The following is a 112,611-nucleotide window of genomic DNA, read 5'->3' on the forward strand; positions in this document are numbered from 1 at the left end:
GTAGGAGTTCCGGCGAAGGCAGCAACCCAGTCCGGTAACGGCTGAGTCGGCTCCGCGAGTCTCCGAAGGAGTTCCGGCGAAGGCCGGGCGGTGAATGTCCGCAACCAACGTCGCTGGCTCCGTCGGCGGCTCCCAGGGTGGCCACAAGCGCGCGGTTGGGCGAGTCCTCGAGCCTTTTTTTCTGGGAGTGCCCCAGCGAGCGCTCGCGCGAGCCGGGGCGGTCACAGAAAAATATCGCGCGGAACAGGCCGAAAAAGCCAGCACAGGCCAGACTAGGCCAGTGCGGGAAGATCGGCTGCGGGCCGCCATGGTGAGAGCGCTGCTGGCTGGGCAGCGGATTCGGACCAGCGAGGTCGAGCGAGCGTTCCGAACCGTCCCCAGGCACCTGTTCCTGCCCGACGAGCCCGTGGAGCGGGCGTATCAGGACGAAGCCGTACTGACCAAGTGGGTGGACGGCATCGCGGTCAGCTCGGCGTCGCAGCCGTCGATGATGGCGATCATGTTGGAGCAGCTCGCGCTGCGACCTGGCCACCGGGTTCTCGAGATCGGTGCCGGCACCGGGTACAACGCGGCGTTGATGGCCGAGATCGTCGGCCCGACCGGGAAGGTCGTGGCGGTCGACATCGACCGGGACCTGGTCGACGGCGCCGCCCGGCACCTCGCCGCCGCAGGTTCCCCCGACGTGGTGTTGGTGACCGGCGACGGCGCCGTCGGTGTCCCGGAGCTGGCGCCCTACGACCGGATCGTGCTGACCGTGGGCAGCTGGGACATCCAGGCTGCCTGGTGGGAGCAGCTGGCGCCCGGCGGGCGGCTCCTGCTGCCCCTGTCGATCCGCGGCAGCCAGCTGTCCGTTGCGCTCGACCTGATCGACGGCGATGTGCGGTGCCTCCTCAGCGACTCCATGCGCAGCTGCGCCTTCGTGCGGCTGCGCGGCCGGGGTGCCGACCCGGAAGGCAGCAGACCGCTCGCCGACGGACTGTCGGTGCACGCCGTCGACAGCCACGAGCTGGACCTCGAGCACCTGGCCGCGTTGCTGGCCGAGCCGGGTGCGGAGCGGATCAGTGCCGTCCGGCTGGCGGCGGTCGACCTGTGGGACGGGTTCGGGTTGTGGTTGTCGCTGCATGCGCCGGACATGTGCCGGCTGTTGGTGAGTCCCGATGCGTCCGGCTGGTGGCCGTCGCTGCTTCCGCCGGGGGCCGATGGCGGGACACTGCTGCTGTTCGGTGATCGAGGACTGGCCATGGTGGCGCCGACCAGGTCGCCCGAGGTGCCACTGGACACGGTGTTCCCGGTCGCGGTGCGCGCCTACGGTCCCGAGGGCCCGGAGGTGGCGCAACGTCTCGACCAGCTGCTCGACGCATGGGCCGGGGCCGGGCGCCCGACCGCGACCGGCCTGCGACTGCGGGCCTACCCCTCGGGTGTGACGGTGCCGAGCGGACCTGAAGCGGTACTGCGTAAGGCTCACAGCCAACTCGTGCTGGACTGGCCGGGTAATCCGGTACCGGACGGTCTTATCCTGGACGGGTGAGCACTCTCGCCGACGCGGCCACCCCCAGCACCGAGACCGACAGCGCACGCAAGGAATCGACGCCGGCGGGATCGAGCCCGGCAGGTGGCGACGATCTGCGCGAGCAGGTCCACGCCGCTGCCCGGCGGGCGCGCGTCGCGGCGGAGGCGTTGGTCGCCTTGCGCAGCGCGGACAAGGACAAGGTGCTGCTCGCCATGGCCGAGGCGCTGCGCGTCAACGCCGAACCCATCCTCGCGGCGAACGCGAAGGACGTCGCGGCCGGCCGCGAGTCGGGCATGGCCACCGGTCTGCTCGACCGGCTGACCCTCGACGAGTCCCGCATCGACGGCATCGCCGGTGGGCTCACCCAGGTGGCGAACCTGCCCGACCCCATCGGCGAGGTCGTGCGCGGCTCGACGTTGCCCAACGGGCTGCAGACCCGTCAGGTGCGGGTGCCGATGGGCGTCGTCGGCATGGTGTACGAGGCCCGGCCGAACGTCACGGTGGACGCCGCCGGGCTGGCGCTGAAATCCGGCAACGCCGCGCTTCTGCGTGGCTCGTCGTCCGCCGCGCACACGAACGCGGCGCTCGTGGAGGTCCTGCGGGGGGCGTTGACCGCCGCGAAGCTGCCCGCCGATGCCGTGCAGCTGCTGCCCTGCGAGGACCGCGCCAGCGTGCAGCACCTGATCACCGCGCGCGGCCTGGTCGACCTGGTCATCCCACGTGGTGGCGCCGGACTCATCCAGGCCGTCGTGTCCGAGGCGACCGTGCCGACCGTGGAGACCGGGATCGGCAACTGCCACGTCTACGTGGACGCCGCCGCCGACCTCGCGGTCGCCGAGCGGATCGTGCTGAACTCGAAGGTCCGCAGGCCTTCGGTGTGCAACGCGGCCGAGACGTTGCTCGTGCACTCCGACATCGCCGAGAAGTTCATCCCGTCGGTCGCCGCCGCGCTGCGCCTCGCCGGGGTCACGGTGCACGGCGACGAACGGTTCGTGTCGCTCGCTCCCGGCACGATCCCGGCCGATGACGAGGACTGGGACACCGAGTACCTGTCGCTGGACATCGCCGCGGCCGTGGTCGACTCGCTGGACGACGCGATCCGGCACATCTCCGAGCACGGTTCACAGCACACCGAGGCCATCGTCACGACCGACCTGGCCGCCGCGACCGCGTTCACCACCCGGATCGACGCGGCCGCGGTGATCGTCAACGCGTCCACCGGATTCACCGACGGCGAGCAGCTCGGCATGGGCGCCGAGATCGGCATCTCCACCCAGAAGCTGCACGCGAGGGGACCGATGGCGCTCACCGAGCTGACCACCACCAAGTGGATCATCTGGGGCGACGGTCAGGTCCGCCCGGGCTGAGCCCGCCCGAGCCCCGCCGCGTCGAGCGGCGGGGCTCAGCCGGTGACCGCCAGCGCGAACGGCAGCACCGACGGCGCGCCCGCCGCCCGCACCGCCCTGGCCGCGACGGTCATCGTCCATCCGCTGTCGACCAGGTCGTCGACCAGCAGCACGGGGCCGTCCAGCTCGGACAGGTCGGGCAGCTCCGCGCTGTCGAGACCGTGCCAGACGGCGGCGAGGCGCTGCGCGGAGTTCTCGTGCGCGGGCGGCCGTTCACCGACCGGTGTCAGCGAGCCGAGCAGCGGCAGCCTGCCGATCTCCGCGATCCGACGCGCCAGGTGGGCGAGCTGGTGCGGGCGGGTCCGGGAACCGATGCCGATCACCCCGACCGGGCGCTGTGCCCAGTCCCAGCCCTTGAGGACCCGCAGCACGGCGTCGAACAGCTCTTTCTGGACCGGCACGTCCTCACCGGCCAGCAGCTCCCGCAGCCGGGTGCCCCAGCCGAGGTCGGACAGCCTGCCGATCGCCCTGCCGGTATCCGCCAGCTCGCCTGCCGCGAGCCGCCCGGAGGCCGGCACGTCGAGCTGCTTCATGCCGCTCGGCCACATCTTGCGCGGTGCCAGCTCCACCCCGGGAGCCTGAATCCGGGTTTCCGCCGCGGTGGTGCTCGACCCGTCGACCTCGGCCGACCAGACCTGGCCGCTGCACACGTCGCACCGGCCGCACGGAGTCGCGTCCGCGTCGTCGAGCTGCTTGCGCAGGAAGACCAGCCGGCATTCCGTGGTGTCCAGATAGTCGAGCATCGCGCGCTGCTCCGCCTTGCGTGCCTCGGCGATCCGCTGGTGCCGCTCCCGGTCGTACACCCACGGCTCGCCGGTGCTGACCCAACCGCCCTTGACCCGCTTCGCGGCGCCGTCGCTGTCCAGGACCTTCAGCAGCATCTCCAGCCTCGTCCTGGACAGGTCGACGAGCGGCTCCAGGGCGGGAGTGGACTTCGGCGTCTCGGACAGGACATCGAGCGTCTGCAGCACCAGCGGCTCGGGAGGGAACGCGAGCGACGCGAAGTAGGCCCAGATGTCGCGGTCCTCCTGCCCGGGCAGCAACACCACCTCGGCCCGGTCCAGCGCACGACCGGCCCTACCGATCTGCTGGTAGTAGGAGACCGGCGAGGCCGGTGCGCCGAGGTGCACGACGAAGCCGAGGTCCGGCTTGTCGAAACCCATACCGAGCGCGCTCGTGGCGACGAGAGCCTTCACCCGGTTGGCCAGCAGGTCGCCTTCGGCGGCCAAGCGCGCCTCCGGGTCGGTCTTGCCGGTGTAGGACGCGACCGGGTAGCCGCGCTCGCGCAGGAACTCGGCGACGTCCTCCGCCGCCTGGATCGTGAGCGTGTAGATGATGCCGGCACCGGGCAGCTCGTCCAGCCGGGACGCCAGCCAGCCCAGCCGCTGCGCCGGTGTGGCCAACTTCACGACGGCCAATCGGAGGCTCGATCGGTCGAGCGTTCCGCGCAGTACGAGCGTCTCCGTGTTGATCCCCGGCCCGCCCGCGACGCCGAGCCCGAGCTGCTCGGTGACGTCGTGCACGACGCGGTCGTTCGCCGTCGCCGTCGTGGCGAGAACCGGGATCCCGGGGGGAAGATCACCGATCAGTGCGCGCAGCCGCCGGTAGTCGGGACGGAAGTCGTGGCCCCAGTCGGACACACAATGCGCCTCGTCGACCACCAGCATGCCGGCGCTGGCGGTCAGCCGGGGCAGCACCCGGTCCCGGAAGTCGGGGTTGTTCAAGCGCTCCGGGCTGACCAGCAACACGTCCACCTCACCGGCGTCCACCTCGGCGTAGGTGGCGTCCCAGTCCTCGACGTTTGCCGAGTTCACGGTGACCGCGCGGATGCCCGCCCTGGTCGCGGCGTCGATCTGGTTGCGCATCAGCGCCAGCAGCGGCGAGACGATGACCGTCGGCCCGGCGCCCGCCTCCCGCAGCAACGACGTGGCGACGAAGTAGACGGCCGACTTGCCCCAGCCGGTGCGCTGCACCACCAGCGCCCGTCTGCGTTCACCGACCAGTGCGTGGATCGCGGTCCACTGGTCCTCGCGCAGCCGCGCGTCCGGCCCGGCCAGTGCGCCGAGCAGCTCCTCGGCGCGCTCGCGCAGCTCGGCGCCGGATCGCGGTTCGGTACGCGAGGTCGGATGTGCCGCTGATGACATGTCCCCATGGTGGACGCAGGCACCGACAGTTCCGCGCGGGGGGCTCTGCCAGCGGGACTTCCGGTGCGTGGAAGCACCGATGGGGGTGCCGTCTCGGCTTGCCGAGTAGTCGATACGCCGCTCACAGTGCAGGATGGACCGGTGAGTGCAGACCAGTCAGCCAAGCGCCAGTCCCCGCTGTTCGGTTCCGTCGAGGACGTGACCGAGCGGTTGGCAGGCGTCGGCTACCTGGCCTCCACCGCGGCCGCGACCACGGTGTACCTGGCCGATCGGCTGGGCAAGCCGCTGCTCGTCGAGGGGCCGGCCGGTGTGGGCAAGACCGAGCTGGCCAAGGCGGTCGCGGCGTGTACCGAGTCCGGTCTGGTCCGGCTGCAGTGTTACGAGGGCATCGACGAGGCCCGCGCGCTGTACGAGTGGAACCACGCGAAGCAGCTGCTGCGCATCACGTCCGGGCAGGGCCGGGAGAGCTGGGACGAGACCCGCGATGACGTGTTCTCCGAGGAGTTCCTGCTGCCGAGACCGTTGCTCACCGCGATCCGGCGCGAGGAACCGACGGTGCTGCTCGTCGACGAGATGGACAAGGCGGACGTCGAGGTCGAGGGTCTGCTGCTGGAGGTCCTGTCCGACTTCCAGGTGACGGTCCCGGAGATGGGCACGATCGAGGCCAAGCGACGCCCGTTCGTGCTGCTGACCTCCAACTCCACCCGTGAGCTCTCCGAGGCGCTCAAGCGACGGTGCCTGTTCCTGCACCTCGACTTCCCCGATGCTGACCTGGAACGTCGCATCGTGCTCACCAGGGTCCCCGAGCTGCCCGAGGCGCTCGCCGACTCGCTGGTGCGCACCGTCCGCGTCCTGCGCGGCCTCGAGCTGCGCAAGGCCCCGTCGGTCGCGGAGACCATCGACTGGGCGCGCACGCTGCTCGCGCTGGGGCTGGACACGCTCGACGACGACGCGGCACGGGCCACCCTGGGCGTCGTGCTGAAGCACCACTCGGACGCACAGAAGGCCGCCGCCGAGCTCCGGTTGAACTAGTCGGTAGGGAGAAGCCCATGGATTCGCCACCGGTACACGGCCTGCCAGGGCATCTGGTCGACTTCGTCGGCGCGCTGCGCACACATCATGTGCCGGTGGGGCCGGGTGAGACCGTCGACGCCGCGGCCGTGCTGAGCACGCTCAACCTGCTCAACCGTGCTCAGCTGCGCGAAGGGCTCGCGGCGGCGGTGCTGCGCCGGTCCGGCCAGCGCGCGGTGTTCGACACCCTGTTCGACCTGTACTTCCCGATCGCGCTCGGTCGGGGGCAGGGCGAGGTCGAGGTGCCGTGGACCCCGGACGGTGACGTCGACATCGACGCACTGCGCGACATCCTGGCCGACCTGCTGCGCGACGGCGACGACGAGGCACTGCGTGAGCTGGCCAGGGCGGCCGTCGACGCGCTCGGTCAGGCGGGCGGCCCCGGTCAGGGCGGCTCGGGGCCGGGTCAGGGCGATCAGGGTCCGCGCAACTGGTCCGCCTACCAGGTGCTTCGTCAGCTGAGCCCCGAGACGCTGCTGGCCCGGATCCTGTCCGATCTGATGGCGGACAACTCGGCGGACGACGCATTCGCCGAGGAGGTCGCGCGGCGGGAGATCCGCCAGCGCATCGCGGAGTTCCGGCGCATGGTCACCGAGGAGGTCCGCAGGCGCACGGCCGAGACCAGGGGCCGCGAGCAGGTGGCGAAGACCGCCGTGCCCAAGCAGGCCGAGCAGGTCGAGTTCCTGTCCGCATACGCCGATCAGCTGGCCATGTTGCGCCGGACCGTGCATCCGCTGGCCAGGCGGCTGGCCAGCCGTCTCGCGGTGCGCCGCAAGCACGCGAAGCGCGGCCAGATGGACCTGCGCCGCACGTTGCGCCGCTCGATGTCCACCGGCGGTGTCCCGATGCGTCCGGCCTACCGCACGAGGCGGCCGGGACGTCCCGAGCTGGTCGTGCTGTGCGACGTGTCCGGCTCGGTCGCCGGGTTCAGCCACTTCACCCTGCTGCTGGTCCAGGCGTTGCGTGAGCAGTTCAGCAAGGTACGAGTGTTCGCCTTCGTGGAGCGCTCGGACGAGGTCACGCACCTGTTCGAGCCCGGGAGCGACCTGGCCGGCGTCATGACCAGGGTGCTGCGTGAAGCGGAGCTGGTCACGTTCGACGGGCACAGCGACTACGGCGGCGCGCTCGCCAGCCTGGTCGAGCACTGGCCCGACGCGGTCGGACCGCGCAGTTCGCTGCTCATCCTGGGCGACGCCAGGACCAACTACCGCGACCCGAACCTGGCGGTACTGCGCAGGCTGATCGGGCAGGCGCGGCACAGCCACTGGCTCAACCCGGAACCGCGCAACCAGTGGGGCAGCGGCGACTCGGCCGCCCTGCGGTACGCGGACCTGCTGCCCATGCACGAGTGCCGCACGGTCGCGCAGCTCGCCGACGTGGTGGAGTCACTCCTGCCGGTGTGACCTTGCGGGTATGGCCAGGCGGACCCCGCCCTACTGCGGATACGCTGCGTCGATGGCTGGGCCCTGCGAAGCGCCGCAACGTATCGGGGTGATGGGCGGTACCTTCGATCCGATCCATCACGGTCACCTCGTCGCCGCGAGCGAGGTGAGTTTTCGCTTCGGCCTGGACCAGGTGCTGTTCGTTCCGACCGGTGAACCCTGGCAGAAGGGCGGCCGTCAGGTCAGCCCCGCCGAGGACCGCTATCTCATGACGGTGGTCGCCACCGCGTCGAACCCGCAGTTCACGGTCGATCGGGTGGACATCGAACGGCCCGGTGCGACCTACACGGTCGACACGCTGCGCGAGTTACGCACCCGGCACCCCGGTGCCGAGCTGTTCTTCATCACCGGCGCCGACGCGCTGTCGCAGATCCTGTCCTGGCACCGGGTCGAGGAGCTCTTCGAGCTCGCGCACTTCGTGGGGGTCACGCGCCCGGGGTACGAGCTCGGCGACGACCATCTGCCGGAGGGCTCGGTGACCCTCGTGGAAGTGCCGGCGATGGCGATCTCGTCCACCGAATGCCGCCGCCGTGTCCGCGACGGCCGCCCGGTCTGGTACCTCGTGCCGGACGGCGTGGTCCAGTACATCTCGAAGCGCTGCCTCTACCAGAAACCCGAGGACTGACCGGACTCACGGGCAGGCCCGCCTCAGCCTCGCAGAGCTTCACGCTGCGTCGCAGACGCTGCAGCACCTGCGACGCGACATCACGGTCTGCGAGGTGGCCCGAGCACGACGTGTTCGGCGTCGTCGGCACAGGCCATCCCGGGGAACGGATCGGTGCCTACAGGTGGTGAGCCATGCCGAGTCTGGGGGTGAATCTGCGCGCGGCGCGCGAGAACGCTGGGGTCAGCTTGGCCGTGATGGCGGGCGATTCTCGATTACCAGGCGGAACATGTTCGGGAGATCGCTCTGTGTCGGACGTGGCTGGCGGACATGAATTCCCCTGGGTGATGCGCCTCTGCACGGCATATAACGCGATAGGCCAATTGGGTGGGTGTCACCCGGTCGAATTTCATTCCTGTACCGCTCGTCACGTCGTGATGACGTTCTGGCGCATGGGGTGCACGGGCTGGTTGGGTCACGGATCGAAACATCGGCGGTGAGCGGCTCGGCGAGTTGCGGAAACCCGGTCTGAGCTGCTGATCTCTGGTGTGAGCACCCCCACCTGAGAGCTTCCAGCAGGTATCAACTACGGTCCTCCGTGATCCACTCGTTATCGATCCGTGATCGACGAAAGGTGACCAATGAACAAGCGTCGCATGACTGCAGCCATCGCCGCCGGTGTTGCCGCGGTAACCCTGACCGTTGTCGGAGCGGGTACCGCATTCGCCGATAACTCCTCCGACAGCGGCTCCGGTTCGAGCAGCTCGGCCTCGGACGACTCGGGCTCGAGCTCGGCCGACTCCGACGACTCTGACTCCGAGGGCTCGGAAGACTCCGACTCCGACGACTCCGAGGGTTCCGAGGACTCCGCCAGTGAGTCCGTCCCCGAGGCTCCCGCCGACGCCGGCGGCCCGACCAGCATCGTGACCAGCCTCCTCGGCGGGCTCGGCTGACCTCCCCGACAGCGAGCTTTGTCGCTCCCCATCGGGGTCGATCGCTTCAGGTGGTCGGCCCCGGGGGCTGCGTCAGATAGTCCCGACAACTGATCCCCAGCTTCAAACCGCCCCTGCCGGCCGTCGGCAGATTGCCAGCGCCTCGTTTCCGGCGCCCATCTCGTGCGAAAGTCCGCTCTCGTCGCGGCACCATCACCGACCCTCGGGGTCTCCGATCGACACCACCATGCGTTACTCGATGTCGAGGAGCAGCGACTTCAGCCCCCTGTCGACATGGTGGCGATCCACCACCGTCGGAGTGTCGTCGGCCGAAACGGTAGCCACGGGAACACTGTGGGTCTCCCGAACCCCGAAGCCCGCGCCCGGCTCAGTAGGGTAATCGCTGATGACGTGGGTGGATTGGCTGCCCGGAGCGGAGGGAGTGCGGTGAGCGCATCCGAGCAGGCACTGGAGTTGGCGAGGGTCGCGGCGGGTGCCGCCGCCGAGAAGAAGGCCCGGGAGATCGTCGTGCTCGACGTGTCCGAGCAGTTGGTGATCACCGACTGCTTCGTGATCGCCTCGGCGCCGAACGAACGCCAGGTACAGGCCATCGTCGACGAGGTGGAGGAGCGCCTGCGGCTGGTCGGGCACAAGCCGATCCGTCGTGAGGGCGCCCGCGAAGGACGCTGGGTCCTGCTCGACTTCGTCGACATCGTGGTCCACATCCAGCACGCCGAGGAACGCGGGTTCTACGGTCTCGACCGCCTGTGGAAGGACTGCCCGAGCATCGACATCCCGGAGGCTCGGGTCGACCCGCTCGCCGACGAGGAGCGTGACGAGGGCTACGCCGGATGACGCTGCGCCGATTGGTGCTGGTCCGTCACGGGCAGACCGATTTCAACGCCGAAGGGCGCATGCAGGGGCACCGCGAGTCCGAGCTGACCGCACTCGGGCTGGCTCAAGCTCGGGCCGCGGCGCCGTTGCTCGTGCGTTACAAGGCCGTTCGGCTGCTCAGCTCCGACCTCAGCCGCGCGGCCCGCACGGCCGACGAGATCGCCTCGGCCGTCGATCTGCCGGTCCAGCTCGACCCCCGGCTGCGCGAGACCGACCTGGGTAAGTGGCAGGGGCTGACGGGCTCGGAGGTCGAAGCGGACTGGCCCGGGGCGCTGGAGCGCTGGCAGAGCGACGCGACCTGGGGACCGCCGGGCGGCGAGTCCAGGATCGAGGTCGCTACCAGGGCCGTTCCGGTGATCGACGAGCTCGATGCGGAGCTCGCGGGCGGCGAGCCGAGCACCGTGATCGCCTGCGCGCACGGTGGGGTGATCGCCGCGATGTGTTGCGCCCTGCTCGGCCTGGACACCGCGCACTGGATGACGCTCGGCGGGCTCGACAACGCACATTGGGCGATCCTGCGGCGCCGATCCCTGGCGGGCGGCAACTGGCGACTCACCGGTTTCAACGTCGGCCCACTGGATTAGGCGTGCCACAGAAACCCGGGCCGGTGGTCTTGGTACTGGCGGATTCGCTGGCCTTCCACGGGCCGACGCGCGCCGAGCCGGCCGACGAACCGAGGCTGTGGCACAACGTCGCGGCCTCCGCGCTGGGCGGGCATTCCGAGCTGCTCGCGGGCTACGGCTGGACCGCGCGGCACGCCTGGCACGCGCTGACCCATGACCCTCGGATCTGGCCGGTCATGCCGACCGTCGACGCGCTGGTCCTGGGCGTCGGAGGCATGGACACGCTGCCGTCGCCGCTGCCCACGGCGCTTCGTGAGCTGATCCCCGCGCTGCGTCCGGCTCGGCTGCGACGCATCGTCCGCCAGAGCTATCTGGCGGCGCAGCCCGGTCTGTCCAGGGCGTTCGCGCGGTTGCCCGGTGGCGGCCCGGTCGCATTGCCGCCCCACCTGACCGTGCACTACCTGGAGTCGTGCCGCCGAGCTGTGACCGCCATCCGGCCCGGGATCCCGGTGGTGGCGCTGCTGCCGAGCGTGCACCGGGCCCCGGCTTACGCCGGAGTGCACGCGGGCAGGCCGGCCGCTGAACGTGCCACCAGACAGTGGGCGACCGGAGCCGGAGTGACGATGCTGGACTTGCCCTCGGTCGTCGGCGACCATGTGCTGTCCGGACAGGGAAACCCTGATGGCATTCATTTCGGCTGGTCAGGGCATGAGCAGGTGGGAATGGCGCTCGCCAAACTCCTTGCGGGCAAGCTCTGATGACGATCGCCGTGGTGACCGACTCGACGTCCTACCTGCCCGGGGAACTCGCCGCCGAGCACCGCATCCGAGTGGTGCCGTTGCGGGTGCAGTGGGGTGGGCAGATCGGTCGGGATGTCCTGGACATCGGATCGTCCGAGGTCGCGCAAGTGCTCCGCGATCCGACAGCGAGGGTGACGACGTCCCGGCCGGCTCCCGCCGAGTTCGCCGCGCTGTACCGGGAGCTGTTGGACGACGGCGCACAGGGTGTGGTGTCCGTCCACCTGTCCCGGTTGCTCTCCGGGACCTGGGAGGCCGCGCGGATCGCCGCGGACGAGGTGGACCCCGGCCGGGTACGGGTCGTCGACTCGCGGTCGGCCGCGATGGGGCTCGGGTTCGCGGCGATGGCCGCCGCCCGCGCCGCCTCGGCGGGTCTGACCGGCGCGTTGGTCGAGGACGCGGCGGCCGACGTCGCCGCGCGGAGCCGGGTCTACTTCTGCGTGGACTCGCTGGAGCATCTGCGCAGGGGCGGGCGGATCGGCGCCGCCACGGCGTGGGTCGGTAGCGCACTCGCGGTCAAGCCGTTGTTGCACATGACCGACGGGATGATCAAACCGCTGGAGAAGGTCCGCACGACCGCTCGCGCGATGACCCGGCTGGTCGAGCTGGCGGTTCGGGCCGCCGGTGAGTCCGGAGACGGGGCGGAGCTCGCGGTCCACCATCTCGGTGCCGCCGCTCGCGCGGAAGAGCTGAGGCACCGGCTGGCCGAACGGCTGCCCGGGGCGTCCTCCTGTGTGCTGTCCGAGGTCGGGGCGGTGCTCGGCGCCCACGCCGGGCCAGGGCTGCTCGGCATCGTGGTGGTCCCGCCGGCGCGCTGAATCCTGGCGAGCGCGGCACCATAGACCATCGGTACGACAGTCGAAGCGTTGTCGATGTCGGCGGACACTAGTTGTCCACAGTGCTCCGACTTGTCCTCAGGCGAGCCCGTGACCTGCACAGACGGTGAAAAAATCGCATAACGTCGGCGGCATGGCACAAGCAGCGACAGACGAGGCGGCTACCGGCGGACGGTCGGCGAACGAACGGTTGACCGCCTTGCGGAGCCGAGGCTCCGATCGACAGCGGGCGGCGGGCCCTGATGACGAGCACCGGCCACGGGACGTTCCCGAACCGGTGTTCGGCGCCGAACCGAGCCGGGTACGACACACGTACCAGGTACCGTCGCCGCGCGCTCCGCTCTCGTCCTATGACGGGGTCCGGGTCCGGCCGCCGGAGCGAACGGTGCCTCCGGCCCGTGACCAGCCGCCCACCGAGGCACCCGTGGAGCGGACGTCACCGCTGCCGGTGGTGGCACTGGCGCGGAGTCGGCTCGAGCGTCTGAGGGACAGGTGGGTCCCCACGAGCTGGCATGGCTCCCGGATGGATCCTGGGCGGCCGGCCGCGAAGGCGTTGGTGCTGGTCGCCATTCTGGCGGCCGTGCTCGCCGCCGTCGGGGTCTGGCGGGATCGGCCCGTGCCGCAGACTCCGCCGGCACTCGCGGTGGTGGCGCCGGCACCCAGCGCCTCGCCGCCCGCGCCGTCTCCCGCTTCCACCGCGACGCCGAGCCAGGGGCCGGCGGTGGTGAGCGTGGTGGGCAGGGTGCGCAAACCAGGGCTCGTACGGCTGGTGGCAGGGTCGCGCGTGGCCGACGCGATCGGCAAAGCGGGAGGACCGCTCCCGAAGACCGACCTGACCACCGTGAACCTGGCGCGACGAGTGTCGGATGGCGAGCAGATCGTGGTCGGCCTGCCACAGCCCGCCGCACCCGACCTCCCCGCCGTGCCTGCCGAGGGCGCCGCGAGCGGGCCCACGGGATCGGGCAAGGTCGATCTGAACCGGGCGACCCCGGAGCAGTTCGACGTGTTGCCCGGTGTCGGCCCGGTCATGGCGCAACGGATCGTCGAGTGGCGCACCAAGCACGGTCGGTTCACAGCCGTGGAACAGCTGCGTGAGATCGAAGGTATCGGGGAGCGGCGATTCGGCCAGCTCAAGGATCAGGTGACGATATGACCGCATCCGCTCCGGGCCGGGCGAACGAACGCGCCGCCGGCCAGGATCAGCACGAGACGGAACCGATCGGTCCAGTAGACCTTCTCGATCTCAGGCTCGTCCCCGCGGCCGCGTTGAGCTGGCTGGTGGCGATCGTGGGTCTCACCATCGGGTGGGCCGGTAGCGCCGCGCTGGCGCTGGTCTCCGCGGTGGTGGCGTCGACCTCGATGACGAGGCGTGGCGCGGGAACCGTGTGGGCCTCCGGTCTCCTGGCGTGCACGGGTGCGGCCGCCGCCATCGGACTAGTGGTCACCAGCCAGGCCTACCAGCTTGCTGGGCATCCGCTCAGGGCCGCGGCCCAGCACGGTGCGGCGGCGACCGTCCGGGTGGTGTTGACCGGCGATCCCGCACCGATCCTGACGGCAGCGTCCGTCGGTTTCGGTGGCGCACCGGGTGGTGCGACCTCGGTCGCGGTGCCGGTCGATCTGATCAGCGCACAGGCCGAGGGCGCTCGCTGGGCGACCGGTGGGCGGATGGTGCTGCTCGCGCCGTCGGACACCTGGGCCCGGTTGTTGCCCGGCACCGAGCTGACCGCCTCGGGCTTGCTGGCGCCCGCCGACCGGCCGGATCTCACGGTCGCGGTGTTGCGAGTCCGAGGCCCGCCGACGGCCGTCGGAGAACCGCCATGGTGGCAGCGGGCCGCCGATGGCCTCCGGGACGGGCTGAGGGCGGCGACGAAGGACGTTCTTCCGCAACGCTCGGCGGAGCTGCTACCCGGGTTGGCGGTCGGCGACACCAGCACGATGTCCTGGACGTTGCGCGAAGAGTTCAAGACCACGGGACTCACCCATCTCGTGGCGGTGAGCGGCGCGAATCTGGTGATCGTGTGCGGCGCGGTGTTCGGTCTGCTGGCTTTGCTGCGGATCGGCGGCAGGTGGCGGGTCGCCGGTGTCCTGGTGGCACTGATCGGGTTCGTGATGCTGGTCAGGCCCTCGCCGAGTGTGTTGAGGGCAGCGGTCATGGGCGGGGTCGGGCTGCTGGCCGTGCTCGTCGGCCGCCAACGGCCGGTGATTCCCGCACTGGCGGCCTCGGTGATCGCCTTGTTGTTGCTCGACCCGGCATTGGCCATCGATCCGGGGTTCGCGCTCTCGGTGCTGGCCACGGCGGGGCTCGTGCTCCTGGCCCCGATCTGGGTGGCGAGGCTACGAGCCTTGGGGTGCCCGCCGGGGGTGGCCGAGGCGATCGCGGTACCGGCGGCGGCGCATCTGGTCACCGCACCGCTGATCGCGGGACTGTCCGGCCAGGTCAGCCTCGTGGCGGTGGTGGCGAACCTCGCGGTTGCCCCGGCGGTCGCGCCGGCCACCGTGCTCGGTGTGCTGGGGGCCATGGTGTCCCCGTTCAGCTCGGTCGCCGCGCAGTTCTGTGTCTGGCTGGCGGGGCCCGCGGCCGGGTGGCTGGTGATGGTCGCGCACTGGGGCGCCGGTGTCCCCAACGGTGCGCTGCCCTGGCCATCCGGGCTGCCAGGAGCAATCCTGCTGGTGGCGGTGATCGTCGGGGGGCTCGCGTTGGTGCGACGCCGACGGCTCCGGGCGCTGGTCGTGGCCGCGCTGCTCGGTGTCCTGCTGGTGTTGGTGCCGACCCGGTTCGTCACGCCCGGCTGGCCGGCCCGGGATTGGGTGATGGTGGCCTGCGATGTCGGCCAGGGAGACGCGTTGGTCCTGGCCACCGGGCATCCCGGTAGCGGTGTGCTGATCGACACCGGCACCGAGTCGGGCTCGGTGGACGGCTGCCTGACTCGCCTCGGTGTGGTCGCGCTGCCGCTGGTGGTGCTGACCCACATGCACGCCGACCACATCGGCGGTCTCACCTCGGCATTGGACGGCAGAGCGGTGGGCGCGGTCGTCGTCGGCCCGATACGGGAACCCAAGTGGGCGTTCAACCAGGTTCGTCAGTCGGCGAAGCGGCACAACGCCGCAGTGGTCGAACTACACGCCGGACAGCGGTTGAGCTGGCCGGTGCTCACCCTGGACGTGCTGGGCCCGGTACGTCCGACCCCTTACCTCGACCCGGAGGACGGCGCTGATGTGAACAACACGTCGCTGGTGATGAAGGCGACCACGTCGGCAGGCACCGTGTTGCTGACCGGAGACATCGAACTCGACTCCCAGTCAGCACTGCTCAGTGCCGGTAGCGACCTGCGGGCGGACGTGCTCAAGATCCCGCACCACGGGTCCAGGAACACCGACCCCCGGTTCCTCGCCGCCGTTCGACCACGCGTCGCACTGGTCAGCGTCGGGGCGGGGAACCGGTACGGCCACCCCAACCCGGGGCTGCTGAACTCGCTACGTGCCTCGGGTGCGGTCGTGATGCGCACCGACGAGTCCGGAGACCTCGCGCTGGTCGCGGCACGCGACGGACCGGGTGTCGTGGCTCGCGGCGACCCACAACCCGGGCCCCGGCGACGGTGAGCCATGTGCCGCCGGGCCCCGGGAAGGGGTTCAGCTCTGCTTCAGTGCCTCACGCACGGCGGCGGTGGAGATGTCGACCGTGGCTGTCGGACCGACGTGGTCGGCGACCGCGTCGAGAGTCTTGAGGCCGTCACCGGTGATCAGCAGGACGGTCTCGGCGTCGGGGTCGAGCTTGCCGGTCTCGACGAGCTTGCGGGCGGTCGCCACTGTGACCCCGCCCGCGGTCTCGGCGAAGATGCCCTCCGTCCTGGCGAGCAGGCGGATCGCGTCGACGACCTCGTCGTCGGACACATCGGCGACAGCGCCGCCGGTGCGGCGAACGCTGTCCAGCACGTACGGGCCGTCCGCCGGGTTTCCGATGGCCAGCGAGCGGGCGATCGTGTCGGGACGCACCGGGCGGACGACGTCGTGTCCCTCGGCGTAGGCGGTCGACACGGGCGAGCACCCGGTGGCCTGCGCGCCGAACATGCGGTAGGCGGTCGGCTCGACGAGACCGAGTTTGCCGAGCTCACCGAAGGCCTTGTCGACCTTGGTCAGCTGCGAACCGGACGCCACCGGCACCACGATCTGCTCGGGCAGCCGCCAGCCGAGCTGTTCGGCGACCTCGTAGCCCAGTGTCTTGGAGCCCTCGGCGTAGTAGGGGCGGACGTTCACGTTGACGAATGCCCAGTCCTCCTCCTCGGCCGCGAGTTCCGTGGCCAGCCGGTTCACGTCGTCGTAGGTGCCGTTCACCGCGATCAGGGTGCCGCCGTACACGGCGGTCATCTGGATCTTTGCCTTCTCCAGCGAGCTGGGAACCAGCACCACGGAGCGCCAGCCGGCACGCGCCGCCGCCGCCGCGACGGCGTTCGCCAGGTTCCCGGTAGAGGGGCAGGCGAGGACGGTGAAGCCCAACTCACGGGCGGCGGCCAGCGCCACCGCGACCACCCGGTCCTTGAACGAGTGCGTGGGGTTGCCGGTGTCGTCCTTCACCCAGAGCTTCTTGATGCCCAGCTCCTTGCCGAGACGCTCGGCACGGACCAGCCGGGTCAGGCCGGGCTCGGTGTTGGGGTGCTCGGTGACGTTGGTGGGTACCGGGAGCAGGGACGCGTAGCGCCAGATCGACTTGGGGCCCGCTTCGATGCGCTCGCGGGTCACACCGGCGAAGTCGTAGGCCACCTCGAGGGGGCCGAAACACTCCGGACAGGCGAACTCGGGCGCGAGCGGGATTTCGTGGCCACACTCCCGACAGGACAGGGCACGCGCGGGGCCCAGGTTGAGCGTGGTGGTCGTGCTCAGGGCATCAACAGTCATGGCGAGGTCTCCTCATCTGTCCCGCACCGTGCGGGTCGGAATTGGCACCGTGATCGTCGACGACCTCGCCCTCACGGACGTGCTGCGCGTCGGCTACGCGCAGATCGGTCGACGCCGGTTGCCGGGGCTTCGTAGGGCCGTTTCCCTCTACCCCTCTGGATGAGCCGTATTCGATTGTGGCCCGCGGGCGGACCGTCCGTCGTGACGACGGACTGCCCTCACGTTACGTCACCGTCACCTCGTGCGCCCAGCCCGTTCCGTGATCTGGGACCACGCTCACGCTTCCGTGTGTCCCCGAGTGCGACCTGGGGCGTCACCCGGAACGGCTCGCTGGGACGATGGAGCCATGAGTGCCGACGGGACGATCAGCGTGAAGTCCATCCCGCTGCGACTGATCGTCGGTGATGAGGAACTGCTGGTCGAGAGGGCGGTGTCCGCCGCGCTCGCCTCGGCGCGGGCGGCGGACCCCGATGCGGAGCTGCGGCGTGTCGTCGCCGCGACGCTGACGCGCGCGGAGCTGGCCGAGATGGTGAGCCCTTCACTGTTCGCCGAAGGTCGAGTCGTCGTGCTCGAATCCGCGCAGGATGCCGGAAAAGATGTCGCCGCCTCGATCGTCGACTACATCCGCAACCCGGTCGACGGAGTGAGCCTCGTGGTGCTGCACGCAGGCGGGGCGAAGGGCAAAGCCCTGGCCGAGGCGGTCCGTGGCGAGGGCGCGGAGATCACCACGTGCGCGCGGCTGACCAAGTACGACGAGCGTGTCGACTTCGTGAAAGGCGAGATCCGGCAGGCCGGCGGCAAGATCAGCCCGGACGGTGTGCGGGTGCTGATCGACGCGGTGGGCAACGATCTGCGTGAGCTGGCGGCGGCTGCCGCGCAGCTGGTCGCGGACACCGACGGTGCCGTCGACGAGAACGCGGTTCGCCGTTACCACCGGGGTCGAGCGGAGGTCACCGGGTTCGCCGTCGCGGAGAAGGCCATCACCGGAGACCGAGCAGGTGCGTTGGAAGCGTTGCGCTGGGCGACGGTGCTGGGCGTGCCCTCGGTGCTGGTCGCCGACGCGTTGGCCGACGCGGTGCGCACAGTGGCGAAGGTCGGCGCGGCCGGTCGGGGGGATCCCTTCAAGTTGGCCGGACCGCTGGGGATGCCGCCGTGGAAGGTCCGCAAAGCACAGGGACAGGCCAGGGGATGGGCGCCCGCCGGCATCGCGGCGGCGATGGCCGTGGCCGCCGACGTGAACGCCGACGTCAAGGGTGCCGCGGCGGACGCGAACTACGCGCTGGAGCACGCCGTTCTGAGGATCGTTGCCGCGCGAGGCATCAAATAAGCCTAGCCTTTGGGGCATGACCAGGGCATTGCTCGCGATAGATCTGCAGGAATCGTTCCGTCAGCGGGAGAGCTGGGCCGCGTTGTCCAACCCGGGCATCGTCGGACGGGTGAACGAGCTGGCGGCCTGGGCGCGCGCGGAGGGCGACCTCGTCATCTGGGTGTTGCACGCCGAGCCGGGTACGGGCACGGTGTTCGACCCGGACAGCGGGCATGTGCGGCTGCTCGACGGTCTGGAACCGGCCGAGGGCGAAGCGGTGCTGACCAAGACCGTGCACAACGCGTTCACCACGACGAACCTTCAGCATCTGCTGACCGTGCGCGGGGTGCGTGAGCTGGTGATCGCCGGCATCCGCACCGAGCAGTGCTGTGAGACGACCGCACGGATCGGTTCGGACCTCGGCTTCGACGTCACGTTCGTGACGGACGCGACGGCCACGACACCGCTCCCGCACTGGGAGGCCCCAGCGGATCAGAGTCTCGCCGAGCAGCTGGCCGATCCGAGGACGATGCAGGTACAGGACGTCACCGCGCGCACGGAGTACGCACTCGCCGGGCGGTTCGCGACCATCGCCAGCGTGGCGGAGCTGACCGGACTCCGCTAGTCAGGGTCCGGACATGACTTCGGCGGCGCTGCCCCACGGGAAAGGGCAGCGCCGCCGAAGTGTGCTACGGAAGTGCTATCTGATGCATCGCCACGGGATCATCCGGTGTTACACCCGCGCGAGATCAGGATGGATCAGACCGAGGCGGCCTTGCGGGCGATCTTGGCCTTCTTGTTGGATGCCTGGTTGGCGTGGATGACGCCCTTGCTCGCCGCCTTGTCCAGCGCACGGCTCGCGGCACGCTGCTGAACGGTGATCTGCTCGGTGTCGCCGGACTCGACGGCTTCACGGAACCGGCGGATCGCGGTCCGGACCGCGGACTTGACCGACTTGTTGCGCTGGCGGCGCTTCTCGTTGGTCTTGACCCGCTTGATCTGGGACTTGATGTTGGCCACGCGACTGCCTCTGGTCTTCCTGTTCGTCGTTGTGCGCCGCACACCGACGCAGGTTGCATTCAGTGGCGGAAGCATTGCCGCCCCGTGTCGCCGCGCAGCGTCAATCGCCGCGGGGATCACGCAGGGCTTTCCGACAACCAGGGTAACAGCGGGTGCTGACCTCAGGGTTCCCGGGGGCGATCTCGGTGCCTTCCCTGATGTTCGGGCGACGCGTGCGCAGCAGCATTGTGCTCATGAGGGGTAACCGAGACCTGAGCACCCGGACACCATGCAGCAAGTCCGACCCGGAACTGTGGTTCGCCGAGCGTCCGGCCGAGCTGAACCTGGCCAAGGCGCTGTGTGCCCAGTGCCCGATCAAGGCCGCGTGCCTTGCCGAGGCGCTGGAGCGGGCCGAGCCGTGGGGCGTCTGGGGCGGTGAGATCGTCCAGGAGGGCGTCGTGCTCGCCTACAAACGCGGCCGGGGTCGCCCCAGCAACTCCGATCGTCGTCTCGGACTGTTCACCCGGGTGGCGCCCGGCGCGGTGAGCTTGACCGACCGGGTGGTCCAGACGGTCGTTCAGCACGAGGAGATCGAGCCCCTGCGGTCGCGGTCGGCCTGACGTGACCTTGGTCAAACGACTCGGCTGACCGGCGGAGGTCCCGTTTAGGGTCGGCGACGGTGAACACTCCGCTCGACTGGGCCGGCTTCGGCGCGGTCACTCCGCTCGCGTTGGCCGTGCTGTGCGTTGCGGCTTTCGTCGCCGGCGCGGTGGATGCGATCGTCGGTGGCGGAGGCCTGGTCCAGCTGCCGGCCATGCTGCTGTTCTCCCCGGGCGGGGCGGCCGTGCATTCGCTGGCCACCAACAAGGTGGCCTCGGTGTTCGGCACCGCGTCGGCCGCGGTCGGTTACGCGCGTCGGGTGCGGATCGACTGGGCGCATGCACTGCCCATGGCCCTGATCGCGCTGTGCGGGGCTCTCGGCGGTGCTCGTCTCGCCGCCGCGCTGCCGTCCAAGATTCTGACGATCGTCGTGCTGGTCGCGTTGATCGCCGTGGGCCTCTACATCTGGCGCAGGCCCGAGCTCGGCGTCGTGCACGCGCCGAGGTTCGCTCGGCATCATCAGCTGCTGGCGATGTGTGCCGGCGGGTTGCTGATCGGTTTCTGGGACGGCCTTGCCGGTCCTGGCACAGGGTCGTTCCTGGTGTTCTGGCTGGTCGCGGTGGTCGGGTTCGGCTTCCTGGACGCCTCGGCGACCTCGAAGATCGTCAACACGGCGACGAACTTCGGCGCCCTGTTGTTCTTCGTGCCGGCCGGGGTGGTTCTGGTGGGCCTCGGTGTGGTCATGGCGTTGTGCAACGTGGCCGGGAGCCTGATCGGAGCGCGCCTGGCGATCCGTAAGGGGACCGGGTTCGTGCGCACGGTGTTTCTCGTGGTGGTCTGCGCGCTCATCCTGAGCCTGGTCTGGAAAATCGTCCGAGCCGGCTGAATCGGGTTGTGTGCTGTTCGTATCCTGGGAACGACAGCACAGCAATTCTTGTTCAGGGGGCCACGATGCGGCAGATCAATAAGAAGCTCCTGTCCTGGGCGTCGATTCTCGAGGAGAAGACACTCGAGCAGGCGGAGGCGACTTCACGGCTGCCGTTCATCGCGCCACACGTCGCGTTGATGCCCGACGCGCACTGGGGAATGGGCTCGACCGTCGGAAGCGTCATTCCGACGGACAACGTGGTGATGCCGGCCGCGGTCGGGGTGGACATCGGGTGCGGGATGGCCGCGGTCCGAACCCACCTGACCAAGGCCGACGTCGACCGGATCGGCTCGCTGTCCGTGCTCAGGAAGGCGATCGAGCGGGATATCCCGGTGTCCATGGGCCAGTACCGGTCGAACCTGACGGCGAGCGCCGAGGCCCGGGTCGCCGAGCTGGAGCGGCGGGCGACCAAGGACGACGTGCACCCGGACGGTTACGCCGGCAACTGGCGGTTGCAGCTGGGTACGCTCGGCTCGGGAAATCATTTCATCGAAATCTGTCTCGATGAGGCTGACCGGGTGTGGGTATTTCTGCATTCCGGTTCTCGCGGCGTCGGAAATCGGATCGCCAAGAAGCACGTGAAGATTGCGCAGGAGCTGTGCGAGCGGTGGTACGTCCCGCTGCCGCACAAGGATTTGGCGTACCTTCCGACGGTTGCCGACGAGTTCTGGCTCTATCTACGGGATTTGCGGTGGGCGCAGGCTTTCGCCGCGGCGAATCGTGCGGAGATGGTCGATCGGGTGGTGGACTGCCTTGCCGAGTGGTTCGGCGCCGAGATCGTCGCGGAGGAGACGATAAACTGCCATCACAATTACACGGAGAAGGAGAAGCACTTCGGCCGCGAGGTCTGGTTGACGCGGAAGGGCGCGATCAACGCGGCAGAGGGCGCGCGCGGCCTGATCCCGGGCTCGATGGGTACCAGGTCCTACGTGGTGACCGGCAAGGGCAACCGGCCGTCCTTCTGCTCGGCACCGCACGGCGCCGGGCGGAACTTCTCCAGGGCCGAGGCGCGGCGTCGGTTCACCGTGTCGGAGCTCGCGGACGCGATGAAGGGGATCGAGTGGCGGTCGGACAACGCCGACGCGTTCCTCGACGAGATCCCGGGCGCGTACAAGGACGTCGACGTGGTCATGGCGGATGCCGCCGACCTGGTGAGCATCGATCACACGTTGCGGCAGATCCTCAACGTGAAGGGCGACTGACCCGCTCGGACGGGGAGAACACGAGTTCGACGTGACACAGCAGGCCCTCGAGCAGGTCCTGCTGTGTCACCCCGGCGTTCAGCTGTGCGAGCAGGTGCTCGGCGGCGAGCGGCGCCAGGAGAGCGTGGCTCAGCACCACCGCCCGGTGGGCGGGGTGGCCGGCGTCCACGAGCAGGATCCGCAGGTGGGTGTGCCAGAAGGCGAACGCGCCGAGCCTGAATCGTGCGCCGACGCTCGCGGTCTCGGACATGCGGACCAGCTCGGCGTTGGACAGTACGTACTCCAGGTAGGCCCGGACGAAACCCTGCGCGCGCGAGGTGGGCGCCGCTCCGGGACCGAGGGGTGGCTCTCCTTCCAGTAGGGCCCGCTGCAATGCCTGTTCCCGGTCGTCGAGCAGCGCGGCGGCGAGTCCGGACTTGTCGCCGAACCGGCGGAACACGGTGCCCTTGCCGACCTGGGCCTCGGCCGCCACCGCGTCCAGGCTCACCGCGTCGACGCCGTGCTCGGTGAAGAGCCTGGCGGCGGCATCCAGGATGCGGCGCCGGTTGCGAGCCGCGTCCGCCCGTTCCTTGGGCGGTTCGGGCCGGCCGAGTCCGGGAGCCTCCAGCGAGCAGGAGCTTGTCAAAGCGGACTGCGGTCCGTTACGTTGATCGGGCACAACCGGACCGTAGTCCGAATCAGCGAGAGGATCCAGCCATGACCACACTGATCACCCGTGACGAGCTGCGTGCGGCACTGGACGAGGGCGAGGTGACCGTCGTCGACGCGCTACCGGAGAGCTACTACGCACAGGCTCATCTGCCCGGCGCGGTGAACCTTGTCTCCGACCACGTGGCGACCAGGGCGGCGGAGCTGCTGCCGGACCGTTCCGCGGCGATCGTCACCTACTGCTCGAACGCCTCGTGCGGCAACAGCCAGGCCGTGGCGAGCAAGCTCGAGCAGCTCGGCTACACCAACGTCCGCAAGTACCGGGACGGCATCCAGGACTGGAGCGAGGCCGGTCTGCCGGTCGAGTCCGGGCCCGGGGCCGGCGCGACGCACTGAGCCGGTGATCGTCGGGTCGCGGTGGAGAGTTCGCACACGTCGACAGGCATGCAGATCGGGTTCGGGCCGGGGACATGCGACCATAGGGGGAGTCCCTGCCATTGAAGGAACCGAGTGAGCACGTTCGCCGACCGAACTTTCACCGCGCCCGAGCGCATCCGCAACTTCTGCATCATCGCGCACATCGACCACGGCAAATCGACGCTGGCCGACCGCATGCTGCAGTACACCGGTGTGCTCGACGAGCGCAGCTACCGCGCCCAGTACCTGGACCGGATGGACATCGAGCGCGAACGCGGCATCACGATCAAGGCGCAGAACGTCCGGCTTCCCTGGAAGGTGGAGGACACCGAACACGTCCTGCACCTGATCGACACCCCGGGCCACGTCGACTTCACCTACGAGGTGAGTCGTGCGCTGGAGGCCTGTGAGGGCGCGATCCTGCTGGTCGACGCCGCGCAGGGCATCGAGGCGCAGACGCTGGCGAACCTGTACCTGGCGCTGGAGAAGGATCTCACGATCATCCCGGTGCTCAACAAGATCGACCTGCCGGCCGCCGACCCGGACCGCTACGCGGCGGAGCTCGCGCACATCGTCGGCTGCGAGCCGTCGGACGTGCTGCGGGTGAGCGCGAAGACCGGTATCGGTGTCCGTGAGCTGCTCAACGAGGTCGTCCGGCTGGTCCCGGCGCCGGTCGGTGACGCGGAGGCCCCGGCCCGCGCGATGATCTTCGACTCGGTCTACGACACCTACCGTGGCGTCATCACCTACATCAGGGTGGTGGACGGCAAGATCACCCCGCGCGAGCGGATCAAGATGATGTCCACCGGTGCCGTGCACGAGCTGCTCGAGGTCGGCATCGTCTCCCCGGACGCGAAGCCGTCCGACGGTCTCGGTGTCGGCGAGGTGGGTTACCTCATCACCGGCGTGAAGGACGTGCGCCAGTCGAAGGTCGGCGACACGGTGACGTCTCAGCGCCATGGTGCGACCGAGGCGCTGACCGGCTACCGCGAGCCCCGCCCGATGGTCTACTCGGGGCTCTACCCGGTGGACGGTTCGGACTACCCGGAGCTGCGTGAGGCACTCGACAAGCTGCAGCTCAACGACGCGGCACTGACCTACGAGCCGGAGACCTCCACGGCGCTGGGCTTCGGCTTCCGCTGCGGGTTCCTCGGTCTGCTGCACCTGGAGATCACCCGCGACCGGCTCGAACGCGAGGCAGGCCTGGACCTGATCGCGACCGCGCCGAACGTCGTGTACCGGGTGAGCCTCGACGACGGCACCGAGATGACCGTGACCAACCCGTCGGACTGGCCGAGCGGCAAGGTCGCCGAGGTCCACGAGCCGGTCGTCAAGGTGACGATCCTGGCACCGTCGGAGTTCATCGGCGCGATCATGGAGCTGTGCCAGACCCGGCGCGGCCAGCTGGGCGGTATGGACTACCTGTCGGAGAGCCGCGTCGAGCTGCGCTACACGATGCCGCTCGCCGAGATCATCTTCGACTTCTTCGACGCGCTGAAGTCACGCACCCGCGGCTACGCGAGCCTGGACTACGAGGAGGCCGGCGAGCAGGTCGCCGATCTGGTGAAGATCGACATTCTGCTGCAGGGCGAGCCGGTGGACGCGTTCTCCGCGATCCGGCACCGCGACTCGGCATACGCCTACGGCACCACGATGGCCACGAAGCTGCGCGAACTCATTCCCCGCCAGCAGTTCGAGGTGCCGATCCAGGCCGCGATCGGGTCGCGCATCATCGCGCGGGAGAACATCCGCGCGATCCGCAAGGACGTGCTCGCCAAGTGCTACGGCGGTGACATCACCCGGAAGCGCAAGCTGCTGGAGAAGCAGAAGGAGGGCAAGAAGCGGATGAAGACCATCGGTCGGGTCGAGGTCCCGCAGGAGGCCTTCGTCGCGGCGCTGTCCACCGACGAGTCCGGCGACAAGGCCAAGTCGAAGAAGTAAAGACTGTCGGTACCCCCTGCTCCACTCCTCACCATGGAACTGGCCACGACCCGGAAATGGGGGGACCATGACAGCCATGGCTACGTCCACCTCCAGCGACCGACCGTTCACGGTCGACGATCTGGTGACGATGCCCGAGGACGGGCGCCGCTACGAGCTGCTGGACGGGGTGCTCATCGTGAGCCCCGCGCCCGGTAGACGCCATCAGCGGGCTAGCTTCAAGCTCGCCATGGTGCTGGAGCAGTCTTGCCCGGACACCATGGAGGTGCTGATCGCGCCATTCGCGGTGCAGACATCTCGGACCACCGAGCTCCAGCCTGATGTGCTGGTGGCCAGGGAACGAGACCTCACCGAGCGCAACCTGCCCACAGCGCCGCTGCTCGCGGTCGAGGTGCTGTCACCGAGCACAGGGCTGCACGACGTCAACAGCAAGAAGGCAGCATACGAGCGGATGGGCGCACAGAGCTACTGGGTGCTGGAGCCACTGACCTCGTCGTTGACGGTGTTCGAGCTGGACGCGAGCGCCCGATACCAGCAGGTCGCGGTGGTGAAGGGGACGGAACAGTACGACGCGACCGCGCCGTTCCTCGTCCGGATCGTGCCCGACGAGTTGCTGAAGCGGTCGCGCCGTACCTCGTAGCTCTATTCGGGCGTCAGCGGCAGGTTGTTGACGAGCATGCTGAGCAGCGAGCGCAGGGTCGCGTCATTGCCGGACATCTGTTCGAGCAGGTCGCCGACCCGCAGTTCGAGCTGCTGGCTGACCCGCTCGACGACCTCACGACCCGCCGGTGCCAGGTGCACGAGCACCCGCCTGCGGTCGTTCGGGTCGTTGCGGCGGAAGGCGAACGACTGGGCGACCAGGCGGTCGACCATGCGGGTCGCGGTGGGGTTCGGGATGGCGGCGTGCTCGGCGATCTCGCCCATGCTGCGGCCGCCGCCCCGGGAGAGAAGCAGCAGGACACGCCATCCCTCCCGGCTCAATCCCTCTTGGGTGGTCACGGGTGTCACGACCGCGTCGACAGCTCGGTCGGCGTGGTCAAGCAGCTCCACCACGGTGGAGTGGTCCCCGGGAGCCCGAGGCGATGGCACGTGTGTTGTACCGGTCACGGATAAAGAGTGTACGGCTTGTTGTGACCGAAATGGAATGATCCCCCCGAAAGCACGGTTCATGCCGCCTGTGACTTGGTAAAGACGATCTTTCCGGCGGTCTTGCCGTCGAGCATGGTCCGGAAGCCTTCCTCGGCCTGCTCGAAGGGCAGTTCGAGACCGACCTCGGGGGTGATGCCGGCGGTGTCGACGAAGGCGAGCAGGTCGCGCAGCTCGTCGAGCGTGCCCATGGTCGAGCCGACGACACGCAGCTGGAGGAAGAACAGTCGCTGCAGGTCAGCGGACGGGTTGGGGCCGCTCGTCGAGCCGGAGCAGACGATGACGCCGCCCGGCTTGAGAGCGCGCATCGAGTGGCTCCAGGTGGCCTCACCGACGGTCTCGAACACGCCGTCGACCTTCTCCGGCAGCCGCTCGCCGGACGCGAAGGTCGCGTGCGCGCCGAGCTTCTCGGCCAGCGCCCGCTTGTCGTCCCCCCGGCCGGTGACCCAGACCCGCAGGCCGGCGGCGCGGCCCAGCTGGACCAGCGCGGTCGAGACGCCACCGGACGCACCCTGGACGAGCATGGTCTGCCCGGGGCGCAGGCCGGACTTGGTGAACAGCATCCGGTAGGCGGTGAGCCAGGCGGTGCCCATGCCCGCGGCGTGTACCGAGGACAACCCGGCCGGCTTGGGGATCGCGTTGCGGGCCGGTACGACGACCTTCTCCGCGAACGTGCCCTGATGCTTCTCGGTCAGCAGGCTGCGGGACGGGTCGAGCGTCTCGTCGCCGGTCCAGTCCGGGTCGCTGATCACCGAGTGCAGCACGACCTCGGAGCCGTCCGGCAGTGTGCCGGTGCCGTCGCAGCCCAGGATCATCGGGAACTGCTCCGGCTTGATCCCGACACCACGCAGGGTCCAGATGTCGTGCATGTTCAGGCTGGCCGCGGTGACGTCGACCTCGACCCAGCCCTCGGGAGCCTCGGGGGCCGGACGCTCCCCGACGGTCAGCGAGGCGAGGGGGTCGTCGCGGTTGGGCTCGGCTGCATAGACGGCGAACATGGTCACGAACATAGCCGGGTTTACTCTGTGACGCGTGCTGCGCTCTCTTGCGGACTGGTGGGACTCGGTCGAACTGTGGATCACCCAGCTCGCCTTCCCCTTCCAGGTCCTGCTCGCGATCGTGGTGCTGCTGCCGCTGTGTGCGGGTGTGGCGGTACTCGCCGACCTCGCCTCGGACCTGTTCGACAACCTGATGGCGCGGCGCCGGTTCGCCCGGGGCGACGATCGAGCGGAGAGTCGATGAGCATCGCCGGCGGCCGGCTGCGGACGTTCTGGCTGGTCCTCGGTCTGCTGGGGCTGCTCGGTGCGGTGCTGCTGGGTTGTTCGTCACCCACCTCGACGCCCAGTGCGAGCACCGCGCAGAGCTCGGCCAAGGGTGGCTGTCCCGCGCCGTCGAAGGATGCGCCGGGAGCGGCCGCCTCGAAGCTGAAGGTCCAGTCGCTGTGTGCGCTCCCGCCGGAGGCGGCGCAGGTGTGGCACACGATCGAGACCGGCGGAAAATTCGCCTACTCGCGTGACGGCATCGTGTTCAACAACGCCGAGAAGCGCTTGCCTCTAGAAGCACGCGGTTACTACCACGAGTACACGGTGCCCACCCCGGGATCGAAGGACCGGGGCGCCCGGCGGCTCATCACCGGGCAGGAGCACGAGCTGTACTACACCGCCGACCACTACAGCTCCTTCGTGGTGGTCGACGCCGCCGCGACCGGCTGATCGTCGCCCGCGAGCCTGGACAGCTCGGCGAGGTCGACCGAACCTCCCGGCAGCACCTTGCGGGTGTTGCGGTAGCCGTACAGCACGTACACGAGCATGCCGACGAGCAGCCAGCCGAGCAGCCGCAGCCAGGTCTCCAGGGCGAGGAACGACATCAGCCAGACGGAGAACCCGATGCCCAGGATCGGGACGACCGGCATGCCGGGACAGCGGAACGACCGGGGCAGGTCGGGCCTGCGATAGCGGATGACGACGACCGCGGCGCTGACGATCACGAAGGCCAGCAGGACCCCGATGTTGGTCAGCTCGGCGACTTCCTGCACCGGGACCAACCCGGCCAGTGCCGCCGAGGCGACACCGATGATCCAGGTCGCGCGGTGCGGCACCCTGCGCTTCGGGTGCAGCTCGCCGAACCACTTCGGGGTCAGCCCGTCCCGGCTCAGCGCGTACCACAGGCGGGAGGCACCGAGCATGAACGAGAAGCTCACCGTGACGATGCCGAGTACCGCCCCGATCGCCACGACGATCCCGACCCCGCCCAGCCCGACGCTGCTGAACGCGGCGGAGAAACCGCTCTTCGGGTCGACCTCGGTGTAATTGACCATCCCGGTCAGCACGACACAGGCCAGCACGTACAGCACCATCGAGATGGCCAGCGAGAGGATCATCGCCTTCGGTAGGTGCTTGCGCGCCTGTACCGACTCCTCGGCGGCGGTGCTGAGCGCGTCGTAGCCGAACACCGCGAAGAACACCGTCGCGGCACCGGCGACGGCGCCGCCGAAGCCGAACGGCGCGAACGGGGTGAGGTTGCTGGTCTTGACCTGCATCAACCCGACAACCACGACGAGCAGCACCACGGCGATCTTGACGACGGTCAGCACCACGTCGACCCGGGCGGACGTCCGGGTGCCCCGGTTGAGAAGCCAGGCGACACCGAGGCAGATCAGCATGGCGATCAGGTCGACCCGGTGGCCTTCGCCCGAGCCGGGCGCGCCGAGCATCCACACCGGGAGCTGCAGGCCGACCGCGTTCAGCAGGTAGCCGACATAGCCGGACATGCCGATCGACACGGCGGCGACGATCGCGGTGTACTCCAGCAGCAGGTCCCACCCGATGATCCAGCCGACCAGCTCACCGAGAACCGCGGCGCCGTAGGTGTAGGACGACCCGGCCCTGGGCACCATGCCGGCGAACTCCGCGTAGGCGAACGCCGCACACAGCGAGGCGACTCCGGCGATGAGGAACGACACCAGCACCGCGGGTCCGGCGACGTTGCGTGCCACCGCGCCGGCGAGGCTGAAGATGCCGGCGCCGATGATCGCGCCGACGCCGATCAGAGTGAGCTGGGTCAGTCCGAGCACCCGGTTCATGCGGCGGCCCTGAGGTTCCTCCGGTGCCGGCAGCGTGCGTCGGAAGACGCCGCGCTCCCCGGTGCCGAACAGCCCGCCACTCGTCTCGCTGCTCACCACAGAACCTCCGGCTGTTCATGCATGTAGGCCAGGTCACATCTGAATGAGTGGCAGCTTCACTCGTGAGGAACCCCAAGGGAAGCCCAACGAGCGATGTGAAGCCTCACCCTCAGCCCAACTGCTACTGGCTCTGGTAGCTCGCACAGAGGTTGTGTACGCGACACAGAGGCCCCGGCCTCTGTGCCGCGTGTGGACGGTCTGTGCGAGCTCAGCCGGGGAGCGTGGCCAGGACGGCGTGGGCCGCCGCCGCGTCCTGGATGCCCAGGCCGACGCTGTTGTAGAAGACCAGTTCGGCCGGGTCGGTCCTGCCGACCGCCGCACCGGTCAGGACCTCGCCGAGTGACACCAGGTCCGTCTCGCGCAGGTCGCCGGCGGACAGGCCCATCACGACCGGTCCCGCGTGCCCCAGCGACGTGGCGACGTCGTCCACGACCACGCGGGCGGCTCTGAGCAGCTCGGGTGGGACCTCGCTGCGGTGCGGCTCGAATGACCCGACGCTGATCACAGTCGCACCGGGCAGCAGGTGCTCCACCGACAGCACCGGGCTGTGGCTGAGCGTGCACGTCACGACGAGCGGCGCGGCCCTGACCGCGTCCGAGGCACTCGACGAGGCCACGACGTCCAGACCCAGTTCGTCGCGCAGCGCGGCGGCGGCGTCCTCGCGCCGACGGGGCGACGGGCTCCACATCCGCACCTTCTTCAGCGGCCGGACCCGGGCCAGCGCCCGCACGTGCGCCCGTCCCTGCACCCCACAACCGAGGACCGCCAGCTCGTCGACGCCGTGTGGTGCCAGCGCGTCGGCGGCGACCGCGCTACCGGCGGCGGTGCGGATCTCGGTGAGTGTGCGTCCATCCAGGACCGCCGCCAGCCTGCCGGTCGTCGCGTCGAGCACCAGCACGGTCGCCGAGATCGTCGGCAGGCTTAGCGCGGCGTTGCCCGGGTGCACGTCGACGAACTTGCACACCGCGCCGTGCCCCGGCGACAGCCTGCTGACGTAGCAGAGCGCCACCGACCCGTCGGCGGGGTTGGGCAGCACCGCCTTCTCGGCCAGCTGGGCGGTGCCCCGGCCCAGCGCCTCGAACGCCTCCCGTTGCGAGGCGATCGCCTCGTCCCAGCCCAGGGCCGCGCCGACTTGGCTGTCGCTGAGTATGAGCATGGGGTATTTCTAGCCCCCCTGCGCACGAGATGTGAGGCCGAAAGCACAAGCAGAGCTGAGCCTCAGCGTCGCCAACAGTCCGCGATCGTGACCTCGGCAACGGTCCCCGCGCCCCCTACCGTCACTACGGACACGACCGGCAGAGCACAGGAAGCGGGTATGGGCATGACGTTGTCTTCGGTGATCGATGGTGCGGACCTGGGAGACGGTGCCAGCGAGTACCTCTCTCGGAACCCGTCGCGCCTTGACGACGTGGTGGCACGGGTCCAGCTCGCCAGGCCGGATGCACTACGGCGCGCCGCCGAGTCGGGACGGCGGGCGCAGCGCGACTGGGCCGAGGTGCCCGCGCCGGTACGTGGCCGGGTGATCGCGAACCTGGGGCGGCTGGTCGAGTCCAACAAGCAGGCACTGGCGGAGCTGGTCACCCGGGAGATCGGCAAACCGATCGCCGAGGCGCTCGGCGAGGTCCAGGAGATGATCGACACCTGCGACTTCTTCCTGGGCGAGGGACGCAGGCTGTACGGCCAGACGGTTCCCTCGGAGATGCCGGACAAGCAGCTGTTCACCTTCCGGGTCCCGGTCGGTGTCGCCACCATCATCACGGCGGGGAACTTCCCGGTCGCCGTGCCGTCCTGGTACCTCGTGCCCGCGCTGCTGTGCGGCAACGCCGTGGTGTGGAAGCCCGCCGAGTACGCGGCCGCCAGCGCCCGCGCCTTCGCCGAGCTGGCATGGCGCGCGGGTGTCCCGGCCGGAGTGCTCAACCTCGTCTACGCCGACGGTCCCTCGACGTTCGACGGCCTCGAGCAGGCACTGTCCGCCGGTCTGGTCGACAAGGTCGGGTTCACCGGGTCCAGCGCGGTCGGTGCCCAGGTCGGCGCGTTGTGCGGGCGGCACCTGCAGTCGCCGTGCCTGGAGCTCGGCGGCAAGAACCCGATGGTGATCGCACCGGACGCCGACCTCGATCTCGCCGTCGAGGGCGCGCTGTTCTCCGGTTTCGGTACGGCGGGCCAGCGCTGTACCTCGCTGGGCTCGGTGATCGCGCACGCGGACATCCGCGACGAGTTCGTCCGCCTGCTGGACGCGGCCGTACGCGGCGCGGTGGTCGGGGACCCGACCGGGAATGTGCTCTACGGCCCCATGCTGGACGAGAAGTTCGCCGACAACTACGAGAAGATCCTCGGCTGGATCGCGCCGCACCACCGGGTTCTGGGCAGCAGCGCGGTCGGGCGGATCACCGACGCGTCGCCGAGAGAGGGCTTCGTCGGCGACCATTCGGCGGGACTGTTCTACCACCCGGTCCTGCTGGACGGGGTCCGTGCCGAGGACGAGGTGTTCCAGCAGGAGACGTTCGGCCCGATCGTCGGCGTCACCGGCTACCGCACGCTGGACGAGGCGATCGAGCTGGCGAACGCTCCCGGTTACGGACTGTCCGCGTCGATCTACACGAACGACCCGGCGACCGCGTTCCGGTTCCGGTCGCGGATCGGCGCGGGCATGGTGAGCGTCAACAACTCCACGTCCGGCGCCGAGGCGCATCTTCCGTTCGGCGGCAACGGCAAGTCTGGCAACGGCAGCCGGCAGTCCGGTGTCTGGGTGCTCGACCAGTTCACCCGCTGGCAGTCGATGAACTGGGACTTCTCCGGCAAGCTGCAGAAGGCGCAGATGGACGTCGCCACGGTCGAGCCGGATCTGGACTACCGGCTGCCCTCGGCCGAGCAGCTGGGGAGCTGACCCGTGCCCCGCGCGCTGCCCGCCGCCGCCGAGGTGGTGATCGTCGGCGGTGGCGTCGTAGGTGCCAGTGCCGCGTTCCACCTGGCGGAGGCAGGGGTGGATGTTCTACTGCTGGAACGTGATGAGCTCGCCTCCGGCAGTACGTCGAGGGCGGCGGGCGGGGTGCGCGCGCAGTTCTCCGACCCGGTGAACATCGCGCTGGGGCAGCGCAGCCTCGACGCGTTCGAACGGTTCGCCCAGCGACCGGGCGGCGAGATCGACCTGGTTCAGAACGGCTACCTGTTCCTGCTGGACGACGCCGATGATGTGGCGGCGTTCGAGCGCAGCGTCGCGCTGCAGAACGAGCTCGGCGTGCCCAGCCGGATGCTGGACGTGGCGGAGGCTCGGAGACTCAGCCCGTACGTCCGGCCGGAGGGTCTGCTCGCGGCCGCGTTCTCGCCGAGGGACGGCCACTGCACGCCCGAGGCCGTGGTCTCCGGTTACGCGGCCGCCGCCAGGGCGCACGGCGCGACGATCCGCAGGCACTGCGCGGTCACCGGGATCGACTCCCGCGATGGGCGGATCACCTCGGTGCGGACGGCCGACGGGGGCGTCCGCACCGAGGTGGTCATCTGCGCGGCCGGTGCATGGTCGGGCGCGGTGGGTCAGATGGCGGGCGTCGAGCTGCCGGTGCGGCCGCTGCGCCGGCAGATCGTCGTCAGCGAGCCGGTCCCGGACCTGCCACCCGACCTGCCGTTCACGATCGACTTCGGCACGTCGTTCTACTTCCACGACGAGGGCAGTGACACGGGCCGGGCCGTGCTCATGGGCATGTCCGACCCGGAGCAGGAGTTCGGCTTCGACACCTCGCGCAGCGAGGAGTTCCTGGAACGGCTGTCCGAGGTCGTCGCGCGCAGGGCGCCCGCGCTGTCGGAGGTGGGGATCGCGCACGGCTGGGCCGGGCTGTACGAGGTCACCCCGGACCGCAACGCGGTCGTGGGCGAGGCGCCCGAGGTCGGGCGGTTCCTCTACGCGACCGGCTTCTCCGGCCACGGCTTCCTGCAGGGACCGGCCATCGGGGAGGTACTGCGCGACCTGGTTCTGGGCCATACACCGGTGGTGGACGTGTCCGCGCTGGACGTCCGCCGGTTCGCCGAGTCCACGTCGCGGCCCGAGCTCAACTGCGTGTGAGGGATGACTGTGTTCGAGGGATGGCTGGGATGACCGATCTGCTGCACACCATCGACGAGTGGGGCCCGGAGAAGATCGTCTGCGTCTCCGACTCACGGACCGGCATGCGCGGCGTGCTGGTGATCGACAACACCGCGCGTGGCATGGGCAAGGGCGGCACCCGGATGAGCCCGAGTGTCACCGTCGGGGAGGTCGCCCGGCTGGCCAGGGTCATGACCTGGAAGTGGGCGGCGGTCGACCTGTTCCACGGCGGCGCGAAGGCCGGCATCATGGCCGACCCGACCAGCCCCGACAAGGAAGCCGTGCTGCGTGCGTTCGTGCGCAGGCTGGCCGACCAGATTCCGTCGTCCTACGTCGCCGGGCTCGACATGGGCATGACCGAGCACGACGCGGCGATCATCCAGGACGAACTGGGCGACCGGGGCGCCGCGGTCGGGGTGCCGGAGCAGCTGGGCGGTGTGCCCTACGACGAGCTGGGCGTCACCGGCTACGGCGTCGCCGAGTCGGTGGATGCGGCGCTGACCAGGGCCGGACGTAGCACCAAGGGAGCGCGCGTCGCGTTCCAGGGCTTCGGCGCCGTCGGGTTCGCCGCCGCGCGTCGACTCGACGAGATGGGCGCGACGATCGTCGCGCTGTCCACGGCGCGCGGGGCCGTGCACGACCCGGACGGTCTCGACGTCGCGCACTGGCTGGCCTCGCGGGCAGAGCGGGGCGACGACTGCGTACTCGGCGTGGCGCCGGCGTTGCGGATCGCTCCTGGCGACGAGCTGACCGTCGACTGTGACGTCCTGATCCCGGCCGCCACCCAGGACGTCATCGACGCGTCGGTGGCGTCGCGGATTCGGGCCTCGCTGGTCGTCGAGGGTGCGAACCTGCCCACGAACCCGGGGGCACGGACCGTCCTGGCCGGGCGCGGAGTCACCGTCGTGCCGGACTTCATCGCCAACGCGGGTGGTGTGGTGGCCGCCGCGTTCGCCATGGACGCCCGTTACTCGGCGTTCCGCCCGGACCCGGCGGCGATCTTCGAGACGATCTCCACGAGGCTGCGGCACAACACCGAGACCGTCCTTGACCACGCCGAGGCGACGGCGACGACCCCGCACGAGGCTGCCCTGCACATCGCCACCGAACGGGTCCGCACGGCGATGCGCCTGCGAGGCCGCCTCCCGCACTGAGAGCCGTGAGTGTTTTCGGCTGCTGGGGCAGCCGAAAACACTCACGGCTCTAGGATCGGCGTGTGCTGAACCCGATTCATCTGCGCACGCTGCGGGAATGTGTGCGGACCGGGTCGTTCGCCGAGGCCGCCCGCGAGCTCGGGTACACCGCCTCGGCCGTGTCCCAGCAGATCTTCCTGCTGGAACGGTCGGTGGGGGCGCCGCTGTTCGAGCGGTCCGCGCGCAGTGTCCGCGCCACCGCCGTCGCGCTGCTGCTGGCGGAGCGCAGCGGGCCGGTGCTCGGCGCGCTGACCACCTTGGAACGCGAGGCCAGGTCGATGGCGCTCGGCGAGCAGGGCAGCCTGCGGTTGGCCAGCTTCGCGACCGCCAACGCGCGGATCGTGCCGGCGGCGCTCGCCGCGGTCGTCGCCGACCGGCCGAAGGCGGAGGTCCAGCTCGACGAGGGTGAGCCCAGCGAGGTGCTGGACGGAGTGCTGGACGGCAGCCTCGACGCCGCTGTGGTGTTCGACTACGACCTCGACCCGCGGGACTGGCCGGTCGAGCTGCGGCGCACCGAGCTGCTCGCCGAGCCGCTGGTACTCGCCGTCGCGTCGGGGCACCGGCTCGCCGGGCAGAGCGAGGTCGAGCTGGCCGAGGTCGCCCAGGAGACCTGGATCTGTACCCGAACCGACACCGCCGGTGCGCGCACGCTGAACCGGCTGGCCGCCGAAGCGGGCTTCACCCCTCGGATCATCTTCCGCAGCAACGACTACGCGGTGGTGCGTGAGCTGGTGACCCGCAACCTGGGCGTCGCCATGCTGCCGGCCCTGGCCTGGCCGGAGGACGGGGTGCACACGGTCCGGCTGGTCGGCGCCCAGACCTACCGCAGGGTCCTGGTGCTGTACCGCCAGAACAACGGGAACCCGCTGCTGCCGCTGGCACTGGACTGTCTCGCACGGTCGTGCGACGAGATCAAGGCGGCGTGGAGCTGAAGCCATCCTTGGGCTCAGCGGCGTAGACCGCAACGCTCGCGGGCTTTGCGTCGAACGCTGTTGCGGGACAGGCTGATACCACCATGACTGAAGCGATCGACGACCACTTCCTGAGCCGGATCGCGGCGACGAGACCCGGCCGCGAGGTCGAGCTGCCGTCCTCGTTGACCGGGCAGCGCGCGCTGGAGCTGTTCGACTCCCAGCTCGGCAGCCGCCACCTGGACCTGATGGCACGCGAGCTGGGCGCCAGGGGAGAGGGTTTCTACAGCATCGGATCCTCCGGTCACGAGGGCAACGCGGCGGTGGCGGCCGCGCTGCGCCCGACCGACCCCGCGCTGTTGCACTACCGGTCGGGCGGTTTCTACGTCGAACGCGCCCGCCAGGTCCCGGAGCAGAACCCGCTGCTGGACGTCCTGCTGGGCATCACGTCCGCCGTCGACGAACCGATCGCGGGTGGGCGGCACAAGGTCTTCGGCAACAAGGCGCTGAGCATCCTGCCGCAGACCTCGACGATCGCCTCGCACCTGCCCCGCGCGGTCGGTCTCGCGTTCGGCATCGAGCGGGCGGTGAAGCTCGGCGTCGAGGGGGAGTGGCCCAGCGACTCGGTCGTGGTGTGCAGCTTCGGTGACGCGTCGGCGAACCACTCCACCGCGGTCGGTGCGATCAACACCGCGTTGTACTGCGGCTACCAGGGGCTGCGGATGCCGCTGCTGCTGGTGTGCGAGGACAACGGCATCGGGATCAGCGTGCGGACGCCGACCGGGTGGATCGCCTCGACCTACGGGCAGCGTCCCGGACTGAAGTACTTCGACGCGGACGGCACGGATCTCGCACAGACCCTGGATACCGCGCGCAGGGCCGCGGACTGGGTACGCACGCGCCGTTCGCCCGCGTTCCTGCGGCTGCGCACGGTGCGGCTGATGGGGCACGCCGGCTCCGACGTCGAGTCCGCGTACCGCCGGGCCGCCGAGATCGTCGCCGACCACGACCGGGATCCGGTGCTCCGCACCGCGCAGCTGCTGATCAGCGCCGGCGTGCTGACCTCGGAGCAGGCGATCGAGCGTTACCAGGACAAACGCGACGAGGTGCGTGCGTTGGCCGCCGATGCGGTGGGGCGGCGGCGGCTGGGTTCGGCGCGCGAGGTGATGGCTCCGTTGGCGCCGTCGAACCCCGACGCCGTCGCGGCCTCGGCCGCGAGCCTCGCCGGCCCGGCCGATCAGGGCGGCCTGACCCTCGCCCAGTCGGTCAACCGTGCGCTGGGCGATGTGCTCGACGCCGAGCCGGGCGCCGTCGTCCTCGGCGAGGACGTGGCCGCGAAGGGCGGCGTGTACGGGGTGACCAGGGGGCTGGCCAAGCGGTTCGGCACGGCGAGGGTGTTCGACTCACCGCTGGACGAGCAGAGCGTTCTCGGCACCGGCCTCGGCATGGCGCTGACCGGGTTCGTGCCGATCGTGGAGATCCAGTACCTGGCCTATCTGCACAACGCGGCGGACCAGCTGCGCGGCGAGGCCAGCACGCTGCGGTTCTTCTCCCAGGGCCAGTACCGCAACCCGATGGTCGTCCGGATCGCCGGGCTCGCCTACCAGAAGGGTTTCGGCGGCCATTTCCACAACGACAATGCGGTGGCCGCGCTCCGTGACATCCCCGGGCTCGTAGTAGCGGCTCCTGGCCGGCCCGATGACGCCGCGGCGATGCTGCGCACCTGCGTCGCGGCCGCCCGCACCGACGGCCGGGTGTGCGTGTTCCTCGAACCGATCGCCCTCTACCACACCCGTGACCTGCACGAATCCGAGGACGAACAGTGGCTTGCGCCGTACCCGTCCTCGGAGGGACACGTGCCACTCGGCGTGGGGCGGACCCATGGTGACGGCGCCGACCTCACGCTGGTCAGCTTCGCCAACGGACTGCGCATGAGCCTGCGCGTCGCCGCGCGGCTGGCGGCGCGGGGGATCGGCGTCCGGGTGCTGGACCTGCGCTGGCTCGCGCCGCTGCCGGTCGAGGACATCGTGCGCGAGGCGACCGCGACCGGACGGGTGCTGGTGGTGGACGAGACCAGGGCGACCGGCGGTGTCGCCGAACCGGTGCTCGCCGCGCTCGTCGACGCCGGCTTCACGGGTGCGATGGCCAGGGTGAACAGCGCGGACAGCTTCATCCCCCTCGGCAGCGCGGCCAACGAGGTCCTCCTGTCCGAGCACGACATAGAAAAAGCCGCCCTGGCCCTCCTCCAGCCCTAGCCCCCGCGAGTCGGGAGATTCTGCCGCGCGAGTCGGGAGATTCTGCGGTAAGTATAGATGCTGTTGCGGTTATATTGCTGAGACGGTATGTTCGTGCCGTGACCAGTTCGTTCGAAGTGCTCGGTGAACCCATGCGCCGGCGAATCCTGGACCTGCTGCGGGTTCGCCCTCGGCTCGTCGGAGAGCTGACCGAGGCGCTCGGGCTGAGCCAGCCCGGCACCTCGAAGCACCTGAAGGTGCTGCGCGAAGCGGGCCTGGTCACGGTCCGCCCCGATGCGCAACGGCGCTGGTACGAGCTGCGGACCGAACCACTGGTCGAGATGGATGCCTGGCTGGCGCCATACCGGCTGCTCTGGGAGCACCACCTCGACCTGCTGGAAAGCCACCTCGACGCGATGCCGGACGAACCGGCCGCCCCCGATCCCGACCGGAAGGACCCGCCATGAGCAACACCACCCTGCGCAGTGAGGGAGACCGCGCTGCAGTGCGTCTCGAACGGGCGTTGCGCCACCCGGTGGAGAAGGTGTGGCGGGCGCTGACCGAGCCGTCGCACCTCAACCGGTGGTTCCCGTTCGACGTCGAACCCGAGCTGACCGTCGGCGGAACGGTGCGGTTCGTCGACCGCAGCGGCGGACCGTCCGGCAAGGGCACGATCACCGATCTCGAGCCGCCCAGGCTGATCGCCTACTACTGGGAAGAAGATCACCTGCGGTGGGAGCTGAGCCCGACCGAGGAGGGTTCCCTGCTGGTGCTCACGCACACCGTGGCGGATCGGTTCGGCACCGCCAGCTTCGCCACCGGCTGGCACGCGTGCATCGACGGACTGGAGTCGGTCCTGGCCGGCCAGCCCGTCCAGCCGCCGTCGGACATGGACGCGCCCCACGAGGAGTTCGTGACCCGGTTCGGGTTGGACGAAGGCGTCGTCTCGGACGGGACGGTCCGGTTCGAACGCCAGCTTGTCCGCCCGGCGGACGTCGCCTGGCGCGCGCTGGTCGGCCCACAGACCCCGAAGGTCGGTGACGCCGCGCCCTCCGGCGCGACCGTGTCGAACTTCGCGCCGGGGCCGGTCACCGAGTCGCGGACGGCGCAGGTGCTGGAGTACCGGCTGCGGGCCGGGGGGACGGTGCGCTGGGAACTGGGCCAGGGAACCGGCCACGGCGCCCGTCTGGTCCTGACGCACACCGATCCGGCTCGGCAGTCCGAAGCACTCGCTGTCTGGCGGGACCGCATCGCGGTGCTCGCCGCCGAGATTCGCGCGACGCCGCGCGGCTGATCAGGTACGGGTGACGGTGCACTCGAGCACGGTGGATCCGGCCGCCGCAAGGGTGGCCAGGAAGTCCTCGGGGTCGGTGTAGTCGCGGTCCGGAACGACCTGCGCGGTCACCGGCAGTGTCACGGTGTCGTCGGCGAACGGGTACGGGTCCAGCGCGAGCCGGAACCGGCCCTTCGCGGTGCACCGCAGCTCGCTCCCGTTCATCGTGGACGGCAGGGGAGTGATCACCCCGTCCGCCGCGTGACGCAGCGCGAACTGGAGCGACAACCGGTCCCAGACCTGCAACAACAGGTACGCGGACATCACCTCGGGCAGTTCGTGCGGGGCGTTCGGCGCGGCATGCCCGACGGCCTCGGCGTACAGGTCGGCCTGCAGCGCGGCCATGTCCGCGAGGAACTCGGTGACCAGCACGCGCTCGACGTCGGTGAGCGACTGGTCGCCGATCTCCTCCAGCCGGTAGCTGCTGTACCGGTCGTTGTACAGACCGGCACCGTGCATGCTGACCAGCAATCCGGTCCACGGGTCCAGCTGCGCGGCCCGCTCGATACCTGCCCGGTAGGCCGGGATGTGCTCGCGTGGCTTGACCTCGTAGAACTGCGTCGGTTGCCGCGTCGACGGATCGATGTCCGGGTGGCTCTCCCAGATCGCCCAGCCGTCGTCGTGGTGCGCGGCCGCCAGCCGGCTCGCCTCCCGGTGGTCCACGACCGGCGGAACCTCGTCATTGCCCCAGGCCTGCGCGATCAGCCCGGTCTGCGTCCCGTGATCGGTCTGCCGGACGACGAGGAGCTGACCGTCATACCTGCTGAGGATCATGCGAGAGCGCTCCGGTGGTAGTCGGATATAACGTCCGCGCAAGCCTTGCACACAACATCCGGACCACACCGCGCACCTTCCGCCCACACCGCGCGGTGTGCACCGCGCGCGGCGTGGACGCCAGGTGCGCGGTGTGCGCGTTGCCTACCGCTCCACCTGGCGAAGCGCCGCCGCCAGCCGGTCCCGGGCCTCGGTCTGCGCGGCGATGCGACGGTCCAGCACCGCCAGCCGGTCCCGCGCGATCCGCAGCCCGGACGGGGACGGCGGCGCGGTGCTCATGTCTCCGTCCAGGCAGCCGGAGAACGCGCGCACGTCGTCCAGCGTGAGCCCCGCGGCCAGCAGGTACCGGATGTTGCGCACCCGGGTCGCCGCGCGTTGGTCGTAGTCCCGGTAGCCGTTGGCCGCCCGGACTGAGCTGATCAGGCCTTCCTGCTCGTAGTGGCGCAGGGCCCGGGGTGTCGCCCCGGTCGCCGTGGCCAGCTCACCGATCCGCATCAGCAGATCGTCACGCGACCACCGCCCCGCCGTCCACCGCGACCACCGTGCCGGTGACGAACGACGCCGACGGTGAGGCCAGCCGCGTGATGACCCACGCGACCTCCTCGGCGGTACCGAGCCTGCCGAGCGGGGTGTGGTCGAGCTGCCAGCGCCGCAGCTCGGCGAGACGATCCGGTGGCAGATGATCCGCGATGGGCGTCTGGATCGCGCCGGGCGCGACCGCGACGACCCGGATACCCCGGGGTGCCAGCTCCACGGCCCAGGACCGGGTGAGCAGCTCCAGCGCCGTCTTCGTCGCCGCGTAGACACCGTTTCCGGGCCAGGCACGTTGGCCGACCGACGTGCTGACGTTGACGATGACGCCGCCGGACCCCAACGCCGGCAGCGCCGCTTTGGCCAGCAGGATCGGCGCCACGAGGTTGGTCGCCAGCAGGGGCTCGATCAGCTCGCGCCGCGCATCCGCCAGCGCCCCGCTCACCGCCAGCGCCGCGTTGTTGACCAGCACGTCCAGCCGGCCGAACCCGTCGAGGGCGGTAGCCACGATCCGCTCCGGCTCGCCGTCGCCGGTCACGTCGGCCACCAGTGGCCGGATCGTCCGATGGTCGGCCGCGGTCTCCGCCAGCGGCCCGGTCCGGCGTCCGACCGCGAGGACGTGGTCACCGGCCTCGGCGAAGCATCGAGCCGTCGCACGGCCGATGCCGGAGCCGGCGCCGGTGACCACCACTACCCGGTTGTCGATTGGTTCGGTCACCCGGTCATCGTGGAACCCTGCCGCCAAGGGCAGGGTCAAGCGTTCAGTTCGCCCAGGACGGCTTGCGCTTCTCCATGAACGCGCGGATGCCCTCCTGTCCCTCCTCGGACGCGAAGCGCTCGGCGGACACCTCGGCCATCGCGGCGAGGTCGTCGGACATGGTGCGCGCGGCGCTTCCCCGCAGCAGCACCTTGGTCGCGGCGAGTGCACTGGGTGCCCCGAGCCGCAGCATCTCCGCGTAGCGCGTGACCTCCGCGTCGAGACCGTCGGCCGGCACGGCCTTCGTGATCAGACCGATCTCGGCGGCCCGGCGCGCGTCGAACGTCTCGCCGGTCAGGAACAGCTCGTGCAGCGCGGCCGGCTGCACCTGGGGGACCAGCGGCACCGAGATGACCGCCGGGACCACCCCGATGCGGACCTCGGTGAAGGCGAACGTCACGGTGTCGGCGGCGATCGCCAGGTCACACGCCGAGATCAGGCCGACGCCGCCGGCGCGCGCCGGACCGGCGAGCCGGGCGATCACCGGGGTGGGGGAGGTCCAGATCAGCCGCAGCGTCTCGGGGAAGTCGGCGACACCCTGCTCGGAGGCGCTCGCGCCTCGGGACTCCTTGAGGTCCATACCGGCGCAGAACACCGTGCCGGTGTGGGTGAGCACGATGGCCCGCACCGCGTCGGAGTCGATCGCCGAGGTCAGGTGGGCGTGCAGCTCACCGCGCAGCTGAGCGGACAGCGCGTTGCGGTTGTGTGGCGAGTCCAGGGTGATCGTGGCGATCCCCGACTCGATCTCCAGATGGACGAGTTCGGTCATGACCGGACGGTAACCGGTGGCGGCCCGGTCGTCGTGCCGAGACGCACCGTGACCGGGAGACTCACATCGGCCGGGCGGCGCCCCTCGAGCAGCTCGACGACGGCTCGCGCGGCGGTGCGGCCCTTCTCGTCGGTCGGCTGGACGACCGTGCTGAGCACGGTCGAGTGCAGCCAGGGCAGATCAGCACCGTCGAATCCGGCCACGCTGACGTCCTCGGGCACCCGCAGACCGAGCTGGGCGGCGGCACGCAGCACCCCCGACGCGAGCACGTCGCTCTGCGCGATCACAGCGGTGGGCCGCTCCGACTCCGGTACGTCCAATAACACCCGGCCGGCCCATTCACCCTCGTCGACCGCGTTGCTCGCGGTCTCGACGACCGGGACGTGGCCGAACACGTCGAACACGCCCTCCATCCGGTGCCGGACGTCGCGGTAGTGCACGAGCGCCCTGCGCGCCTCGTCGACCGGTCCCCGGCTACCGTCCAACCGCAGCGGCATGGCGATCGTCGCCACCCGCCGGTGGCCGAGGTCGTGCAGGTGGCGTGCCAGCTCCGCTGTTCCGCCGCGATCGTCGATGTCGACGAGCACGACTCCGTCCGCCACCGGCCCCTCGACCCCGACGAGCGGAACCCCGCGCCGGCTCAGCAGCTCCAGCGCCGGGTCGTCCTCAAGGCCGCAGGTGGCGAAGATGGCGGCGTCCAGCGGGATACGGGCGAGCTTGTCCAGCCCCGGTCTGCTGGTGTCGCCGGCGAGCAGGAGCAGACCGACGCCGTGCGGGCCGAGCACCTCGGAGATGCCGTCCAGCAGCTGCACCGCAACCGGGTCGCGGAACGCGTAGAGCAACCGTTCGCCGACGAACGTACCGACGATGCCGCTGCGACCTCGGCGCAGCGACGCGGCGAGCGGGTCCGGTCCCGCGTAGCCCAGCTCCTCGGCCGCGGTGAGCACCCGCGCCCGGGTGTCGGGGGTGACCCGCGAGCTTCCGGAGAACGCGAGTGACGCGGTGGACGGCGACACGCCGGCATGCGCGGCCACCTGGGCCAACGTGGTTCTCGGGTGTGCGCACACACCTCAGACGGTAGCCGGTGAGACCGAAACCGCGTTGTGATCACCGCCGTTGCCCAGGTAGCGTGCCTATCGAATCGATTCGATTGTGGACTGTGAGGGGCGGGCAGGGGATGACGGAGCTGGTCGGGGGGACGCGCGTGGATGCTCTGGCGCGTGCCAGGAACGGTGTACTGGCGGCGTTCGCCGCGAACGGACTGTGCTTCGCCTCCTGGTTGTCCCGGGCCCCGCAGGCGCGGGACGCGTTGTCCCTGTCCGCCGCCCAGCTCGGTCTGCTGCTGCTCTGCCTGTCCGGTGGCGCCTGTCTGGCGCTGCCCGCATCCGGTCCCGCCGTGCACCGCTGGGGTGCGGCGAGAGTCGTCCTGATCGGGTCGATCCTGGTCGGGCTCGGTCTGCTCGGCTTCGCCGCCGGGCTCGCCGCCGGGACGGTGTGGCCCGCCGCCGTCGGGCTGGTGCTCACCGGAATCGGCATGAGCAACTGGGACGTGGCGATGAACGTCGCCGGCGCCGATGTGGAACGCAGGCGCGGCCGCTCGCTGATGCCCCGGCTGCACGCCGGCTTCAGCCTCGGCACGGTCGCCGGGGGCGGCGTCGGCGCCCTACTGGCCGCGTGGCTCGTGCCCCTGGCCATCCAGGTGGCGGTCGTGGCGGTGCTGGCGCCGGTCGCGATGGCGTTCGCGGTGCGGTTGTTCCTCCCGGAGGAAGCACACGAGCCGGACCAGCCCCGGCCCAAGGGCGATGCGCTGCGTGCCTGGCGTGAGCCGCGCACCCTGCTGATCGGCCTGCTCACCCTGTGCGCGGCGTTCGCGGAAGGGTCGGCGAACGACTGGCTCGCCGTGGCGCTCGTGGACGGACACCAGACGTCGGCGGTCGTCGGAGCGCTCGGGTTCGGTGTGTTCGTCACCGCGATGACGATCGGGCGACTCGCCGGTGGCGCACTCCTGGACCGCTTCGGCCGGGTGGTCGTGCTGCGCGGACTGCTTGCCGTGGCGCTGGTCGGGCTGCTGCTGGTCGCGTTCGCGTCGTCGATCGTCTGGGTGCTGGTCGGCGCGACGCTGTGGGGTTTCGGTGCATCGCTCGGCTTCCCGGTGGGCATGAGCGCGGCGTCGGACGAGCCGAAGCTGGCGGCCGCCAGAGTCGGGGTGGTCAGCTCGGTCGCCTACACCGCGTTCCTGGCCGGCCCGCCGCTCATCGGCCTGCTCGCCGAACATTCCGGCATCCTGCACGCCCTGCTGGTGGTGCTCGGAGCCCTCGTCGTCGCGCTGCTGGTGACCGGTGTGGCCCGGCCACCAGCAGCACCAGAAGCGCGCTGAACAGCTCGGGCCTACCGCGTGACGCCCAGGCGGCGCCCTCGCCGCGTTGTCGGTTCGGGCCGATCCAACAACGGGATCGGCCCGCGCCTTCGCCTTGCGATGACGTCACCTGGCCGCCACGCGCCACGGCCGGAGCTGTCCAGCACACTCCTAGAGCGCGCCGAGCAGCCGTGAGGTGATCAGGACCTCGCCCAGCGCGGTCGCCGCGACGACGGCCAGTGCGATCGCGCCGACCACGAACGGCCGGAACCCGGTGGTGCGCATCTGTCGCAGGTCGAAGTTCAGCCCGACCCCGGCGAAGGTCAGCAGGAACGCCCACTTGGACAGGTTCCCCAGGCTCGCGATCTCCGGTTTGCTGAACAACCCCGCGGTGGCCAGCGCGGACACCGCCAGGTAGCCGAGCACGAACTTCGGGAACCGCTGCCAGACGAACCCGGCGCGGGCGCTGAACCCGGTGCCGATCGCGGCGGCCTGGCCGCGCGAGGACCAGTACAGCGCGTAGAGCAGCACGACGAAGCCGATCAACGCGTTGCGGGTGTTCTTCACCAGGACCGCGACGTCCTGGGCGTGCGGTGAGTAGAGCGCGCCCGCCGCGGTGGTCTCCGCCGTGTTGTCGACCGCGAGACCGGCCCAGACGCCGTACTCGGTGTCGGTCAGCGCGAGCGCGTGCCCGATCAGCGGGAAGGTGAGTAGCGCGACGGCGCCCAGCGCGAGGATCGCGGCGATGGCGTAGCCGGAGTCCTCCTCGTCGGCCTCGATCGCGCCGCGCCCCGCGATGATCGCGGACACGCCGCAGATCGCCGTCCCCATCGCGAGCAGCGAGGTGAGCTTGCCGCTCAACCGCAGCCACCGTCCGAGCAGCAGCACGATGCCGGTGGCGATCGCGATGTCGATGAACACCAGCAGCAGGCTGACGCCGCCGAGGCGCAGCACGTCACCGATCAGGAAGCGGGCGCCGAGCAGCACGATGCCGATCTTCAGCCACAGCTCGTAGGTGCCGACGCCGGGCTGGAAGACCCGATGCAGACCGACGGTGTTGCGGATCAGAGCGCCGAGCAGGATTGCCCACAGCACGTACTCGATGTCCGGCAACGGCGTGTGCGTGGCGACGCCGAGTGCCTTGAACTCGGCCTGCGCCCACTTGCCGATCAGCCCGATCACCGCGAGCAGCACCAGGCCTGGCACGTAGGACAACAGGGTCACCGGTGCCCTGCGCAGAGCTGGACTCTGCGCGCGGGTCACCACGGGATCACCGGCAGCAGCCCGGTGCCGACGGCGACGACGAGGACGCCGGCGACGATCACGGCGATCCAGTCGACGGACAGCCAGGGGCGTGGGCCCTCAGCGGGTTCGAGGGGAGGTTCGGGGGTACTCATGACGGACTCCGGCGAGTGAGACGGGACGGACGCGGACCCTGCGGTCAGCGACAGAACTCGTCGAACGCATGCTGGCGACGGCTCGGCCAGAACGTTTCCCAGGTGCACTCGTCCGGAGTCATCGCCGGTTACCTGCTGATCGCGAGGCCGCGGGCGCGCAGCACCCGCTGCTCGACCGGACGGAACACCAGCAGCTCGATGCCGATCCCGACGATGAGGATCAGGAAGATCGCGGCGATCACCATCGACATGTTGTTGAAACTGCTGCCCTGCTCCAGGTAGGCGCCGAGGCCGACGCCGAGCAACGGGCCGGCGGCGATGATCTCGGCTGCCATCAGGGATCGCCAGGAGAACGCCCAACCCTGTTTGCATCCGGCGAGGTAGCCGGGCAGCGCGGCGGGCAGCAGGATGTGTCGTGCGCTGGCCAGGCCCCGGGCGCCGAGCACCTGCCCGACCCGGGGCAGCAGCGGTGGGATCTGGTCGATGCCGGCGACCAGGCCGTTGGCGATCGACGGGATCGAACCGGCCAGGACCACGAAGTAGATCGTCGCGTCGGTCAGGCCGAACCACAGCACCGCGGCCGGCACCCAGGCCACGGACGGCAGGCTCTGCAGACCGGACAGCAGCGGTCCGATCGCGGAACGGACCACCGGGACCTTGGCGACGAGCAGACCGAGCGGCGTGGCGATGATCAGCGCGACCAGGAACCCGAGGAACGCGCGGCTGATCGAGGTCCAGAGGATGGACCACACCTCACCGGTCGCCAGGACCTTGCTGAACTCCTGCCAGACCGACACCGGTGCCGGGAGCTTGAACTCCGGCCAGAACGCGGCCGCCCACAATCCCTGCCACAACGCCAGGAACAGCACCAACGCCACGAGAGGCGGCAGTCCGACGGTCACCGCGCGGCGCCACCACGGCGTGCGCTGCTCGATCGGCGTGTCGAGGGCGTCCAGGCCGGCGACCGTCGCCGCCGAGTCGTCCCGGACATCGGTCAGCTCAGGCGGCATGGCGGCTGATCACCTCGCGCAACCGTGCGGTGATCTCGTCGTGCAGCTCGGGCAGCCGGTCCTGGGCGCGCCGGACGTCCCACTGCCCGACGACCGTGCCGGGGCGCGACGACAGCAGCACGACCCGCTGGGCCAGCCGCAGCGCCTCCCGGACGTCGTGGGTGACGAACAGGACCGTGGTCCCGGTCGCCCGCCAGACTCGCAGCAGCTCACCCTGCAGGACGTCCCGGGTGATCGCGTCGAGCGCCGCGAACGGCTCGTCCATCAGCAGCAGCCCGGAGGTCTCCTCGCCGGAGGTCGCCGACGCCAGCGCGCGGGCCAGCGCGACGCGCTGGCGCATGCCGCCGGACAGCTCGTGCGGGCGCTTGCGCCCCTGGCCGTCGAGCCGGACCAGCTCCAGCAGTTCCTGAGCGCGCTTGCGCCGGTCGCCGCGGCCCACACCGCTGAGCTGCAGCGGCAGCTCGACGTTGCGGGCCGCGTCCAGCCAGGGCAGCAGCGCGGGTTCCTGGAACATGAACGACGGCCGCGCGGAACCGCGGCGCAACTCGCCGGTGGTCGGCTGGTCGAGCCCGGCGATCAGGTTGAGCAGCGTCGACTTGCCGCAACCGGAGGCGCCCAGCAGGCACACGAACTCGCCGGGACGAACGTCGAGGTCGATGTCGCGCAGCGCGGTCACCGCGGTCGGGCCGGTCCCGAAGGTCTTGCCGATTCCGGTGAGCTGAACCGAGGACGTGCCGGAGGTGAGGGGCTGCTCGATCGTCGCGGTCATACCGGGATCACCTCTGGGTGTTGTCGAGGCCGGCGGCGTCCACCGTCGGCTTACCGGCGGCCTGCAGGACCTTGTTGAGCTCGGTGACGTCCACGAACCCGTTCAGCTCGGTCGCGGTCGGCGCGACACCCGCGGTCACGCTGTCCTTGGCCAGCTGCGGGAACGACGCGGCGAGCGGGTCCGAGCTGAAGGACAGCTCGGAGAACGCCCTGTCGAGCACCTTCTGGCTCAGGCTTGAGTTGGTGAGCCGCTTGATGGCCTCGTTGGTGACGGTCTTCGCCTCGGCCTGGTTGTTCGTGGCGAAGTCGATGGCCTGCTGCTCACCGCGCAGCAGCGCGTCCACCGTCTCCGGGTGCGCGCGCAGGAAGTCGGTGCGCACGATCAGCACGGTGCTCGGGAACTGCCCGTTCGGCCACAGCGTCTTCTCGTCGACCAGCACGCTCGCGCCCGCGTCGACCAGCCGCGAGCTCCACGGCTCGGGCAGCCAGCCACCGGCGACCTGACCGCTCTTGAACAGGTCGAGGGTGCGCGGGTTCTGCAGGTTCTGCACCGCGACCTGGTCCGGGCCGGTGCCGACGGTCAGGTTGTGCTCCTTGAGCCACTTCTTGAACGCGACGTCCTGCGTGTTCGCCAGCTCGGGTGTCGCGATCGTCTTGCCCTTGAGCTGCTCCGGCGAGGTGATGCCCGGCTGAACGACGAGCTGCGCGCCACCGGACGTCGAGCCGGCGATCAGCCGGACGGTCTCACCCTTGGACTGGGCGAACGCGTTGATCGCAGGGCTGGACCCGACGAACGTGGCGTCCAGCGATCCGCCGAGCAGAGCCGCGACCGCGGGCGGTCCGGAGTTGAACGGCTGTGAGATCAGCTTGGTGTTGCCGAGCTCCTTGGCGAAGAAGCCCTTGTCGAGACCGATGAGCGCGGGCGCGTGCGTGATGTTGGGGAAGTAGCCCAGCCGCAGCTCGGTGGCCGGTCCCTGGCTCGCGGGCGCGGCGGAGGGTGAGCTGTCGCTGCCGGCCCGGGAACAACCGGCGAGTGCCGCTGCCAGTGCCAGAGCCACGGTCAGAACACGAAGGTGGCGGTTCATCTTGTCCACTTCTATCGATTTGGCAGCGATTTGGGGGAGAGGCGTGGTCGGGTCGGTGACGCGATCGGTCAGTGGACGGGGTCGAGCTGCTTCTCGGTGACCGGCCGCGCGGTCCGGGTACGGGGGGTGAGGACGGCCATGACGACGAAGCCGACGACGGCGGCCGCGATCAGGAACGGGGTGCCGACGTTGAGCAGCGCCAGCGCGGAAGCGAGCAGCACGGCCGTCACGACCGGCCGGATGACGGCGGCGGGTCCCTGCGCGGACACCTTCGCACCGAGATACACGCCGGGCAGGGCGCCGAGCAGCAGCGCGGTGGTCAGCGCGAACTGCACGTCACCGAACAGCAGGTGTCCGAGCGTCGCGGCCGCGACCAGCGGGATCGCCTGCACGATGTCGGTGCCCACCAGCTTGGCCGGGCGCAGCGTCGGGTAGGCGAGCAGCAGCAGCGCGATGATGACGGAACCCGCGCCGACCGAGGTCATGCCGACGGCGAAGCCACCGACCACGCCGATCACGATGGTGCGCAGTGGACGGATCACCAGCGGCTGCTCGTCTTGGCCGTCGAGTGCGTCACGGCGGCGGTTGCGCCGATCCAGCAGCTGCCGGGCGACCATCATCGCCACCGAGGCACACAGCGCGACGCCGATGATCACCTTGAGGTTGCCCTGCACCCCGGCTGAATGGCCGATCGCGCCGATCAGCACGGCACCCGCGAACGCCGACGGCACCGATCCCAGGGTCAGCCAGCCGACGAGCTTCCAGTCGACCGTGCGCTGCCGAAGGTGCACCGCGCCACCGACCGGCTTCATCACCAGCGAGGTCAGCAGGTCACTGGAGATCGCCGCAAGCGGCGCGACCCGGAAGAACAGCACCAGCAGCGGGGTGAGCAGCGCGCCACCACCCATGCCGGTCAGTCCGACCAGGAAGCCGACCAGCAGTCCGGCGACGGACAGCGAGAGATCGAGGTGCACGATGAGGTGCCTGCCTAACGACGACGAGTGCGGAGCGGACCGGGGTTCAGAAACCCGTCCGACAACATGCGGTGAAAATCCGCATCAGGTCGACGTGCAGACGACGAACCAGCATCGGCCGGATAATCCGGGCAGCTTCGATTCGTGTGTGCACTCATCGATGCTGACATTCTTGAGCCGCATAGTCAACAAACTGTGAGTTGGCAATCAGGGGTCTGATCAGCACTGATGTACCACTGGACTCAGCGGTCACCGGTCGATGCGCAAGGATGGGTACGTGCAGATTTCGGCGAGGGCGGACTACGCGCTGCGCGCACTGTGCGTGTTGGCGAGCGCGCCGGACGAATGCGCGGTGAAGGCAGACGAGATCGCGTCGGCGCAAGGCATTCCGCGTACTTTCCTGGACGGGATTCTGGTGGAGCTCCGCAGGGCCGGCCTGATCGCCAGCCGTCGGGGTCGCGACGGTGGGCACCGTCTTGCTCGTCCGGCGTACGCGATATCTCTGGCCGACGTGATCCGAGTGACCGACGGGCCGTTGGCGCTGGTCAGGGGGCAGCGGCCGGAGTCTCACGCGTACGACGGTGCCGCTCGGCATCTGCAGGATGTGTGGGTGGCCGTGCGGGCGAGCCTGCGAGAGATCCTGGAGTTGACCACGGTCGCGCAGGTCGTCGATGGTGAGTTGCCTGAGGCTGTGACTGCCTATACGTGTCAGGACCGGTCTTGGCAGTCGGTGTGGCCGCCGCAGTAGGTTCGGTCTCGTCCCCGCTGGCTTCTCGAGTTCCTGGCGTGCAGTCGCTATCCCCGCTGGCTCGTCAGTGTGCTTGGCGTGGCGGGCCGGCCTCAACCCCCGGCTGGCGCCGGCCTCGCGCGGGTTCCTGGTTGCACGTAGTTCGGGGGCGAGGTTTCAGGGTTGACCCCGACCCGCCACGCCAAGTGCCGGCCAGTATCGCGGGGATGGGGGAGCTGCGCGGCGCTTGTGTTGGTCACGGCTGCGCCGCGCCCCCGCGGTCTCCGGGTGCACTGCGCTCGTTGTGTGCGCGTGCCCCGGGGTATCCAAGATCACCCCATCTGTCACATGCGTAACGCTCGGGGTGACTTCGCAGAGGCTCGTGTCGCGTCGCACATGTTCCAACATGTGCGACGCAACACGTAGCTCTGCGAGGCGTGACAAAAGTGACCACAGAGACTCCTGGGACTACGTGATCGCGCGAGGGCGCAGCCCGATGCGCAAAGAAAGCGCCATCGGCCCGCCACCACCTACGACGTGCACGCACACCACCCCCATCCCCGCGATCCTGGCTCAGCACTTGGCGTGGCCGCCCGCTGTCAACCCTGAAACCTCGCCCCCGAACCCGCGCAACCAGGAATCTGCGCGAGGCCGGCGCCAGCCGGGGGTTGAGGCCGGCCCGCCACGCCAAGCACACTGAGAGCCAGCGGGGATGCACCCACCACGCCAGGAACGAGAAGCCAGCGGGGATGGGCGCCCCAAAGATCACCCCACGGCGCGAGCAGGCTCCCCAAAGGCATCCAGATACCGAGACACGACCAACGAAGCAACCGAGGGATCAGCCCCTAGAGGCGGGGCGATCAGCGCGGAAGGACAAGCCGACAACGCGGCATCGGACACCCGCCGGGACAACAACCCAGGAGCCAAGAACCAGCTGGCCACGGCGATCCGCCCAGCGCCGGCCTTCTGCAACTGCGACACAGCCCGCGGCACCGAAGGCGATACACCAGTCGCAAAAGCAGCGACACAGCTACGCCACCGATGAGAACGGGCCAACGACGACGCCAGCTCGTGAACTGCCTGGTTCGCGGCGGGACGAGACGATCCGGTAGCCGCCAGCACGACCCCGAGGTCCGGCGCGGACAGTGGTCCCGGGACGACCGAGGCGAGCCGACCAAGCAGAGTCGACACCAGCAACGGCCCGTTCCCGAGAACGGACGCCACCCGGATGTCCAGCAGCGGAAGCCGAGCGCTGGACCGCGAGACGATGCCGGGCAGGTCCACCCGGGCATGGAACGCACTACCGAGCAGCAACGGCACCACGATCGCCGACCGGTGGCCGGCGGAGGCGACCGCTTCCAGGACCTCGGGCAGCCGTGGCGTGTTCAGGTCCAGGAAGCTGAGCCGGACGTCGAGGTCGGGCCGCTGGCGGCGCACCTCGTCCATGAGTGCGGCGATCGTCGCCGCCGATGACGGGTCCCGACTGCCGTGCGCCACCGCGACCAGCGCGGGTGAGTGCATCAGCCGACCGACTCCGGCGTCAGCGGCGTCCCGACCAGGCCCGCGGCGAGGGTGTTGCCGGTCGGCGGGTCGATCAGCAGGAACGCGCCGGTCGCCCGGCTGTCCGCGTAGTCGTCGACCGGCAGTGGGTCGGCGGTGCGGATGCTGACCCTGCCGATGTCGTTGATCTCCAGCTTCTCCGGGACGCTCAGGGTGAGGGTCTCGGTGTCGAGCCGGTCGTGCAGCTCGCCCACGATCGCCTGGGTGACCCTCGTGCCGTGCTTGAGCAGCAGCCGCGCGCCGGGACGCAGCGGCTGCTCGGCCAGCCAGCACAGCGTGGTCTCCAGCTGGTCGGTGACCCGCGGCGGAGCGGCGGCGTCCACGATCACGCTGCCGCGCGCGACGTCGAGGTTGTCGGCGAGCAGCACCGTGACACTGCGCCCGGCACTCGCTGACTCCAGAGGGCCATCGGCCGTGTCGACCGAGGTGACCGTGCTGCGCAACCCCTCGGGCAGCACCAGCACCTCCTGGCCGGGGCGCACGGTGCCGGCGGCGACCTGGCCCGCGTAGCCGCGGTAGTCGGGGTGCTCGGCGGTGCGCGGCCGGATCACGTACTGCACCGGGATGCGCATCGGCGCGTCCAGGTCCGGGCTCACCACCGGTACCGACTCCAGGTGCTCCAGCAGGGTCGGGCCGCCGTACCAGGGGGTGTTCTCCGACGGCTCGACGACGTTGTCGCCGACCAGCGCGGACACCGGGATGGTCACCACCCGCTCCTGCGAGTAACCCAGCGCGGTCGACAGGCCGTTGAAGTCCTTGGCGATCGCGGTGAACACCGCCTCGTCGTAGTCGACCAGGTCGATCTTGTTCACCGCCAGCACCAGACGCGGCACCCGCAGCAGCGCCAGCACCGCCGCGTGCCGGCGGGTCTGCTCGACCACACCGAAGCGGGCGTCGACGAGCAGCACCGCCAGCTCGGCGGTCGACGCGCCGGTCACCGTGTTGCGCGTGTACTGCACGTGACCGGGAGTGTCGGCGAGTACGAACTCGCGCTTCGGGGTGCCGAAGTAGCGGTAGGCGACGTCGATCGTGATGCCCTGCTCACGTTCCGCGCGCAGGCCGTCGACCAGCAGCGACAGGTCCGGCGTCGCCAGTCCCTTGTCGACCGAGGCACGCTGAACGGCCTCGATCTGGTCGGCGAGGACCGATTTGGTGTCGTACAGCAGCCGCCCGACCAGCGTGGACTTGCCGTCGTCGACGCTGCCCGCCGTGGCAAACCGCAGCAGATCCCTGGGAGCCTGAGACATCAGAAGTAGCCCTCTCGCTTGCGGTCTTCCATGGCGGCCTCGGACATCCGGTCGTCGGCCCGGGTGGCGCCACGCTCGGTGAGCCGGGACGCGGTGACCTCGGCGATCACCTCGTCCAGGGTGGTCGCGGTCGACTCCACCGCGCCGGTGCAGGAGCCGTCGCCGACGGTGCGGTACCGCACCGTCCTCAGCTCCAGGGCCTCGCCGTCGCGCGGACCGCCCCACGGGCCTTCCGCCAGCCACATGCCGTCGCGGCGGAACACCTCGCGCTGGTGGCTGTAGTAGATCGAGGGCAGCTCGATGTTCTCCCGCTGGATATAGCGCCACACGTCGAGCTCGGTCCAGTTGGAGATGGGGAACACCCGCACGTGCTCACCGGCGGCGTGCCGGCCGTTGTACAGGTTCCACAGCTCGGGACGCTGCTTGCGCGGATCCCAGCGGCCGAACGCGTCGCGCAGGCTGATGATGCGTTCCTTCGCGCGCGCCCGCTCCTCGTCCCGTCGGCCACCGCCGAACACCGCGTCGAACCGGTTGGCGTTGATCGAGTCCAGCAGCGGGACGGTCTGCAGGGGGTTGCGGGTGCCGTCCGGGCGCTCGACGAGCCGTCCGTCGTCGATCCAGTCCTGCACGTGCGCCACGACCAGGCGCAGACCGAGACGTTCGACCAGCTGGTCCCGGAAGTCGATGACCTCGGAGTAGTTGTGGCCGGTGTCGACGTGCAGCAGCGAGAACGGGATCGGCGCGGGCGCGAACGCCTTCACCGCGAGGTGCACCAGCAGCGTCGAGTCCTTGCCGCCGGAGAACAGGATCACCGGACGGTCGAACTCGCCGGCCACCTCGCGGAAGATGTGGATGGCCTCGGACTCCAGGGCGTCCAGTGCATCGAAGGTACGTGCCGGTGCGCTCATGCGTGCAAACCACATTCTGTCTTGGCCCGGCCGGCCCAGCGACCGGCGCGCTTGTCCTCACCGGGCAGCGGCTTGCGGGTGCACGGCGCGCACCCGATCGACGGGTACCCGGCGTCCACCAGCGGGTTCACCAGCACTCCGTGCTCGGCGATGTAGGTGTCCATGTCGTCGTCGCTCCACGCCGCGATCGGGTTGATCTTCACCAGCCCGAACATCTCGTCGAACGTGATCAGCGGGGTGTTCGCCCTGGTCGGGGCCTCGACCCTGCGTACGCCGGTGATCCACGCGTCGTACCCGGCGAGGGTGTTCTGCAGCGGGACGACCTTGCGCAGCGCGCAGCACTTGTCCGGCTCGCGGGCGAACAGGTCCTTGCCGAGCAGCTCGTCCTGCTCGGCGACGCTGTGCTCGGCGCGCGCGTTGACCATCCGCACGTCGTAGACGGTCTCGACCGCGTCGCGGGTTCCGATGGTCTCCGCGAAGTGGTAGCCGGTCTCCAGGAACAGCACGTCCACGCCGGGGCTGGCCTTGGCGGTCAGGTCGACCAGGACCGCGTCCTGCATGTTCGACGCGACGATCAGGTTCTTGCCGAATTCGGCCGCGGCCCAGTCGAGGATCTCCTCGGCCGTGGCGTCCGGCCCCAGCTCGGCGGCGCCGCGTTCGGCGATCTCCCGCAGCTGCTCGGCACTACGGGTCCGACCGGGGGTTTCCACCTCGGTACTCGAGATGCTCATTCCGTAACCGACCTTTCCGGAACACCGACTCCGATGAACTTCACCGCGAACGTGCGCAGACAGCCGGCGCAACGCCAGGCCCCCTGCGGTTCTTCCACCGGGCGCAGGTCTTCCTCTCCGCAGTACGGGCAGTAGAACGGCGCCGCTCGCTCGCTCACGCCAGATCAGTCTCTTCGGCGCGGGCGACCCACTGGGCGAACCTCTCGCCCTCGTCGCGCTGCTTGACGTACTGGCGGACCACTCGGTCCACGTAGTCGCCCAGCCCGCTGGAGGTGACCTTCAGCCCACGCAGCTTGCGGCCGAAACCGGCGTCGATACCGAGGCCGCCACCGAGGTGCACCTGGAAACCGGGGACCTGGTTGCCGTCCGAGTCGGTCATGATCTGGCCCTTGAGGCCGATGTCCGCGGTCTGGGTGCGGGCGCAGGCGTTCGGGCAGCCGTTGAGGTGGATCGAGATCGGCTGGTCCAGGTCGGCGATGTCGGCGAGCCTGCTCTCCAGCTCGGTGACCAGCGTCGCGGCCCGGCCCTTCGTCTCGACGATGGCCAGCTTGCAGAACTCGATTCCGGTGCAGGCCAGCGTGTTGCGCCGCCATCCCGACGGCCGCGCCTGCAGACCCAGCTCGTCGAGGTCGGCGATCAGCGGTTCGACCTTGTCGTCCGCGACGTCCAGGACGAGCAGCTGCTGCTGCACGGTCGTGCGCAGCCGGCCGGAGCCGTGGCGCTCGGCGGCCTCGGCGACCTTGATCAGCGTGGTGCCGGACACCCGGCCGGCGATCGCGGCGGCACCGACGTAGTTGAGCCCGTCGACCTGCTTGTGCACGCCGATGTGGTCACGCGGGCCCAGCCAGTGCTCCGGCGCCGGGCCGTCGATCAACGGCCGCTTGAGGTACTCGGTCTCGAGAATCTCGCGGAACTTCTCCACACCCCAGTCGGCGACCAGGAACTTGATCCGCGCGCGGTGGCGCAGCCGCCGGTAGCCGTAGTCGCGGAAGACCCCGACGACACCCGCCCAGACGTCGGCGACCTCGTCCAGCGGCACCCAGGCGCCGAGCCGGACACCGAGCTTCGGGTTGGTGGACAGCCCCCCGCCGACCCACAGATCGAAACCGGGGCCGTGCTCAGGGTGCCGCACACCGACGAACGCGATGTCGTTGATCTCGTGCACCACGTCGTGACGCGGCGAGCCGGAGATCGCGGACTTGAACTTGCGCGGCAGGTTGGAGAACTCCTTGCTGCCGATGTACTTGTCGACGATCTCCTTGATCGCCGGGGTGCCGTCCACGATCTCGTCGGCCGCGATGCCGGCGACGGGGGAACCGAGCACCACGCGGGGACAGTCACCGCAGGCCTCGGTCGTGTACAGGCCGACGGCCTCCAGCTTCTCCCAGATCGTGGGTACGTCCTCGATCTGGATCCAGTGCAGCTGGACGTTCTGCCGGTCGGTGATGTCGGCGGTGTCCCGCGCGTGGTCGCGCGCGATCTCGCCGACGACCCGCAGCTGCTCGGTGCTCAGCGCACCCGAGTCGATGCGCACCCGCATCATGAAGTAGCTGTCGTCGAGCTCCTCCGGCTCCAGCGCGCCGGTGCGGCCGCCGTCGATACCGGGCTTGCGCTGCGTGTACAGACCCATCCAGCGGAAGCGGCCGCGCAGGTCACCCGGGTCGATCGAGTCGAAACCCTGCTTGGAGTAGATGTTCTCGATCCGCGCCCGCACGTTCAGCGCGTCGTCGTCCTTCTTCGCGCGCTCGTTCGGGTTGAGCGGTTCGCGGTAGCCGAGCGCCCACTGACCCTCGCCGCGACGGCGCTTGGGTTGGGCGGCGCGGCGGGCGGGCCGAGCGGCGTCCACTCCGGTGGCCGGCTGTGCAGGAGCCATTCTGGTTCAGACCTCCAGGTCGCGGGCAGGCACCCACGGCGCACCGGGTCCGATAAGAGACGCCAGTCAGCCGGAGTACCCGGCCGGTATCACGTGTGGTGGGAATTCGGCGCGGGTCAGCTGCAGAACCGGCACATAGCGCTCGAGACGCGCTGAAAATCGACGTGGCGACGGGCCACAAGTCGCATGCTCAGCGCGGAGATCACCCTGTAAGAGTGCCACCGTTCTCGCGGACTGGCCAGGCGTCACCCAGATGTTGGGAGACCCGTCACAATGGGTGGTGATGACAACTGTGCCGGCCACCCGCGGATTCGATCTACCCGACTCTGCGCTGGCGAATCTCAATACTTGTCCATTTGGGTTATATATTCACGTGCCCTTCTGTGCGGCACGCTGCGGCTATTGTGATTTCAATACCTACACACCGTCCGAACTGGTTGGTTCGGGCGCCTCTCCGGCCGGTTGGCTGGAGGCGTTGCGCATCGAGTTGGACCAGGCGGCGCGACTTCTGGGGAACGCTCCGCTCCCTGAGACGGTTTTCGTCGGAGGGGGCACTCCGTCGTTGCTCGGGGCTGACGGTCTGGCCTCCGTGCTGGGCGCGATCCGCCAGTCCTTCGGTCTCGCCGAGGGCGCCGAGGTGACCACCGAGTCCAACCCGGAGTCGACGTCACCTGAGTTCTTCGCCGGCATCGCGGACGCCGGCTACACCCGGGTGTCACTGGGCATGCAGTCCGCCGCGCCCGGGGTCCTGAAGATTCTCGACCGCCGGCACACCCCCGGCCGGCCGTCGGCGGCCGCGCGGGAGGCCCGTGAGAACGGCATCTCCCAGGTGAGCCTCGACCTGATCTACGGGACGCCGGGGGAGACCGACGCCGACCTGCGCGCGTCGCTGGACACGGTGCTGGCCGCCGGGGTGGACCACGTGTCGGCGTACGCGTTGATCGTGGAGGACGGCACCGCGCTGGCCCGCCGGATCCGGCGCGGTGAACTGGACGCGCCGGACGACGACGTGTCCGCCGATCGCTACGAGATCGTCGACTCGGTTCTGTCCTCGGCAGGGATGAGCTGGTACGAGGTGTCGAACTGGTCGACCTCTCGTGACACCCGGTGCCGGCACAACCTGGGTTACTGGCGCGACGGCAACTGGTGGGGTGCCGGTCCCGGGGCGCATTCGCATGTCGGTGGTGTGCGGTGGTGGAACGTGAAGCATCCGGCCCGGTACGCGGCGCTGTTGTCCTCGGGTTCGTCGCCCTCGGCGGGAAGTGAGCAGCTGAGTGAGACCGAGCGGTACGAGGAGCGGATCATGCTCGGGGTTCGGCTGGCGGAGGGGCTGCCGTTGAGCGCGTTGTCCTCGGCTGGTGTCCTCGCCGCTGAGCAGGCGGCTTCGGACGGGCTGTTGGTTCTCGGGGGTGGTCGGGCCGTTTTGACCGACCGGGGGCGGTTGTTGGCTGATGGGGTGGTTCGATCGTTGCTCGGGTTGTAGGTGCAGTCGCTATCCCCGCTGGCCCGTTCAGTGTGCTTGGCGTGGCGGGCCGGCCTCAACCCCCGGCTGGCGCCGGCCTCCCGCCGGGGCCTGGTTGCACGTAGTTCGGGGGCGAGGTTTCAGGGTTGACCCCGGCCCGCCACGCCAAGTGCCGGCCAGTATCGCGGGGATGGGGGAGCTGTGCGGCGCTGTTGTTGGTCACGGCTGCGCCGCGCCCCTCGCGGTCTCCGGGTGCACTGTGCTCGTTGTGTGCACGTGCCCCGCGCCCAAGATCACCCCACCAGTCACACGCGTAACGCCCGGGGCGACTTCGCAGAGGCTCATGTCGCGTCGCACATGTTCCAACATCTGCGACGCAACACGTAGCTCTGCGAGGCGTGACAAAAGTGACCACAGAGACTCCTGGGACTACGCGATCGCGCGAGGGCGCAGCCCGATGCGCAACAACAGTGCCATCGGTCCGCCACCAGGCAGGCGCTTGTGTTGGTCACGGCTGCGCCGCGCCCCCCGCGGTCTCCGGGTGCACCGCGCTCGTTGTGTGCGCGTGCCTGGGGCGCCCAAGATCACCACTTCTGTCACATGCGTAACGCGCTGGGCGACTTCGCAGAGGCTCAGGTTGCGTCGCACATGTCCCAACATCTGCGACGCAACACGTAGCTCTGCGAGGCGTGACAAAAGTGACCACAGAGACTCATGGGACTACGTGATCGCGCGAGGGCGCAGCCCGATGCGCAAAGAAAGCGCCATCGGCTCGCCACCACGCACGACGTGCACGCACACCTGTGAGTGGGCACGCACACTGCGCCCTTCCCCGCGATCCTGGCTAAGCACTTGGCGTGGCCGCCCGCTGTCAACCCTGAAACCTCGCCCCCGAACCCGGGCAACCAGGAGCCCGCGCGAGGCCGGCGCCAGCCGGGGGTTGAGAGCGGGCGGCCACGCCAAGCACACTGAAAGCCAGCGGGGACGCCCTAGGTCAGCTAGCGGGGGACGGCACCCTAGGAGAGAACCGACGTATCCACACCGAGCACGTCGAACCGCTGCGGGTGAGTCTCCCCGGAACAGATCGAATGCCCGTGCACGCCCAGAGGACGACGCCCCACGGTGACCCGATACGCCACTCCGGCGGCGTGAACCTCGACAGCAGCGGACTGATCATCGATCAACCGAGGCTGCCCGGCCGAAACCTCGTCCAGTCCCAGCAACCCGGTCCGCTCCCGGACGGCGATCTCGGCGACCTGGGCGAACGGGTCGATCCCACTTCGTCCGCGCAGGTTCTCCAGCGAGACCTTCCCGTCCTGCGCCGCGGTGGCGGCGACGAGGGCGGTGTGCGGCTCGAGCTGCCCGTACATGAAACCGTGCGGCGCGACGAGGAGATTGCCCGCCCAGCGGTCACCGCCGAAATGAGTGCACTGCCAAGCCTGCTCGGGGTGCGCGATCGCCAGCGCGTCGGCGACCGGGCGGCCCCGGATCGCGCAGCAGGCGTCTTTGCGGCCGTGTACGCAGACGAGCAGCAGCGGATGGTCGACGGGCTGGCCGAAGCCCCCGTCGCCGGTGGCGATCGCTTCCAGGTCCAGATCGGCCAGTTCGGCGTGTTCGCTGATCGTGATGCGCTCCAGCCAGCGGTGACCGGGCTGCAGTCTGCCCATGAAGATCGACAGCCTGCCCGTCGGTTTCTGCCTGCCCGGTCGGCGGATCACCAGGGCGCGCAAGCCGAGGTCGCGGTGCAGCTCATCGAGGAGCGCGGGACCGTGTGAACCGAATGCGAGCGAGAGCACCTGTTCGCGCACGTCCACCGGCCATGTGCCCGGGTGCTCGATGAGTAGCAGGGACCGGTGTCGCGACGCGGTGCCGGTCGGGCGCTCGCCGAGCTGGCGCGCCAGAGCCGCGCAATGCGGGAGGCCGGTGGCTGTCATGAAGTAAGGTTAGCCTAACTCGATCGTGTCAGCATTCACGGGTCAAATGTTTCCCTTGACGAGGCTGCCCATCACCCGCGTAGGTTAATCGTGGCCTTCACCCCGGGCCGTTGGTGATCAACCGATCAGGTATGTCGGGGAACTGTGAGGAGGTAATCCATGGCTGACCAGGACACACTGCTGCTTGGTATCGAGGTGGACAGCGTTGTCGCCCGTCGCGAGACGAACGGTGACAACGACGGAAGCGACCTGCACTCGGACTTCATCTGAGGCTCGAGTGTGACGGCGGTAACGCCTGAATGATGACCCGATCGTGCCCACCGGGGCAGTCCACCGGTGGGCACGATCGGCGTCCGACCCCTGATCTGAAGAGGTGGCGCAGTGGCGGCTCTGTTCACCGAACGATTCGTCGAGCTGGCTGGTGGCGACTTCGCCGCCGAGCGACTGGGCAACGACTTCGTCCGGGTGTCGTCGGGGGACAGCGGCGTCGCGGACCTGCTGACCTGGCAGGCGCTCAACGAGCTGCTCAGCACTCGCCAGCTCAGCGCCCCACGCCTGCGGCTGTTCCGCGAGGGCACCCAGGTCCCGGTGGCGAACTACACGCGCGAGGACCCGACGACCGGCCGGCAGGCTCTCGTGCCGGACGAGCTCTACCGCGAGCTGCGGGACGGCGCGAGCCTCGTGCTCGACTCGATCGACCAGCTGCATCCGCCGATCGCCCGCGCAGCCGATGATCTGATGCGCCTGGTCCGGGAGCCGGTCCAGGTCAACCTGTACCTCGTGTGGGGTGGGCGCCAGGGGTTCGACACCCATTGGGACGACCACGACACGATGATCGTGCAGCTCGCCGGCAGCAAGCACTGGACCGTGCGCGGCCAGGGCCGGCGGTTCCCGATGAAGGTCGACAACGACCACGACCACCAGCCGCCCGACACCATGCTGTGGGAGGGCGACCTCGCGCCGGGCGACATCATCCACGTGCCGCGCGGGTGGTGGCACGCGGTGCGCGGAACCGGCGAGCTGAGCATGCACCTGACGTTCGGCTTCACCCGGCGCACCGGGATCGACTGGGCGAACTGGATCGTCGAACAGCTCTACGCGGAGGAGCTGTTCCGTCAGGACCTTCCGCGCTTCGCCGCCGAGGGGCCGAGCGAGCAGCACGCCGACGAGCTGGTGACCGCGCTGACCAAGATCATCGAAGCGAACCGGCCCGCTGATTTCCTCGCCACGCGGGACCGTCGGTTCCCGCGCCGCTCGGAGATCAACCTGCCGTTGCCGGTGAGCTTCGAGATGCCGGCCGACGATGCGGTACTGGAGATCACCGCGCTGCTGGACCCGGTGCTGGACGAGGCTCCCGACGTGACCCGGCTGACCGTGGCCGGCAAGACCTACCGGTTCGCCCCCGTGATGGCGCCGATGCTGCGCCATCTGGTGACGGAGCGGACCACGACGGTGGCACGGCTGCGCACCGAGACCGGGCTGGCGGACAAGACACTGAGCGGGGCGCTCGAACTGCTGCTCCAGCAACACCTGGTGGTCGTCCGGTCCTCGTGAGTCTGTGGCTGGCACGCTTGGGGGCATGATCGGATCGGATGCCAAGACCGACCTGCACGACTATCTCCAGGCTGCCAGGGAAGCCCTGCTGTGGAAGCTCGACGGGCTGACCGAGTACGACATCCGGCGTCCGCTCACCCCCACAGGGACCAATCTGTTAGGCCTGGTCAAACACGCCGCCAGCGTCGAGTTCGGCTACTTCGGCGAGACGTTCGGGCGTCCCTCCGGCGAGCCGCTGCCCTGGTTCGACGAGGGCGCCGAGGTCAACGCGGACATGTGGGCGACCGCCGAGGAGTCCCGCGAGGACATCGTCGCGCTGTACCTGCGTGCCTGGGCGCACTCGGACGCCACGATCGAGGCGCTGGAGCTGGACGCGGTCGGCCATGTGCCGCACTGGCCCGCCGACCGCGCCGAGATCACGCTGCACCGGGTGCTCGTGCACCTGACCGCGGAGACCCATCGCCACGCGGGGCACGCGGACATCGTCCGTGAGCTGATCGACGGGGCGGTCGGGATGCGGGCCGACAAGGACAACATGGCGCCCGGTGACACCGCCTGGTGGGCCGGCTACCGCACCCGGCTGGAACGGACCGCACGCGAGTGGGAGAACAAGCAGTGAGTGACTACGTCGCGGCACCGGCGAGGCTCGGCGAGACCGAGCTGTCCGACGGCCGACAGCTGGGCTGGGCGGAGTGGGGCCCGGCGGACGGCGTCCCGGTCCTGTTGTCCCCTGGCGCGGCCACCAGCCGTTGGCTGGGTCTCGGCGGCAAGGCACCCGAATCACTCGGCGTCCGTCTCGTCTCGGTGGACCGCCCGGGCCTCGGTGCCTCGACGCCGAATCCGGGGCGGACCTTCTCCGACTTCGCCGAGGACATCCGCCGGTTCGTCGAGCTACAGGGCTGGGAGCGACCCGCGATGGTCGGCAACTCCCAGGGAACGCCGTTCGCCCTCGCCTGCGCCGAATCGGGCGTGATCGGTGCGTTGGCCGTCGTCTCCGGTGCGGACGAGGTTGCGGCACCCGAGTTCGCCGAGACGCTGCCGCCCGGGCTGGCCGGATTGATCGAGCGGGTCAGAGATGACCCGGACGGCGCGCGGGCGTTGTTCGAGGGGTTCAGCGCCGACGCGATGTGGGACATGGTCATGGCGGCCAGCCCGGAGTCCGATCTCGCGGTGTACCAGGAGCCCGGTTTCGCGGCTGCCTACCGCCGCGCGCTGGACGAGGCGTTCGCGCAGGGCACAGCGGGTTACGCGACCGACACCGTGCTGGCCATGGGGCGCTGGCCGATCGACCTGTCGGCGATCACCGTCCCGGTCGATCTCTGGTACGGCGAGCAGGACTCCAGCCACTCGCCGGACCTCGGTGCGACGCTCGCGTCCCGCATCCCGGGCGCACGACGCCACGTCGTCGCGGACATCGGCGGCGGGGTGCTGTGGACGCACACCGAGGAGATCCTGGGGACGCTCCTCGAACGGCAGGTCAGCGGCCGGTGATGTGCCGGAGATAGCGGTCGGGCGCTGCCAGGAAGTCCCGGGTGAGGCGGACCGGCATGGCGTCGTCGTAGGACACCCGCGCAAGGTCACCGTCGGCGTCGATCTCGACGATCGTCGCGCCGGGCAACGCGAGCAGGATCGGGGAGTGGGTGGCCACGATGAACTGGCTGCCCTGCTCCACCAGCTCGGTCATCCGGGCCAGCAACGCCAGACATCCGTGCACCGACAACGCGGCTTCCGGTTCGTCCAGCAGGTAGAGCCCGTGCGGTCCGAACCGGTGGACGACGAGGTCGAGGAACGACTGCCCGTGCGAACGTTCGTGCGGCGAGATCCCGCCGTAGGCGGGCAGCAGCGGCTTGTCGATCTTGTCCAGCCGCTCGATCTCGGTGGCGACGTTGTAGTACGACTCGGCGCGCAGGAAGTAGCCGGTCCGGGGCTTCGAGGTGCCCCATCGCAGGTCCAGGTGACTGCCCAGCGACGACTCGGACGCCCTGGTGGCGAACTGGAAGTTCTGGCTGCCGCCCTCCGGGTTGAACCCGGCGGCCACCGCGATCGCCTCCACCAGAGTCGACTTGCCGGAGCCGTTCTCCCCGATCAGGAAGTTGACCCCGGCGACGAGCGGGAGGCCGTCGGGTCGTCCGGCCAGCCACGCGACCACAGGCAGCGTGAACGGATAGCCGCCGGTGTCCACGCCAGGGGCGATCCGTGCGTGATGGAGGAATCGTCCGGCGGTCAGCTCAGCCTCCCGAGGCCGATGCCAGTGCTGTCAGCACCTCGGAGCAGCCCGCGTCGACCTTGACCGTGGCCAGCGGATCACCCCGGGTCACACCCCGGTTGACGATGACGATCGGGACGCCGCGCCGGTGCGCCCGGTGCACGAACCGCAACCCGGACTGGACCGTCAGCGACGACCCGGCGACCAGCAGCGCCCCGGGTGGGCCGGACTCCGGGGCGAGCCGCTCGACCATGGCGTAACACATCGCGACCCGCTCCGGCGGCACGTTCTCGCCGAAGAACACCACGTCCGGTTTCAGGACACCGCCGCACACCGTGCAGTCGGCGACCCGGAAGGCGGCGGTGTCGTCGAGCACCGCGTCCCCGTCCGGGGCGCTGCGGCTGTCCGCCGAGTGCAGGTCGGTGAACCCAGGGTTCAGCACCGACAGCCGCTGCTGCAGTGTCACCCGGGAGCTGATCCGTCTGCAGTCGAGACAGATCACGTCGGACAACCTGCCGTGCAGGTCGATCACCGAGCGCTGGCCAGCCGCGCGGTGCAGACCGTCGACGTTCTGCGTGATCAGCCCGCGCAGGGAGCCGGAACGTTCCCAGTCCGCCAGCGCCCGGTGCCCCTGGTTCGGCTCGGCTGTCCGCATCCGCGCCCAGCCGACGTGGCTGCGCGCCCAGTACCGTTGCCGGGCCTCCACACCCGAACGGAAGGCCTCGAACGTCATCGGGGTCGCCCGAGGCGACCCCGGCCCCCGGTAGTCGGGGATGCCGGAGTCGGTGGACAGCCCCGCGCCGGTCAGGGCGAGGACCGGCCGACCGGCCAACAGCTCACCCGCTTGTTCCAGTGACTCCGGAAGTGACTCGACCCGCACCTGTCAAGGGTATGTCGCGCAACCTAGGAGGGTGCTGAACGACTCAGACCTACCGCGCGACGCCCAGGCGAGGACGTCACCTGGCCGCCGCGCGCCACGGCCGGAGTCGTTCAGCACCCTCCTGGCTCCGGTTGTCCGACAGCGGTCGCACGTAGACTGATGGGTAACGTCCTGGGAGGTGTGAGCGGGTGAATGCTGAGGAGCGCCGATTTCAGGTGCTGCGTGCCATCGTGGCCGACTACGTCTCCACCCAGGAACCGGTGGGCTCCAAAGCGCTCGTCGACCGGCACAATCTCGGGGTCTCCAGCGCCACGGTGCGCAACGACATGGCGGCGCTGGAAGAGGACGGCTACATCGCCCAGCCGCACACCAGTGCCGGCCGGATTCCCACGGACAAGGGCTACCGCCGCTTCGTCGACCGGATCAGCGAGGTCAAGCCGCTGTCCATGGCGGAGCGGCGCGGCATCCAGTCGTTCCTCGGCGGCGCGATGGACCTGGACGACGTGCTGCGGCGCAGCGTCCGGCTGCTCGCCCAGCTCACCCGCCAGGTCGCGGTCGTGCAGTACCCGACGCTGACCCGCTCGACGGTGCGCCACGTCGAGCTGGTGTCGCTGACCCCCGCGCGGCTGATGGTGGTCCTGATCACCGACAGCGGCCGGGTTGACCAGCGGGTCGTCGACCTGGGCGAGGTGCTGAACGACGAAGCGGTCAGCCGGATCCGGGGCATGTTGAACGCCGCGATGGTGGGCAGGCCGCTGACCGAGGCGTCCACGCTGGTCGCGGAGCTGCCGGAGGCCGCGCCGGGCGAACTGCGCGACGTGGTCACCACGCTGGCGATGGTGTTGATCGACGCGCTCGTCGAGCACCCGGAGGAACGCCTCGTGCTGGGCGGCACCGCGAACCTCACGCGCAACGTCGCCGACTTCCCGGGTTCGCTGCGGCAGGTGCTGGAAGCGCTGGAGGAACAGGTCGTCGTCCTCAAGCTGCTGGCCTCCGCACAGAGCCCCGGCACGGTGCAGATCAGCATCGGACAGGAGAACGAGGCCGAGGAGATGCGCTCGACCTCGGTGGTATCGATCGGCTACGGGCCGGGCGAGACACTGCTCGGTGGAATGGGCATCGTCGGACCGACCCGCATGGACTATCCGGGCACGATTGCCGCGGTCCATGCGGTGGCCAGATATGTGAGTGAGATCCTGGCAGGGCGCTGAACTCGAGCGTCACGGATCATCATGAGGTAACCCGGCGCCGACGCGTCCGGATCAGGGAGCTTTTCGAGGGAACATGGGGAATTCAAGGGTGGCGAGGGACTACTACGGGGCGCTGGGCGTCGATTCGGACGCCGGCCCGGAAGAGATCAAGCGCGCCTACCGGCGGATGGCTCGTGAGCTGCACCCCGATGTGAATCCGGATCCGGCGGCGCGGGAGCGGTTCAACGAGGTCAAGTCGGCGTACGAGGTGCTCTCCGATCCGGAGAAGCGACGGATCGTCGACCTCGGTGGCGACCCGCTGGACAACGGCGGTCGAGGCGGCGGTGGCGCGGGTGACCCGTTCGCCGGCTTCGGCGGGCTCGGCGACATCATGGACGCGTTCTTCGGCTCGGCCGGCGGTGCGACCGGTGGGCGTGGACCACGCAACCGGGTCCAGCCGGGAGCCGATGCGCTGATCCGGATGCGGCTGACCCTGGAGGAATGCGCGGCGGGGCTCACCAAGGAGCTGACCGTCGACACCGCGGTGCTGTGCACCGACTGCACCGGCTCCGGGTGCGCGGCCGGCACGTCCCCGGTGACCTGTGACATCTGCGACGGGCGTGGCGAGGTGCAGAGCGTGCAGCGCTCGTTCCTCGGTCAGGTCGTGACCAGCCGTCCGTGCCCGACCTGTCGAGGGCTCGGCCAGGTCATCCCGGACCCGTGCCGGCAGTGCGGCGGCGACGGCCGGGTCCGCGCGCGGCGTTCGGTGACGGTGAAGATGCCCGCCGGTGTCGCCGACGGCATGCGGGTGCGGCTGTCCGGCCAGGGTGAGGTCGGACCCGGCGGCGGTCCCGCCGGCGATCTGTACGTCGAGGTCGAGGAAGCGCCGCACGACCTGTTCACCCGCGAAGGCGTGGACCTGCACTGCGTCCTGCCGCTGCCGATGACGGCCGCCGCGCTGGGCACCACGGTGCGGCTGCCCACCCTCACCGAGGACGAGGGGCTCGAGCTGGACGTCGAGCCGGGCACCCAGTCCGGTGCCGTGCGCACGTTGCGCGGCAAGGGCCTGCCCCGGTTGCGTTCCACCGGCCGGGTCGACGGCCGGGGTGACCTGATGGTCCACATCGAGGTCGTCACACCGACCAAGCTGGACCAGAAGCAGACCGAGCTACTGCGTGAGCTGGCGGCGCTGCGCGGCGACGAGCAGCCCGATCTGGCGATGAACGGACGCAACGGTGGCGGGCTGTTCTCCCGGTTGCGCGGGAGCAGGAGCACGCGCTGACCCCGCCGCTGTACCTGATCGACCGCGTGCCCTCCGGTGAGCTCGCGGAGCTGACCGGGCCGGAGGCGCATCACGCGGCGACGGTCCGGCGGACCCGCGTCGGTGAGCAGCTGCTGCTCGGCGACGGGCGCGGTGGGTTGGCCGGCTGCGAGGTCGTCGAGGTCGGCAAGGAGCTGTTGTCCCTGCGGATCCTGACGCGTCGCCAGGTGCCGGTGCCTCGACCCCGGGTCACGCTGGCGCAGGCCCTGGCGAAGGGTGACCGCGCAGAGCTGGCCGTCGAGATGGCCACCGAGGCCGGGGTCGACGAGGTTCTCCCGTGGCGCGCCGCGCGTTGTGTGGCGCGCTGGGACGACGGTCCGCGCGGGGCGAAGGCGCTGGGCCGCTGGCGGTCCACGGTGCTCGCCGCGGCCAAGCAGTCCCGGCGTGCCTGGATCCCCGAGGTGGGGGAGCCCGTCGGCACTCGTGACCTGGCCGGACGCTGCGCCGACGCCGGCGTCGCGCTTGTTCTGCACGAGGCGGCGGACACGCCGCTGGCGGACCTGTCCGAGGAATTGCGCGACAGCGAGGAGGTGCTCCTCGTGGTCGGCCCGGAGGGTGGTATCAGCGAGGAAGAGCTCCTCACGCTGCGGGAATCGGGCGCGCGCACGGTGCGGTTGGGGCCCGACGTGTTGCGCACATCGACCGCGGCGGCGGTCGCGCTGGGCGCGCTGGGAGTTCTGACCGGCCGGTGGCGCATCGGGGACATGCTTTGAGGTATCCTGATTGCGCGTCCTTGCAGTGAGTACAACTCAATCTTCACGCGTAGAGGCGCAGACAACGGCCTCATGAAACTTCTGGCCCGTGCGGGGCCAGAGTCGAGACGTCGGGACTTGTGCCCGATGAGGCCGCCGGTTGAGTCCCCCTTTGCCGGCGGCTGCCGTGCCGCGGTAGGCGTCCCCCCACGTCTGCCGCGGCACGGTCCCCCTGATCGGCTTCGCCGATTAGGGGTACTTTTTTCTGGCTGGCGCCCGCGCGTCGAAAGTTTCCGGTCGGGACCCCTCATCGGCTTCGCCTCGAGGGGCCCGCGACCGGAAACTTGGGCGGCTGCGCCTCTCGCCTCGCTTCGGGCTTCGCTGCCCTCGCTTGACGCGCGCTTGACTGTTCACCTTCTGCTTCGCCCGTTGCGTTCTTTACAGTGCGTTCGCACTGAACCCCCTGCCGGGGAGACCCGCGGAGCCGAGTGTGGATGTGGAGTTGCTGTCGGATTGGGTGGCGGCCAGGGCTGCGGCCCACTCACCCGCGCCCGGCCGGCCCCGGCTGAGTCAGCGGTGGCCCGGCTAACCGTGGCTGGGCTAATCGTGGCTGGGGTTAGCAGTAGAGGGTTGGGCGGGCTGCATGTGTTCGTCGTGGGATGCGCATCTGGCGGGACCACCTCACCCTGCACCGACCATGAGGTGACGCCGCGTTTCAAAGACGGCCCCGCAAGGGCTCCCGAAGGGGTTCCGCCGAAGGCGGGTAGTGCATGAGTGGCGGCTCTCAGGCCGCGGCAGCAAGCGCGCGTCCAGCGAGGGCAGCGAAGCCCGAAGCGTCAGCGAGGGCGTAGCCGCCCAAATTTCCGGTTGCGGGCCCCCCGAGCCCGAAGGGTTTGGGGGGTCCCTGCCGGAAATTTTCGACGCGCGGAACAGGCCCAAAGGGACACCTGCAGTTAAGCCTGGGCACTACAACCACACAGCCCGACCTACCCGAGTCGGGGACGGCCGTTCAACCTCGACCTACCCAAGCCGGGGACCGACCGTTCAACCCCTACCTACCCCCCAACAAGAACCCGCCTGCAGGCCACAGCGCGGCCCGCTACGATCGAACGTGACAGCGTGTAAGACACACAGCGAAGGAAGCAGGTCAGCACACCACGTGACCGGTACTGAACCGGAGCAGTCAGGCCGCTCCGCCCCACAGTCCCGCATGGCCGTGCCCGACGCCGCGCTGCTCGCGCTGCTGGGGTCCCGAGACGAGAACCTGCGCACCGCTGAGGATCTGCTGTCCGCCGATGTGCACGTCAGGGGCAACGAACTGACCCTGACCGGCTCCTCCTCGGACGTGGCGTTCGCGGAGCGCGTGTTCGCCGAGCTGATCACCCTCGCCAGCCGGGGACAGCAGCTCGGGCCGGACACCGTCCGTCGCACCATCGCGATGCTGTCGGACGACGATGCGGGTAGCAGGCAGGGCGAATCGCCCGCCGAGGTGCTCAGCCTGGACATCCTGTCCCGGCGCGGGCGCACGATCCGGCCCAAGACGCTCAACCAGAAGCGCTACGTCGACGCCATCGACACCCACACGATCGTCTTCGGCATGGGCCCCGCGGGCACCGGCAAGACGTACCTTGCGATGGCGAAGGCCGTGCAGGCGCTGCAGGGCAAGCAGGTCAACCGCATCATCCTGACCCGGCCGGCGGTCGAGGCCGGCGAGCGGCTGGGTTTCCTGCCCGGCACGCTGTACGAGAAGATCGACCCTTACCTGCGTCCGCTCTACGACGCGCTGCACGACATGATCGACCCGGAGTCGATCCCGAAGCTGATGTCGGCGGGCACCATCGAGGTCGCGCCGCTGGCCTACATGCGTGGGCGGACGCTCAACGACGCGTTCATCATCCTCGACGAGGCGCAGAACACCACGCCCGAGCAGATGAAGATGTTCCTGACCCGGCTCGGGTTCGGGTCGCAGATCGTCGTCACCGGGGACACGACACAGATCGACCTCCCCGGTGGGTCGCGGTCCGGCCTGCTCGTGGTGCGCGACATCCTCGACGGCGTCGACGATGTGCACTTCTCCCAGCTCAACAGCACAGACGTGGTGCGCCATCGGCTGGTCTCGGACATCGTGGATGCTTACGCGCGATGGGACGCACACCAGCCGACCGACGGGCAGCTGGTGCCCAACCGGGCGGACCGCCGCCGTCGCCGCTGATCCGCGAAGCGAAACAACCTTCATGAGTATCGAAATCTGCAATGAGTCCGGCGTCACCGTCGACGAGCCGGCCATCTCCTCGGTGGCCCGGTTCGCGCTGGACGCGATGCGGGTCAACCCGCTGGCCGAGCTGAGCGTCATGCTCGTCGAGACCGACGTGATGGCCGAGCTGCACCAGCGCTGGATGGACCTGCCCGGTCCGACGGACGTCATGTCGTTCCCGATGGACGAGCTGGACGCCAGCAGGCGCCCCGACTCACTGGACGACCCTGAGTCGATCCTCGGTGACATCGTGCTGTGCCCGGACTTCGTCCGCGAGCAGGCAAAGACCGCCGGGCATGGTCTCGACGACGAGCTGCACCTGCTGACCGTGCACGGGGTGCTGCACCTGCTCGGCTACGACCACGCCGAACCCGACCAGGAGCGCGAGATGTTCGGGTTGCAGAACGAGCTGCTCGAACGCTGGCGCAAGGTGCGCGCCGACGAGGACGAGCGCGAGCGGCGGCACCGCGCGGACTCCCACGTGCTCGGGACGGCGGGCTTCGAAGAGCCCGGCGGAACCGTTCAGTCTTGACGGTGACCGCCATGGTGGTGTGGCAGATCGTCCTCGCGGTCCTGCTGGTGCCGTTGGCAGGGCTGTTCGCCGCTGCCGACGCCTCACTCGGCACCGTGTCCAGGGCCCGGGTCGACGCGCTGGTCAGGTCCGGTCGCACCGGCGCCCGGCAGCTCGCGGCGGTCGTCGCGGACCGCCCGCGCTACGTCAACCTCCTGCTGTTGCTGCGCCTGGCCTGCGAGACGGTGGCCACCGTGCTGGCGACGATGGTCGCCATCCGGCTGATCCAGCCGGTGTGGCTGGGCGCCGTGGTCGCCGGTGTGGTCATGCTCGTGGTCAGCTACGTGCTGATCGGTGTCGGACCGCGCACGATCGGCCGTCAGCATCCGTACGGCATCGGTCTGCTGCTCGCCGCCCCGGTGCGGGCGCTCGCGGCGCTGCTCGGGCCGTTGACCAAGCTGCTGATCGTCGTCGGAAACGCGATCACCCCTGGCCCCGGTTTCCGCGAGGGTCCGTTCTCCTCCGAGGTGGAGCTGCGCGAGGCCGTCGACATGGCCGGCGCCAGGGGAGTGGTCGCCGAGGACGAGCGGCAGATGATCCACTCGGTGTTCGAGCTGGGCGACACGCCGACCAGGGACGTCATGGTGCCGCGCACCGACCTGATCTGGATCGAGCGGGAGCGGACCGTCCGCGACGGGCTCACCCTCGCCTTGCGCAGCGGCTACTCCCGGATCCCGGTGCTGGGTGACGGCGTCGACGATGTCATCGGCGTGGCCTACCTGAAGGATCTCGCCGCCGCGGACCCCGACGCCCCGGTCACGGAGGTCATGCGGACCGCGCGGTTCGTCCCGGACTCCAAACCGGCCGACGACCTGCTCAAGGAGATGCAACGCAGCCGGTACCACATGGCGATCGTCGTGGACGAGTACGGCGGAACCGCCGGTGTGGTGACGATCGAGGACATCCTGGAGGAGATCGTCGGCGAGATCACCGACGAGTACGACACCGAGGAGATCCCGCCGGTCCAGACCGTGGACGAGCACACACTGCGGGTCGCGGCGCGGCTGCCGGTCGCCGACCTGGCCGAGCTGTTCGGTGCCGAGCTGGAGACGGAGCTCACCGAGGCCGACGTGGACACCGTCGGTGGTCTGCTCGCCCAGCGCCTCGGCAGAGTGCCGCTGCCCGGCGCACGGGCCGAGGTGGCCGGTCTGAGCCTGCTGGCCGAAGGCGGCAAGGACGCTCGGGGCAGAATTCGGATCACGACGGTTCTGGTCTGTCCGGTCGGCGACCCGTCGACGGAGGATCAGGCCGAGGCCGCCGGTGATACCGCGCGGCGGGAGGGAAGCGATGTCTCAGGTTGAGGTCGGCGCACTGGACCCCGAGGACGCGAAGATCGTGGTGCTCGCCCGGTCCACCCGCGCCCGTACCGGTGCCGAGGAGGGCGCCGCGGTGCGCGACACCGACGGACGGACCTACGCGGCGGCGACCGTCGCGCTGCCGTCGCTGAAGCTGACCGCATTGCAGGCAGCCGTGGCCGCCGCGGTGTCCAGCGGCGCGCCCGGGCTGGAAGCGGCGGCCGTGGTCAGCACGGACGCGAGCGAGACGGACAGCGAGTCGGTCGCGGCGGTGCGTGATCTCAGCCCGGAAGCCCCGGTGCTGCTGGCGGACGCGGCAGGCGAGGTACGCACGGTCCTCACGCCGTGAGCACACCGCGCTACGACGTCGTGGTCGTCGGCGCCGGCATCGTCGGCCTGGCGACCGCCCGTGAGCTGCGCCGATCCGGGCGTTCGGTCGCTGTGGTCGAGGCGGAGGAGGACGTGGCCGCGCACCAGACCGGCCACAACTCGAACGTCATCCACTCCGGGCTCTACTACCGGCCTGGCACGCACAAGGCACGCCTCGCGGTCGCCGGCCGCGACGAGACGGTCGCCTTCTGCCGGGCGCACGACCTACCGCACCGGGTCGGCGGGAAGCTCGTCGTGGCGACCGAACCGGAGGAGCTGCCCCGGCTGGCCGAGCTGGCGCGGCGCGGCGTCGCCAACGGGGTGGAGTGCCACGAGCTGGACGGCGCCGGGGCCCGCCGCCACGAACCGTCGGTCCGGGCGCTGGCCGCCCTGCACGTGCCGGGGACCGGGGTGTGCGACTTCCGGCTGATCGCGGAGAAACTGGCCGAGCTGCTCGTCGAGCAGGGCGGTCTGCTGCTGCTCGGTCGCAGGGTGACCCGGCTGGTCCGCCGCCGCTCCGACGTCGTGGTGCGCACCGACGCAGGCGACCTGCTCGCCGGCAAGGTGGTGGCCTGCGCGGGCCTGCACGGTGACGAGCTGGCCCGGCGGCGCGGCGCCGACCTGGGTGTGCGGTTGCTGCCGTTCCGAGGTGAGTACGCCGGGCTGCGCGACTCGGCGGCGAACCTGGTCCGCGAGCTGATCTACCCGGTGCCCGACCCCGGGCTGCCGTTCCTCGGCGTGCACGCGACCCGGGGCGTCGACGACCACGTCCACGTCGGTCCGAACGCGGTGCTCGCGCTCGCCAGGGAAGGCTACGACTGGCACACCGTGGTACCCCGCGAGCTGGCCGAGGCACTGCTCTATCCGGGCCTGCACCGGCTGGCCGTCAAGTACTGGCGCTATGGTCTCGACGAGGTACGCGGCTCGCTGTCGCAGCAGGTGATGGCGGCCAGGATCCGGCGCATGCTGCCCGATGTGCGTGCCGAGGACCTCACGCCGGCCGGCGCCGGGGTGCGCGCACAGGCGGTCCGCCCCGACGGCTCGCTCGTCGATGACTTTTTGTTCGTTGAGGAAGGACCGATCTTGCACGTGTTGAACGCGCCATCGCCCGCCGCGACCGCGGCCCTGCCGATCGGCAGGGACATCGTGGCCCGGCTGACCGGTGAGCGCCCGGCGCCGATTCCCGAAGCGGCGAGCCAGTGACCCAGTCACCGCCCGAGCACCGCTCCGGATTCGCCTGCTTCGTCGGCAGACCCAATGCGGGCAAGTCGACCCTCACCAACGCGCTGATCGGCAGCAAGGTGGCGATCACCTCCAGCCGGCCGCAGACCACACGGCACGCCATCCGGGGCATCCTGAGCCGCCCGGACGCCCAGCTGGTGGTCGTGGACACCCCCGGGCTGCACAAGCCGCGCACGCTGCTGGGCAGCAGGCTCAACGACGTGGTCAGGGAGACCTGGGCGGAGGTCGACGTGATCGGCTTCTGCGTGCCGGCGGATGCGCCGGTCGGCCGGGGCGACGAGTTCATCATCGCCGAGCTGCGGTCCGTGGCCAAACGCACGCCGGTCATCGGTGTGGTGACGAAGACCGACCTGGCCGCGCCCCAGGTCGTCGCGGAGCGGCTGGCCCAGATGTCCGGACTGATGGACTTCGCCGACATCGTGCCGTGTTCCGCTGTGGACGGATTCCAGGTCGACACGGTGGCGCAGCTGCTGGTCAACCGGCTGCCGGAGGGCCCCCAGCTGTACCCGGACGGTGAGCTGACCGATGAACCGGAGGCCACGCTGGTCGCCGAGCTGATCCGGGAGGCCGCGCTGGAAGGTGTGCGCGACGAGCTGCCGCACTCACTGGCGGTGCTGGTCGAGGAGATGATCCCGCACGAGGGCCGCAAGGACATGCTGGACGTCCACGCGTTGCTCTACGTCGAGCGGCCGAGCCAGAAGGGCATCATCATCGGCAAGGGAGGCGCGCGCCTCAAGGAGGTCGGCAGCGCGGCCCGCCGCCAGATCGAGGCGCTACTGGGCACCAAGATCTACCTCGAACTGCACGTCAAGGTGGCCAAGGACTGGCAGCGCGACCCCAAGCAGCTGCGCAAGCTCGGTTTCTGAGTCGCGTCAGTGGACCGTCGACGTCCCGGCGAAGGCGATCAGGACGAAGATCAGCGCGAAGTAGGCGACGACGAGCAGCGTGAAGAACGAGCTGATGATGATGCCGGCCAGCGCCAGCCCGTCGCCCTCCTCGTGACGTTCCCTGATCTGTCTCTTGGCGATGATGCCGAAGATGATGCCCAGCGGCGAGAAGACGAACGCGAAGACGAGCGACAGGATCGCCATCATGTTGGTCGGCCGGACCGGGGCGAACGGCATGCCGTAGCCCTGCTGCGTTCCGTAGCCCGGGGGCGGGCCGTAGGGAGGGGGACCGAAGCCCGCCGGTGGTGGCCCGTAGGACGGTGGCGGAGCGTAGCCAGGGGCCGGCGGTCCCCAGACCGGCGGCTGGCCGTAGGCCGGGGGTGGCCCGTAGCCGGGCGGAACCGGAGCGGCACCGGGCTGGGTGCCGTCGTCCGACGAGCCGGGCTGCGCTTCCTGGGTCATGTCTGTTCCCCCATCGGTTCGTCGGTGGCCGTGGTCAGGACGCGGCCGAGATCGCCGCGATGATGCTCACGATGTAGATCACGTACCCGATGAGGACCAGCGCGGTCAAGACACCACCCACGATGATCCCGGCGAGCGCTGTGCCCGCGCCCGGTTCGTCGTGGTCCCGGATCTGTTTCCTGGCGATGATGCCGAGCACGACACCGGCCGGTGGGACGAAGAACGCGAACACCACTGCCAGCAGCGCGAACGTGTTGGTCCGTTCCACCGGGCCGTCGGGGTACGCGGGTCCCTGGCCGTATGGACCGATCTCCGGCTGGTACGGGGGTGTCGCGGCGGGTTGCCGATATGGAGTGGCAGGCGCGGCGAACGGCCGGTAGCCGCCGGTGCCGGCGACGTTCGTGGGGTAGGGGTTCGGGGCGTACCGGCCCCGGTTCTGGTCGATGCTCATCGGGCGGTCCTTCACGGCTGTGGTGACTGTGGTGGACAGGACGCTAGCCGCGGTGATCGGTTCGTCGTGGGCGATTGGTGAAATCCGGTGCCCGGCTACCGGCCGTACGACGGTGAGGATGCAACGATGGGACCGTGACTCTGTGGCGTGACACCGGTGTGGTGCTGCGGGTGCAGAAGCTGGGCGAGGCCGATCGAATCGCCACGCTGCTGACCCGTCGGCACGGCAAGGTGCGCGCGGTCGCCAAGGGTGTCCGCAGGACCCGTTCGCGCTGGGGTGCCCGGCTGGAGCCGTTCAACCACGTCGACGTGCAGTGCTACACCGGCCGCAGCCTCGACGTGGTGACCCAGGCGCAGACCGTGGACGCGTTCGGTGCCGGCCTGGTCGGCGACTACACCCGCTACACCACCGGCTGCGCCGTGCTGGAGACCACCGACCGGCTCGCCGCCGAGGAAGGCGAGCCGACGCTGCGGCTGTACCTGCTGGTGGTGGGCGCTCTGCGCGCGCTGGCCGGTCGGGAACGGGACGCTCACCTGGTGCTCGACGCGTTCCTGCTGCGTGCGATGGGTTACGCGGGCTGGGCGCCCGCGATCAGCGAGTGCGCCCGCTGTGCCGAGCCCGGGCCGCACCGCGCGTTCAACGTCGCCGCCGGGGGAGCGGTGTGCGGTCGCTGTCGGCCCGCCGGTTCGGTGACCCCGAGCCCGGAGACGTTCGCGCTGCTCGACGCCCTGCTGCACGGCGACTGGCCGATCGCCGACGCCGCATCGCCACCGGCCCGGCGCGACACGAGCGGCCTGGTGGCGGCCCACCTGCAATGGCACCTGGAACGCCAGCTGCGCTCCCTCCCCTTGGTGGAGCGCTAGCCCGATGATCACCACGGTCTGGTGGCTGATTCTCGGCGACACAACAGCCACCAGACCGTGGTGATCATGGACCGGGCGCTGTCGGTGCAGCCCGCGCACTGAACCGGCGGTCCGCTCGACAACCGGCGGGCCACCGGAGTCGCGCCGGTCCAGGCCGTAGTGGACCGGGCTGTCGCGTGTGCCCAGGAGCCCGACTCGGTGTGCCGAGGTGACCGACTCGCGGAAGTGGGGTGGGGGTCAGTGGGCGTAGCGGGTGTTGAGGTCGTCGTAGAAGGACTTGTCCACCAGGTGCTGGCGGGTCGTGAAACTTGCCAGGCGGTCGTTGACCTGCGCCAGCGTTCCGTGTTCGTGTAGTGCGCCGAGTACCTCCTGGGTGCCGAGGACCGCCGCCTGGAGGGCCGCGTTGGCGTAGAGGACGATCGCGTAGCCCAGCGCGTTGAGCTCCGCGCGGGGCAGCATGGGTGTCTTGCCACCGGCCACGATGTTGGCCAGCTTCGGTGTCCCCGGCACTGCCGCGCCCGCCGCCGCCAGCTCGTCACGGTCGAGGAGCCCCTCGATGAACAGCACGTCGGCGCCGGCGGCGGCGTAGGCCTCGGCGCGCTCCAGCGCCACCTCGAGACCGTGCGCCGCCCTGGCGTCGGTACGCGCGACGATGACCGTCCGCTCGTCGCGTCGGGCGTCCACCGCCGCCCTCACCTTGCTCACCATCTCGGCCTGCTCGACGACCTGCTGACCGTCGAAGTGCCCGCACCGCTTCGGCTGTACCTGGTCCTCCAGCTGGATACCGGCGGCGCCCGCCCGCTCCAGCACCCGGACCGCGTGGTGGACGTTCACCGCGTTGCCGTACCCGGTGTCCGCGTCGACCACCAGCGGGACGTCCACCACCTCGGCGATGGTCGACACGTGCGCCGCCATGTCCGGCAGTGACACGAAACCCAGGTCGGGCAGCCCCAGCCAGGTGTTGGTGACGCCGGCACCGGTGACGTACGCGGCGTCGAAGCCGAGGTCGGCGACGATGCGCGCGGTCAGCGCGTTGGCCACGCCGGGCAGCAGGAGCCCTCCGTCGCGGCCGATGAGTTCGCGCAGCCGGGCACCGGGTGTGGTGGTCACTGGAAGTCCAATCGGTATACAGTTTGGATACCGAAAGCGTAGGAGGACGAGCCCGCATGGAGCAAGGCGATGTGGCCTACCGGACCCTGCGCGAAGACATCACCGAATGGCGCCTCGCCCCCGGGGCCTCGCTCGGGGAGGTCGAGCTCGGGAGGCGTCTCGGCATGTCCCGCACCCCCGTGCGCGAGGCACTCAAACGCCTCGCCAGGGAAGGGCTGGTGCGCACCGACGCGGGACGCAGCGCGATCGTCGCGCCGCTGTCGGTCGACGAGGTCGTGCAGCTCTACCAGGCACGCGAGGCGGTGGAGAGCTATCTGCTCCGCCTGGCCGCGCACGCCTCCGACCGGTCGGCCTTCGACGAGCTCGGCACGCGTTACCAGCGGGCGGCACAGCGCCCGCGGATCGATGCGGACGAGATCTACCGCCTGTCCCAGGAGTTCGACACCGCTGTGGACGCAGCGGCGGCCAACCGTTTCCTGGCCGGGATGCTCACCGAGCTGCGCGGTCAGCTGAACCGGCTGCGCAGGCTCGCCAGGCAGCGGCCGGAGCGGCTCAGGGAGTCCGCGGTGCAACACGTAGCCATGTGCAGGGCCATTCGCGACGGCGACGAGGCCGAGGCGGCCCGTGCCGGTGCCGCCCGGCTGCGCGACAGCCTTGCCACGATCATCGACATACTCACCGGCTCGCTGCTCGGGCCGCTCGCCGACCCACCGCCGGCACTCGTTCACCCGACCGGGCCGTAGGCTCTCGAGTTGTGTCCTCCGTCCAACCGCCTGCCTCGCACCCCTCCGGTGCGCGGCCGCCGGACATCCCCCGAGACCAGGTCCCCCGCCACATCGCGCTGGTGATGGACGGCAACGGCCGCTGGGCCAACGCGCGCGGGTTACCTCGCACCGAGGGTCACCGACGCGGCGAGGCCGCGTTGATGGACGTCGCGCGCGGCTGCATCGACGTGGGCGTGCGCTGGCTGTCGGCATACGCGTTCTCGACCGAGAACTGGAAGCGCAGCCCGGACGAGGTGCGGTTCCTGATGGGCTTCAACCGTGACGTGATCCGGCGCCGGGTCGACGAGATGCACGCCATGGGTGTGCGGGTGCGCTGGGCGGGGCGCCGGCCCAGGCTGTGGCGCAGCGTCATCCGTGAGCTCGAGATCGCGGAGGAGAAGACGCGGAACAACGACGTCCTCACCTTGACCATGTGCGTCAACTACGGTGGCCGGGCGGAGATCACCGACGCGGTCAGGCAGATCGCCCAGCAGGTCGCGGACGGTCGGATCAAACCGGGCCGGATCAACGAGAAGATGATCGCCCGCTACCTGGACGAGCCGGACATGCCGGACGTCGACCTCTTCGTGCGCTCCTCGGGTGAGCAGCGCACCTCCAACTTCCTGCTCTGGCAGTCCGCGTACGCCGAAATGGTCTTCCTCCAGACGCTGTTCCCGGACTTCGACCGCCGGGACATCTGGGAGGCCTGCGAGATCTACGCGGGCCGCAACCGCCGGTTCGGTGGCGCGGTCGACCAGGCAGCATCCGACTCAGGAGCGCAGACATGACCACCGACACCGCCGGAATGCTGGACACGGCCAAGGAGGCGCTGGAGCGCTTCCACGAGGTACGGGTCGACGACGACGGCGCGCTGTCGTTCCTGCACAGCGAGGTGCCGTGTGCGTTGCTCGGCCTCGAGCTGTCCGAAGGACTGCTGGTCCTCAGCCTGACCTGCGTGGTCGCCTGGGACCTTCCGGAAGACTCCGACGTCCCGCTGCGGGTCGCGGAACGCGCCGGCCAGGGCCTGTTCGGCACGCTCGGCGTCGTGAGGACCGAACGTGGCTGGGACGTGACCCTGCGCTACGTCTTCCCCGCCGCGGGCCTCGCCGTGGAGCCGATGGGCACCCTCCTGATGCTGGTCGTCTCGAACGCCTCCCAACTCCGCACAGACCTGACCTCCCCGTCCACGTGAGTGGCAAGGGCGTCTACCGCGAAGCGGCGCCGAAGGCGTAGGCGCTCGGAGCACTCACGACAGCTTTTCCGTCGTGAGTGCTCCGAGCGCCTATAGGCGCCCTTGCCACTCACGAGTCGACGGCGAAGCCGAGATGCCTTGAAGCCGGGCACGGGCTAAGCCGGGTACGACGGCCGTGGTCCCGACCGCGTGCACAGAGTGCACGGCCTCGGGGTCCTCGTGAGTGCTGAGGCCGCCTATAGCCGGACTGGACCCTCACGACGATGAAGCTGTCGTGAGTGCCCACTCCGGCTACGCCCGCGGCGCCCCTTCGGGGTAGGCGGCCTCAACACTCACGAGGGGTAGGGCGTTCAGCAGGCGGGGGGTCATCGCCCTGGCCGACTGGAAGGTTGCTCGCTGGGCCTTGTCCATTCGTTTCTCGACCAGGGTGCTCAGCTCCAGGGCCAGGCGGCCTGTCTGGCGCACCGCCAGCTCCTCGACCGCCGGCAGCGGCGTGGACACGATCGCGATTCCCTCGGCGCGCCCGTCGGCGTCCTGGGCGGCGCCGATCACGAAACGTTCACGCGGGTTCGTCGTCGCCGAGGTCAGGTGTTCGCGCAGCTCGTGCAGCATCTTGTGCCATTGCACGACCTCACCCTGCAGGCCCGTCTCGGAGAGATCCTTCTCGGTCAGCCTGCCGGAGCCGAAACAGCGGACGTACGCGATGAGCGCACCCGACCAGAGGGCGTGCCCGACCACGTCGTCCTCGGTGGCTCGCCGGTTGACCAGCTCCTCGCAGCACTTCAGGACGAACTGCAGGTCTTCGAACACCGACGCCCAGCCGGCGAGCTCGGTGGACTCGGGCGTACTCAACTGCCGCACCGCGGTCGGCGCCTGGGTCTCGGTCACCGGTCGGACGCTAGCCCCACCGGGGGTGGGCGAGTGTGTCTTGTTGAGACAGCTCAGCCGGCGAGCGCGCGGCACGGGCCGCACACGCCGAAGACCTCGACGGTGTGGCTGACGTCGGAGAAGTCGTTGTCGTCGGCGACCCGCTGCGCCCAGCTCTCGACGGCGGGACCCTCGATCTCCACCGTGCGGCCACAGCGGCGGCACACCAGGTGGTGGTGATGATGGGTGGAGCAGCGCCGGTAGACGGCCTCACCGGAGTCGGTGCGCAGCACGTCCACCTCGCCGGACTCCGACAGGTTCTGCAGCGTCCGGTACACCGTGGTCAGACCGATGCCCTGGCCGTCGTTGCGCAGGGCCTCGTGGATCTCCTGCGCGGACCGGAAGTCGTCCAACCGGTCCAGCAGCGCGGACACGGCCGCGCGCTGCCTGGTCGCTCTGGGGGTCCGCCCGGCGGTCTGGCTGCTGGCGGCCGTCGAACTCATGTGCCCTCCTCGGCGTGCGCCACCGCGTCCGTCACGATGTGCGCCAGGTGCTCGTCGACCAGCCGGTAGACGACTTCGCGGCCGTGTCGCTCGCCGGCCACCACGCCCGCCGACTTGAGCACCCGCAGGTGCTGGCTGATCAGCGGCTGCGTCACCTGCAGCGCTTCGACCAGCTCGTGCACGCACCGCTCGGAGTGCTGCAGCTGCAGCACGATCGCGATACGGACCGGTGCCGCGAGTGCCCGCAGCAGCTCTCCGGCCGCGGCCAGTGTGGCAGGTGTCCTCGGCGGTGCGAGCGGAGCCGCCGGACGCTCGGGCGAATGCACCTCCGCCGGTGTGGCACCGATGCCTGCTTCGGCATGCTCGGTATCCGAACTCAGCGTGGTCATTCGATCGCTCCCCGGGGTGTCGTCGACGCGTTCGTGGTCCAGCGCCATGTTCATGGTCCATCGTAGGCGCCGAGTAACCTGCGCGGTTGTGCTGCTGATCTGCCGGTTCGACGTGTCGCTCGAGGACGAGGCCGTGTTCGCCCGGCGTGCCCGTCGAGCGTTGGCGCTGCTCACCAGAGCCGAGGGCTGTCTCGGCGGCGGTCTCGGCAGGTCGGTCGACGAGCCGAGCCGCTGGGTCCTGTCGGTACGGTTCGCCTCGGTCGTGGCCTATCGCAGGGCCATGTCGCCGTTCGACGTCCGCGAACACGTCGTGCCGCTGCTGTCCGAGGCGCTGGCCGACGAGCCCGCGACCTATGAGGTACTCGCCGAGGGCGAGGACGGCACGGTGACCGAACACACCAGCCTCCTCGACGTCGACGCGCGCCGCGGTTAGCTCCGCGTCCGGCGCACCAGCTCGACCATGGCCGTACGTACCGCCAGCGGCGTGTCGGTCGCCGCGTCGAAGCCGAACCGGACCGCTTTCCGATCGCCGTCCGGGCCGTCGGCGGCCAGTACCGAGAACCCGTACCGGTCCACGTCGACCATGGAGGCCGAGGTCGTGTCCGGTCGGCCGCCCAACACCTGGCAGAACGCCACGAGCGCGTCGGCGTGGTCGTCGTTCATGTGGTCGATGATCGCGGTCCGGTGCGGGCGCAACGGGTCGGGCTCGGCCGACGCGTACTCGGCGGCGTCCACCCAGCTCATCCGGCCGAAGCCGCCGACGAACCGCACCGAGGTCACCGCGAGGCGGTAGAACCGGAAGTCGGCGAACTCGGCGTAGAACGCGCCCGTGTGGGTCGCGCGGTAACGCTCCAGCGCCGCGTCGCGCTCGTCCCCGTCGAGCACGCTGACCTCACCGAGCAGAGTCGTGCGGCCCCTGGCGAGCGGATCACCCTCGCCGTCCTCGGTGACCATCAGCGAGGCGCGCGGGTCGACCGCCATGTTGCGGCTGTGCTCGGCGAGGTCGGACAGGCACAGCAGCGGGCGGCCTCGGTCGTCGACGGCGTGCGCCACCAGCGAACCGAACGGGACACCGGCGGGCTCGACGCTGATCGTGGACAGTGCCGCCGTGCGACCCTCGGCGATGATCGTGCGGGACCGCTCGGCGTCACTCGGCTCACCGACGAGCCCCGGGGTCGCGTCGAGCGTCCTGGTGGTCTCCGCGAGGGACTCGGCCGGCACCGCGTGATCGCGCCGTTGTCGGGTGGTCGGCTCGGGCACGTGACCTCCTGCATCGATCTGGTTAGGGGAGCCTCACGGGTTCGTCGAGGCCTTGTCAAGCCGACTTCGGAGCCCCTCGGTGATGTGCCCGAGAAGTGGAGTGCGTGGCCTCGGTACGCTTGCTGAGTTACGTAGTCTCCCGATCTTCTGCTCCAGGAGCTCTTCTCGTGCCCAGCAAGTCGTCGTCCACCACGATCGAGACCGTCGTCGCACTCTGCAAGCGCCGGGGATTCGTCTTCCCCTGCGGCGAGATCTACGGCGGTACCCGTTCGGCCTGGGACTACGGCCCCCTCGGTGTCGAGCTCAAGGAGAACATCAAGCGGCAGTGGTGGCGGTCCATGGTCACCGGTCGCGACGACATCGTCGGCCTCGACTCGTCGGTGATCCTGCCGCGCCAGGTGTGGGTCGCCTCGGGTCACGTGGGTGTGTTCAACGACCCGCTGGTCGAGTGCACGAGCTGCCACAAGCGGTTCCGTGCCGACCAGCTCGCGGAGGAGTACTCCGAGCGCACCGGCAAGGAGGCCGCCGAGGACAACCTGTCCGACGTGCCCTGCCCGAACTGCGGTGTGCGCGGCCAGTACACCGAGCCGCGCGACTTCAACATGATGCTGAAGACGCACCTCGGCCCGGTCGAGACCGAGGAAGGCATGGTGTACCTGCGGCCGGAGACCGCCCAGGGCATCTTCATCAACTTCCTGAACGTGCTGACCTCGTCGCGTCGCAAGCCGCCGTTCGGTATCGGCCAGATCGGCAAGAGCTTCCGCAACGAGATCACCCCGGGCAACTTCATCTTCCGGACGCGTGAGTTCGAGCAGATGGAGATGGAGTACTTCGTCGAGCCGGGTACCGACGAGGAGCTGCACCAGTACTGGATCGACACGCGCACCCAGTGGTACGTCGACCTGGGTATCAACCCGGTCAACCTGCGGCACTACGAGCACCCGAAGGAGAAGCTGTCGCACTACTCCAAGCGCACAGTCGACGTGGAGTACCGCTTCCGCTTCGCCGGCCAGGAGTGGGGCGAGCTCGAAGGTGTGGCCAACCGCACCGACTTCGACCTGACGACGCACTCGAACCACTCCGGTGTCGACCTGTCGTACTACGACCAGTCGACCGGCTCCCGGTACCGGCCCTACGTCATCGAACCGGCCGCCGGCGTCGGGCGTTCGATGATGGCGTTCCTGGTCGACGCGTACTACGAGGACGAGGCACCCAACGCCAAGGGTGGTGTCGACAAGCGGGTCGTGCTGCAGCTCGACCGTCGACTCGCGCCGGTCAAGGCGGCGGTGCTGCCGCTGTCCCGGCACGCCGACCTGTCGCCGAAGGCACGTGACCTCGCCGCCGCGCTGCGCAAGAACTGGAACGTCGACTTCGACGATGCCGGTGCGATCGGCCGTCGCTACCGTCGCCAGGACGAGATCGGCACGCCGTTCTGTGTCACGGTCGACTTCGACACCCTGACCGACCAGGCGGTCACCATCCGCGAGCGCGACACCATGGCGCAGGAGCGGGTGTCCCTGGACCAGGTCGAGACCTACCTGGCAACCCGCCTGCTCGGCTGCTGACGTTTTTCCCGACTCACCCTGACGAAATCCCCGACTCGCGGGCCACTGCGCGCGAGTCGGGGATTTCGTCTGTGTGTGTCGGGGATTTCGTCAGGACCGGACGGTGCGCTGGGACTTGAGCGCGGTGGCCAGACCCAGGATCGCCAGGACCGCGAAGCCGCCGAACAGGTAGTGCGCTGAGCGGGCCGGGTCGGGTTCGCCGAGGTTGACGGCAACGCCGGTGAGTGCGGCGCCGAACGCGTTGGCGACCAGCTGGACGGTGTTGATCGCCGCCGACGCCTTGTCGCCCTCGGCGGGGTCGGTCACGCTGCTCATCGCGTTCGTCGCCAGGTGGGGCCACGCCATCCCGATGCCGGACCCCGCGAGGATCAGCGCGATCACCCAGGCGGCGATCGTCCACCCGCCCGCTCCGGCGCGCTGGGTCAGCCCGGTCAGGGCCAGACCGACCGCCAACACGACCGGACCGGCGATCACGATGCGCCGGGTGGTCGCCGGTGTCGACGCGTCAGCGCTGGGCAGTTCACCGAGGGTCCAGCCGGCCGCGATGGCAGCGCCGAGGAACCCCGCCGCGAGCGGCGCGAGACCGGCCAGGCGCTGACCGAACAGCGGCACGAACGTCTCGGTGGTCGACCCCATCGCCAGCAGCGCGATGGTCAGGTACGTCCACCGCAGCGGTGAGGAGCCGAGATAGGTCGCGGCGGGCAGCACCCGCACCGCCGACCGCCGCTCGTAGGCGGCGAAGCCCGCGATCAGCAGCAGCCCGACGGCGAGGCCGATCACGCTGGCCAGCAGGGTGGCGATCACACTGGCGACGCTGACCACGAGCGCGGCCGAGGCGAGCAGCACGATGGCCACCAGCGGGAACCTCGCCCGATCCGCCCCGGTGCGGGTCGCGGGCAGCACCCTGGGCACGATCACCGCGATACCCACCGCGAGCACCGCCAGCGCGACGAACGCGCCCCGCCAGGCGCCGAACTGGGCGAACGCACCGCCCAGCGCGGGCCCGACGAACGTGCCGACACCCCACATGGCGGAGACCAGCGCACTCGCCCTGGTCCACAGCGACGAGGGCAGCGTGGACCGGATGAGCGCGTAGCCGAGCCCGGCGAGCAAACCGCCGCCCGCGCCCTGCAGAGCGCGCCCCACCAGCAGCACCGGCATGGTCGGTGCGACCGCGCACAGCAGCGTCCCGACGATGAAGAGCAGCAGCGCGATCAGGTACGCCCTGCGGCTGCCCTGACCGGCCAGCAGCCTGCTGACCAGCACCGAGGTCGCCACCGAGGCGAGCAGGAAGATCGTGGTGCTCCACGCGTACAGGCGCTCGCCGCCGATGTCCGCGATCGCCGAAGGCAGCAGCGCCGTGGTGACGTACACGTTGGTCGCGTAGAGCGCGACGCCGCCGGCGAGCACGATCATCGCGCCCAGGTGCCGACCCCGCAGCAGCTCGCCCCAGGATCCGGGCTTGGAGTCCGCGTCGTTCGCGGAATCGGTTGTCATGGGATCACTGTTCAACCTCAACAGCGGTTGGGGTCAAGTAAGTTGCCCGGGTGCCACTTGATGATGCCGGTCACGTCCGCCCGCGCGCGGTGGAACACGTCTCGCTGGTCGAGCGGACGACCGCCGAGTTGGCCCGCATGCTCGACGACAGCGGCTGGGCGGTGGGGGACAAGCTGCCCGGCGAGGTCCGCCTGGCCGAGATGCTCGGTGTCGGACGGTCGACGACGCGCGAGGCGGTGCGCGCCCTGATCGCCTCCGGCCGGTTGGCGTCGCGTCAGGGCTCGGGAACCTATGTCGCGTCGCTCAGCGCCATCCCCGGCCTGGACCGTGCGTTGCGCGAAGCCGAGGTCGCGGACGTCTGGGAGGTCCGGCTCGGGCTGGAGGTGCAGGCGGCGCAGCTCGCGGCGCTGCGCCGGACCGACGAGGACGTGGCGGCGCTGCGTTCGGCGCTCGCGGCGCGGGACGCCGCGACGGACATCGACGGCTTCGTCGACGCCGATGTCGCGTTGCACCGGGCGAGTGTTGTGGCAGCGCACAACCCGGTGTTGCTGCAGGTCTTCGACTCCTTCGCGGCAGCCCTGCGGGGTGCGGCGCTGGAGGTCGCGCGGCGCGGTGGATCACGAGGTCATGATCCGGCGTTGGACGCGACCCGGCTGCACCACGACCTGGTCGAGGCGATCACCGAAGGGGATTCCGCGGCGGCCGGCCGGTCGGTCAGGGTCCACCTGGAGATGTTCCTCGGGGCCGTCCGACGCTAGCTATACAGGTCGGTAAAGTTGTCTGAGGAGCTGAGTAGTTGTATTCTCGGCTGCATGCACCGCGTACGCCTGCTTCTCGAGCGCCGCGGCGGACTCTGACCTGACCGGCGGTCCGCCGCGGGGCTCGAACCTGCCGGTCGTCAGATCCGGACCGAAGGACTTGTCAGCGATGTACACATTTCCCACCCTGCACACCCCGGGCGGACCGATCCCAGATGGTCAGCCGTGGTGGAACCGGCAACGCCGAAGCTCCATGCCCTCGCACCGATACCTGCCCGCGCACGAGCGCGTTGCCGCCACACTGACCGACCGGACCTGGCCGGACGCCCGCATCGAACACGCCCCACTGTGGGTGCCCGTCGACCTGCGGGACGGCAACCAGGCGCTGGCCGAGCCGATGGACCCCGACCGTAAGCGGCGGATGTTCGACCTCTTCGTGGCGATGGGGTTCACCGAGATCGAGGTCGGTTACCCCTCGGCCAGCCGAACCGACTTCGACTTCGTGCGCTCGCTCGCGGAGCCGGGAGCGGTGCCCGACGACGTGACGATCGTGGTCTTCACCCCGGCGCGGAAGGACCTCATCGAGCGGACCTTCGAGTCGATCGTCGGGATCGAGAGAGCCGTGGTGCACCTGTACACGGCCACCGCGCCGATCTGGCGTGACGTCGTTCTCGGCCAGGACAGGTCGAGCCTGCGCGAGCTGATCGTGGCCGGTGCCGACGACGTGGCGCGGTGCGCGCGGACGCACACCGGCGACGTCCGGTTCGAGTTCTCGCCCGAGGTGTTCAACCAGACCGAGCCGGACTTCGCGCTCGAGGTGTGCAACGCGGTGACCGCGACCTGGGAGGCCTCGCCGGAGCGACCGGTGATCCTGAACCTGCCGGCCACCGTCGAGATCGCCACACCGGACCTGTACGCCGACCAGATCGAGTACATGAGCCGGCACCTGCAGCGGCGGGACTCGGTGATTCTCTCGGTGCACCCGCACAACGACCGGGGGACCGGCGTGGCGTGCGCCGAGCTGGCCCTCAAAGCGGGAGCACAGCGCGTCGAGGGCTGTCTGTTCGGCAACGGCGAGCGGACCGGCAACGTCGACCTGGTGACCCTGGCGCTCAACCTGCACACCCAGGGCGTCGACCCACAGATCGACTTCTCCGACATCGACGAGATCCGCCGGACCGTCGAGCACTGCAACCGGCTCGGCGTGCACGAGCGCCACCCCTACGTCGGCGACCTGGTGCACACCGCGTTCTCCGGTACCCACCAGGACGCGATCAAGAAGGGCATGGCCGCGCACACCGCTCGCGCCGCGGAGCTGGACGTACCGGAGTCCGAGCTGCCCTGGCAGGTGCCCTACCTGCCGATCGACCCGGCCGAGCTGGGGCGCAACTACGACGAGGTCATCCGGGTCAACAGCCAGTCGGGCAAGGGCGGCATCGCCTATCTGCTGCACACCCACAACGGCCTGGACCTTCCGCGCCGCCTGCAGATCGAGTTCGCCAAGGTCGTGCAGCGCGAGACCGACGCGACCGGGCGGGAGATCGAGGCCAAGGAGATCTGGGAGCTGTTCAGCCGTGAGTACCTGCTGCCGGGCCGGACGCCGGTCTCGGTGGAGCTGCTGGACTGGCGGACCGTGGACGCGGGGGGCCGGCACCGGCTCACCGCGCGGCTGCGGGTCGACGGGTCGGAGCACGAGGTCGAAGCGGACGGGGCGGGACCGCTGTCCGCGTTCGCGGCCGCGCTGCGGGTCGCCGGCATCGAGGTCGAGGTCCTCGACTACCGGGAGAACGCGACTCGTGCGGGGGAGGACAGCCCGGCTGCCGCGTACGTGGAGGTCCGCATCGGCGGCGTGACCCGCTGGGGCGTCGGCATCGACCACTCACTCAGCACGGCGTCCCTCTACGCCCTGCTCTCCGCCATCAACAGAACCCGCTGAGAACCGTGAGTGGCGAGTGGTCCTACCGGACCACTCGCCACTCACGGCTCCGGACGGGGAGGTGTGCCAGGCTCTGGTCAGCTGGGCGCGCAGGAGCGGCTCGGGGCTGTCGTCGGTGCCGTTCAGGCGGTCGTCCAGCAGGATCAGCGTGTTGCAGCGGGCCAGGAAGATTCCCCGCTCACGGGTCGCGGCGTCGTAGCAGGCTCGTTCGGCTACCCGGAGCGCGGCGGGGGAGCCGATCGAGATGGCCAGCCCCGCGATGTCCGTGGCCGGGTCGCCGATCTCCGCGTCGGTCCAGTCGATCACGCCGGAGATGGCGCCGTCCCCGTCGACCAGCAGATGCTCGCCCTTGAGGTCGGCGTGCACCAGTACCGGCATCGCCTCGTGGGGCAGTGGGGCCCACGGGAGGATCGGGCCGTCGAGCTGACCGTTCCCGGTCATCCGCTCGGCGGCCGCCACGGCCTGTTCGCGCAGCTCCGAGAGCCGGTGCGGCTCCTGCCGGGGCACGCCGAGGTCGGCGGCATCCACCGTCGACACACAACGCAGCCCGGTCAGCAGGGCGGCGAGATCGCGCTCGCCTCGCTCGCCAACCGGGCGGCGTTCCGCGGAGATCCCGGGCAGACGCTCGTCGAGCGTGAACCGCAGCCCCGGGGTCCCGCCGACCGCGGCCGAACGCGGAACCGGCACCGTGACCCGGTCGCGCACCAGGTCGCGCAGCTCGATCTCACGCTGCTGCCGGTCGGCGGACCGCTGATCGGTGACGAACCGGGCCACGTACTCCCTTCCCACGAACCAGGACAGGTGCTCACCGCCCTCGTGGATCGCCGTCACCTCGAGCGGGTCGGCACGGCTGAGCGCCGCCCGGGCGAGATCGGCCACCCGGCACGCGGACAGGACTTCCTGCTGTCGGTGCACGGTGATCATTCTGCGCGCCGTCCGCCACCGAATTTCAGTCGCGCACCCGAACGAGGGGCAGCAACGCGTGCAGCGCCGGGTTCTCGTTGTTCGGCCGCCACATCACGTGCAGCTCGACCGGCCGCGCCGGCAGCCCGGTCACCGGGCGCAGCACGACCCCCTCGAAGTGCAGCGCGGCGGCGGCGGCTGGCACGAGCGACACCCCGACGCCGGCCCGGACCAGCGCCAGGATCGTGTGCGACTGGCTGATGTACTGCGTGTACACCGGGCTGACCCCGGACATGCGGAAAATGCCCACCAGCACCTCGTAGAAGTACCTGGCCTCGGACGGCGCGTGCATGATGAACGGCTGGCCGTCGAAGTCCGCCAACGTCGGATCGGCGTCCTGCCGCGCCAGCGGATGAGTCGTCGGCAGTGCGGCCAGCAGCGGCTCGCGCAGCACCTCGCGGGTGGCGATCTCCGGGTTGGCGACCGGCGGACGGACCAGCCCGAGATCGATCTGTCCGGCGAGCAGCGCCTCGATCTGCGTCGCGCTGACCATCTCGCGCAGCACCAGGTCCACCCCGGGCAGGTGCTCGGTGCACGCGGTCACCACGGAGTCCAGCACCGTGTAGGCGGTCGTCGCGGTGAACGCCATGGTCACCCGGCCGACCTGACCACCGGGCACCTTGCGCACCGACAACGCTGCCTGCTGGGACAGCTGCAGGATCGCTCGCGCATCGGCGAGGAACGAACGCCCGGCCGGGGTGAGCCGGATGCTGCGCTGCGACCGGTCGAACAGCTCGACCCCCAGCTCACGTTCCAGCAGGTGGATACGCCTGCTCAACGGCGGCTGGGTCATCGACAACCGGGTGGCGGCGCGGCCGAAGTGCAGCTCCTCGGCGACCGCGACGAAGCTCGACAGGTGCTGCAGCATCATCGATCCAATCTCTATATGGATGGATGCAAAACTAGTGTTGGACGGGTATCAGTTGGGATCGTAACGTCAGCACCATGAAGCCCGAGCTCGACAGTGCGGTCGGCAAAGTGTTCCGGCGGGTCGTCCCGCTGTTCATCGTGATGCTGATCTGCAACCAGCTGAACCGGTCGAACATCGGCTACGCGCAGGTCCACCTGGAAGCGGACCTCGGCATCGGCGCCGCCGCCTACGGGCTGGGCGCCGGTCTGTTCTTCGTCGCGTACGCGGTGTTCGAGCTGCCGAGCAACATGTTGATGGAACGCTACGGCGCCAAGATCTGGCTGACCCGGATCATGGTCAGCTGGGGCATCGTGTCCGCCGCGACCGCGTTCGTCACCGGCCCGACGATGTTCTACGTGCTGCGCTTCCTGCTGGGTGCGGCCGAGGCGGGCTTCTTCCCGGCGATCATCTACTACTTCGCGCGCTGGCTGCCCAGCTCGCACCGGGGCCGCGCGACGGCGTTGTTCGTCGCGGGGTCGTCCGTCGCGGCGGCGATCTCCGGCCCGGCGTCCGGTCCGCTGTTGGCGCTGCACGGCTCGGGCGGCATCGCGGGCTGGCAGTGGATGTTCGGCATCGAAGGGCTGCTGTCCGTCGTGGTCGGCATCATCGCCTACCGGATCCTCGACTCGCGGGTCGCCGACGCGACATGGCTGTCCGACGGCGAGAAGTCCGCGCTGACCGAGGAGATCGAGCGCGAGGACCAGGCCCGCGCCGCCGCGACCACGTCGGCCAAGGCCCCATCACGGTGGCGGCTGCTGCTGTCGCCGACGATCCTCGTCCTGTGCGGGATCTACTTCGCCATCCAGCTGTCGATCTACGCCAACACCTTCTGGCTGCCGACCATCGTGCGCCGGATTCCGGGCACCACGGACATCACCGTGGGTCTGCTGTCCTCGCTGCCGTGGATTTGCGCGATCGTCGCGATGTACCTGGCCGGACGCGCGTCCGATCGGCTCGGTCGGAGCAAGTCGTTGCTGGTCGGCGCGCTGCTGGTGGCCGCCGTCGGCACCTATCTGGCCGCGATCGCCTCGCCGTGGTGGGCACTGGTGTTCCTGTGCGTGGCCGCGATGGGCTTCAAGAGCGCCAGCCCGCTGTTCTGGACGATCCCGCAGGGGGCGCTGCACCCGCTCGTCGTCGCGGCGGCCATCGCGGTGATCAACTCGCTGGGCAACCTCGGGGGGTTCGTCGCGCCGTACGGCTTCGGGCTCGTCAAGCAGGCCACCGGTCAGGTGACCTACGGTTTGTATGCGCTGGCCGTCGCGTCGGTGATCGGCGCCGCGCTGGTCGGACTGGTACGCAGTGACCGGACGGTGCAGCCCACTGAGCACCCGCCCCTCCCAACGGACCCCACCCACTCAACAGAAAGGGAGTCGCAGACGTGACCGAGTCGTTGCCCCCCACTGAGCTCGCCGCACGGTTGGCCGGGGGACTGCTGTCCTTCCCGGTCACACACTTCGACGCGGATCTGAACTTCGACGAGCACGCCTACCGGGAGAACGTCGGCTGGCTCGGCCAGTACGAGGTCGCCGGCCTGTTCGCCGCCGGTGGCACCGGCGAGTTCTTCTCGCTGACCCCGGCCGAGGTGGCCACGGTCGTGAAGGCCGCGGTGGCCAGCGCCCCGGAGGGAACGCCGATCATCGCGCCGTCCGGCTACGGCACGGCGATGGCCGTCGAGCTGGCGCAGGCGGCCGAACGGGCGGGTGCAGCGGGCATCCTGCTGTTCCCGCCCTACCTGACCGAGGCCGACCAGGAAGGCCTCGCCGCGCACGTGCGCGCGGTGTGCCGCGCGACGTCGCTCGGCGTGGTGATCTACAACCGGAGCAACGCGCTGTACAGCGCCGAGACGGTCGCCGGGCTGGCCGAGAGCTGCCCGAACCTGATCGGGTTCAAGGACGGCGCCGGCAACCTGGACCAGATGACCCGCGTGGTCTCCCGTCTCGGCGACCGGCTCACCTACATCGGTGGCCTGCCGACGGCCGAAACCTACGCGGTGCCGTACCTGCGGATGGGTGTGACCACCTACTCCTCGGCGATCTTCAACTTCCTCCCGAGATTTGCGCTCGACTTCTACGCCGCACTGCGGGCCGGGGACATTGCTACGGTGAACGGCTGGCTTGCCGACTTCGTGCTGCCCTACACCGACATCCGCAACCTCCGGGCCGGGTACGCGGTGAGCATCGTGAAAGCGGGTATGCGGGTCATCGGCAGGCCGGCGGGTCCTGTTCGGCCACCACTGGTCGACCTGACCGTCGATGAGCAGGCCCAGCTGGCCGCGCTCATCCAGAAGCTGACCGCCTCGACCGAAGGGACCTTGAAGTGAGCTATCCCGTGACCGGAGAACAGTTCCTCGGCACCGCGCGGGTGCCCGGCACTGGACCGGCGCGTACCGCGGTCGACCCCAGCACCGGTGAGACGTTCGGCCCGGAGTACCGCGACGCCGCGAGCGAGCACATCGAACGGGCCTGCGCGGCCGCGGAGCTGGCGTTCGACGCCTACCGTGCGGTGCCGGACGAGCAGCGCGCCCGGTTCCTGCGCGCCATCGCCGACGAGCTGACCAACCGCACCGACGCACTCGTGGAACGGGCAGGCCGGGAGTCCGGTCTGCCCGCCGCGCGGCTGACCGGCGAGGTCGCACGGACCGCCGGCCAGCTGCGGCTGTTCGCGGAGACCGTCGAGGAGGGCAGCTGGCACGGTGCCCGGATCGACCCCGCGATCCCGGACCGCCAGCCGCTGCCGCGTGCCGACATCCGCCAGCGGCAGGTCCCGCTCGGACCGGTCGCGGTGTTCGGCGCCAGCAACTTCCCGCTCGCCTTCTCCGTCGCGGGCGGTGACACCGCCTCGGCGCTGGCCGCGGGCTGCCCGGTCGTCGTCAAGGCGCACGAGGCGCACCCGGGCACGTCCGAGCTGGCCGCCGGCGCGATCGCCGCGGCCGCCGAGGCGACCGGGATGCCCGACGGAGTCTTCTCGCTGCTGTACGGCGACGGTCCGACCGTGGGCGGCGCGCTCGCGGCGGACCCGCGGATCCAGGCGATCGGGTTCACCGGCTCACGCGGGGCGGGTCTCGCGTTGACCCGCGCCGCCGCGGCCCGACCGGTGCCGATCCCGGTGTACGCCGAGATGAGCAGCACCAACCCGGTGCTCCTGCTGCCCTCGGCGCTGGCTTCGCGCGGCGCCGACCTCGGTACCGCGTTCGTGGGCTCGCTGACCCTGGGTGCCGGCCAGTTCTGCACCAACCCGGGCATGGTGTTCGCGGTGGAGGGCGACGGTCTGGACGCGTTCGAGACGAGCGCGCGCAAGGCGGTCGAGGCCAGCACGGGTGCCACGATGCTGACCGCGAACATCGCCAGGGCCTATGCCTCCGGCGTGGAGAAGCTCAGCGGTCACGCCGACGTGCAGGTTCTTGCGACCGGAGCACAACCGACCACCGCGAGCGGGGGCTGCGCGACGCTCGTCGCCACCGACGCCGCGAGCCTCATGGCCGATGCGGCGCTGCGCGACGAGGTGTTCGGTGCCACGTCGGTGCTGGTGCGCTGCCGGGACGAGGCCGAGCTGATCGCGTTGCTGCGGGTCCTGGAAGGGCAGCTCACCGTCACGCTGCACGCCGACGAGGCGGACCACGAGCTGGCCGGACGCCTGCTGCCGGTGCTGGAGCGGCTCGCCGGGCGGATCGTGTTCAACGGCTGGCCGACCGGGGTCGAGGTGGGGCACGCGATGGTCCACGGCGGCCCGTACCCGGCCACGTCCAACTCCCGGACGACGTCCGTCGGGTCACTGGCGATCGAGCGTTTCCTGCGACCGGTCGCCTATCAGGACGCGCCGGCCGGCATCCTGCCGACCGAGCTGCGCGACGACAACCCGACTGGGACCTGGCGCCGCATCAACGGCGTCCTGGGCAACCACTAAAGACCCGTGAGTGGCGAGTGGTCCCCTGGGACCACTCGCCACTCACGGCTTCTGACCTGCGAGGGAGTAGACGATGTCCGGTGTGCCGACGGTCGTTGCCATGCGGGTGGTCCCGGTGGCCGGGCAGGACAGCATGCTGCTGAACCTGAGCGGCGCGCACGCCCCGTTCTTCACCCGCAACCTGGTGATCCTCACCGACTCCGACGGCCGTACCGGGGTCGGCGAGGTGCCCGGCGGCGAGGCGATCCGTGTGGCGCTGGAGGAATCCACAGTCCTGGTGGTCGGCAGCCGGATCGGCGACCACCACCGCGTGCTCACCACGATCCGGGGGGCGCTGGCCGACCGGGACACCGGTGGACGCGGCGCGCAGACCTTCGACCAGCGGATCGCGGTGCACGCGGTGACCGCCGTGGAGTCGGCGCTGCTCGACCTGCTGGGGCAGCTGCTGGAGGTCCCGGTCGCGGCGCTGCTCGGCGACGGAGTGCAGCGTGACCGGGTACCGGTGCTGGGCTACCTGTTCTACGTCGGCGACAGCGCGGCCACCGACCTGCCGTACCGGCGGGCCGAGGAGAACGACGACTGGCTGCGGCTGCGTGACCTCCCCGCGCTCACCCCCGATGCGATCGTGGCGCTGGCGGAGGCGGCGCACGAGCGGTACGGCTTCCGCGACTTCAAGCTCAAGGGCGGCGTGCTGCCGGGTGAGGAGGAAGCGGATGCCGTGCGTGCACTCGCCGCCCGTTTCCCGGACGCCCGGATCACCCTGGACCCGAACGGCGCCTGGTCGCTCAACGAGGCCGTGCGCCTGGGCCGCGAGCTGACCGACGTCCTCGCCTATGCCGAGGACCCGTGCGGCGCCGAGGACGGTTACTCGGGCCGGGAGGTGATGGCCGAGTTCCGCCGCGCCACCGGTCTACGCACGGCGACCAACATGGTGGCGACGGACTGGCGTCAGCTCGGCCACACGATCCGCTCCGGCGCCGTGGACATCCCGCTCGCCGACCCGCACTTCTGGACGATGAACGGCTCGGTGCGGGTCGCGCAGATCTGTGAGGCCTGGGGTCTGACCTGGGGTTCGCACTCGAACAACCACTTCGACGTCTCGCTCGCGATGTTCACCCACGTCGCCGCCGCGGCGCCGGGCGACATCACCGCGATCGACACGCACTGGATCTGGCAGGACGGCCAGCGGCTCACCCGCGACCCGCTGGTGATCGCCGACGGGTTCCTCGACCTGCCGAGCCGCCCCGGCCTCGGTGTCGAGCTCGACGAGGCCCAGGTCGAGCGGGCGCATCAGTGCTACCTGGAGAACGCACTCGGCGGCCGGGACGACGCGGCCGCGATGCGCTACCTGGTCCCGGACTGGACCTTCGACCCGAAGCGTCCCGCCCTGGCAGGTCTCTAGCCCCTCCAAGGGCGCCTTTTGGTTTTCGTAGCCAGGGGCCCCTCCGCAAGCTCCGGGGCCCCTACCTCCGAAAACGCAACATCGGCTTCGCCGAGCGCCCGTCGGGGACCCAGACCCGCCTTCGGTGGAACCCCTTCGGGTGCCTTGCGGGGCCAATTTCTACGCTGTGTGGCCCGGGCCGGGGGCGGGCTTCGGGATTTCCGGTCGTAGTCTGGGTGTTGTGAGCGCCGCAACTACGCCGACCGCCCTCCGTGACCTGGGTGCCGCGCTGCGCCGTTGGGCAGCCGACGGCGTCGGGGTGGTCCGGGTGCTGGACCGCCACGGTTTCGGCACGGTGGAGCCCGGTCAGCTGCTCGTCGCGCGCCCCGGCGGAGAGCACGTGGGTCAGGTGCTGCGTGGCGCGCTGGACACGGTGGCGGTCGCGCTGGCGTCCGAGTCCACGCGGGAGCCGGGCGCGACGGATGCGCACGTCGCCGAGGACGCCGCGGTGGCAGCCGGTCTGGCCTGTGCCGGTGGCGCGCGACTGCTCGGGCACCCGTTGCCCGCCGAGCTGGCCGAGGCACTCGGGGTCGCGCTCGAAGCCGGCCGTCCCGCCGCGCTGGCCAGTACCGCGGACGGGTCTGCCCAGCTGGTCCTGAGCGGGGCCGATCTGGAGAGCACGCACGGCGGCCTCGGCGACGCCGACGAGCTGGTGGCGGGAGCCGCGCGCCAGCTGCTGCGCCGGGGAGCCACCACGACCGAACGGCTCACCGACGGTGGCCAGGACGTGCTGCTGGACCTGTGGGTCCCGGTGCCGACGGTCCTGGTCATCGGCTCGGGTGCGATCGGCGACGCGCTCCTGGCCCAGGCCGCCCTGCTCGGCTGGCCCGGCGAACAGGTGACCGAGCTGGCCGACGCGCGGGACAGCGTCGCCCGGTTCACCGAGGCCGACGTGCTGGTACTGCTGGACCACGCCCCCCGGTTCGACGCCGTCCTGATCGACGGTGTGCGCGGCGGACGCGGGTTCATCGGGGCGCTCGGTTCCCGGCGCACGCAGTCCGCTCGGCGTGACCGGCTGGTCGCCGCGGGACTCTCCGAGGACGAGCTGAGCCGGGTGCGCGGGCCGGTCGGCCTGGACCTGGGTGCGCGGACACCCGCCGAGACCGCCATCTCGATCTTCGCTGAGGTGCTGGCGCGGCGCGGAGACCGCGGCGGTGTCGCGCTGGCGGCGACGGCGGGGCGGATCAGCTCGTGAGTGCCCCCACCGAACGCGCGACCGTGCCGCTGCCGGTCGTCCACCGTGAACCCGAGCCGCCTGGGCCGAACTGGATCGCCCGGGTCCTGGTCGGCTCGGTCCTGGTGGTGGCGATGGTGGTCGGCGCGACCGCGTTCCGGGTCTGGCAGGTCGCCCGCCTCGACGACCGCCGTCCGGTGGATGTGGTCGTGGTGCTCGGCGCGGCCCAGTACGACGGTTCGCCCAGCCCGATCTTCGCGGCACGGTTGCGGCACGCGCAGCAGCTCTACAAGGACGGCCTCACCAGCCGTATCGCGACCGTCGGCGGCCGCAAGGCCGGCGACGGCTACACCGAGGCCTCCGCCGGGCGGCGCTATCTGGCGAACCGGGGTGTCCCGACCAGCGTCCTGGTGGCGATCGGCGAGGGTTCGGACACCCTGGAGAGCCTGCGCGCCGTGGCCGGGGTCGCCGGGCGCAGCGGATGGCACTCGGCGCTGCTGGTCAGCGACCCGTGGCACTCCCTGCGCGCCCGCACGATGGCCCGCGACTACGACCTTCCGTCGTGGACGTCGCCGACCCGTAGCGGCCCGGTCGTCCAGACCAGGCAGACCCAGGCGCGCTACATCGTGCGGGAGACCGGCGCGCTGCTGTTCTACCGGCTCACCCACGCGTCGGTGGAGACCGAAGGCTCCGGCTTAGGCTGATGACGCGCGGGTACGACTACGACGAGCACGATCGCGCCCGCATGTCACCCGAGCAGCCCAAGGACGCGACGCTGGGCGGTTCCCGTCGCCCGGAGACTCGAGGCCCGTTCGCGCGGGACCGGGCACGCGTGCTGCATTCCGCCGCATTGCGCAGGCTGGCGGGCAAGACGCAGGTGGTCGGCCCGGGGGAGGGCGCCGAGATCACCGGGATGCCCCGCACCAGGCTGACCCACTCGCTGGAGGTCGCGCAGATCGGCCGGGGCATCGCCGAGGAGCTCGGCTGCGACCCGGACGTCGTCGACACCGCCGGGCTGGCACACGACATCGGCCACCCACCGTTCGGCCACAACGGGGAACGTGCGCTGAACGACGTCGCGGCGTCCTGCGGTGGCTTCGAGGGCAATGCCCAGACCCTGCGGACGTTGGTGCGACTGGAACCGAAGATCGTCGGAGCGGGCCTGAACCTGACCCGTGCGTCGCTGGACGCGTCCTGCAAGTACCCGTTCCCGCGTCGAGACGGACAACGGAAGTTCGGTGTCTACCCCGACGACCTGGACGCCTTCGCCTGGGTGCGAGCCGGCGCCTCTGAGGGCCGCCGGTGCCTGGAGGCACAGGTCATGGACTGGGCGGACGACGTGGCCTACTCCGTGCACGACGTGGAGGACGGCATCCTCGCCGGCCGGATCAGCCTGGTGGCGCTCGCCGACCCGACCGAGCGCGCCGCGCTGGCGGCGCTCGCGGCCGGCAGCTTCGGCGCGGACCCCGCCGCCTGTGAGGAGGCGGGCCTGCGGCTGCTGGCGTTGCCCGTGGTCGAGACAGCCTGCCGCGCCGACCCGACGGCAGCGGGCCAGGTGGCGTTGAAACGCCTGACCAGCGAGCTGGTGAGCCGCTTCGCCTCCGCCGCCGTGGACACGACCCGGGCCGTCGCCGGCGACGGCCCGCTGGGGCGCTATACGGCGGACCTGGAGATTCCCGCGCCGGTGGCGGCCGAGGTGGCCCTGCTCAAGGCGGTGGCGGTCCGCTACGTCATGGCCGACCCCGCGCGGCTGCGCATGCAGGCCGGTCAACGTGAGCTGCTGGCCGAACTGGCCGAGGCGGTCTTCGCGGGTGCCCCCGCTACGCTGGCGATCCCCCTGGCCGAATCCTGGTCGGAGGCCCCCGATGACCCGTCCCGCTGGCGGGTCGTGGTCGATCAGATAGCGGCCCTGACGGACAACCAGGCCTACGCCTGGCACACCCGCCTGTCCTAGCGAGCTGCCTCAACGCTCATCGGGCGGTGGTGGGTACACCGGCACCCAACCTGGGCGGTGCGGGCGACGCCAGGACGCGGCCAGTGCGGCGGCCGCCCGGGCCGAGAGGCAGGGGCGGCACGGCCAGGTCATGGTGAAGCCGAGAGTTCGGCAGTGCGTACAGGTGCCGTCGGGGGCCGGAACGTGCTCGGCGAGCATTTCGGCGGCGAAGCCTTTCGCGGCCAGGAAATAGACGTAGTCGCTCGACGGTACATAGGCGGAACTCACGAAGTGAGCGTCGCGGGCGAATGGTTCGCGCCGAGTCGAATGGTGTGCACACTTTTTCACACATCACTGAAATGGTTCGGTGATCGGCTAGCGTGTGTGTCCGGTGATGTGCTTCAGGGGGAGCAAGAATGATTGCGGCACGAAGCATTAGGGGGTGCGAACCGAATCGTAATACTGAATTGGAGATGGTTCTGGTTCGCGCCGGATGGACTGTCGAAGAGCTTGCTGATCGGATCAACGAGGTCGCCGCCGGGCGGCGCGACGGGGTGACGGTCCACCGACGGCACGCCAGGCGGTGGATCGCTCCGGACAAGGGCCGGGAACGCCCGAGTGTCCCTCGGTCCCCGGTTCCGGGGCTGGTCTGCGAGGTGTTGTCGATCCGGCTGGGCGAGCCGGTGGCGCCGGCGCAGCTGGGCTGGCCGGGCGCCGACGCGTACGTCGACCGCCGCTACGCGCGCGCCGACGACGGCCTGAGCGTCGAATGGACTCCCGGCGGAGCACTGGATTCCCTGGCCCAGGTCGTGGACCCTGGTGGAATGGAGCGGCGACAGTTTCTCGCGCTGACCGGTGTGTCGTTGACCGCGGTCGCGCACCAGTGGCTGTATGACCCGGCCCGGGTTGCCGCGTCGTTGCGTGGTGATCGGGTGACCGATGCGTTGGTGAACGATTTTGCGCAGGTCACCGATGGTTTGCGTCGGATGGACGACAAGATCGGTGGCGGGACGCTGCTGCCGACCATTCGGGAGAATCTGCGGCTCGCTGTGGCGTTGTTGAAGAGCGGGTCGTATTCGGAGGATGTCGGGAAAAGATTGCATGCGCAAACAGCTGAGTTGGGTCGGCTGGCCGGTTGGGTTGTGTATGACAGTGGTGACGAGGCGTTGGCGCAGCGCTATTGGATGGCCGCGTTGCGTCATGCGCACGTGAGCGAGGACCGGGCGATCGGCGCGAACATCCTTGGGTTCATGAGCAACTCGGCCGCGTATTCATCGCATCCTCAGGACGCGGTCGAGCTGGCCCGCTCCGCATTGCACTGGGAACGCGAGCTGACGCCGGCCGTGGCCAGCTCGGTGTACATCCGGCTGGCGACCGGCGCGGCGGCAGCGGGAGACGCCTACGCCTCCAAGCGAGCTCGGGATCGAGCCGAGGAGCTGCTACGAAGGTCTCGGCCGGATGAGGAGCCTGCCTTCATCTACTGGTTCAACCACCGGGAGGTGGAAGCCAGAGCCGGACGATCCGAGATGTGGCTCGGACGGTTCACCGAGGCGGAACGGCACCTGCGCGCTGCCTTGGCCTCCTTCGACCCCGGATTCAGCCGTGCGCGAGCCTTGTTCATGTGTGATCTGGCGACCGCTCGACTGGGCACTGGCGCCGTGGAGCATGCCTGCGCCACGGCAGGCGACGCGGCGGTCGCGATCCGGCGGTTGAACTCGAAGCGGGACCGCAACCGGCTGGTGGAGTTCCGTCAGGCGTTGGCGCCGCACGCGACCTCGGCCGCTGTCCGTGAGTTCGATGACCGGCACGGCGATCTGGTCGCCACCGCGTCAGCGTGACCACAGCTCCGGTTGGCCGCCGAGATGCACTCGCAGTTCGGCCAGTTCGGAGGCGTTGAGTACCACGTCGAGGTCCCGGAGCGTCGCGTCCAGCCGCTCCAGCGGAACGGGGGTGCGCTCGATCCGGCCGTCGGCGTGCTCGACGGTGAGGGTGTCGTCGATCAGCCGCCTGCTGAGACCGTCCGACAGCCGCATCACCACGAGCCGGCCGGTGAACGGCGAGGCCGGGTGGGTCGACACGTAATGGTGCGCGACCTCGTAGTCGACCGGGCGGGCCGGGGACTCGTCGAAGGCGTGCTGAGGCTCCCAGCCGTCCTCGGTGTGCTTGGCGAGCGTCCAGATTCCGTCCCGCACCGTCAACCGGTGCGGCCAGCCCGCCTGGTCGACGATGTCACCGTCGCGCAGCCGCATCGGTGCGATCATGCCGGCGCCGAACCCGACGTCGGCCAGGTACCGGGTCTCCTCGCCGTCGATCCCGAGCAGCAGGGCCATGTGGGTACGCGGACCGGACCGGTGCGGCTGGACGCGGGAGATGATGCGACGCACCCGGAAGCCCAGTCGTTCAGCGGCCGCCGCGAACAGCAGGGCGTGTTCGTAGCAGTAACCGCCCCGGTGACGCAGCAGCAGCTTGTCGGTGATGGTCTCCGGCGCGAGACCTCGATGGGCGCCGAGCACGACGTCGACGTTCTCGAACGGGATGGCCAGCACGTGAGCGCGGTGCAGGCTGTGCAGTGCCTCGACGCCGGGCCCGACCCGGGGATGCCGGATCCGCGCGAGGTAGGCGTCGACGTCGAACCGATCGAGGTACCAGTCGTCGAGCTGGTCGACGGATTCAGCGAGGCTGCTGCTCATGCCCCGAAGTCTGCGACCTCGACCAGGGTTGAGGTCAAGAAGTTCGGGCCTTGCGCAGGATGCGAGGTGTCGCCCTGGCCAGTTTCGCGGGATTCAGCATCGCGTAGAACGCGACGACCTGTCCGTTCCGGATGCTCATCGCCGTCACCGCCTCCGGTGAGCCGCGCAGCCCACCGGACCGATAGCCGAGCTCGCCGTTCACCAGCACCGGGGCGACCGTTTCGAAGAGCGCGCCCTCGTACTGCTTGGCGAGGCCGAACAGCAGCCGGGCCACCTTCTCTCCGCCGACGACCACCCGGCGCGCGGCCGGAGCCATCCCGCCGCTGTCGTTGAAGAACATCACGTCCGGGTGCAGCAGCGACACCAGCGTCCGGGTGTCACCCCTGCCCAGTGCGTCGGCGAGCGCTCCGAGCAGCCGTTGCTGCTCCAGGTCGGTCGCACGCGGGGGAGGTTGGGCGGTCGACACGATTCGGCGTGCCCTGGTCGCGTGCTGGCGGGCGGCGGCGGGTGAACAGTCGAGCACGTCGGCGATCTGGTCGAACGGCAGGCCGAGCGCGTCGTGCAGCACGAAGGCCACCCGCTGGGGTGGAGTCAGCCGGTCGAGGACGACCATCGCGGCCATCCGGACGTCCTCGTCGCGCACCAGGACCGACAGCGGGTCGTCTTCCTCGGGACTGCTGACCAGCGGCTCGGGCAGCCACGGCCCGATGTAGCTCTCCTTGCGCACCGCCGCGGACCTGAGCCGGTCGAGACACAGCCTGCCGACGACGGTGGTCAGCCAGGCCTTCGCATCCCGGATCGTCGCCCGCTCGTCGTCACTGAGTCGATTCAGCCGGAACCACGCCTCCTGGATCGCGTCCTCGGCGTCCGCAAGGCTTCCGGTCATCCGGTAGCCGACCCCGATGAGATGCGCCCGGTGTTCCTCGATCGCCAGTTCGACCCGTGCGGGTTCCGGTGTGATCGACACTTCTCGAACGCTACTGGCGTCGAGTCCGTAGTTCAGTGTGGAAGGCCACCCGGGCGCCCACTCGCATGATCAGAGCGCCCATCCGTCGCTCTCACGCGACGGGCGGGATCTCGGTTCCGGGATTGCGGCGCTGTCCCCGCTGGCCGGTCAGTGTCTTGGCGTGGTCGGCCGGGGTCAACCCCCGGCTGACGCCGGCCTCGCTGCCTGCGCGGCTGTCCGATGTTCGGGGGCGAGGTTTCAGGGTTGACGCCGCCCGACCACGCCAAGTGCGGGCCAGGATCGCGGGGACGGGGAAGACTGCGGCACCAAAGGCGGCCACGGCTGCGCCGCGCCCCTGTGGGGTGCAGCGCACAGGTTGGGTGATCAACTTTGGTGACGCCGCGCACCTCCAGTCCACACCGCGCGATGTGCACAGAGCGCGGTGTGCCCACAGAGTGCGCGGTGTCGCCCGTCCCCATGATCACCACGGGCCCATGGCTGATCTCGCGCGAAAAAGCAGCCACCACACCGTGCCGATCATGCAAACACGGCGGGACTACGCCACCCACACAGTGGGCTCCGTGAGTCTCCCCGGAGGGGGTTCAGTGCGGAGCACCGTAGAAAACGCAACGGGCGAGGCAGAACGCAACCAGACAAGCGCGCGCCCGACCGACGAAGTCGGCTTGTTCTTCTGGGAGCACCCCAGCGAGCGCTTGCGCGAGCCGGGGTGGTCACGGAAAAACTCCGCGCGGGACAGGCTTAAACTAACTCGGTGGCCGGACGGATCAGAGACTCGGATATCACCCAGGTCCGTGACCGCGCCCGGATCGACGAGGTGATCGGCGAGTACGTCGCGCTGCGTCGGGCGGGTGCCGGGTCGTTGAAGGGCCTGTGCCCGTTCCACGACGAGAAGACGCCGTCGTTCAACGTCCGCCCCACGCATGGCACGTTCCACTGCTTCGGCTGTGGCGAGGGCGGCAGTGTCATCGACTTCGTGATGAAGATCGAGCACCTGGGTTTCGTCGAGGCGGTCGAGCGGCTCGCCGACAAGGTCGGGGTGCAGCTCACCTACGTCGGTGGCGGGTCGTCGGTCCAGCGGGAGCGCGGCACCCGTACCCGGTTGCTGGAGGCGAACCGCAAGGCGGCCGAGTACTACAGCCAGCAGCTGCGGACGCCGGAGGCGGCGCCCGCCATCCAGTTCCTCACCAGCCGGGGTTTCGACTCGGCGGCCGCGGCGCACTTCGGTTGTGGGTACGCACCCGCCGACTGGGACGGGCTGACGAAGACTCTGCTCGCCGACGGGTTCACGCTGGACGAGCTGAACAAGGCGGGTCTGTCGAAGGACGGCAAGCGGGGGCCTATCGACCGGTTCCGGCGTCGGTTGCTGTGGCCGATCCGGGACCTCGGCGGCGACGTGGTCGGGTTCGGCGCGCGGCGGTTGTTCGACGACGACCCGATCCAGGCCAAGTACCTGAACACGAGCGAGACGCCGGTCTACCGCAAGACGCACGTGCTGTTCGGCCTGGATTTGGCGAAGCGGGAGGTCGCCAAGCGGCGGCAGGTCGTGGTGGTCGAGGGGTACACCGACGTCATGGCGATGCACCAGGCCGGGATCCCCACCGCGGTCGCGTCCTGTGGCACGGCGTTCGGCGCCGAGCACATCTCGGTGCTGCGCAGGTTGATCGGCGACGACTCGTTCGACCTGGGCGAGATGATCTATCTGTTCGATGGTGACGAGGCCGGTCAGGCCGCCGCGATGAAGGCGTTCGAGGGTGAGCAGCAGTTCGTCGGGCAGACGTTCGTCGCGGTCGCCCCGGACGGGCTCGACCCGTGTGAGCTGCGACAACGTTCCGGCGACACGGCGGTGCGGGACCTGGTGGCGCGGCGGGAGCCGCTGTTCGAGTTCGCCATCCGCAGCTTGCTGCGCGACTACGACATGGACACCACCGAGGGCCAGGTGAGCGCGCTGCGGCGCACCGTGCCGCTGGTCGCCCAGATCAAGGACCGGTCGCTGCGGGACGGCTACGCGCGCAGGCTCGCCGGCTGGGTCGGCTGGACCGACGAGTCGACCGTGGTGCAGCGGGTCAGGGAGACGGCGGGGGAGCCCGCGCAGCGGCAGCGCGCGACGGCGCGAGGCGCCGTCCCGCCGCCCGCGAAGGACCCGAAGCTGCGGTTGCAGCGCGAAGCGGTCAAGGCAGCGCTGCAGCTGCCCACGGTCGCCGGTCCCGCGTACGACGAGCTGCCGATCGGGTGTTTCAGCGAGCCCGCCTACCAGGCGGTGCACCAGGGCATCCAGTCGGCCGGGGGAGCGGCGGCGGGGACGGAGGGCACCGAGTGGCTGGAGACGGTGGCCGCCCAGTGCCCGTCGACGCTGCGCTCGATGCTCACCGAGCTCGCCGTTGAGCCGCTCGACCTGCCGCGCAAGGGCAACGACGAGGCCCGCTACGTGGCGAGTGTGCTCGCCGGGGTCCGGCTGGTGCTGGTGGAGACCCAGATCGCGGAGCTGAAGTCGCTGCTGCAGCGCACCAACCCGGTCACCGAGCCGGACGCCTATCGGGAGCTGTTCGGCGACCTGGTCCCGCTGGAGCAGTACGGCATCGCACTGCGTGAACGCAGGGCCGGCAGCGCGTGAGCGAACTGCGTGGCTGGATGTACCGGCTGCTCGGCCGTGAGCAGCTGCCGGAGGGGTTCACCGGCACGCTCGAGGGCGAGGAGCGGGTGCTCGCGTCGGCGACGGTGAGCGGCGGCGGGGTCGTCGTGGCGACGTCGCGTGGTCTGTGGCTGCCCGAGGGGCGCCGGATCGGGTGGCACCTGGTCAGCAAGGCGACCTGGAACAGCGGCGCGCTGACGGTCATCGAGGCCGTCGAGCAGGAGGCCGTCGGTGACGCGGTGATCCTGGCCGACCAGCGGCCGCTGCCGGTGCGGCTCAGCGATCCCGGCCGGGTTCCCGAAGTGGTGCACAAGCGCGTCACCTCGTCGATCCGGTCGCGGCGACGTGTGGAGCTGCCGGGTGGCGGCGCGTGGTTCGTGGACCGCGCGGTGGCCGGCCGGGACGGCGTACAGGTGCAGGTCCGGCCCGATCCGGGCACCGAACCGGGAGCGCTTCGTCAGGCGGTCGAACGGGCCGCGGACCGAGAGGAAGTCGACTGAATGACCTGGGATCCGACCGCGTACCTCACGTTCGACGACCACCGTTCCCGGCCGTTCCATGATCTGCTGGCCAGGATCGGGGCTCGGAACCCGAGGCGCGTGGTCGACCTGGGGTGCGGCCCCGGCCACCTGACCGGGCTGCTGTCCGCGCGGTGGCCGGACGCCGAGATCGACGCGTTCGACTCTTCGCCGGAGATGGTCGCCGACGCGCGGGCGCGGGGTGTGCCGGCGCGGCAGGCCGACGTCCGCGACTGGCACCCGGGTGAGCGTGACGACGTGGTCGTCACCAACGCGGTCCTGCAGTGGGTGCCGGGACACCCTCGGCTGCTGGTCGACTGGATCGGCGAGATGCCGGCGGGCGGCTGGTTCGCCATGCAGGTCCCCGGGAACTTCGATGCGCCCTCGCACGTGCTGGTGCGTGAGCTGCTCGCCGAGCCCGCCTGGCGGGGCAGGGTCGAGGTCCGTGACGCGCTGGCCGTGGAAACCCCGACGACGTATGCGGACTCGTTGATCGCGGCGGGCGCCGAGGTCGATGCGTGGGAGACCACCTACCTGCACCGCCTGACCGGCGAGGACCCGGTCCTGACCTGGATCACCGGCACCGCGCTGCGCCCGGTGCGTGCCGCACTGGACGACGCCGAATGGGACCGCTTCCGCGCGGAGCTGGCCCCCAGGCTGCGTGAGGTCTACCCGGCGGGCGAGGACGGCAGCACCTGGCTCCCGTTCCGCAGGCTCTTCATGATCGCCAGGACGGCAGGCTAGCCCGACCTCGCAGACCGTGATGTCGCGTCGCAGACACTGCAGCGTCTGCGACGCGACGTGACGGTCTGCGAAGTCGTGTCGCGGTCAGCTGTCCTTGCGGAGGCCGGCGGTCGCTCGCACAGCGTCCACCGCTTTCGCCTTGGCGATGCCCGCCGCGCCCTGCACCGCGGGGTGGTCGGCTACGCGGCGGTAGGTGCGGGCCAGCTGCTCGTAGCGCTCCCGGCCGGCCCGGCTGCCCAGCACGTAGCCGGTCGCTGCACCGAGCATGAACGGGATCAACACGGCTTCCTCCAGGGTTGTCTGCGACCCATACTGCCGCGGGCCGGCTGAGCATGCCCACTCATGGGAGCCCCTGTAAACCGCCGTGCGGCGGTGCGCTAAGGTTATCTCCGTTGGCGGCCGAGCCGCCCGGAACAACAAAGCGGTCCTCCGTAGCTCAATTGGCAGAGCATGCGACTGTTAATCGCAGGGTTACTGGTTCGAGTCCAGTCGGAGGAGCAACAATCCCCAGGCCAAATCCCGTATCTCTGATCGTCGATCACGATACGTCGGTGGCCTAATAGTCGCTAAAGCGCGAAGAGGCCGGATATCGCCGTTCAATGGCGGTATCCGGCCTCTTGCGTGCGATCAGCGTTCGAGGTGCAGCAGCCCGAGCCGTTGGGTGGCGCGGGTCATCGAGACGTAGAGATCGGCCGGGTTACGTGCGCGAATCCGCTCGGGGTCGACGATCACGACGGCATCGAACTCGAGCCCTTTCGCCGACACCGGGGTGTGGACCTCGGCGCCGAGTCCGGCCAGGCCGTCGACGTCGTCGGCGATCACCGCCAGCGTTCCCCGGCCCGACCGAGCCTCCTCTGTCTCGACGGCTGTGCGCACGTCCGTCCGGGACACGGTGAGCTGCCACGGGTCCTCACCCGTCGCCCGGACCGACTCGGGTGGCTGCCGGTCCGGCGCGAACTCGGCCAGCACCGTCGCCGCCAGCGACATGATCTCGCTGGGCGTGCGGTAGTTCACCGTGAGCGTCCGGTACGTCCATCGGGAACCGAGGTGCGGCGCGAGCACGTCCGCCCACTCGTGCGCCCCGGATGCCGCGCTGCGCTGCGCGAGATCACCCACCGCGGTGATGGACCGGGACGGGCAGCGGCGTAACAGGACGTGCCAGTCCATGGCGGACAGCTCCTGGGCCTCGTCGACGACGAGGTGCCCGTACCGCCAGTCCCGGTCGGCCGCCGCCCGTTCGGCGACGCTCTTGAGCTCGTCGGGCACCTGCCGGGCGGCGAGCATGTCGGCGGTGACGAAGTCGGTCGGGCGCAGCTCGTCGGGGTCCTCCCCGGCGATCTGCCGGTCGGCCGCCTCCAGGATGGACAGCACCTCGGCCGCGTAGGCGCTGTCCGGCTCTCTCGGTTCGGCCGAGGAACCGGGCAGCGGGCCGAGCAGCTCGGCCAGCTCGTCGAGCAGCGGTGCGTCCGCCACGGTCCACGCGGCGCCCTTGGCCCGGTACAGAGCGGCGTCGGCGCCCGCCGAGGCGAGCCGGTCCGGTGACGTGAACAGATCGCCGAGCACCTGCTCCGGGGTCAGCGACGGCCACAGGCGGTCGACAGCGGCGTGGAAACCGAGGTCCGAACGCAGGTCGTCGCGCAGCTCGTGGCGCAGCTGCGCCGTCACCTGCGCCGGTGGGGCGATCTCCGGGAGCTCCTCGCCGAGCTCGCGGAGGATGTCGGCGAGCTCGGGTGGGTCCGCCAGGTCCCCGCTGAGTCGCTCGACGCCCTGCCCGACGAGCAGGCCGCCCAGTGCGTCGCGGAACGTCGCCCGCGCGGCGTTGTGCGGCAGACCCGTGGCCCGCGCGCGCCGCCCGGCCTCCGCCGCCGTGTCTCGGTCGATCTCGACGGTGACGTCGTCGAGCTCGATCCGGATCGGCGACCCGGGCAGCTCCTGCCGATCCGCGACGGCGCGGCGCAGCACGTCCAGCATGCCGAGCCCGCCCTTCGTCCGCGAGACGTCGTCCTGATCGACCTCGGTGGCGACCACGCCGAGGGCCAGCCTGCCCGGTGTGGTGAACACCACCGCCGACTCGCCCAGCGCCGGGAGCACTCCGCCGACGTACCGGATGAACCCGGCGCTGGGACCGACGACCAGCACACCGCTGCGAGCCAGCCGCTCCCGATGCGTGTAGAGCAGATAGGCCACGCGGTGCAGCGCCACCGCGGTCTTGCCCGTCCCCGGGCCGCCCTCGATCACCACCGCGCCGGACAGCGGCAGCCGGATGATCGCGTCCTGCTCGGCCTGGATCGTCGTCACGATGTCGCGCATCGTCGACCCGCGCGGCGCCGTCAATGCGGCGAGCAATGCCGGGTCGGACGCGGATTCCGAATCGGCATCGGTGAGTGCCGCCCGATCCAGTACGTCGTCGTGAAATGTGTGGACCCGTTCCTCGGGCGCGGTTCCGGCGAGCTGGAAATGCCGCCGACGGATCATTCCGAGCGGTGTCGCCAATGTCGCGCAGTAGAACGGCTGGGCGGCGGGCGCGCGCCAGTCGATGAGCGCGCTCTCCGAATCCGAGGGATCGGTGAGTCCGATCCGGCCGATGTAGCTCGTCGACCCGTCGGTGTGGTCGAGCCGGCCGAAACACAGACCCGAGCGTGCCGCCGCCAGCGCGCTCGCCCTCTCCGACCAGCGGTGTGCGGACACGTCGCGTTCCCAGCGCGCGCTGAGCTCCTCGCCGGCCGGCGTGCCGAGCACTCCCCGGGCCGTGGCGGTGGCGGTCGCCAGCTCTGCGGCGAGCAGTGCGTGAAGCCGGCGGATCCGCTCGGTCTCCGCCGCCAACTCTCGCTCGAATGGGGGTCTGGCCGGCCCCTCTCCGATCGTGCTATTATTAATGTGTAGGGTAGTGAGTTCTTTTTCTGATCGCACCCATTAGAGTATCTCTTTCGGCCGCTGCTGCGCAATAGCGAGTGAGTGTGCCGCATTATTTTGTTGCCACAGCAACTGTCGTAACGTCTGTCTCGGATTCCGCGATCCCTTAGATCGATGAACAATGAGCAGTTCGATCTGCCCGGGCCCGCCCAGGTCGAGCCTCGTAACGGCTTCGGCATCACGGCGCTGGTGACGGCGCTCGTCGGACTGGTGCCGTGCCTCATGCCCGTCACATCCTTCTTCGGCGTGATGTTCGGGATCGTCGCGGTCGTCTTCGGGTTCCTCGGCCTCGGTCGGGCGAGACGTGGAGCCGCGACGAGTAAGCGCCTCCCGCTGTCCGGGCTGATCATCGGACTTCTCACCCTGCTGCTCGGGCTGGTGGGAATCGGCCTGTTCTTCGGTGCCGTGGACAAGCTCGGTGAGGTCGTGGGGATCTCCGCCGAGGCGCCGCCCGCGCCTGTCATCCCCGCGGATCCGCTCCCTCCCGGCTTGGAGAACAAGAGGATCAGGGTCGACCAGGGCGACTTCAGTGAGCCGGTCTGGTCCTGTCTGAGTCGCTCCGCGACCCTGGGGGACGGTGCGTGGTACGTGCCGTACAAGGCGTTCGATCGGTGCGTGCGCGTCCCGGGGTCGAATATGGTGCGACTCACCCGGGACGGCACGGCGGAGGGAGTCTGGTTCTGTGTCGCGGGCAAGGGCTGGTTCTACGCCAGGGCGCCGGTGATGTGGGTTCCTCGGCAGGACTACAGCGATTGCGGCGGGCATTAGTGCCGCTCACCGGTCATTCGCCGAGCGGCGCCCGGTCGGCGCGGGGCAGTAAGGCGTGGGCGGGGACCAGCTGCTCGAAGAAGAGGGCCGGTCTCGGGCGGCCGTCCGCATAGTAGACCTGGTAGTTCACCATTCCGAACCACTCGCCACGTGACCCCCTGCGCCATTCGCGCAGCAGGCCGCGCGCCCGTCCGGTCATCTCCAGACCGTCACCCAGTTTTCTCGGGCTGGCCTGGTCCGTCCTGACCAGCTCGTCCAGCAGCACCCACACCTCGGTCAGTGGCGGGACCGTCGTCGGAGCCGCGAAGCCGGCGATCGCCGGCGCAGGAGGCGGCTGCCACTCGTGGTCCGAACACATGTTCGAAGTGTCACTCGCCGGTGCTTGTCGAAGCAACAGCGGTTGGGTCACAACTTTCCCGTGACGTTCTGGGTCGGTGACGGTGAGTGCGGGTACGGTGGAGGTGTTGGGAACATCTCGTATACGGGCGCTCGAGCTCGTGTCGTCCCCGATGAGCGTCCAGGGCGGATCGCTTGCCATCGGGTTCGGTGATCGGTCAGGTCCTTGGTTTCGCTCCACCGATGCAAGGGACTGAGTCATGAGCAGCAACGGGAAAGTCCTGTCTCCGTACGACCGGCGAGTTCAGCTGGTCGTGGCGACGATCAAGCAGCACGAGAAGCTCGGTGACAAGGCCACGCACTCGCTGGCCGTCGAGGTACTGCACGCGCTCGACCACATCCCGGAAAAGGTGCGTTGAGCGGGTCCTGATGATCCGGCCGCCAGGTGTCTGAAACGCCTGGCGGCACCGGGCACGGAACCCGCGGTGTCGAACTCCAGCACGGCCCAATCCCGTCAAGGAGGACTGCCGATGTCTGCTCCGAGAGAGATTCCGTTCTGTGACCGCGAGGGCAACCACCGCATGACGCTGTCGGTGGAGGTCGGTGAGCACGGCGAGCCGCCGAAAGAGGTCGAGCTGTTCGGCGCGGACCGCCGGGGTCGTACGACCCGTTGGTGCTACCGGCGTGAACCCCGGCCGGGGACAGAGGCCCAGTGGGCCTACGTCGAGACCAGTCGGGTCCTGTCGACGGTGCCGCCGCCCGGTAGTCAGGAGGCGTTGATGCGGGTCCTGGCGTCGGCGGAGTGGCCGGTCAGTCCGCGTTGATCATCTGTTCGGCCGCTCGAATCGCGCGTGGCCAGGCATCCGGTACCGAGCCGAGCCCGCCGGTGACCAGTGCGCCTTCGTGCAGGATGAACAGGGATTCGGCCAGCTCGACCGGGTCGTGACCGGCTCGGGTCCCGGCGTGCTCGGCGAAGCGCGCCAGCATGAACGCCTTGGACTCGTCGATGATCGCGAACGCCGGGTGCTCGGGGTCCGGTAGCTCCGCTCGCGCGTTGATGAAGCTGCATCCGCGAGGCGAGTACTCGGCGGCCCAGCGTGCAGATGCCTCGAAGATGCCGAGCAGTCGCCGTTCCTCGGGGACGGCGGCGAGGTGGTCGGCCAGGAACGTCCGCCAGCGCTGCTCCCGGTCGCGCAGGTAGGCGACGATGATCTGGTCCTTCGAGCCGAACCGGTCGTAGAGCGTCTTCTTGGTGACGCCCGCCGCCTTGGCGATCGTGTCGACGCCGATCGCGTGGATGCCGCGCTCGTAGAACAGCGTGCTCGCGGCGTCGAGGACCTTCCGGGCTCCGGGTGTCAGCTGTCCGTCCACTTGACCGAGTGTAGACCGATCTGTTTACCTGTGTCAGTAGGTATACCGATCTGTTTAGTTGAGGTGGACATGCTGCTGGCACTCGGATTCGTGCTCTGCTGGAGCTCAGGCTTCATCGGGGCGAAGCTCGGCGTCGGCCAGGCCTCGGCGCTCACGCTGCTGATGTGGCGGTTCGTTCCACTGGCGCTCGTGCTGGTCGCGGTCGCCGCCGTCGTGTACCGGGCGCGATGGCGGGAATGGTCGCCCCGCATGCTCGGCCGTGAGGTCGGCATCGGGCTGTTGTCCCAGAGCGGCTACCTGCTGACCGTCTACGCAGCTATCCAGCTGGGTGTGTCCAGCGGTACCACCGCGCTGATCGACGGCACCCAGCCGCTGGTCGCGGGCGCTCTGTCCGGCCCGCTGCTGCGCCAGTACGTGTCCCGGCGACAGTGGATCGGGCTCGTCCTCGGCCTCACCGGAGTGATCGTGGTGACCTCGGCCGACGCCTCGGCCAACCCGGCGGTGGCGCTCTGGGCCTACGGCGTTCCCTTCCTCGGGATGCTCTGCCTGGTGGCCGCGACCTTCCTGGAACGCCGCACCGAGGCCGGTGCACCACCGCTGCTCGCGCTGAGCGTGCACTGTCTCAGCAGCGCCGTCGTGTTCACGGTGCTCGCCGCGTCGGCCGGCGTCGCCGTCCCACCGAGCACCGGCACCTTCTGGCTGTCGGTCGGCTGGCTGGTGCTGCTGTCCACATTCGGCGGGTACGGCCTGTACTGGCTGCTCCTGCGCCGTAGCGGAGTCACCAGGGTCAACGCGCTGATGTTCCTCATGGCGCCGGTCACGACGGTGTGGGGTGCGCTGATGTTCGGTGAGCCACTGGGGTGGCGCACGGTGCTCGGGTTGGTCCTCGGGCTGATCGCGGTGCTGGTGGTTCATCGTGTCCGGCCCGCCTCGGCGGAGAACTCGGATGATCCGATCGCGGTCGGTCGATAACGTGCGCGGGCATGAGCATGCCACTCGACGCGGACATCCGGGCCCACTACGAGGCCGGTGTGGAGCGCGACCGCCTGACGACCTGGGGGAGGCTGGAGGCGGTCCGTACCCGGGAGCTGTTGGCCCGGTTCCTGCCCGAGGCGCCCGCGACGGTGCTGGACATCGGCGGCGCCGAAGGGCCCTACGCGCTGCCGCTGGCCCGGTCCGGGTACACGGTGCACCTGCTCGA

114 protein-coding genes, 1 tRNA gene and 1 riboswitch (1 of these 116 running past the window's edge) are annotated in these 112,611 nt (G+C 70.0%); of the genes, 69 read left to right on the plus strand and 46 right to left on the minus strand.

The window, feature by feature from the left end; genetic code table 11:
- Nucleotides 1–280 precede the first annotated feature (280 nt).
- A complete protein-coding gene (gene fxlM / locus G406_RS53280) occupies nt 281–1,528 on the plus strand; it encodes a methyltransferase, FxLD system (protein ID WP_051343439.1) in 1,248 nt (415 codons plus the stop codon).
- Nucleotides 1,525–2,877, plus strand: coding sequence for a glutamate-5-semialdehyde dehydrogenase (locus G406_RS0142710; protein WP_084216882.1), 1,353 nt, complete (start codon nt 1,525–1,527; stop codon nt 2,875–2,877). The genes fxlM and G406_RS0142710 overlap by 4 nt, the downstream gene beginning before the upstream one ends.
- A 35-nt stretch (nt 2,878–2,912) precedes the next feature.
- Here G406_RS0142710 and G406_RS0142715 read toward each other — a convergent pair whose 3' ends face one another.
- Nucleotides 2,913–5,060: a RecQ family ATP-dependent DNA helicase gene (locus G406_RS0142715; RefSeq protein WP_051343440.1), complete on the minus strand. Its 2,148-nt coding sequence runs from the start codon at nt 5,058–5,060 to the stop codon at nt 2,913–2,915.
- A 141-nt stretch (nt 5,061–5,201) separates the two neighbouring features.
- Here G406_RS0142715 and G406_RS0142720 point away from each other — a divergent pair, with 141 nt between their 5' ends.
- The 10 genes from G406_RS0142720 (at nt 5,202) to G406_RS0142770 (ending at nt 15,799) form a co-directional block, all read left to right on the plus strand.
- Nucleotides 5,202–6,092, plus strand: a complete 891-nt coding sequence (locus G406_RS0142720; protein WP_028938646.1) for an AAA family ATPase — start codon at nt 5,202–5,204, stop codon at nt 6,090–6,092.
- A 17-nt stretch (nt 6,093–6,109) separates the two neighbouring features.
- Complete coding sequence (locus tag G406_RS0142725) at nt 6,110–7,534, plus strand: vWA domain-containing protein (RefSeq protein WP_028938647.1); 1,425 nt, start codon at nt 6,110–6,112, stop codon at nt 7,532–7,534.
- A gap of 52 nt (nt 7,535–7,586) precedes the next feature.
- Nucleotides 7,587–8,198 (plus strand): nicotinate-nucleotide adenylyltransferase, encoded by a 612-nt coding sequence (gene nadD, locus G406_RS0142730; RefSeq protein WP_084216886.1) that lies wholly within the window; start codon nt 7,587–7,589, stop codon nt 8,196–8,198.
- A 635-nt stretch (nt 8,199–8,833) separates the two neighbouring features.
- Complete coding sequence (locus G406_RS0142735) at nt 8,834–9,130, plus strand: hypothetical protein (RefSeq protein ID WP_156935467.1); 297 nt, start codon at nt 8,834–8,836, stop codon at nt 9,128–9,130.
- A 426-nt stretch (nt 9,131–9,556) separates the two neighbouring features.
- A complete protein-coding gene (gene rsfS, locus G406_RS0142745; protein WP_028938650.1) occupies nt 9,557–9,964 on the plus strand; it encodes a ribosome silencing factor in 408 nt (135 codons plus the stop codon).
- Nucleotides 9,961–10,587 (plus strand): histidine phosphatase family protein, encoded by a 627-nt coding sequence (locus G406_RS0142750; protein WP_028938651.1) that lies wholly within the window; start codon nt 9,961–9,963, stop codon nt 10,585–10,587. Before rsfS ends, G406_RS0142750 begins: the two co-directional genes overlap by 4 nt.
- 2 nt (nt 10,588–10,589) lie before the next feature.
- Nucleotides 10,590–11,324, plus strand: coding sequence for a diglucosylglycerate octanoyltransferase (octT, locus tag G406_RS0142755; protein ID WP_028938652.1), 735 nt, complete (start codon nt 10,590–10,592; stop codon nt 11,322–11,324).
- Nucleotides 11,324–12,181 carry a DegV family protein gene (locus G406_RS0142760; protein WP_028938653.1) on the plus strand — a complete coding sequence of 286 codons (858 nt, stop codon included), beginning with the start codon at nt 11,324–11,326 and terminating at the stop codon, nt 12,179–12,181. Before octT ends, G406_RS0142760 begins: the two co-directional genes overlap by 1 nt.
- Nucleotides 12,182–12,332: 151 nt before the next feature.
- On the plus strand, nt 12,333–13,352 hold the full coding sequence (locus G406_RS59255; RefSeq protein ID WP_245607434.1) for a ComEA family DNA-binding protein: 1,020 nt from the start codon (nt 12,333–12,335) through the stop codon (nt 13,350–13,352).
- Nucleotides 13,349–15,799 (plus strand): DNA internalization-related competence protein ComEC/Rec2, encoded by a 2,451-nt coding sequence (locus G406_RS0142770; RefSeq protein WP_084216888.1) that lies wholly within the window; start codon nt 13,349–13,351, stop codon nt 15,797–15,799. The genes G406_RS59255 and G406_RS0142770 overlap by 4 nt, the downstream gene beginning before the upstream one ends.
- A 30-nt stretch (nt 15,800–15,829) precedes the next feature.
- On the opposite strand, the gene thrC is transcribed toward G406_RS0142770, so the two are convergent.
- Entirely contained in the window at nt 15,830–17,092 is a 1,263-nt protein-coding gene (gene thrC, locus G406_RS0142775) for a threonine synthase (protein WP_028938656.1), read from the minus strand.
- Nucleotides 17,093–17,101: 9 nt separating this feature from the next.
- A riboswitch (SAM riboswitch) is annotated at nt 17,102–17,258 on the minus strand.
- A 180-nt stretch (nt 17,259–17,438) separates the two neighbouring features.
- Between thrC and holA the strand changes: the two genes are divergently transcribed.
- Entirely contained in the window at nt 17,439–18,419 is a 981-nt protein-coding gene (holA, locus tag G406_RS0142785) for a DNA polymerase III subunit delta (protein WP_028938657.1), read from the plus strand.
- A gap of 16 nt (nt 18,420–18,435) precedes the next feature.
- Nucleotides 18,436–19,023, plus strand: a complete 588-nt coding sequence (locus tag G406_RS0142790; RefSeq protein ID WP_028938658.1) for a cysteine hydrolase family protein — start codon at nt 18,436–18,438, stop codon at nt 19,021–19,023.
- Between the two features lie 134 nt (nt 19,024–19,157).
- Here G406_RS0142790 and rpsT read toward each other — a convergent pair whose 3' ends face one another.
- The gene (gene rpsT / locus G406_RS0142795) at nt 19,158–19,418 is read right to left on the minus strand and encodes a 30S ribosomal protein S20 (RefSeq protein ID WP_028938659.1); all 261 of its coding nucleotides are present in this window, start codon (nt 19,416–19,418) and stop codon (nt 19,158–19,160) included.
- A gap of 233 nt (nt 19,419–19,651) precedes the next feature.
- On the opposite strand from rpsT, the gene G406_RS56415 reads away from it, so the two are divergent.
- The 3 genes from G406_RS56415 (at nt 19,652) to G406_RS0142810 (ending at nt 22,127) form a co-directional block, all read left to right on the plus strand.
- Nucleotides 19,652–20,017 (plus strand): WhiB family transcriptional regulator, encoded by a 366-nt coding sequence (locus tag G406_RS56415; RefSeq protein WP_084216919.1) that lies wholly within the window; start codon nt 19,652–19,654, stop codon nt 20,015–20,017.
- A gap of 59 nt (nt 20,018–20,076) precedes the next feature.
- Nucleotides 20,077–20,883 (plus strand): sulfite exporter TauE/SafE family protein, encoded by an 807-nt coding sequence (locus G406_RS0142805; RefSeq protein WP_028938660.1) that lies wholly within the window; start codon nt 20,077–20,079, stop codon nt 20,881–20,883.
- A gap of 65 nt (nt 20,884–20,948) precedes the next feature.
- Nucleotides 20,949–22,127: an RtcB family protein gene (locus G406_RS0142810; RefSeq protein ID WP_028938661.1), complete on the plus strand. Its 1,179-nt coding sequence runs from the start codon at nt 20,949–20,951 to the stop codon at nt 22,125–22,127.
- On the opposite strand, the gene G406_RS0142815 is transcribed toward G406_RS0142810, so the two are convergent.
- The gene (locus tag G406_RS0142815) at nt 22,108–22,785 is read right to left on the minus strand and encodes a TetR/AcrR family transcriptional regulator (RefSeq protein WP_084216890.1); all 678 of its coding nucleotides are present in this window, start codon (nt 22,783–22,785) and stop codon (nt 22,108–22,110) included. The genes G406_RS0142810 and G406_RS0142815 overlap by 20 nt on opposite strands.
- A 38-nt stretch (nt 22,786–22,823) precedes the next feature.
- Here G406_RS0142815 and G406_RS0142820 point away from each other — a divergent pair, with 38 nt between their 5' ends.
- The 3 genes from G406_RS0142820 (at nt 22,824) to G406_RS0142830 (ending at nt 25,773) form a co-directional block, all read left to right on the plus strand.
- A complete protein-coding gene (locus tag G406_RS0142820; protein ID WP_028938663.1) occupies nt 22,824–23,171 on the plus strand; it encodes a rhodanese-like domain-containing protein in 348 nt (115 codons plus the stop codon).
- A 114-nt stretch (nt 23,172–23,285) separates the two neighbouring features.
- On the plus strand, nt 23,286–25,133 hold the full coding sequence (lepA, locus tag G406_RS0142825) for a translation elongation factor 4 (protein WP_028938664.1): 1,848 nt from the start codon (nt 23,286–23,288) through the stop codon (nt 25,131–25,133).
- 76 nt (nt 25,134–25,209) lie between these two features.
- Complete coding sequence (locus G406_RS0142830) at nt 25,210–25,773, plus strand: Uma2 family endonuclease (protein WP_342666285.1); 564 nt, start codon at nt 25,210–25,212, stop codon at nt 25,771–25,773.
- Between the two features lie 2 nt (nt 25,774–25,775).
- Here G406_RS0142830 and G406_RS0142835 read toward each other — a convergent pair whose 3' ends face one another.
- Together G406_RS0142835 and G406_RS0142840 are read right to left on the minus strand one after the other, a co-directional pair.
- Nucleotides 25,776–26,240 carry a MarR family winged helix-turn-helix transcriptional regulator gene (locus G406_RS0142835; RefSeq protein ID WP_169736888.1) on the minus strand — a complete coding sequence of 155 codons (465 nt, stop codon included), beginning with the start codon at nt 26,238–26,240 and terminating at the stop codon, nt 25,776–25,778.
- 59 nt (nt 26,241–26,299) lie between these two features.
- A complete protein-coding gene (locus G406_RS0142840) occupies nt 26,300–27,277 on the minus strand; it encodes a zinc-binding dehydrogenase (RefSeq protein WP_028938667.1) in 978 nt (325 codons plus the stop codon).
- Between the two features lie 34 nt (nt 27,278–27,311).
- Here G406_RS0142840 and G406_RS0142845 point away from each other — a divergent pair, with 34 nt between their 5' ends.
- Both G406_RS0142845 and G406_RS0142850 read left to right on the plus strand, forming a co-directional pair.
- On the plus strand, nt 27,312–27,521 hold the full coding sequence (locus tag G406_RS0142845) for a hypothetical protein (RefSeq protein WP_028938668.1): 210 nt from the start codon (nt 27,312–27,314) through the stop codon (nt 27,519–27,521).
- Complete coding sequence (locus tag G406_RS0142850) at nt 27,518–27,991, plus strand: guanyl-specific ribonuclease (protein WP_051343443.1); 474 nt, start codon at nt 27,518–27,520, stop codon at nt 27,989–27,991. The genes G406_RS0142845 and G406_RS0142850 overlap by 4 nt, the downstream gene beginning before the upstream one ends.
- Here G406_RS0142850 and G406_RS0142855 read toward each other — a convergent pair.
- Nucleotides 27,949–29,361 carry an amino acid permease gene (locus tag G406_RS0142855; protein WP_028938670.1) on the minus strand — a complete coding sequence of 471 codons (1,413 nt, stop codon included), beginning with the start codon at nt 29,359–29,361 and terminating at the stop codon, nt 27,949–27,951. The genes G406_RS0142850 and G406_RS0142855 overlap by 43 nt on opposite strands.
- Before the next feature lie 307 nt (nt 29,362–29,668).
- Nucleotides 29,669–30,616 (minus strand): ornithine cyclodeaminase family protein, encoded by a 948-nt coding sequence (locus tag G406_RS53290; protein ID WP_037081408.1) that lies wholly within the window; start codon nt 30,614–30,616, stop codon nt 29,669–29,671.
- A 165-nt stretch (nt 30,617–30,781) separates the two neighbouring features.
- Between G406_RS53290 and G406_RS0142865 the strand changes: the two genes are divergently transcribed.
- From G406_RS0142865 to G406_RS0142895, 7 genes are all read left to right on the plus strand, one after another.
- Nucleotides 30,782–32,347, plus strand: coding sequence for an aldehyde dehydrogenase family protein (locus tag G406_RS0142865; RefSeq protein ID WP_245607435.1), 1,566 nt, complete (start codon nt 30,782–30,784; stop codon nt 32,345–32,347).
- A 3-nt stretch (nt 32,348–32,350) separates the two neighbouring features.
- Nucleotides 32,351–33,517, plus strand: coding sequence for an NAD(P)/FAD-dependent oxidoreductase (locus tag G406_RS0142870; RefSeq protein ID WP_028938672.1), 1,167 nt, complete (start codon nt 32,351–32,353; stop codon nt 33,515–33,517).
- 29 nt (nt 33,518–33,546) lie between these two features.
- A complete protein-coding gene (locus G406_RS0142875; protein ID WP_028938673.1) occupies nt 33,547–34,692 on the plus strand; it encodes a Glu/Leu/Phe/Val family dehydrogenase in 1,146 nt (381 codons plus the stop codon).
- Nucleotides 34,693–34,754: 62 nt separating this feature from the next.
- Nucleotides 34,755–35,663 carry a LysR family transcriptional regulator gene (locus G406_RS0142880; protein ID WP_028938674.1) on the plus strand — a complete coding sequence of 303 codons (909 nt, stop codon included), beginning with the start codon at nt 34,755–34,757 and terminating at the stop codon, nt 35,661–35,663.
- 83 nt (nt 35,664–35,746) lie between these two features.
- On the plus strand, nt 35,747–37,897 hold the full coding sequence (locus G406_RS0142885) for a thiamine pyrophosphate-dependent enzyme (protein ID WP_028938675.1): 2,151 nt from the start codon (nt 35,747–35,749) through the stop codon (nt 37,895–37,897).
- 98 nt (nt 37,898–37,995) lie between these two features.
- Nucleotides 37,996–38,343 carry an ArsR/SmtB family transcription factor gene (locus G406_RS0142890; protein ID WP_028938676.1) on the plus strand — a complete coding sequence of 116 codons (348 nt, stop codon included), beginning with the start codon at nt 37,996–37,998 and terminating at the stop codon, nt 38,341–38,343.
- Nucleotides 38,340–39,170 carry an SRPBCC family protein gene (locus tag G406_RS0142895; protein WP_028938677.1) on the plus strand — a complete coding sequence of 277 codons (831 nt, stop codon included), beginning with the start codon at nt 38,340–38,342 and terminating at the stop codon, nt 39,168–39,170. Before G406_RS0142890 ends, G406_RS0142895 begins: the two co-directional genes overlap by 4 nt.
- Here G406_RS0142895 and G406_RS0142900 read toward each other — a convergent pair whose 3' ends face one another.
- The 5 genes from G406_RS0142900 to G406_RS0142920 form a co-directional block, all read right to left on the minus strand.
- Nucleotides 39,171–39,983, minus strand: coding sequence for a DUF3891 family protein (locus G406_RS0142900; RefSeq protein WP_028938678.1), 813 nt, complete (start codon nt 39,981–39,983; stop codon nt 39,171–39,173).
- Between the two features lie 144 nt (nt 39,984–40,127).
- Nucleotides 40,128–40,478 (minus strand): MerR family transcriptional regulator, encoded by a 351-nt coding sequence (locus tag G406_RS0142905; RefSeq protein ID WP_028938679.1) that lies wholly within the window; start codon nt 40,476–40,478, stop codon nt 40,128–40,130.
- 10 nt (nt 40,479–40,488) lie between these two features.
- A complete protein-coding gene (locus G406_RS0142910) occupies nt 40,489–41,232 on the minus strand; it encodes an SDR family NAD(P)-dependent oxidoreductase (protein WP_028938680.1) in 744 nt (247 codons plus the stop codon).
- 43 nt (nt 41,233–41,275) lie between these two features.
- Nucleotides 41,276–42,040, minus strand: coding sequence for an enoyl-CoA hydratase-related protein (locus tag G406_RS0142915; RefSeq protein WP_028938681.1), 765 nt, complete (start codon nt 42,038–42,040; stop codon nt 41,276–41,278).
- Nucleotides 42,037–43,107 carry a LacI family DNA-binding transcriptional regulator gene (locus tag G406_RS0142920; RefSeq protein ID WP_028938682.1) on the minus strand — a complete coding sequence of 357 codons (1,071 nt, stop codon included), beginning with the start codon at nt 43,105–43,107 and terminating at the stop codon, nt 42,037–42,039. The genes G406_RS0142915 and G406_RS0142920 overlap by 4 nt, the downstream gene beginning before the upstream one ends.
- A 137-nt stretch (nt 43,108–43,244) precedes the next feature.
- Here G406_RS0142920 and G406_RS0142925 point away from each other — a divergent pair, with 137 nt between their 5' ends.
- Complete coding sequence (locus G406_RS0142925) at nt 43,245–44,417, plus strand: MFS transporter (protein ID WP_245607436.1); 1,173 nt, start codon at nt 43,245–43,247, stop codon at nt 44,415–44,417.
- 150 nt (nt 44,418–44,567) lie between these two features.
- On the opposite strand, the gene G406_RS53295 is transcribed toward G406_RS0142925, so the two are convergent.
- The 6 genes from G406_RS53295 to G406_RS53300 form a co-directional block, all read right to left on the minus strand.
- A complete protein-coding gene (locus tag G406_RS53295; RefSeq protein ID WP_211241446.1) occupies nt 44,568–45,659 on the minus strand; it encodes a YeiH family protein in 1,092 nt (363 codons plus the stop codon).
- Complete coding sequence (locus G406_RS57675) at nt 45,656–45,793, minus strand: hypothetical protein (RefSeq protein WP_156935468.1); 138 nt, start codon at nt 45,791–45,793, stop codon at nt 45,656–45,658. The genes G406_RS53295 and G406_RS57675 overlap by 4 nt, the downstream gene beginning before the upstream one ends.
- A gap of 128 nt (nt 45,794–45,921) precedes the next feature.
- Nucleotides 45,922–46,803 carry an ABC transporter permease gene (locus G406_RS0142940; RefSeq protein ID WP_028938684.1) on the minus strand — a complete coding sequence of 294 codons (882 nt, stop codon included), beginning with the start codon at nt 46,801–46,803 and terminating at the stop codon, nt 45,922–45,924.
- Entirely contained in the window at nt 46,793–47,572 is a 780-nt protein-coding gene (locus G406_RS0142945; protein WP_028938685.1) for an ABC transporter ATP-binding protein, read from the minus strand. The genes G406_RS0142940 and G406_RS0142945 overlap by 11 nt, the downstream gene beginning before the upstream one ends.
- 7 nt (nt 47,573–47,579) lie before the next feature.
- Nucleotides 47,580–48,656: an ABC transporter substrate-binding protein gene (locus tag G406_RS0142950; RefSeq protein WP_028938686.1), complete on the minus strand. Its 1,077-nt coding sequence runs from the start codon at nt 48,654–48,656 to the stop codon at nt 47,580–47,582.
- Between the two features lie 68 nt (nt 48,657–48,724).
- Complete coding sequence (locus G406_RS53300; RefSeq protein WP_051343445.1) at nt 48,725–49,630, minus strand: sulfite exporter TauE/SafE family protein; 906 nt, start codon at nt 49,628–49,630, stop codon at nt 48,725–48,727.
- A 277-nt stretch (nt 49,631–49,907) separates the two neighbouring features.
- Between G406_RS53300 and G406_RS53305 the strand changes: the two genes are divergently transcribed.
- Nucleotides 49,908–50,378 carry an RrF2 family transcriptional regulator gene (locus G406_RS53305; RefSeq protein WP_051343484.1) on the plus strand — a complete coding sequence of 157 codons (471 nt, stop codon included), beginning with the start codon at nt 49,908–49,910 and terminating at the stop codon, nt 50,376–50,378.
- A 744-nt stretch (nt 50,379–51,122) separates the two neighbouring features.
- Here the strand turns inward: G406_RS53305 and G406_RS0142965 are convergent.
- From G406_RS0142965 to G406_RS59930, 7 genes are all read right to left on the minus strand, one after another.
- Nucleotides 51,123–51,878, minus strand: a complete 756-nt coding sequence (locus G406_RS0142965) for a sirohydrochlorin chelatase (protein WP_028938687.1) — start codon at nt 51,876–51,878, stop codon at nt 51,123–51,125.
- The gene (locus G406_RS0142970; protein ID WP_028938688.1) at nt 51,878–53,164 is read right to left on the minus strand and encodes a sulfate adenylyltransferase subunit 1; all 1,287 of its coding nucleotides are present in this window, start codon (nt 53,162–53,164) and stop codon (nt 51,878–51,880) included. The genes G406_RS0142965 and G406_RS0142970 overlap by 1 nt, the downstream gene beginning before the upstream one ends.
- Nucleotides 53,164–54,072, minus strand: coding sequence for a sulfate adenylyltransferase subunit CysD (gene cysD / locus G406_RS0142975; RefSeq protein WP_156935469.1), 909 nt, complete (start codon nt 54,070–54,072; stop codon nt 53,164–53,166). The genes G406_RS0142970 and cysD overlap by 1 nt, the downstream gene beginning before the upstream one ends.
- Complete coding sequence (locus tag G406_RS0142980; RefSeq protein WP_028938690.1) at nt 54,069–54,803, minus strand: phosphoadenylyl-sulfate reductase; 735 nt, start codon at nt 54,801–54,803, stop codon at nt 54,069–54,071. The genes cysD and G406_RS0142980 overlap by 4 nt, the downstream gene beginning before the upstream one ends.
- Nucleotides 54,800–54,961: an Insertion element protein gene (locus G406_RS59260; RefSeq protein WP_084216896.1), complete on the minus strand. Its 162-nt coding sequence runs from the start codon at nt 54,959–54,961 to the stop codon at nt 54,800–54,802. Before G406_RS59260 ends, G406_RS0142980 begins: the two co-directional genes overlap by 4 nt.
- Complete coding sequence (locus G406_RS0142985; RefSeq protein ID WP_037081413.1) at nt 54,958–56,676, minus strand: nitrite/sulfite reductase; 1,719 nt, start codon at nt 56,674–56,676, stop codon at nt 54,958–54,960. The genes G406_RS59260 and G406_RS0142985 overlap by 4 nt, the downstream gene beginning before the upstream one ends.
- Nucleotides 56,677–56,792: 116 nt before the next feature.
- Entirely contained in the window at nt 56,793–56,864 is a 72-nt protein-coding gene (locus G406_RS59930; RefSeq protein WP_425414688.1) for a putative leader peptide, read from the minus strand.
- 95 nt (nt 56,865–56,959) lie between these two features.
- Here G406_RS59930 and hemW point away from each other — a divergent pair, with 95 nt between their 5' ends.
- A complete protein-coding gene (hemW, locus tag G406_RS0142990) occupies nt 56,960–58,159 on the plus strand; it encodes a radical SAM family heme chaperone HemW (RefSeq protein WP_028938692.1) in 1,200 nt (399 codons plus the stop codon).
- Between the two features lie 995 nt (nt 58,160–59,154).
- Here hemW and G406_RS53310 read toward each other — a convergent pair.
- The gene (locus G406_RS53310) at nt 59,155–60,072 is read right to left on the minus strand and encodes a ferredoxin family protein (protein ID WP_051343446.1); all 918 of its coding nucleotides are present in this window, start codon (nt 60,070–60,072) and stop codon (nt 59,155–59,157) included.
- Between the two features lie 381 nt (nt 60,073–60,453).
- Here G406_RS53310 and G406_RS0143005 point away from each other — a divergent pair, with 381 nt between their 5' ends.
- The 3 genes from G406_RS0143005 to G406_RS0143015 are packed head-to-tail and all read left to right on the plus strand — an operon-like array spanning nt 60,454 to nt 63,117.
- Entirely contained in the window at nt 60,454–61,626 is a 1,173-nt protein-coding gene (locus G406_RS0143005) for a JmjC domain-containing protein (RefSeq protein WP_028938693.1), read from the plus strand.
- Nucleotides 61,627–61,651: 25 nt separating this feature from the next.
- On the plus strand, nt 61,652–62,245 hold the full coding sequence (locus G406_RS0143010; RefSeq protein ID WP_028938694.1) for a DinB family protein: 594 nt from the start codon (nt 61,652–61,654) through the stop codon (nt 62,243–62,245).
- Entirely contained in the window at nt 62,242–63,117 is an 876-nt protein-coding gene (locus G406_RS0143015) for an alpha/beta fold hydrolase (RefSeq protein WP_028938695.1), read from the plus strand. The genes G406_RS0143010 and G406_RS0143015 overlap by 4 nt, the downstream gene beginning before the upstream one ends.
- Here G406_RS0143015 and G406_RS0143020 read toward each other — a convergent pair.
- Nucleotides 63,104–63,808, minus strand: coding sequence for an AAA family ATPase (locus G406_RS0143020; protein ID WP_245607437.1), 705 nt, complete (start codon nt 63,806–63,808; stop codon nt 63,104–63,106). The two genes, G406_RS0143015 and G406_RS0143020, sit on opposite strands and share 14 nt — an antisense overlap.
- A 46-nt stretch (nt 63,809–63,854) precedes the next feature.
- The gene (locus tag G406_RS0143025; protein ID WP_028938697.1) at nt 63,855–64,712 is read right to left on the minus strand and encodes an NAD-dependent protein deacetylase; all 858 of its coding nucleotides are present in this window, start codon (nt 64,710–64,712) and stop codon (nt 63,855–63,857) included.
- A gap of 188 nt (nt 64,713–64,900) precedes the next feature.
- On the opposite strand from G406_RS0143025, the gene hrcA reads away from it, so the two are divergent.
- The 9 genes from hrcA (at nt 64,901) to era (ending at nt 74,512) form a co-directional block, all read left to right on the plus strand.
- Nucleotides 64,901–65,923, plus strand: a complete 1,023-nt coding sequence (gene hrcA / locus G406_RS0143030) for a heat-inducible transcriptional repressor HrcA (RefSeq protein ID WP_028938698.1) — start codon at nt 64,901–64,903, stop codon at nt 65,921–65,923.
- A gap of 88 nt (nt 65,924–66,011) precedes the next feature.
- The gene (gene dnaJ, locus G406_RS0143035; protein ID WP_028938699.1) at nt 66,012–67,184 is read left to right on the plus strand and encodes a molecular chaperone DnaJ; all 1,173 of its coding nucleotides are present in this window, start codon (nt 66,012–66,014) and stop codon (nt 67,182–67,184) included.
- Nucleotides 67,181–67,936, plus strand: a complete 756-nt coding sequence (locus G406_RS0143040; RefSeq protein WP_028938700.1) for a 16S rRNA (uracil(1498)-N(3))-methyltransferase — start codon at nt 67,181–67,183, stop codon at nt 67,934–67,936. Before dnaJ ends, G406_RS0143040 begins: the two co-directional genes overlap by 4 nt.
- 1,138 nt (nt 67,937–69,074) lie before the next feature.
- Complete coding sequence (locus G406_RS53315) at nt 69,075–70,127, plus strand: PhoH family protein (protein WP_037081416.1); 1,053 nt, start codon at nt 69,075–69,077, stop codon at nt 70,125–70,127.
- Between the two features lie 22 nt (nt 70,128–70,149).
- A complete protein-coding gene (gene ybeY / locus G406_RS0143050; RefSeq protein WP_028938701.1) occupies nt 70,150–70,701 on the plus strand; it encodes an rRNA maturation RNase YbeY in 552 nt (183 codons plus the stop codon).
- A gap of 11 nt (nt 70,702–70,712) precedes the next feature.
- A complete protein-coding gene (locus G406_RS53320; protein WP_037081526.1) occupies nt 70,713–72,041 on the plus strand; it encodes a hemolysin family protein in 1,329 nt (442 codons plus the stop codon).
- On the plus strand, nt 72,028–72,384 hold the full coding sequence (locus G406_RS0143060; RefSeq protein WP_028938702.1) for a hypothetical protein: 357 nt from the start codon (nt 72,028–72,030) through the stop codon (nt 72,382–72,384). The genes G406_RS53320 and G406_RS0143060 overlap by 14 nt, the downstream gene beginning before the upstream one ends.
- Nucleotides 72,381–73,607: an L-2-hydroxyglutarate oxidase gene (gene lhgO / locus G406_RS0143065; RefSeq protein ID WP_028938703.1), complete on the plus strand. Its 1,227-nt coding sequence runs from the start codon at nt 72,381–72,383 to the stop codon at nt 73,605–73,607. The genes G406_RS0143060 and lhgO overlap by 4 nt, the downstream gene beginning before the upstream one ends.
- The gene (gene era / locus G406_RS0143070; RefSeq protein WP_028938704.1) at nt 73,604–74,512 is read left to right on the plus strand and encodes a GTPase Era; all 909 of its coding nucleotides are present in this window, start codon (nt 73,604–73,606) and stop codon (nt 74,510–74,512) included. The genes lhgO and era overlap by 4 nt, the downstream gene beginning before the upstream one ends.
- A gap of 6 nt (nt 74,513–74,518) precedes the next feature.
- Here the strand turns inward: era and G406_RS53325 are convergent, their stop codons facing one another.
- Nucleotides 74,519–74,995 (minus strand): DUF4190 domain-containing protein, encoded by a 477-nt coding sequence (locus G406_RS53325; RefSeq protein ID WP_051343448.1) that lies wholly within the window; start codon nt 74,993–74,995, stop codon nt 74,519–74,521.
- A 34-nt stretch (nt 74,996–75,029) separates the two neighbouring features.
- Nucleotides 75,030–75,446 (minus strand): DUF4190 domain-containing protein, encoded by a 417-nt coding sequence (locus G406_RS55115; RefSeq protein WP_051343449.1) that lies wholly within the window; start codon nt 75,444–75,446, stop codon nt 75,030–75,032.
- 134 nt (nt 75,447–75,580) lie between these two features.
- Here G406_RS55115 and recO point away from each other — a divergent pair, with 134 nt between their 5' ends.
- Nucleotides 75,581–76,309 carry a DNA repair protein RecO gene (gene recO, locus G406_RS0143085; RefSeq protein WP_028938705.1) on the plus strand — a complete coding sequence of 243 codons (729 nt, stop codon included), beginning with the start codon at nt 75,581–75,583 and terminating at the stop codon, nt 76,307–76,309.
- Nucleotides 76,310–76,546: 237 nt separating this feature from the next.
- Here recO and G406_RS0143090 read toward each other — a convergent pair whose 3' ends face one another.
- The gene (locus tag G406_RS0143090; protein ID WP_037081418.1) at nt 76,547–77,419 is read right to left on the minus strand and encodes an isocitrate lyase/PEP mutase family protein; all 873 of its coding nucleotides are present in this window, start codon (nt 77,417–77,419) and stop codon (nt 76,547–76,549) included.
- 56 nt (nt 77,420–77,475) lie between these two features.
- On the opposite strand from G406_RS0143090, the gene G406_RS53335 reads away from it, so the two are divergent.
- Genes G406_RS53335 through G406_RS0143105 form a run of 3 tightly spaced genes read left to right on the plus strand, consistent with a single transcriptional unit; the run spans nt 77,476 to nt 79,375 of the window.
- Nucleotides 77,476–78,162 carry a GntR family transcriptional regulator gene (locus tag G406_RS53335; protein ID WP_037081420.1) on the plus strand — a complete coding sequence of 229 codons (687 nt, stop codon included), beginning with the start codon at nt 77,476–77,478 and terminating at the stop codon, nt 78,160–78,162.
- 11 nt (nt 78,163–78,173) lie between these two features.
- Entirely contained in the window at nt 78,174–78,971 is a 798-nt protein-coding gene (locus G406_RS53340) for an isoprenyl transferase (RefSeq protein WP_037081422.1), read from the plus strand.
- Nucleotides 78,968–79,375, plus strand: a complete 408-nt coding sequence (locus G406_RS0143105) for a hypothetical protein (RefSeq protein ID WP_028938707.1) — start codon at nt 78,968–78,970, stop codon at nt 79,373–79,375. Before G406_RS53340 ends, G406_RS0143105 begins: the two co-directional genes overlap by 4 nt.
- A gap of 291 nt (nt 79,376–79,666) precedes the next feature.
- On the opposite strand, the gene G406_RS0143110 is transcribed toward G406_RS0143105, so the two are convergent.
- The 3 genes from G406_RS0143110 to G406_RS0143120 are packed head-to-tail and all read right to left on the minus strand — an operon-like array spanning nt 79,667 to nt 81,134.
- Entirely contained in the window at nt 79,667–80,263 is a 597-nt protein-coding gene (locus G406_RS0143110) for a hypothetical protein (protein WP_028938708.1), read from the minus strand.
- A 53-nt stretch (nt 80,264–80,316) separates the two neighbouring features.
- Nucleotides 80,317–80,745 (minus strand): Fur family transcriptional regulator, encoded by a 429-nt coding sequence (locus tag G406_RS0143115; RefSeq protein ID WP_028938709.1) that lies wholly within the window; start codon nt 80,743–80,745, stop codon nt 80,317–80,319.
- Nucleotides 80,742–81,134 (minus strand): ArsR/SmtB family transcription factor, encoded by a 393-nt coding sequence (locus G406_RS0143120; protein ID WP_051343486.1) that lies wholly within the window; start codon nt 81,132–81,134, stop codon nt 80,742–80,744. Before G406_RS0143120 ends, G406_RS0143115 begins: the two co-directional genes overlap by 4 nt.
- Before the next feature lie 88 nt (nt 81,135–81,222).
- On the opposite strand from G406_RS0143120, the gene G406_RS0143125 reads away from it, so the two are divergent.
- Entirely contained in the window at nt 81,223–81,567 is a 345-nt protein-coding gene (locus G406_RS0143125) for an antibiotic biosynthesis monooxygenase (RefSeq protein WP_028938711.1), read from the plus strand.
- Here the strand turns inward: G406_RS0143125 and G406_RS53345 are convergent.
- Entirely contained in the window at nt 81,564–82,394 is an 831-nt protein-coding gene (locus tag G406_RS53345) for a HugZ family pyridoxamine 5'-phosphate oxidase (protein WP_156935471.1), read from the minus strand. The genes G406_RS0143125 and G406_RS53345 overlap by 4 nt on opposite strands.
- A 167-nt stretch (nt 82,395–82,561) precedes the next feature.
- Between G406_RS53345 and G406_RS0143135 the strand changes: the two genes are divergently transcribed.
- Nucleotides 82,562–83,959, plus strand: a complete 1,398-nt coding sequence (locus G406_RS0143135; protein ID WP_028938712.1) for a glycine--tRNA ligase — start codon at nt 82,562–82,564, stop codon at nt 83,957–83,959.
- Nucleotides 83,960–84,049: 90 nt separating this feature from the next.
- On the opposite strand, the gene G406_RS0143140 is transcribed toward G406_RS0143135, so the two are convergent.
- A complete protein-coding gene (locus G406_RS0143140) occupies nt 84,050–85,456 on the minus strand; it encodes an MFS transporter (RefSeq protein ID WP_028938713.1) in 1,407 nt (468 codons plus the stop codon).
- A 50-nt stretch (nt 85,457–85,506) separates the two neighbouring features.
- Between G406_RS0143140 and G406_RS0143145 the strand changes: the two genes are divergently transcribed.
- Complete coding sequence (locus G406_RS0143145) at nt 85,507–86,214, plus strand: FadR/GntR family transcriptional regulator (RefSeq protein WP_051343450.1); 708 nt, start codon at nt 85,507–85,509, stop codon at nt 86,212–86,214.
- 169 nt (nt 86,215–86,383) lie between these two features.
- Nucleotides 86,384–88,150, plus strand: a complete 1,767-nt coding sequence (gene leuA / locus G406_RS0143150; RefSeq protein WP_037081425.1) for a 2-isopropylmalate synthase — start codon at nt 86,384–86,386, stop codon at nt 88,148–88,150.
- Here the strand turns inward: leuA and G406_RS53350 are convergent.
- Nucleotides 88,094–89,065 (minus strand): aminoglycoside phosphotransferase family protein, encoded by a 972-nt coding sequence (locus tag G406_RS53350; RefSeq protein WP_169736889.1) that lies wholly within the window; start codon nt 89,063–89,065, stop codon nt 88,094–88,096. The genes leuA and G406_RS53350 overlap by 57 nt on opposite strands.
- 34 nt (nt 89,066–89,099) lie before the next feature.
- Nucleotides 89,100–89,984: a LysR family transcriptional regulator gene (locus tag G406_RS0143160; protein ID WP_037081428.1), complete on the minus strand. Its 885-nt coding sequence runs from the start codon at nt 89,982–89,984 to the stop codon at nt 89,100–89,102.
- A gap of 74 nt (nt 89,985–90,058) precedes the next feature.
- On the opposite strand from G406_RS0143160, the gene G406_RS53355 reads away from it, so the two are divergent.
- From G406_RS53355 to G406_RS0143195, 7 genes are all read left to right on the plus strand, one after another.
- The gene (locus tag G406_RS53355) at nt 90,059–91,405 is read left to right on the plus strand and encodes an MFS transporter (protein WP_051343452.1); all 1,347 of its coding nucleotides are present in this window, start codon (nt 90,059–90,061) and stop codon (nt 91,403–91,405) included.
- A complete protein-coding gene (kdgD, locus tag G406_RS0143170) occupies nt 91,402–92,343 on the plus strand; it encodes a 5-dehydro-4-deoxyglucarate dehydratase (protein WP_037081431.1) in 942 nt (313 codons plus the stop codon). The genes G406_RS53355 and kdgD overlap by 4 nt, the downstream gene beginning before the upstream one ends.
- Complete coding sequence (locus G406_RS53360; RefSeq protein WP_037081434.1) at nt 92,340–93,926, plus strand: aldehyde dehydrogenase (NADP(+)); 1,587 nt, start codon at nt 92,340–92,342, stop codon at nt 93,924–93,926. Before kdgD ends, G406_RS53360 begins: the two co-directional genes overlap by 4 nt.
- Before the next feature lie 73 nt (nt 93,927–93,999).
- Nucleotides 94,000–95,328, plus strand: coding sequence for an enolase C-terminal domain-like protein (locus G406_RS0143180; RefSeq protein ID WP_028938718.1), 1,329 nt, complete (start codon nt 94,000–94,002; stop codon nt 95,326–95,328).
- A 220-nt stretch (nt 95,329–95,548) separates the two neighbouring features.
- Complete coding sequence (locus G406_RS0143185) at nt 95,549–96,562, plus strand: XdhC family protein (protein ID WP_245607439.1); 1,014 nt, start codon at nt 95,549–95,551, stop codon at nt 96,560–96,562.
- A gap of 113 nt (nt 96,563–96,675) precedes the next feature.
- The gene (locus G406_RS0143190) at nt 96,676–97,245 is read left to right on the plus strand and encodes a YdcF family protein (protein WP_084216926.1); all 570 of its coding nucleotides are present in this window, start codon (nt 96,676–96,678) and stop codon (nt 97,243–97,245) included.
- A complete protein-coding gene (locus tag G406_RS0143195; protein WP_028938721.1) occupies nt 97,245–98,495 on the plus strand; it encodes a deoxyguanosinetriphosphate triphosphohydrolase in 1,251 nt (416 codons plus the stop codon). Before G406_RS0143190 ends, G406_RS0143195 begins: the two co-directional genes overlap by 1 nt.
- Nucleotides 98,496–98,504: 9 nt before the next feature.
- Here G406_RS0143195 and G406_RS57680 read toward each other — a convergent pair whose 3' ends face one another.
- Nucleotides 98,505–98,762 (minus strand): hypothetical protein, encoded by a 258-nt coding sequence (locus tag G406_RS57680; RefSeq protein WP_156935472.1) that lies wholly within the window; start codon nt 98,760–98,762, stop codon nt 98,505–98,507.
- A 185-nt stretch (nt 98,763–98,947) separates the two neighbouring features.
- Here G406_RS57680 and G406_RS0143200 point away from each other — a divergent pair, with 185 nt between their 5' ends.
- Nucleotides 98,948–100,312 carry an NsdA family TPR-like regulatory protein gene (locus G406_RS0143200; RefSeq protein WP_028938722.1) on the plus strand — a complete coding sequence of 455 codons (1,365 nt, stop codon included), beginning with the start codon at nt 98,948–98,950 and terminating at the stop codon, nt 100,310–100,312.
- On the opposite strand, the gene G406_RS0143205 is transcribed toward G406_RS0143200, so the two are convergent.
- Both G406_RS0143205 and G406_RS53365 read right to left on the minus strand, forming a co-directional pair.
- On the minus strand, nt 100,304–101,164 hold the full coding sequence (locus G406_RS0143205; protein WP_028938723.1) for an arylamine N-acetyltransferase family protein: 861 nt from the start codon (nt 101,162–101,164) through the stop codon (nt 100,304–100,306). The two genes, G406_RS0143200 and G406_RS0143205, sit on opposite strands and share 9 nt — an antisense overlap.
- Before the next feature lie 34 nt (nt 101,165–101,198).
- The gene (locus tag G406_RS53365; protein ID WP_051343453.1) at nt 101,199–102,131 is read right to left on the minus strand and encodes a sigma-70 family RNA polymerase sigma factor; all 933 of its coding nucleotides are present in this window, start codon (nt 102,129–102,131) and stop codon (nt 101,199–101,201) included.
- A 751-nt stretch (nt 102,132–102,882) separates the two neighbouring features.
- On the opposite strand from G406_RS53365, the gene dnaG reads away from it, so the two are divergent.
- From dnaG to G406_RS0143225, 3 genes are read left to right on the plus strand one after another with little or no spacing between them, the layout of a single operon-like run.
- Nucleotides 102,883–104,742 (plus strand): DNA primase, encoded by a 1,860-nt coding sequence (gene dnaG / locus G406_RS0143215; RefSeq protein ID WP_028938724.1) that lies wholly within the window; start codon nt 102,883–102,885, stop codon nt 104,740–104,742.
- Nucleotides 104,739–105,260, plus strand: coding sequence for a hypothetical protein (locus G406_RS53370; RefSeq protein ID WP_245607440.1), 522 nt, complete (start codon nt 104,739–104,741; stop codon nt 105,258–105,260). Before dnaG ends, G406_RS53370 begins: the two co-directional genes overlap by 4 nt.
- Nucleotides 105,261–106,022 carry a trans-aconitate 2-methyltransferase gene (locus G406_RS0143225; protein ID WP_028938725.1) on the plus strand — a complete coding sequence of 254 codons (762 nt, stop codon included), beginning with the start codon at nt 105,261–105,263 and terminating at the stop codon, nt 106,020–106,022.
- Between the two features lie 84 nt (nt 106,023–106,106).
- Here the strand turns inward: G406_RS0143225 and G406_RS53375 are convergent, their stop codons facing one another.
- Nucleotides 106,107–106,289, minus strand: coding sequence for a hypothetical protein (locus G406_RS53375; protein ID WP_037081552.1), 183 nt, complete (start codon nt 106,287–106,289; stop codon nt 106,107–106,109).
- Between the two features lie 158 nt (nt 106,290–106,447).
- Here G406_RS53375 and G406_RS0143235 point away from each other — a divergent pair.
- Nucleotides 106,448–106,520 (plus strand) — tRNA-Asn (locus tag G406_RS0143235).
- A gap of 129 nt (nt 106,521–106,649) precedes the next feature.
- Here the strand turns inward: G406_RS0143235 and G406_RS0143240 are convergent.
- The gene (locus G406_RS0143240; RefSeq protein WP_051343454.1) at nt 106,650–108,845 is read right to left on the minus strand and encodes a UvrD-helicase domain-containing protein; all 2,196 of its coding nucleotides are present in this window, start codon (nt 108,843–108,845) and stop codon (nt 106,650–106,652) included.
- 204 nt (nt 108,846–109,049) lie between these two features.
- Here G406_RS0143240 and G406_RS55120 point away from each other — a divergent pair, with 204 nt between their 5' ends.
- Complete coding sequence (locus G406_RS55120; protein WP_051343455.1) at nt 109,050–109,703, plus strand: DUF4190 domain-containing protein; 654 nt, start codon at nt 109,050–109,052, stop codon at nt 109,701–109,703.
- Nucleotides 109,704–109,716: 13 nt separating this feature from the next.
- On the opposite strand, the gene G406_RS53385 is transcribed toward G406_RS55120, so the two are convergent.
- A complete protein-coding gene (locus tag G406_RS53385; protein ID WP_051343456.1) occupies nt 109,717–110,061 on the minus strand; it encodes a hypothetical protein in 345 nt (114 codons plus the stop codon).
- 238 nt (nt 110,062–110,299) lie between these two features.
- Between G406_RS53385 and G406_RS58080 the strand changes: the two genes are divergently transcribed.
- Both G406_RS58080 and G406_RS0143260 read left to right on the plus strand, forming a co-directional pair.
- On the plus strand, nt 110,300–110,458 hold the full coding sequence (locus G406_RS58080; RefSeq protein WP_169736890.1) for a DUF6307 family protein: 159 nt from the start codon (nt 110,300–110,302) through the stop codon (nt 110,456–110,458).
- 111 nt (nt 110,459–110,569) lie between these two features.
- Nucleotides 110,570–110,863 (plus strand): hypothetical protein, encoded by a 294-nt coding sequence (locus G406_RS0143260; RefSeq protein WP_028938727.1) that lies wholly within the window; start codon nt 110,570–110,572, stop codon nt 110,861–110,863.
- Here G406_RS0143260 and G406_RS0143265 read toward each other — a convergent pair.
- On the minus strand, nt 110,850–111,410 hold the full coding sequence (locus G406_RS0143265) for a TetR/AcrR family transcriptional regulator (protein ID WP_028938728.1): 561 nt from the start codon (nt 111,408–111,410) through the stop codon (nt 110,850–110,852). The genes G406_RS0143260 and G406_RS0143265 overlap by 14 nt on opposite strands.
- Nucleotides 111,411–111,479: 69 nt before the next feature.
- Here G406_RS0143265 and G406_RS0143270 point away from each other — a divergent pair, with 69 nt between their 5' ends.
- The gene (locus G406_RS0143270) at nt 111,480–112,382 is read left to right on the plus strand and encodes a DMT family transporter (RefSeq protein WP_211241448.1); all 903 of its coding nucleotides are present in this window, start codon (nt 111,480–111,482) and stop codon (nt 112,380–112,382) included.
- An 11-nt stretch (nt 112,383–112,393) separates the two neighbouring features.
- On the plus strand, nt 112,394–112,611 hold the 5' portion of the coding sequence (locus tag G406_RS0143275) for a class I SAM-dependent methyltransferase (protein ID WP_028938730.1). The gene runs 610 nt beyond the window's last position; only the first 218 of its 828 coding nucleotides appear in the window; its start codon is at nt 112,394–112,396; its stop codon lies beyond the right edge, outside the window.

It is taken from the genome of Actinospineispora spinosispora DSM 44797 (assembly GCF_000429025.1).
GTDB lineage: Bacteria > Actinomycetota > Actinomycetes > Mycobacteriales > Pseudonocardiaceae > Pseudonocardia > Pseudonocardia spinosispora.

Excerpts from the sequence above, each read along its gene's own strand:
- G406_RS0142715 (WP_051343440.1), bottom strand. The coding sequence starts at position 5,060 with ATGTCATCAGCGGCACATCCGACCTCGCGTACCGAACCGCGATCCGGC.
- G406_RS0142725 (WP_028938647.1), top strand. The coding sequence starts at position 6,110 with ATGGATTCGCCACCGGTACACGGCCTGCCAGGGCATCTGGTCGACTTC.
- nadD (WP_084216886.1), top strand. The coding sequence starts at position 7,587 with ATGGCTGGGCCCTGCGAAGCGCCGCAACGTATCGGGGTGATGGGCGGT.
- G406_RS0142735 (WP_156935467.1), top strand. The coding sequence starts at position 8,834 with ATGACTGCAGCCATCGCCGCCGGTGTTGCCGCGGTAACCCTGACCGTT.
- G406_RS0142750 (WP_028938651.1), top strand. The coding sequence starts at position 9,961 with ATGACGCTGCGCCGATTGGTGCTGGTCCGTCACGGGCAGACCGATTTC.
- G406_RS0142760 (WP_028938653.1), top strand. The coding sequence starts at position 11,324 with ATGACGATCGCCGTGGTGACCGACTCGACGTCCTACCTGCCCGGGGAA.
- G406_RS59255 (WP_245607434.1), top strand. The coding sequence starts at position 12,333 with ATGGCACAAGCAGCGACAGACGAGGCGGCTACCGGCGGACGGTCGGCG.
- G406_RS0142770 (WP_084216888.1), top strand. The coding sequence starts at position 13,349 with ATGACCGCATCCGCTCCGGGCCGGGCGAACGAACGCGCCGCCGGCCAG.
- thrC (WP_028938656.1), bottom strand. The coding sequence starts at position 17,092 with ATGACTGTTGATGCCCTGAGCACGACCACCACGCTCAACCTGGGCCCC.
- holA (WP_028938657.1), top strand. The coding sequence starts at position 17,439 with ATGAGTGCCGACGGGACGATCAGCGTGAAGTCCATCCCGCTGCGACTG.
- G406_RS0142790 (WP_028938658.1), top strand. The coding sequence starts at position 18,436 with ATGACCAGGGCATTGCTCGCGATAGATCTGCAGGAATCGTTCCGTCAG.
- G406_RS56415 (WP_084216919.1), top strand. The coding sequence starts at position 19,652 with ATGAGGGGTAACCGAGACCTGAGCACCCGGACACCATGCAGCAAGTCC.
- G406_RS0142810 (WP_028938661.1), top strand. The coding sequence starts at position 20,949 with ATGCGGCAGATCAATAAGAAGCTCCTGTCCTGGGCGTCGATTCTCGAG.
- G406_RS0142820 (WP_028938663.1), top strand. The coding sequence starts at position 22,824 with ATGACCACACTGATCACCCGTGACGAGCTGCGTGCGGCACTGGACGAG.
- G406_RS0142830 (WP_342666285.1), top strand. The coding sequence starts at position 25,210 with ATGGCTACGTCCACCTCCAGCGACCGACCGTTCACGGTCGACGATCTG.
- G406_RS0142840 (WP_028938667.1), bottom strand. The coding sequence starts at position 27,277 with ATGTTCGCCGTCTATGCAGCCGAGCCCAACCGCGACGACCCCCTCGCC.
- G406_RS0142850 (WP_051343443.1), top strand. The coding sequence starts at position 27,518 with ATGAGCATCGCCGGCGGCCGGCTGCGGACGTTCTGGCTGGTCCTCGGT.
- G406_RS0142855 (WP_028938670.1), bottom strand. The coding sequence starts at position 29,361 with ATGAACCGGGTGCTCGGACTGACCCAGCTCACTCTGATCGGCGTCGGC.
- G406_RS53290 (WP_037081408.1), bottom strand. The coding sequence starts at position 30,616 with ATGCTCATACTCAGCGACAGCCAAGTCGGCGCGGCCCTGGGCTGGGAC.
- G406_RS0142865 (WP_245607435.1), top strand. The coding sequence starts at position 30,782 with ATGACGTTGTCTTCGGTGATCGATGGTGCGGACCTGGGAGACGGTGCC.
- G406_RS0142875 (WP_028938673.1), top strand. The coding sequence starts at position 33,547 with ATGACCGATCTGCTGCACACCATCGACGAGTGGGGCCCGGAGAAGATC.
- G406_RS0142885 (WP_028938675.1), top strand. The coding sequence starts at position 35,747 with ATGACTGAAGCGATCGACGACCACTTCCTGAGCCGGATCGCGGCGACG.
- G406_RS0142895 (WP_028938677.1), top strand. The coding sequence starts at position 38,340 with ATGAGCAACACCACCCTGCGCAGTGAGGGAGACCGCGCTGCAGTGCGT.
- G406_RS0142900 (WP_028938678.1), bottom strand. The coding sequence starts at position 39,983 with ATGATCCTCAGCAGGTATGACGGTCAGCTCCTCGTCGTCCGGCAGACC.
- G406_RS0142905 (WP_028938679.1), bottom strand. The coding sequence starts at position 40,478 with ATGCGGATCGGTGAGCTGGCCACGGCGACCGGGGCGACACCCCGGGCC.
- G406_RS0142915 (WP_028938681.1), bottom strand. The coding sequence starts at position 42,040 with ATGACCGAACTCGTCCATCTGGAGATCGAGTCGGGGATCGCCACGATC.
- G406_RS57675 (WP_156935468.1), bottom strand. The coding sequence starts at position 45,793 with ATGAGTACCCCCGAACCTCCCCTCGAACCCGCTGAGGGCCCACGCCCC.
- G406_RS0142940 (WP_028938684.1), bottom strand. The coding sequence starts at position 46,803 with ATGCCGCCTGAGCTGACCGATGTCCGGGACGACTCGGCGGCGACGGTC.
- G406_RS0142945 (WP_028938685.1), bottom strand. The coding sequence starts at position 47,572 with ATGACCGCGACGATCGAGCAGCCCCTCACCTCCGGCACGTCCTCGGTT.
- G406_RS0142950 (WP_028938686.1), bottom strand. The coding sequence starts at position 48,656 with ATGAACCGCCACCTTCGTGTTCTGACCGTGGCTCTGGCACTGGCAGCG.
- G406_RS0142965 (WP_028938687.1), bottom strand. The coding sequence starts at position 51,878 with ATGCACTCACCCGCGCTGGTCGCGGTGGCGCACGGCAGTCGGGACCCG.
- G406_RS0142970 (WP_028938688.1), bottom strand. The coding sequence starts at position 53,164 with ATGTCTCAGGCTCCCAGGGATCTGCTGCGGTTTGCCACGGCGGGCAGC.
- cysD (WP_156935469.1), bottom strand. The coding sequence starts at position 54,072 with ATGAGCGCACCGGCACGTACCTTCGATGCACTGGACGCCCTGGAGTCC.
- G406_RS0142980 (WP_028938690.1), bottom strand. The coding sequence starts at position 54,803 with ATGAGCATCTCGAGTACCGAGGTGGAAACCCCCGGTCGGACCCGTAGT.
- G406_RS0142985 (WP_037081413.1), bottom strand. The coding sequence starts at position 56,676 with ATGGCTCCTGCACAGCCGGCCACCGGAGTGGACGCCGCTCGGCCCGCC.
- hemW (WP_028938692.1), top strand. The coding sequence starts at position 56,960 with ATGACAACTGTGCCGGCCACCCGCGGATTCGATCTACCCGACTCTGCG.
- G406_RS53310 (WP_051343446.1), bottom strand. The coding sequence starts at position 60,072 with ATGACAGCCACCGGCCTCCCGCATTGCGCGGCTCTGGCGCGCCAGCTC.
- G406_RS0143010 (WP_028938694.1), top strand. The coding sequence starts at position 61,652 with ATGATCGGATCGGATGCCAAGACCGACCTGCACGACTATCTCCAGGCT.
- ybeY (WP_028938701.1), top strand. The coding sequence starts at position 70,150 with ATGAGTATCGAAATCTGCAATGAGTCCGGCGTCACCGTCGACGAGCCG.
- G406_RS53320 (WP_037081526.1), top strand. The coding sequence starts at position 70,713 with ATGGTGGTGTGGCAGATCGTCCTCGCGGTCCTGCTGGTGCCGTTGGCA.
- G406_RS0143060 (WP_028938702.1), top strand. The coding sequence starts at position 72,028 with ATGTCTCAGGTTGAGGTCGGCGCACTGGACCCCGAGGACGCGAAGATC.
- G406_RS53325 (WP_051343448.1), bottom strand. The coding sequence starts at position 74,995 with ATGACCCAGGAAGCGCAGCCCGGCTCGTCGGACGACGGCACCCAGCCC.
- G406_RS55115 (WP_051343449.1), bottom strand. The coding sequence starts at position 75,446 with ATGAGCATCGACCAGAACCGGGGCCGGTACGCCCCGAACCCCTACCCC.
- G406_RS53335 (WP_037081420.1), top strand. The coding sequence starts at position 77,476 with ATGGAGCAAGGCGATGTGGCCTACCGGACCCTGCGCGAAGACATCACC.
- G406_RS0143105 (WP_028938707.1), top strand. The coding sequence starts at position 78,968 with ATGACCACCGACACCGCCGGAATGCTGGACACGGCCAAGGAGGCGCTG.
- G406_RS0143115 (WP_028938709.1), bottom strand. The coding sequence starts at position 80,745 with ATGAGTTCGACGGCCGCCAGCAGCCAGACCGCCGGGCGGACCCCCAGA.
- G406_RS0143120 (WP_051343486.1), bottom strand. The coding sequence starts at position 81,134 with ATGACCACGCTGAGTTCGGATACCGAGCATGCCGAAGCAGGCATCGGT.
- G406_RS0143140 (WP_028938713.1), bottom strand. The coding sequence starts at position 85,456 with ATGACAACCGATTCCGCGAACGACGCGGACTCCAAGCCCGGATCCTGG.
- leuA (WP_037081425.1), top strand. The coding sequence starts at position 86,384 with ATGTACACATTTCCCACCCTGCACACCCCGGGCGGACCGATCCCAGAT.
- G406_RS0143160 (WP_037081428.1), bottom strand. The coding sequence starts at position 89,984 with ATGATGCTGCAGCACCTGTCGAGCTTCGTCGCGGTCGCCGAGGAGCTG.
- G406_RS53355 (WP_051343452.1), top strand. The coding sequence starts at position 90,059 with ATGAAGCCCGAGCTCGACAGTGCGGTCGGCAAAGTGTTCCGGCGGGTC.
- G406_RS0143180 (WP_028938718.1), top strand. The coding sequence starts at position 94,000 with ATGTCCGGTGTGCCGACGGTCGTTGCCATGCGGGTGGTCCCGGTGGCC.
- G406_RS0143190 (WP_084216926.1), top strand. The coding sequence starts at position 96,676 with ATGGTGGTCGGCGCGACCGCGTTCCGGGTCTGGCAGGTCGCCCGCCTC.
- G406_RS0143195 (WP_028938721.1), top strand. The coding sequence starts at position 97,245 with ATGACGCGCGGGTACGACTACGACGAGCACGATCGCGCCCGCATGTCA.
- G406_RS0143200 (WP_028938722.1), top strand. The coding sequence starts at position 98,948 with ATGGTTCTGGTTCGCGCCGGATGGACTGTCGAAGAGCTTGCTGATCGG.
- G406_RS0143205 (WP_028938723.1), bottom strand. The coding sequence starts at position 101,164 with ATGAGCAGCAGCCTCGCTGAATCCGTCGACCAGCTCGACGACTGGTAC.
- G406_RS0143225 (WP_028938725.1), top strand. The coding sequence starts at position 105,261 with ATGACCTGGGATCCGACCGCGTACCTCACGTTCGACGACCACCGTTCC.
- G406_RS53375 (WP_037081552.1), bottom strand. The coding sequence starts at position 106,289 with ATGCTCGGTGCAGCGACCGGCTACGTGCTGGGCAGCCGGGCCGGCCGG.
- G406_RS55120 (WP_051343455.1), top strand. The coding sequence starts at position 109,050 with ATGAACAATGAGCAGTTCGATCTGCCCGGGCCCGCCCAGGTCGAGCCT.
- G406_RS53385 (WP_051343456.1), bottom strand. The coding sequence starts at position 110,061 with ATGTGTTCGGACCACGAGTGGCAGCCGCCTCCTGCGCCGGCGATCGCC.
- G406_RS58080 (WP_169736890.1), top strand. The coding sequence starts at position 110,300 with ATGAGCAGCAACGGGAAAGTCCTGTCTCCGTACGACCGGCGAGTTCAG.
- G406_RS0143260 (WP_028938727.1), top strand. The coding sequence starts at position 110,570 with ATGTCTGCTCCGAGAGAGATTCCGTTCTGTGACCGCGAGGGCAACCAC.
- G406_RS0143270 (WP_211241448.1), top strand. The coding sequence starts at position 111,480 with ATGCTGCTGGCACTCGGATTCGTGCTCTGCTGGAGCTCAGGCTTCATC.